Source organism: Streptomyces celluloflavus, from assembly GCA_000720995.1.
Lineage (GTDB): Bacteria > Actinomycetota > Actinomycetes > Streptomycetales > Streptomycetaceae > Streptomyces > Streptomyces celluloflavus.
In genome coordinates this window covers 1-86,306 of record JOEL01000044.1, presented here as the reverse complement: position 1 = coordinate 86,306, position 86,306 = coordinate 1, and the positions used below count along the sequence as shown (strand labels likewise).

The 86,306-nt window shown below is 72.4% G+C and carries 72 protein-coding genes, 1 tRNA gene and 3 pseudogenes; 39 read left to right on the top strand and 37 right to left on the bottom strand.

What is annotated here, in order from left to right:
- The 4 genes and pseudogenes from IH09_RS38045 to IH09_RS28990 all read left to right on the top strand — a co-directional run.
- Positions 1 to 474 (top strand): annotated as a pseudogene (locus tag IH09_RS38045) (flavodoxin-dependent (E)-4-hydroxy-3-methylbut-2-enyl-diphosphate synthase); the annotation flags it as partial.
- Positions 475 to 492: 18 nt separating this feature from the next.
- Positions 493 to 2,093, top strand: a pseudogene (locus IH09_RS29000) (1-deoxy-D-xylulose-5-phosphate synthase).
- Positions 2,090 to 3,472, top strand: coding sequence for an aminotransferase class III-fold pyridoxal phosphate-dependent enzyme (locus tag IH09_RS28995; protein ID WP_052860466.1), 1,383 nt, complete (start codon positions 2,090 to 2,092; stop codon positions 3,470 to 3,472). Before IH09_RS29000 ends, IH09_RS28995 begins: the two are co-directional and overlap by 4 nt.
- Positions 3,473 to 3,501: 29 nt before the next feature.
- Positions 3,502 to 4,719, top strand: coding sequence for a serpin family protein (locus IH09_RS28990; protein ID WP_052860465.1), 1,218 nt, complete (start codon positions 3,502 to 3,504; stop codon positions 4,717 to 4,719).
- 108 nt (positions 4,720 to 4,827) lie between these two features.
- On the opposite strand, the gene IH09_RS28985 is transcribed toward IH09_RS28990, so the two are convergent.
- Positions 4,828 to 5,637, bottom strand: a complete 810-nt coding sequence (locus IH09_RS28985; protein ID WP_052860464.1) for a tyrosine-protein phosphatase — start codon at positions 5,635 to 5,637, stop codon at positions 4,828 to 4,830.
- Between the two features lie 255 nt (positions 5,638 to 5,892).
- On the opposite strand from IH09_RS28985, the gene IH09_RS28980 reads away from it, so the two are divergent.
- Entirely contained in the window at positions 5,893 to 6,693 is an 801-nt protein-coding gene (locus tag IH09_RS28980) for an SGNH/GDSL hydrolase family protein (RefSeq protein WP_052860463.1), read from the top strand.
- A 60-nt stretch (positions 6,694 to 6,753) separates the two neighbouring features.
- On the opposite strand, the gene IH09_RS28975 is transcribed toward IH09_RS28980, so the two are convergent.
- Complete coding sequence (locus IH09_RS28975) at positions 6,754 to 7,209, bottom strand: ATP-binding protein (RefSeq protein ID WP_318279583.1); 456 nt, start codon at positions 7,207 to 7,209, stop codon at positions 6,754 to 6,756.
- A gap of 136 nt (positions 7,210 to 7,345) precedes the next feature.
- Between IH09_RS28975 and IH09_RS28970 the strand changes: the two genes are divergently transcribed.
- The 3 genes from IH09_RS28970 to IH09_RS28960 are packed head-to-tail and all read left to right on the top strand — an operon-like array spanning position 7,346 to position 9,396.
- A complete protein-coding gene (locus tag IH09_RS28970) occupies positions 7,346 to 8,212 on the top strand; it encodes a helix-turn-helix domain-containing protein (RefSeq protein WP_052860461.1) in 867 nt (288 codons plus the stop codon).
- 3 nt (positions 8,213 to 8,215) lie between these two features.
- On the top strand, positions 8,216 to 8,494 hold the full coding sequence (locus tag IH09_RS28965; RefSeq protein ID WP_052860460.1) for a DUF397 domain-containing protein: 279 nt from the start codon (positions 8,216 to 8,218) through the stop codon (positions 8,492 to 8,494).
- 29 nt (positions 8,495 to 8,523) lie between these two features.
- Positions 8,524 to 9,396, top strand: coding sequence for an SAM-dependent methyltransferase (locus IH09_RS28960; protein ID WP_052860480.1), 873 nt, complete (start codon positions 8,524 to 8,526; stop codon positions 9,394 to 9,396).
- On the opposite strand, the gene IH09_RS28955 is transcribed toward IH09_RS28960, so the two are convergent.
- The 5 genes from IH09_RS28955 to IH09_RS28935 form a co-directional block, all read right to left on the bottom strand.
- A complete protein-coding gene (locus IH09_RS28955; RefSeq protein WP_052860459.1) occupies positions 9,369 to 10,262 on the bottom strand; it encodes an STM4011 family radical SAM protein in 894 nt (297 codons plus the stop codon). The genes IH09_RS28960 and IH09_RS28955 overlap by 28 nt on opposite strands.
- 11 nt (positions 10,263 to 10,273) lie before the next feature.
- The gene (locus IH09_RS28950; protein ID WP_110952649.1) at positions 10,274 to 11,722 is read right to left on the bottom strand and encodes an STM4012 family radical SAM protein; all 1,449 of its coding nucleotides are present in this window, start codon (positions 11,720 to 11,722) and stop codon (positions 10,274 to 10,276) included.
- Complete coding sequence (locus IH09_RS28945) at positions 11,719 to 12,525, bottom strand: STM4013/SEN3800 family hydrolase (RefSeq protein ID WP_052860479.1); 807 nt, start codon at positions 12,523 to 12,525, stop codon at positions 11,719 to 11,721. The genes IH09_RS28950 and IH09_RS28945 overlap by 4 nt, the downstream gene beginning before the upstream one ends.
- 85 nt (positions 12,526 to 12,610) lie before the next feature.
- Entirely contained in the window at positions 12,611 to 13,813 is a 1,203-nt protein-coding gene (locus tag IH09_RS28940; protein ID WP_190233440.1) for an STM4014 family protein, read from the bottom strand.
- Positions 13,814 to 13,928: 115 nt separating this feature from the next.
- On the bottom strand, positions 13,929 to 14,891 hold the full coding sequence (locus tag IH09_RS28935; RefSeq protein WP_052860458.1) for an STM4015 family protein: 963 nt from the start codon (positions 14,889 to 14,891) through the stop codon (positions 13,929 to 13,931).
- A gap of 333 nt (positions 14,892 to 15,224) precedes the next feature.
- Here IH09_RS28935 and IH09_RS28930 point away from each other — a divergent pair, with 333 nt between their 5' ends.
- From IH09_RS28930 to IH09_RS28910, 5 genes are all read left to right on the top strand, one after another.
- Complete coding sequence (locus IH09_RS28930) at positions 15,225 to 15,551, top strand: hypothetical protein (protein WP_052860457.1); 327 nt, start codon at positions 15,225 to 15,227, stop codon at positions 15,549 to 15,551.
- A gap of 70 nt (positions 15,552 to 15,621) precedes the next feature.
- The gene (locus tag IH09_RS28925) at positions 15,622 to 16,743 is read left to right on the top strand and encodes a DUF6745 domain-containing protein (protein ID WP_205379458.1); all 1,122 of its coding nucleotides are present in this window, start codon (positions 15,622 to 15,624) and stop codon (positions 16,741 to 16,743) included.
- Between the two features lie 592 nt (positions 16,744 to 17,335).
- Positions 17,336 to 18,730: an NAD(P)/FAD-dependent oxidoreductase gene (locus tag IH09_RS28920; protein WP_052860456.1), complete on the top strand. Its 1,395-nt coding sequence runs from the start codon at positions 17,336 to 17,338 to the stop codon at positions 18,728 to 18,730.
- Between the two features lie 157 nt (positions 18,731 to 18,887).
- The gene (locus IH09_RS28915; RefSeq protein WP_052860455.1) at positions 18,888 to 19,739 is read left to right on the top strand and encodes a GNAT family N-acetyltransferase; all 852 of its coding nucleotides are present in this window, start codon (positions 18,888 to 18,890) and stop codon (positions 19,737 to 19,739) included.
- A gap of 297 nt (positions 19,740 to 20,036) precedes the next feature.
- Positions 20,037 to 21,248, top strand: coding sequence for an MBL fold metallo-hydrolase (locus IH09_RS28910; RefSeq protein ID WP_052860454.1), 1,212 nt, complete (start codon positions 20,037 to 20,039; stop codon positions 21,246 to 21,248).
- A gap of 162 nt (positions 21,249 to 21,410) precedes the next feature.
- On the opposite strand, the gene IH09_RS28905 is transcribed toward IH09_RS28910, so the two are convergent.
- Positions 21,411 to 21,662 (bottom strand): hypothetical protein, encoded by a 252-nt coding sequence (locus tag IH09_RS28905; RefSeq protein ID WP_205379450.1) that lies wholly within the window; start codon positions 21,660 to 21,662, stop codon positions 21,411 to 21,413.
- A 456-nt stretch (positions 21,663 to 22,118) separates the two neighbouring features.
- Here IH09_RS28905 and IH09_RS28900 point away from each other — a divergent pair, with 456 nt between their 5' ends.
- Genes IH09_RS28900 through IH09_RS28880 form a run of 5 tightly spaced genes read left to right on the top strand, consistent with a single transcriptional unit; the run spans position 22,119 to position 26,279 of the window.
- Complete coding sequence (locus IH09_RS28900) at positions 22,119 to 24,215, top strand: ATP-binding protein (RefSeq protein ID WP_052860453.1); 2,097 nt, start codon at positions 22,119 to 22,121, stop codon at positions 24,213 to 24,215.
- On the top strand, positions 24,205 to 24,654 hold the full coding sequence (locus IH09_RS28895) for a roadblock/LC7 domain-containing protein (protein WP_052860452.1): 450 nt from the start codon (positions 24,205 to 24,207) through the stop codon (positions 24,652 to 24,654). Before IH09_RS28900 ends, IH09_RS28895 begins: the two co-directional genes overlap by 11 nt.
- A 5-nt stretch (positions 24,655 to 24,659) precedes the next feature.
- Positions 24,660 to 25,061, top strand: coding sequence for a DUF742 domain-containing protein (locus tag IH09_RS28890; protein ID WP_052860476.1), 402 nt, complete (start codon positions 24,660 to 24,662; stop codon positions 25,059 to 25,061).
- A complete protein-coding gene (locus tag IH09_RS28885; RefSeq protein WP_052860451.1) occupies positions 25,039 to 25,659 on the top strand; it encodes a GTP-binding protein in 621 nt (206 codons plus the stop codon). Before IH09_RS28890 ends, IH09_RS28885 begins: the two co-directional genes overlap by 23 nt.
- Entirely contained in the window at positions 25,656 to 26,279 is a 624-nt protein-coding gene (locus IH09_RS28880; RefSeq protein WP_052860450.1) for a GAF domain-containing protein, read from the top strand. Before IH09_RS28885 ends, IH09_RS28880 begins: the two co-directional genes overlap by 4 nt.
- 119 nt (positions 26,280 to 26,398) lie before the next feature.
- Here the strand turns inward: IH09_RS28880 and IH09_RS28875 are convergent, their stop codons facing one another.
- Positions 26,399 to 27,679 (bottom strand): acyl-CoA dehydrogenase family protein, encoded by a 1,281-nt coding sequence (locus IH09_RS28875; RefSeq protein WP_052860449.1) that lies wholly within the window; start codon positions 27,677 to 27,679, stop codon positions 26,399 to 26,401.
- Positions 27,680 to 27,976: 297 nt separating this feature from the next.
- Positions 27,977 to 31,219 carry an amidohydrolase family protein gene (locus IH09_RS28870; RefSeq protein WP_052860448.1) on the bottom strand — a complete coding sequence of 1,081 codons (3,243 nt, stop codon included), beginning with the start codon at positions 31,217 to 31,219 and terminating at the stop codon, positions 27,977 to 27,979.
- 102 nt (positions 31,220 to 31,321) lie between these two features.
- On the opposite strand from IH09_RS28870, the pseudogene IH09_RS40745 reads away from it, so the two are divergent.
- Together IH09_RS40745 and IH09_RS28860 are read left to right on the top strand one after the other, a co-directional pair.
- Positions 31,322 to 32,221: pseudogene (locus IH09_RS40745) on the top strand (alpha/beta fold hydrolase); the annotation flags it as partial.
- A gap of 90 nt (positions 32,222 to 32,311) precedes the next feature.
- Positions 32,312 to 32,388: transfer RNA gene (locus IH09_RS28860), tRNA-Pro, on the top strand.
- Positions 32,389 to 32,564: 176 nt separating this feature from the next.
- Here the strand turns inward: IH09_RS28860 and IH09_RS28855 are convergent.
- The 10 genes from IH09_RS28855 to IH09_RS28810 form a co-directional block, all read right to left on the bottom strand.
- Complete coding sequence (locus IH09_RS28855; protein WP_190233439.1) at positions 32,565 to 33,818, bottom strand: MFS transporter; 1,254 nt, start codon at positions 33,816 to 33,818, stop codon at positions 32,565 to 32,567.
- A gap of 159 nt (positions 33,819 to 33,977) precedes the next feature.
- Positions 33,978 to 34,760 (bottom strand): MBL fold metallo-hydrolase, encoded by a 783-nt coding sequence (locus IH09_RS28850; protein WP_052860446.1) that lies wholly within the window; start codon positions 34,758 to 34,760, stop codon positions 33,978 to 33,980.
- A gap of 28 nt (positions 34,761 to 34,788) precedes the next feature.
- Entirely contained in the window at positions 34,789 to 36,246 is a 1,458-nt protein-coding gene (locus IH09_RS28845; protein ID WP_052860445.1) for a catalase, read from the bottom strand.
- Between the two features lie 89 nt (positions 36,247 to 36,335).
- Positions 36,336 to 37,154 (bottom strand): SAM-dependent methyltransferase, encoded by an 819-nt coding sequence (locus IH09_RS28840; RefSeq protein WP_052860444.1) that lies wholly within the window; start codon positions 37,152 to 37,154, stop codon positions 36,336 to 36,338.
- 29 nt (positions 37,155 to 37,183) lie between these two features.
- On the bottom strand, positions 37,184 to 37,654 hold the full coding sequence (locus IH09_RS28835; protein WP_110952647.1) for a MaoC family dehydratase: 471 nt from the start codon (positions 37,652 to 37,654) through the stop codon (positions 37,184 to 37,186).
- Complete coding sequence (locus tag IH09_RS28830) at positions 37,654 to 37,893, bottom strand: acyl carrier protein (protein WP_052860443.1); 240 nt, start codon at positions 37,891 to 37,893, stop codon at positions 37,654 to 37,656. The genes IH09_RS28835 and IH09_RS28830 overlap by 1 nt, the downstream gene beginning before the upstream one ends.
- Complete coding sequence (locus tag IH09_RS28825) at positions 37,865 to 38,305, bottom strand: holo-ACP synthase (protein WP_094792649.1); 441 nt, start codon at positions 38,303 to 38,305, stop codon at positions 37,865 to 37,867. The genes IH09_RS28830 and IH09_RS28825 overlap by 29 nt, the downstream gene beginning before the upstream one ends.
- Positions 38,302 to 39,135 (bottom strand): class-II aminoacyl-tRNA synthetase family protein, encoded by an 834-nt coding sequence (locus tag IH09_RS28820; protein ID WP_052860442.1) that lies wholly within the window; start codon positions 39,133 to 39,135, stop codon positions 38,302 to 38,304. The genes IH09_RS28825 and IH09_RS28820 overlap by 4 nt, the downstream gene beginning before the upstream one ends.
- A complete protein-coding gene (locus IH09_RS28815) occupies positions 39,132 to 40,049 on the bottom strand; it encodes a diiron oxygenase (RefSeq protein ID WP_052860441.1) in 918 nt (305 codons plus the stop codon). Before IH09_RS28815 ends, IH09_RS28820 begins: the two co-directional genes overlap by 4 nt.
- A gap of 380 nt (positions 40,050 to 40,429) precedes the next feature.
- On the bottom strand, positions 40,430 to 40,639 hold the full coding sequence (locus IH09_RS28810; protein WP_052860473.1) for a DUF2180 family protein: 210 nt from the start codon (positions 40,637 to 40,639) through the stop codon (positions 40,430 to 40,432).
- Between the two features lie 566 nt (positions 40,640 to 41,205).
- Between IH09_RS28810 and IH09_RS28805 the strand changes: the two genes are divergently transcribed.
- Positions 41,206 to 41,658, top strand: coding sequence for a Fur family transcriptional regulator (locus IH09_RS28805; protein ID WP_052860440.1), 453 nt, complete (start codon positions 41,206 to 41,208; stop codon positions 41,656 to 41,658).
- Between the two features lie 137 nt (positions 41,659 to 41,795).
- Here the strand turns inward: IH09_RS28805 and IH09_RS28800 are convergent, their stop codons facing one another.
- From IH09_RS28800 to IH09_RS28790, 3 genes are all read right to left on the bottom strand, one after another.
- Positions 41,796 to 45,629, bottom strand: coding sequence for a S8 family serine peptidase (locus IH09_RS28800; RefSeq protein WP_205379449.1), 3,834 nt, complete (start codon positions 45,627 to 45,629; stop codon positions 41,796 to 41,798).
- Between the two features lie 235 nt (positions 45,630 to 45,864).
- Positions 45,865 to 46,278 (bottom strand): TIGR03618 family F420-dependent PPOX class oxidoreductase, encoded by a 414-nt coding sequence (locus IH09_RS28795; protein ID WP_052860438.1) that lies wholly within the window; start codon positions 46,276 to 46,278, stop codon positions 45,865 to 45,867.
- A 90-nt stretch (positions 46,279 to 46,368) separates the two neighbouring features.
- On the bottom strand, positions 46,369 to 46,941 hold the full coding sequence (locus tag IH09_RS28790) for a helix-turn-helix domain-containing protein (protein ID WP_110952645.1): 573 nt from the start codon (positions 46,939 to 46,941) through the stop codon (positions 46,369 to 46,371).
- Positions 46,942 to 47,189: 248 nt separating this feature from the next.
- Here IH09_RS28790 and IH09_RS28785 point away from each other — a divergent pair, with 248 nt between their 5' ends.
- The 8 genes from IH09_RS28785 (at position 47,190) to IH09_RS28750 (ending at position 55,777) form a co-directional block, all read left to right on the top strand.
- Positions 47,190 to 47,987 (top strand): aldolase, encoded by a 798-nt coding sequence (locus IH09_RS28785; RefSeq protein WP_052860437.1) that lies wholly within the window; start codon positions 47,190 to 47,192, stop codon positions 47,985 to 47,987.
- A complete protein-coding gene (locus tag IH09_RS28780) occupies positions 47,987 to 48,925 on the top strand; it encodes a dihydrodipicolinate synthase family protein (protein WP_052860436.1) in 939 nt (312 codons plus the stop codon). The genes IH09_RS28785 and IH09_RS28780 overlap by 1 nt, the downstream gene beginning before the upstream one ends.
- Positions 48,926 to 49,107: 182 nt before the next feature.
- On the top strand, positions 49,108 to 49,791 hold the full coding sequence (locus IH09_RS28775) for a hypothetical protein (RefSeq protein WP_131122710.1): 684 nt from the start codon (positions 49,108 to 49,110) through the stop codon (positions 49,789 to 49,791).
- A 673-nt stretch (positions 49,792 to 50,464) separates the two neighbouring features.
- On the top strand, positions 50,465 to 50,953 hold the full coding sequence (locus IH09_RS28770) for a helix-turn-helix domain-containing protein (protein WP_052860434.1): 489 nt from the start codon (positions 50,465 to 50,467) through the stop codon (positions 50,951 to 50,953).
- A 79-nt stretch (positions 50,954 to 51,032) separates the two neighbouring features.
- Positions 51,033 to 51,638, top strand: coding sequence for a hypothetical protein (locus IH09_RS28765; RefSeq protein ID WP_381531026.1), 606 nt, complete (start codon positions 51,033 to 51,035; stop codon positions 51,636 to 51,638).
- Positions 51,631 to 52,851, top strand: a complete 1,221-nt coding sequence (locus IH09_RS28760) for an MAB_1171c family putative transporter (RefSeq protein WP_052860432.1) — start codon at positions 51,631 to 51,633, stop codon at positions 52,849 to 52,851. Before IH09_RS28765 ends, IH09_RS28760 begins: the two co-directional genes overlap by 8 nt.
- A gap of 251 nt (positions 52,852 to 53,102) precedes the next feature.
- Positions 53,103 to 54,380, top strand: coding sequence for a cytochrome P450 family protein (locus IH09_RS28755; protein ID WP_052860431.1), 1,278 nt, complete (start codon positions 53,103 to 53,105; stop codon positions 54,378 to 54,380).
- 197 nt (positions 54,381 to 54,577) lie between these two features.
- Positions 54,578 to 55,777 carry a D-alanyl-D-alanine carboxypeptidase family protein gene (locus tag IH09_RS28750; RefSeq protein ID WP_052860430.1) on the top strand — a complete coding sequence of 400 codons (1,200 nt, stop codon included), beginning with the start codon at positions 54,578 to 54,580 and terminating at the stop codon, positions 55,775 to 55,777.
- 265 nt (positions 55,778 to 56,042) lie between these two features.
- Here IH09_RS28750 and IH09_RS28745 read toward each other — a convergent pair whose 3' ends face one another.
- The 6 genes from IH09_RS28745 to IH09_RS28715 all read right to left on the bottom strand — a co-directional run bounded on the left by IH09_RS28745 (position 56,043) and on the right by IH09_RS28715 (position 63,462).
- Positions 56,043 to 56,552, bottom strand: coding sequence for a DUF309 domain-containing protein (locus IH09_RS28745; protein ID WP_052860471.1), 510 nt, complete (start codon positions 56,550 to 56,552; stop codon positions 56,043 to 56,045).
- Between the two features lie 467 nt (positions 56,553 to 57,019).
- Positions 57,020 to 57,580 carry a DinB family protein gene (locus tag IH09_RS28740; RefSeq protein WP_052860429.1) on the bottom strand — a complete coding sequence of 187 codons (561 nt, stop codon included), beginning with the start codon at positions 57,578 to 57,580 and terminating at the stop codon, positions 57,020 to 57,022.
- 514 nt (positions 57,581 to 58,094) lie between these two features.
- Positions 58,095 to 59,522: a DUF2079 domain-containing protein gene (locus IH09_RS28735; RefSeq protein ID WP_052860428.1), complete on the bottom strand. Its 1,428-nt coding sequence runs from the start codon at positions 59,520 to 59,522 to the stop codon at positions 58,095 to 58,097.
- Between the two features lie 420 nt (positions 59,523 to 59,942).
- A complete protein-coding gene (locus IH09_RS28730; RefSeq protein WP_052860470.1) occupies positions 59,943 to 60,977 on the bottom strand; it encodes a TolB-like translocation protein in 1,035 nt (344 codons plus the stop codon).
- Between the two features lie 242 nt (positions 60,978 to 61,219).
- Entirely contained in the window at positions 61,220 to 62,476 is a 1,257-nt protein-coding gene (locus IH09_RS28720; protein WP_052860426.1) for an MFS transporter, read from the bottom strand.
- Positions 62,477 to 62,508: 32 nt separating this feature from the next.
- Positions 62,509 to 63,462 carry a metallophosphoesterase family protein gene (locus IH09_RS28715; RefSeq protein ID WP_052860425.1) on the bottom strand — a complete coding sequence of 318 codons (954 nt, stop codon included), beginning with the start codon at positions 63,460 to 63,462 and terminating at the stop codon, positions 62,509 to 62,511.
- 439 nt (positions 63,463 to 63,901) lie between these two features.
- On the opposite strand from IH09_RS28715, the gene IH09_RS28710 reads away from it, so the two are divergent.
- The gene (locus IH09_RS28710) at positions 63,902 to 64,534 is read left to right on the top strand and encodes an RICIN domain-containing protein (RefSeq protein ID WP_094792663.1); all 633 of its coding nucleotides are present in this window, start codon (positions 63,902 to 63,904) and stop codon (positions 64,532 to 64,534) included.
- Positions 64,535 to 64,748: 214 nt separating this feature from the next.
- On the opposite strand, the gene IH09_RS28705 is transcribed toward IH09_RS28710, so the two are convergent.
- Positions 64,749 to 65,081 (bottom strand): DUF427 domain-containing protein, encoded by a 333-nt coding sequence (locus tag IH09_RS28705; RefSeq protein WP_052860423.1) that lies wholly within the window; start codon positions 65,079 to 65,081, stop codon positions 64,749 to 64,751.
- Positions 65,082 to 65,324: 243 nt separating this feature from the next.
- Between IH09_RS28705 and IH09_RS28700 the strand changes: the two genes are divergently transcribed.
- Complete coding sequence (locus tag IH09_RS28700; protein ID WP_404827296.1) at positions 65,325 to 66,416, top strand: serine hydrolase domain-containing protein; 1,092 nt, start codon at positions 65,325 to 65,327, stop codon at positions 66,414 to 66,416.
- A gap of 71 nt (positions 66,417 to 66,487) precedes the next feature.
- Here IH09_RS28700 and IH09_RS28695 read toward each other — a convergent pair whose 3' ends face one another.
- The 4 genes from IH09_RS28695 to IH09_RS28680 all read right to left on the bottom strand — a co-directional run bounded on the left by IH09_RS28695 (position 66,488) and on the right by IH09_RS28680 (position 70,147).
- Entirely contained in the window at positions 66,488 to 67,006 is a 519-nt protein-coding gene (locus IH09_RS28695; RefSeq protein ID WP_052860421.1) for a thioesterase family protein, read from the bottom strand.
- Positions 67,003 to 67,974, bottom strand: coding sequence for a 3-hydroxyacyl-CoA dehydrogenase NAD-binding domain-containing protein (locus IH09_RS28690; RefSeq protein WP_052860469.1), 972 nt, complete (start codon positions 67,972 to 67,974; stop codon positions 67,003 to 67,005). Before IH09_RS28690 ends, IH09_RS28695 begins: the two co-directional genes overlap by 4 nt.
- 262 nt (positions 67,975 to 68,236) lie before the next feature.
- Positions 68,237 to 69,124: a BKACE family enzyme gene (locus IH09_RS28685; protein WP_052860420.1), complete on the bottom strand. Its 888-nt coding sequence runs from the start codon at positions 69,122 to 69,124 to the stop codon at positions 68,237 to 68,239.
- Positions 69,125 to 69,289: 165 nt separating this feature from the next.
- The gene (locus tag IH09_RS28680; RefSeq protein ID WP_052860419.1) at positions 69,290 to 70,147 is read right to left on the bottom strand and encodes a TetR/AcrR family transcriptional regulator; all 858 of its coding nucleotides are present in this window, start codon (positions 70,145 to 70,147) and stop codon (positions 69,290 to 69,292) included.
- 191 nt (positions 70,148 to 70,338) lie between these two features.
- Here IH09_RS28680 and IH09_RS28675 point away from each other — a divergent pair, with 191 nt between their 5' ends.
- The 4 genes from IH09_RS28675 to IH09_RS28660 all read left to right on the top strand — a co-directional run bounded on the left by IH09_RS28675 (position 70,339) and on the right by IH09_RS28660 (position 76,366).
- Positions 70,339 to 72,402 (top strand): SpoIIE family protein phosphatase, encoded by a 2,064-nt coding sequence (locus tag IH09_RS28675; RefSeq protein WP_052860418.1) that lies wholly within the window; start codon positions 70,339 to 70,341, stop codon positions 72,400 to 72,402.
- A 78-nt stretch (positions 72,403 to 72,480) separates the two neighbouring features.
- Entirely contained in the window at positions 72,481 to 73,881 is a 1,401-nt protein-coding gene (locus IH09_RS28670) for a type I glutamate--ammonia ligase (protein WP_052860417.1), read from the top strand.
- Positions 73,881 to 75,023 carry an amidohydrolase family protein gene (locus IH09_RS28665; protein WP_052860416.1) on the top strand — a complete coding sequence of 381 codons (1,143 nt, stop codon included), beginning with the start codon at positions 73,881 to 73,883 and terminating at the stop codon, positions 75,021 to 75,023. Before IH09_RS28670 ends, IH09_RS28665 begins: the two co-directional genes overlap by 1 nt.
- A 53-nt stretch (positions 75,024 to 75,076) precedes the next feature.
- On the top strand, positions 75,077 to 76,366 hold the full coding sequence (locus tag IH09_RS28660; protein ID WP_052860415.1) for an MFS transporter: 1,290 nt from the start codon (positions 75,077 to 75,079) through the stop codon (positions 76,364 to 76,366).
- A gap of 32 nt (positions 76,367 to 76,398) precedes the next feature.
- On the opposite strand, the gene IH09_RS28655 is transcribed toward IH09_RS28660, so the two are convergent.
- The gene (locus tag IH09_RS28655) at positions 76,399 to 77,922 is read right to left on the bottom strand and encodes a M81 family metallopeptidase (protein ID WP_052860414.1); all 1,524 of its coding nucleotides are present in this window, start codon (positions 77,920 to 77,922) and stop codon (positions 76,399 to 76,401) included.
- 80 nt (positions 77,923 to 78,002) lie between these two features.
- Entirely contained in the window at positions 78,003 to 79,196 is a 1,194-nt protein-coding gene (locus IH09_RS28650) for an ROK family transcriptional regulator (protein ID WP_052860413.1), read from the bottom strand.
- A gap of 188 nt (positions 79,197 to 79,384) precedes the next feature.
- Between IH09_RS28650 and IH09_RS28645 the strand changes: the two genes are divergently transcribed.
- From IH09_RS28645 to IH09_RS28630, 4 genes are read left to right on the top strand one after another with little or no spacing between them, the layout of a single operon-like run.
- Entirely contained in the window at positions 79,385 to 81,184 is a 1,800-nt protein-coding gene (locus IH09_RS28645) for a peptide ABC transporter substrate-binding protein (RefSeq protein WP_052860412.1), read from the top strand.
- Positions 81,181 to 82,131, top strand: a complete 951-nt coding sequence (locus IH09_RS28640) for an ABC transporter permease (protein ID WP_052860411.1) — start codon at positions 81,181 to 81,183, stop codon at positions 82,129 to 82,131. Before IH09_RS28645 ends, IH09_RS28640 begins: the two co-directional genes overlap by 4 nt.
- A complete protein-coding gene (locus tag IH09_RS28635) occupies positions 82,128 to 83,024 on the top strand; it encodes an ABC transporter permease (RefSeq protein ID WP_052860410.1) in 897 nt (298 codons plus the stop codon). Before IH09_RS28640 ends, IH09_RS28635 begins: the two co-directional genes overlap by 4 nt.
- A gap of 16 nt (positions 83,025 to 83,040) precedes the next feature.
- Complete coding sequence (locus IH09_RS28630) at positions 83,041 to 85,143, top strand: dipeptide ABC transporter ATP-binding protein (RefSeq protein ID WP_052860409.1); 2,103 nt, start codon at positions 83,041 to 83,043, stop codon at positions 85,141 to 85,143.
- Here IH09_RS28630 and IH09_RS28625 read toward each other — a convergent pair.
- Complete coding sequence (locus IH09_RS28625) at positions 85,137 to 85,949, bottom strand: L,D-transpeptidase family protein (RefSeq protein WP_240150616.1); 813 nt, start codon at positions 85,947 to 85,949, stop codon at positions 85,137 to 85,139. The two genes, IH09_RS28630 and IH09_RS28625, sit on opposite strands and share 7 nt — an antisense overlap.
- Between the last annotated feature and the right edge of the window lie 357 nt (positions 85,950 to 86,306).

Below are 86,306 nucleotides of genomic sequence, written 5' to 3'. Positions count from 1 at the left end.
CCGGCGGCTGCTCCAGAAGTACGGCAAGGCGACGCCGGAGGCGCTGGTGGAGTCGGCGCTGTGGGAGGCGTCGCTCTTCGAGGAGCACGGTTTCCGGGATATCAAGATCTCGGTCAAGCACAACGACCCGGTGGTGATGGTCAATGCCTATCGGCTGCTGGCGGCGCGCTGCGACTACCCGCTGCACCTGGGCGTGACGGAGGCCGGTCCGGCTTTCCTCTGGAGGGCATGGAGGTGCCGCTGCGGGTCGCCGTGATGGGCTGTGTCGTCAATGGTCCCGGTGAGGCGCGGGAGGCCGATCTGGGTGTGGCGTCCGGTAACGGCAAGGGGCAGATCTTCGTGAAGGGCGAGGTCATCAAGACCGTCCCCGAGTCGAAGATCGTCGAGACCCTCATCGAAGAGGCCATGAAGATCGCCGCGCGGATGGCAGCCGAGGGAGCAGTGGCAGGCACCCCCGACATCACCGTCAGCTGAACCAGAGGGGGACCGATCATGACGATGCTGGAACACATCCGGGAGCCACGCGACCTCAAGGCGCTGGCCGGCGAGCGGCTGGACGAACTGGCCGCGGAGATACGGAAGTTCCTGGTGCCGGCGGTCGCCCGCACCGGCGGACATCTGGGGCCCAACCTGGGCGTGGTCGAGCTGACCATCGCCCTGCACCGGGTCTTCGACTCGCCCGCCGACCGCATCCTGTGGGACACCGCCCGCTGGTCATCGTCGTCAACGACAACGAGCGCTCCTACGCGCCCACCATCGGCGGCCTCGCCGACCACCTCGCCACCCTGCGCACCACCGACGGTTACGAGAAGTTCCTCGCCTGGGGCAAGGACGTACTCCAGCGCACCCCCGTCGTCGGAACGCCGCTCTACGAATCGCTGCACGGCGCGAAGAAGGGCTTCAAGGACGCCTTCGCGCCCCAGGGCATGTTCGAGGACCTCGGCCTGAAGTACATCGGGCCGGTCGACGGGCACGACATCGCGGCCGTCGAGTCCGCGCTGCGCCGCGCGGCCGGCTTCCGCGGCCCGGTGCTGGTGCACTGCCTGACCGAGAAGGGCCGCGGCTACCGGCCCGCCCTGGAGGACGAGGCGGACCACTTCCACACCGTCGGCGCGATGGACCCGCTGACCTGCGAGCCCGTCGCGCCGCCCGGCGCGCCCTCCTGGACCTCCGTCTTCGGCGACGAGATGGTCCGAATCGGCGCCGAGCGCCCGGACGTCGTCGCCATCACGGCGGCGATGCTGCAACCGGTCGGGCTCGGCAAGTTCGCCGCGGCGTATCCGGACCGGGTGTGGGATGTGGGCATCGCCGAGCAGCACGCCGCGGTGTCGGCGGCGGGCCTGGCCACCGGCGGACTGCACCCGGTCGTCGCGCTGTACGCCACCTTCCTCAACCGCGCCTTCGACCAGGTCCTGATGGACGTCGCGCTGCACAGGTGCGGGGTCACCTTCGTCCTGGACCGGGCCGGTGTCACCGGCGTCGACGGCGCCTCGCACCACGGCATGTGGGACATGTCGATGCTGGGCGTCGTACCGGGCCTGCGGATCGCCGCACCGCGCGATGCCGACCAGCTCCGGGCCGAGCTGCGCGAATCCCTCGACGTGACCGACGCCCCGACCGTCATCCGATACCCCAAGGAATCGGTGGGCGAGCCGATCGCGGCGGTGGAGCGGATCGGCGGGGTCGATGTGCTGCACCGCGCGCCGCAGCCGGTCGTCCTGCTGGTCGCGGTCGGTGTGATGGCGACGGTCTGCCTGGAGGTCGCCGAGCTGCTGGCGGCGCGCGGCACCGGCACCACGGTCATCGACCCGCGCTGGGTCAAACCGGTGGACCCCGCCGTCGTACAGCTCGCCCTGCGGCACGCGGTGGTGGCCGTCGTCGAGGACAACAGCCGCACCGGCGGCGTGGGATGGGCGGTCGGCCAGGCGCTGCGCGACGCGGCGGTGGATGTGCCGCTGCGGACCTTCGGCATCCCCGAGCAGTTCCTGCCGCACGGCAAGCGCGGCGAGCTGCTGGCCGACATCGGCCTCACCCCCGCCGAGATCGCCGGCCGGATCAGCGCGGCACTGGCCCGTAAGGAGAACCACTCGTGAGCGGATTCGACCTGGCCGAGCTGCTCGCCGAGCGCGGCGGCGAACGCTATGACCTGCACACCCGCCATCTCAACCACCAGCTCCCGCGGATGCTGCGCACCATCGGCTTCGACAAGGTCTACGAGCGGGCCGAGGGCGCCTACTTCTGGGACGCCGAAGGCCAGGACTACCTGGACATGCTCGCCGGATTCGGTGTGATGGGCCTCGGCCGGCACCACCCCGTCGTCCGCCGGGCGCTGCACGATGTGCTGGACGCCGGGCTGCCCGACCTCACCCGCTTCGACTGCCAGCCGCTGCCCGGTCTGCTCGCCGAGAAACTGCTGAGTTACGCGCCCCACCTGGACCGCGTCTTCTTCGGCAACAGCGGCACCGAAGCGGTCGAGACCGCGTTGAAGTTCGCCCGCTACGCGACCGGCAAACCGCGCGTCCTGTACTGCACCCATGCGTTCCACGGCCTGACCACCGGCTCCCTCTCCGTCAACGGCGAAGACGGCTTCCGGGACGGTTTCGTGCCGCTGCTGCCCGACACCGCCATCGAGATGGGCGATCTGGAGGCGCTGGCCCGGGAGGTGGCGCGCGGCGATGTGGCGGCGCTGGTCGTCGAGCCGATCCAGGGCAAGGGCGTGCTGCCCACCCCGCCCGGATTCCTGCGCGCCGCCCAGGAGCTGCTGCACCGGCACAAGGGCCTGCTGATCGCCGACGAGGTGCAGACCGGTCTCGGCCGCACCGGCGACTTCTTCGCGTACCAGCACGAGGAGGGCGTGACACCGGACCTGGTGTGCGTGGCCAAGGCGCTGTCCGGCGGCTACGTCCCGGTCGGTGCGACGCTCGGCAAGGACTGGATCTTCAAGAAGGTCTACTCGTCCATGGACCGGGTGCTGGTGCACTCCGCCAGCTTCGGGTCCAACGCCCAGGCGATGGCCGCCGGACTCGCCGTGCTCTCGGTGATGGAGGACGAACAGATCGTCGCCAACGCCCGGCACACCGGCGATCTGCTGCGCACCCGGCTCGCGGCGCTGACCGAAAAGTACGAGCTGCTGCACGGGGTGCGCGGCCGCGGCCTGATGATCGGCATCGAGTTCGGCAGACCGAAATCGCTGGGACTGCGCAGCCGCTGGACGATGCTGCAGGCGGCCCGCAAGGGGCTGTTCGCGCAGCTGGTCGTGGTACCGCTGCTCCAGCGGCACCGCATCCTGACCCAGGTCTCGGGCGACCACCTCGAAGTCATCAAGCTGATCCCGCCGTTGACCATCGGGGAGCGGGAAGTCGACCGTTTCGTCGACGCGTTCACCGCCGTCATGGACGAGGCGCACGGCGGCGGCGGCCTGCTGTGGGACTTCGGGCGGACGCTGGTCAAGCAGGCGGTCGCCAACCGCTGACGACGTACCGGGGGAGGTGAGGGGAGACGATGACCGCCGCGACGACGGTGCACGCCGTCAACGGCCTGACGGCCCGCTGGGCGCGGGACGCGGTGGAGGAGCGGGGCACGGCCTTGACCGCGGCCGGTGTCTGGCCGCTGCTGGCGCTGCTCGCCGGGCCGGCGGCGGGCGAGGCCCGCGCGGAGCTGGCCGCGGCGCTCGGCACCGACGCACGGTGCGCGCCGCAGGCCGGCCGCGAGCTGCTGGCCCTGCTCGACGCGGCGGACGGCGTCGACGCGGCGGTGGGGCTGTGGACCCGGCGGACCCTCGCGCTGCGCCCCGAGTGGACGGCCGGCCTCCCGCTCGATGTGCACGGCGAGCTGACCGGGGATGCCGCCGCCGACCTGGCGGCGCTGCACGCCTGGGTGCGGCGGCACACCGACGGGCTGATCGAACGGATGCCGGTGCGGGTGGACCCCGGGACACTGCTCGTGCTGGCGAGCGCGCTGCTGGTGCGTACGACCTGGCCGGAGCCGTTCCGGGAACAGCCGCTGCGGGCGGCCGAAGGGCCGTGGGCCGGGCGGGAGCTGACGGGCCTGCACCGCCGCGGCACGGACCCGGAGCAGGTACGGGTGCACACCACCCCGGACGGCCCGCTGACCGCCGTGGCCGTCGCGGGCGACAACGGCATCGATGTCCAGCTGCTGCTCGGCGGGCGGGCGGTACCGGGCGGTGACGTGCTGCGGCACGGCGTGGCGGCGCTGGGCGGTGCGTACCGGACGGTGTCCGGCGCGGGGCTGGCCGACGGCGCCGGGCCGGGCGTGCGGGTGACCTCGGTGCCGAGCCGGGACGGCGCGCCGCGGGCGGAGCTGACCACCGCGCGGTTCACGATCGACGCCGAACACGATCTGCTGGCGCGGGCGGGGCTCTTCGGGCTCGCCTCGGCCGCCGACGCCGCACGCGGTCATTTCCCCGGGATCAGCCCGACGCCGCTCGCGGTGAACTCGGCCCGGCAGACGGCGACCGCGACATTCGGCCCGCGCGGATTCCGGGCGGCCGCGGTCACGGCGATCGGGACGCGGGCGGGTGCGGTGCCGCGGACCCCGCCGTACCGGGCGCGGCTGATCTCGGCCCGTTTCGAGCGGCCCTTCGGCTTTCTCGCGGTGCACCGGGCGTCGGGGCTGGTGCTCGTCGCGGGCTGGGTGACAGACCCGGACGGGTGGCGGGCGGACGGGGGGAAGGTGAGGCGGGGCGCCGTGGTGCGGTGACGTACGGGAATCGGCCCGGCGGACAGGTCCACCGGGCCGATTCCCCTGGCGCTCCGGGTACGGCGTACGAGAAGGCCGCCGTAGCGGGCGGGCCGCTCGCTGCGCCGCTCAGTCGGTCAGCAGCTGGGCGCGCAGGCGCTCACGGGTCTCGGGCGACAGCTTCAGGCCCTCGGCCAGGTACGTCTCCGTGGAGCCCCAGGTCTGCTCGATCGCGTCGAATGCGGCCGCGAGGTAGTCGGTGCGCGCCCCGAACAGCGGTGAGAGCAGCTCCATGACCTCCGGGGACATCCCGACCGCGGAACTGTCGGAACGGCGGATCTTGTAGCGGCGGCTCGGGTCGTCGGACTTGAGGTAGTCGGCCTCGATGGCCTCCGGCTCCACGCCGACCGCCAGCAGGGTCACGGCGATGGACAGGCCCGCGCGGTCCTTGCCGGCCGCGCAGTGCATCAGGGCCGGGACGCTGTCCTCGGCGAGCGCGTGCAGCACCTGGCTGTGGGCGTCGGTGCGGGTGGTGATGATGTGGCGGTAAGTGTTGGCCATACGGGCCGCGGCCTTGCCGTCGCCGAGGGCGGTACGCAGCTGGTCCAGCTCGCCGTCGCGCACCATCGCCCAGAACTCCGCGCCGTCGGCCGGATCGGTGAGTGGGATGTTCACGTTCCGCACGCCGGGCAGCGCGACATCGGGGCCTTCCAGCTTGATGTCCGAGGTGTTGCGGAAGTCGAAGACCGTGTGCAGCCCGAGACCGGTGAGAAACGCGGCGTCCGCCTCGGTCGCGTGCGCGAGATGGCCGCTGCGGAACAGCCTGCCCTGCCGTACGCGACGCCCGTCCACGGTCGGCAATCCGCCCACGTCACGGAAGTTGCGCACCTCCGCGAGGTCGGACTGGGTCGACGGGACGTGCGGCGTCTGCTGCGTCACGGGCGCTCCTCGGGTTCGGCCGCCGACGGGGCTCGCCGACGAGGCGGGGCACCTCCGACGATACGACACTGACGCAGTGCGCAATTAGGGTGCAACAACGTCGAGACATGACTCAAAATGAGGCGATCAGGCAGCAGTCTGTGATCGATCATTATTCCGACTTGAGAAGAATTTGACCGGGTGGCATTAATCACCTCCCGTCAACCCCTGGTTACGGTGGCGTAAGTCACTTCTCAAAGGGAAGGATGTCCTGACGTGGCAGACGATTCGAAGAACAACAGCAACGGCGCGAGCGGCGCCATCGGGTCGTACGCAGCCGTCGGGGACAGCTTCACCGAGGGGGTCGGGGACCCCGGCCGTGACGGGGCGTACATCGGTTGGGCGGACCGCTTGGCGGTCCTCCTCTCGGACCAGCGGGACGAAGGCGACTTCCGTTACGCGAACCTCGCGGTCCGCGGGCGGCTGCTCGACCAGATCATCGAGGAGCAGGTGCCCCGGGCCAAGGAGCTGGCGCCCGAGCTGGTCACGTTCTGTGCCGGTGGCAATGACATTCTGCGGCCCGGCTCGGACCCCGACGCGGTGGCCGAGCGGTACGACGCCGCCGTCGCCGACCTGCGCGAGTCGGTCGGGACGGTGCTGCTCTGCACGGGCTTCGACACCCGCGACATCCCCGTCCTCAAGCATCTGCGCGGCAAGATCGCGACCTACACCGCGCATGTGCGGGCCATCGCGGACCGGCATGACTGCCCGGTCCTGGACCTGTGGTCGCTGAAGTCGGTGCAGGACCGGCGGGCCTGGAGCGATGACCGGCTCCACCTGTCGGCCGACGGCCACACCCGGGTGGCGCTGCGCGCCGGACAGGTGCTCGGCCTGCCGGTGCCGGCCGACCCGGACCAGCCGTGGCCCCCGGAGGCGGAGCGTTCGGCCGCCGAGGCCCGGCGCGACAACATCCACTGGGCGCGCGAGCACCTCGTACCGTGGATCGGGCGCCGGCTGCGTGGCGAGTCCTCCGGCGATCACGTCGAGCCCAAGCGGCCCGATCTGCTGCCGCTCTGACGTCCCGCGGCGCGTGCCGTGGACCGAGGCCCCGATGTCCGCCGACGGCGGAGCGGGGCCTCAGTGCGTTGCGGTGTACGGAAGTTCGGCCCAGACGGCCTGGCCGCCGGCGTCCCCGGGCCGCGTCCCCCAGCTCTCGGACAGTGCGCCGACGAGGAACAGGCCCCGTCCGCACTCCTTGTCCACGCTGCGGGGCTGGACGTGCGGGGCCGCGGCGCCGCTCGCTCCCTCGTCGGTGACCGTGATGCGGACATAGGTGCCGAACAGGGTGAGCTCACAGCCGACCCGCTCGCTGTCGGAGTGCCGCACCGCGTTGGTGAACAGCTCGGATACCACCAACTCCACATCGTCACGGACCTGTTGATCCGCGCCCCACTCGTGCAGCAGGGCGCGGACACGTCTGCGCGCCTCGGCGACGGACGTGCGGCGTGCCGGCAAATGGAACGCGTCCTGCGGGCGCTCGGCGACGAAGCCGCCACAGCGCCCTAACAGAGGAGCGTTGTAGGAGGAAGCCACTCCGCAACTATGTGCGATGTTGGTCACTGATGGCAAGGATCAGTCTGTAATTTGCAGAATCAGATATGCAGTCTGTTCGTGCCCCTGACCGCATGACACACTGCTGATCATTGACGTCAGTTGGAGGGGATCGGACGTGGCGGATCCACGGTCGGCAGGCGCGCCGACCGTCCTGCGGGTAGTGCTCGGAAAGCGACTCCAGGACCTGCGCGAGAAGGCGGGGCTGTCCTTCGAACAGGCCGCCGCGGCCCTCGATGTCACCCACGCCACCATACGGCGCATGGAAAAGGCCGAAGTCGGCCTGAAGATCCCCTACGTGGAGAAGCTGCTGGCGACGTACGGCGTCACCGAGCAGAGCGAGATCGACGGGTTCATCTCCCTCGCCCGGGAGGCCAACCGCCCCGGCTGGTGGCACAACTTCCGGGACGTCCTGCCCGAGTGGTTCAGCGCGTTCGTCAGCCTGGAGAGTGAGGCCAACCTCATCCGGGCGTACCAACCGCACTACGTTCCCGGGCTGTTGCAGACGGAGGACTATGCCCGCGCCGTCCTGCGGGCCGGTATGCCACACGCCCCGGCCGAGGACATCGACCGCATCGTCGCCCTGCGGATGGAACGGCAGCCGCTGCTGACCCGCGAGAACGCCCCGATGCTGTGGGTCGTCATGGACGAGACCGTGCTGCGGCGCCCGATCGGCGGCGCCAAGGTGATGCACGGCCAGCTGACCCGGCTGATGGAGGCCACCGCCCTGCCGAACGTCCGGCTCCAGATCATGCCCTTCACCGCAGGCCCGCACCCCGCGATGTACGGGCCGTTCCACATCTTCCGCTTCCCGCTCCCGGAACTCCCGGACATGGCGTACGCGGAAACCCTCGTCGGAGCCGTGTACTTCGACCAGCGCAACGACGTCTCGCAGTTCCTGGAGGCCCTGGACCGGATGTGTGCGCAGGCCGCGCCGGCACACACCACCAAGGCCATTCTGGGTGGCTTTCGCAAGGAGATCTGAACCATGGATCGCATACGCATCTACAACGGCATGCCCGCCAAAGAACTGGGCAGTGAGGGCTGGCACAAGCCGTGGAGCGGCGGAAACGGCGGCGAATGCGTCGAGGCGATGCGGCTGGGGGACGGCCGGGTGGCGCTGCGCCAGTCGACCGACCCGGACGGCCCGGCGCTGATTTACACCCATCGCGAGATCGTGAGTTTCATCGAGGGCGCGAAGGCCGGGGACGCGGACTTCCTGCTCTCCGCGGCGCCGTGCCGGCGCACCGAACGGAGGACGGCGTGAGCGGACAGGACATATCCCCGGCGCAGGAGATGCCCCAGGGGTTCGAGAGCCCGAAGGGCTCACCGATTCTGGAGAATACGGGCTTCTCGGCCGACGAGATCGACACCAGCCGGCCGCATCCGGCCCGGATGTACGACTACTACCTCGGCGGCTGGGACAACTACGAGGTCGACCGGACGGCCGCGGAACGGGTCATCGGGGTCCACCCCCAGGTACGCGTCAGCGCCCGCGCCAACCGCGCGTTCCTGCAACGGGCGGTGCGTGAACTGACCGCCGGTGGTATCCGCCAGATCATCGACATCGGCACCGGCATCCCGACCTCGCCCAACACCCACGAGGTGGCCCGCGAGACCGCCCCCGACACCCGGGTCGTCTATGTCGACAACGATCCGATCGTCGCCACCCACGCCGGGGCCCGGCTGACCAATACCGAACGCACCGGATTCGTGCTCGGCGACGTCCGCGAGCCCCGGGCGATCCTGGACCACCCGACCGTCCGGGAACTCATCGACTTCGACCGACCGGTGGCCCTGCTGCTGGTGGCCGTCCTGCACTTCGTCCGGGACGACGAGCACCCCGCCGAGATCGTCGCCGCCCTCGCCGACGCCCTCCCCTCGGGCAGCCACCTCGTGCTCTCGCACGCCACCGGGGAGCCCTACGAGGCGTACGCGGCGGGCCGTACGGACGAGCGGGCGCGCGACGGCGTGGTGAACGTCTACAAGAACGCCACCGCCACCCTCAACCTGCGGACGCGGGCCGAGATCGAGCCGCTGTTCGGACCGTTCAGCCTGCTGGACCCGGGCGTGGTGCGGGTGCCGCTCTGGCGGCCGGACGGCGAGGTGCCCGGCGCCCAAGAGCTCAACGACATCATTTTCTACGGCGGGGTGGGCCGCAAGAGCTGAATCGCGCGGGCCGGCGGCGCGGCCGCGGGGATCCGCTCCAGCACGCCGCCGGCGAAGACGTCGTACAGCGGCAGTGTCTCCAGATGGACATAGCCGATATGGCAGTCGCAGACGGAGCGCGGGCAGGCGCGCGGGCGCAGCGCCGTCCGGTAGCTGCCGTCGTAGAGATTGCCCAGCTCCGCGGGGACGAAATGGCAGCGCCGGACCGTGCCGTCGCCGTCCACCGAGATCACCGATTCGCCGGTCCGGCACGGGAGTCCGGCGCTCTCGTGCGGATGGCGGCTGAACGGGAAGAGCGGATCCAGCGCCGTCCACCGGGCGGCCTCCGCGTCCGTATAGCTGCGGCCCTCGGCGGCGTTGACCCAGAGATAGACCTGCTCGGGGAGGTCGGCGCGGAGCCGTCGGGCATGCTCCAGGTGCTCGGGGAAGCCCACGATCCCCACACTGAACCGGGCGCCGAGCGCGGTCAGTTCCCGGGTTTTGGCCAGGAACCGGTCGTACGGGGTCTGGCCGGGATGGTAGGTGCACCACAGGGCGAGGGTGTCGAGGTCCGCTTCGGCGAGCCAGTCGGTGCGGCAGCTCAGATTGGTCTGGATGGCCACCCGACGGATGTGCGGGAGCCGGCTCAGCTCCGCCAGGGTGCGGCGGTACCAGGACCGGACGAGGCCCTCGCCCCAGGGTGTGCACAGGATCGACAGCCTGTCGCCGTGCTCCCCCTGTGCCGCCGCCCACTCGGCGAAGCGGGCCAGGGCCGCGCGGTCGGCGGTCAGTTGCGCACGGCTGTCGCGCCGCTTGGCGAACGGGCAGTACGGGCAGTCGTAGTCGCAGGACGCCAGCGGGCCGCGGTACAGAATCGTCAAATCCACTGCGGTACGCCTTATTTGAGGTCGTAGACGGCCATCGCGGACCGTACGGCGGGGGAGAACAGCATCGGGCCCAGGGCGTCGGAGTGCGCCAGCCCCTCGGCGGACAGCCGCAGCCGGCCGGGCGCCGCGGCGGCGTCCAGCCAGCCGAGTTCGGCGAACCGCGCCAGCTCCACCGGGAAGTCGTCCGCGGGGGAACTGCCGAAGCGGGCGCGGTAGTCGGCCGTCGGCATGCCCTCCGCCTGGAGGACCGACTGGAGCAGATGGCGGCGCCGCGCATCGTCCTCGGTCATGTACCTGCCGTGCTCGGCGCGCGCGAAGTCCGCCGCCGGACGGGATATGTAGTCGTCGATGATCGAGCGGATCCGGTTCATGTGGACGGCGTAGTCGAAGGAGTAGTGCAGGGCCGAGGTGTAGGAGCGGGCGCCGCAGCCCAGGCCGATCATGCCGTCGGTCTGACAGGCGTGGTCGACACCGCCGGCGGCCGGCACGGCCGCGCCCCGGCGGCGGAACATCCGCATCGACACCTGCTCATAGCCCGCGGCCAGCAGATGGTCCCGGCCGTGGCGGTACAGCCGCAGCCGCTGCGCGTCCCACTCCGGGTCGGGCGCCCCCGGGTCGCGGCGGCCCAGACCGGTCAGCGGGCGGACATAGAGGGGGTAGAGATACAGCTCCTCGGGGCGCCAGCCCAGGGCGGTGTCCAGGGAGTGCTGCCAGCTGCGCTCCGTCTGGCCGTCGATGCCGTAGATCAGGTCGATGTTGAGCACCGGGACGGCCGCGTCCCGGATCCGGTCCAGGGCGGCCGCCACCTCGGCCGGGCGCTGCGGGCGGACCGCGGCCCGCGCCTCCGCCGCCACGAAACTCTGCACCCCGATGCTGATCCGGGTCGCGCCACGCTCGGCCAGGACGGCGAGGCGGTCCGCGGTGGCGGTCGACGGGGAGGTCTCCACGGAGAGCGGCACCGTGCGCAGCTCGGCGCCCATCCGCAGCTCCGCGATATCGCAGAGCCGCGCCAGCTCGAAGGCGTTCAGGAAGGTGGGGGTGCCGCCGCCGAACGCCGCCGCGGCGAAGCGGGCGTCGCCGTGCAGCGCGTCCCGGACGGCGACCGCCTGGCGCTCCAGCGCGTCCAGATACGCCGAGGTCATCTCCCCGGGGGCGCCGATGCGGGTGAAGAGATTGCAGAAGCCACAGCGGACCTCGCAGAACGGGATGTGGAGATAGAGCGAGAGGGCGTCCTGCGGCTGATCCGCCCACAGGTCGCGCAGTGCCGGGCGGGGCGTCAGCGGGCCGTAGGACGTCTTGTGCGGGTAGGCGTAGACGTAACTCTGGTAGGGCGAGTCGGCCGACGGCTGCCGTGGTGAGTCCGCGGGCTCCGGCGAGGCGGCGGGCCGGGGGGCGGCGGGCGCGACGGTGGCCGCCGCCGCTCCGGCGGCCGGTGTGGTGGTGTGCGGGGCGGTGGTCATCGGGCGGCCTCGATTGTGAACTGGGCGTAGGGGACGGTCCATACGGCCTCGTGGCCGAGGCGGTGGCCGGTATAGCCGTCGTCGCCGTAGGCCGTGCCGTGGTCGGAGCAGACGATGGTGAAGCACGGCCGGCGGCTGGCGGCGGCGGCGAAGAGCCGGCCGATGTGACGGTCGACGTACTCCAGCGCGGCGGCGTGGGTGGCGCGGCTGTCACCGGCCTCCCGGGTGGCACCCGGCAGATGGAACCAGTTCGGCTGGTGCAGCGCCGCGACATTGACGAACAGGAAAAGGCGTTGCTCCGCCGGCAGCGCGGCGACGACCTGCTCCGCCTGGGCCACCTGGGCCTCGAACGAGGTGGCGGAGGCGACGCCGAACTCGGGCTTCCAGTGGCTCTCCCGGAAGAGCCCGGGGAGAACGGAGCCGAGCGCGGCCTGTTTGTTGAAGAACCCCACCCCGCCGATGCACACCGTGTGATAGCCCGCGGCGGCCAGCCCGGTGACCAGGTCCGGGGTGTCGAAGACCCAGGTGCCGGGCGCGGTGGTCTCGCTGCCGGCGAACCGGGCCGCGAACAGCCGCGGATGTGGCCCGGGGGCCGCCGGGGTGGGCAGGAATCCGGCGAACATCGCTTGATGGGAGGCGTAGGTGAAGCTGCCCGGGGCGTGCCGCCGCTCCCAGCGGCCGCCGGGCAGATACCGGGCGAGATGCGGTATCCGGCCGTCCGCCGCCAGCTCCTGTGCCACATCGTGGCGCAGGGTGTCCAGGGTGACGAAGAGGAGATCGTGGCTCCCCACGATGGCGTTCATGTCCGGCGCGGCGGCGGTCGTCTCCGGGGTGCGGACCGGCACCGGGGGAACGGGAGGGGATGCGTCCGGGACGCGCGGGGGTGTTTCAGGGGCGTACACGGTGCGTTCCGTTCTTTCCGGTCATTCCGTACTTTCCATATTCTCCGGTCACGTTCACCGTGCCGCTGCCGTTCACCACGGCGGCGACCTGCGCGCCGTAGGTGTCCAGGCCCTCGGCGCCACTGCCCGGCAGACCGGTCAGCCGGGGCAGCAGATCGCCGAAGGCGTTCACCTCGCCCACCACGAAACGCCGCCAGCCCACGGTGGGCAGCAGATCCACCCCCACGCACAGGGTGCGCGGGAAACAGGCGGCGGCCGCCTCGCACACGGCGAGCGCATCGGACCAGCGGCCCCCCGCAGCCTCGATGGCCGCCCGCACCGCACCGAGGTCACCGCGCGCGCCACCGAGATGGAGATTGGTCATCGGCGACCGGCTGGTCCGGACGACGGCGTGGGTGGCGCGGCCGCCCACGACCACGACCCGGAGATCGGCGGCCCGGCCGTGCTGCGCCGCCTTGGGGATCCAGCGCTCGATGTGCAGACCGTCCGGCGCCAGCACGTCGACGAGGGCCGCGATCTGCGGCTCCGTGTCATAGCGCCGCACCCGCAGGGAGTTGAACAGGGCGCCGTCGGCGGCGAGTTCGACGGACGTCGTGGCCCGGAAACGGCCCCGGCCGTCCGATTCCAGCGCCACCACCCCGGACGCCGAGGAGCCGTGCGCCGGTTTGAGGAAGGCGCGCCGCAGACCGGCCTCGCGCAGCAGCGACCGGGCCTGCGCCCAGCCGTCGACGGACGGTGCGGCCGGCCCGGAGGTGGGCGATGCGGGGACCGGCACCCCGGCGGCCCGCAGCACCCCGTGACACCGCCGTTTGTCGAAGAGCACCGCCAGCTCGGCCGGATCGTCCAGGAGCGTGGCGCCGTCCGCCGCCGCGGCCGCGCCGATCTCGCGCACCGCCGCCGTGAAACGGGCGTACCACCGGGCCGTGCCCTCGACCCGCGTCGGATCGGTGGCGCCCCGCAGCAGCCGTTCGACCTCGTCGTTCTCCCCGGGCGAGTCGATCCGTACGGTCTCGCCCGGGGCGAACGCGGCGCCCGTCCGCAGCACCTCGGGCCAGGCCAGCAGCCGCGGCGCGGGCAGCCCGGCGGCCCGCACGGCGGCGGCGAAGAGCGTCACCCGGCGGTTCTCGGGGTTGCCGACCACGGCGAAGCGGGGGCGAGCGGCGGTATCGGGGCGGGTGACGGTGAGCATGGTGTGCCTCCGGGGCGCTCGGCGGACTCTTCGGGAGGTGCGGACCGGATGGACCGGGGCCGGGGCGGGTGGTGCGCCCCGTCCGGCCGGAGCGGGCGGGCCGGGCGGTGCGGGCCTATTCGGTCACTGCGGCATACCGCCACACGGTGCCGTCGTCCCCGTCCACGTCCTCATCGCCTTGCTCGTCCGCCACCACCTCGACCCCGCTGGGCTCCAGCGCCTGACGGATCCGCTGCACCATCGCGCCGGTGAGGTAGTGGTGGTCCAGATCGAGCCGCCGGAGATGGGTGAGCGGCTGGCCGCCGAGCAGCGCCTCCGCGCCGTTGTCGGTGAGCGTGCCCATCGACAGATCGAGCGTTTCGAGGCCGGCGACGACCGGCGCAGCGGCGACAGCGGTGGCGATCTCGTCCTGGATCGCGCTGTTTTGCAGTCCGAGGTGGCGCAGTGCGGGGAAGCGGCCGCCGGCCAGCACCGCGGCGAGATCGGAGACCTCGTAGTCGCCGCCGTAGTCCGGTACGCCGAGCCAGAGTGTCAGCGACTCCAGCGCGGGGAGGTCGCTCTCGCAGATCCCGCGTACGACGGCGGCCGGCAGCCCGCCCGACTCGAACCGCAGCGCGCGCAGCGCCTCGTGTCGCACCGGGGGGAAGGCCAGGCCGTCGCTGCCGCGCACGGACAGACTCCGCAGGCCGGGGAAGGCGGTGAGCAGCGGTGTGACATCGGACTGCTGGATCCAGGAGATCTCCGACTCCTCCATCGTCAGGTCGCCGAGGAAGACCGCGCGCAGGGAGGTGAGCCGGTCCTTCGCGGCGACGACCGCTTCGACGACCGTGGACGCGGATTCCTCGTACACCTCACCCCACTGACCCAGCACCAGCGCGCGTACGCCGGACAGCTCCACGGTCTCGGTGAACCGCTGCCAGCGCTCGGCGAAGGTCTCTTCATCGCTGTCGTCGTACGGATCGACGGACAGCCGCCAGGCGACCGCGCCGGGCTCGGGGAGTGCGGTACCGGCCGTGGCCGGGGGGAACTCGAAGACGGGCAGGCCGTCCAGCTCGTCCACATGCTGATGGATGCTCATGGTCGATATTCCTATCAACCAGCACTGACAACGCCGTCCGCGTGCCCGCGTCCGGTCACCGTTCCCGCGCTCCCTCGCCGAGCGTGACCGGCCGATCGGTCGGGTGGCCGCCGCGAGCCGCGGTGCGGCGGGTGGCGAGCGCCGGGCAACGGCGGGGAACGGACCGTGCGGCGGCAGGGGAGGGCGGCGGGCCGCCCGCGGCCAGCGAAGGGGCGGTGAAGCCGCGCACGGCCGATTGTCAGACCCCCGTCCTAGTGTTTTCGGTGTCCGCGAGAACGCGGTCCCGGGCCGGACGTTCCCGGGGCCGTGCGAGCGAGAGGAAGGGGAACGGTCGTGTACCGACAGGGAGATGTGCTGATCGTGCCGGTCGCGGAGACGGCGCTGCCGGCACATGTGGCGGATGTGCCGGACGAACCGCGCGATCCGCGCGGACGGATGGTGCTGGCGCTGGGCGAGGTCACCGGCCATGCGCACGCGGTGGTGGGTGCCGGGGCGCTGAAGCGCGAGGCCGGGCCGTTCGGGCCCGCGCTGCTGCACCTGCCCGACGGCGGGCGTGTGGTGCATGAGGAGCATGCGGCGATATCGCTCCCCAAGGGCTGGTACCGCGTCGTGCGCCAGCGCGAGTACGTACCGGGTGCCGTGCGGCTGGTGGCCGACTGACCGGACCGGCGGGCCGGTGAGCCGACGGGTGGGGACAGGCAGCGAAAGGAACGTGTCACAGATGCAAGAGATGCCGGGGGAGCCGGGGGTGCCGCAGATGTCGGACGGGATGCACGGGACGGATAGGGCGGAGGCGCCGCGCGTCGGGGGCGTGGCGGTGGCCGACGGGGTGGCCGACGGCCCGGCCGCGGGCGTCGAGGGCTGGCGGGCGGTGGCCGCGGCGACGGGGGCGGCGGACCGGGCGGCGGCGGAGGCTGGGGTGCGGCTGGCCTATCGCCTCGCCGGGCTCGCGGAGCCGGAGCGGCTGGTGTGGGCCGGTTCGCCGCGGGAGGCGACGGCGCGGGTGCTGGCCGCGTCGCCGGGGGAACTGGGGCCGAGCGTGCGCGACGCGGTGCGGACCCGGCCATGGGCCGCAGAACGGGCCGCACTGCACGCGGAGTTGGGCCGTGCGGCCTGGAGCGAACGCTGGACTCTGACCGGCGGTCGGCTGTGGGACACCACCCGCGCGCTCGCCGAGCGGATACGGACCGGGGTCGTCGAGGCACTGGCCGAGAAGCCCGCCGACGAACCGGCGGTGCGGCTCGCGCTGCTGGACGCGGTGCTCGGGCAGCAGGACGCGCCCTGGCTCGCCGCGTTCGAGGGGGCCGGTGAGCGGCTGGCGGGCGTCGCCGCCGTGGCCCGGAGCGCCGGGTGGTGGTGGCCGTACGAGAAGGTGGCGATCATCGCCGAGCGACCGGCCGAACTGCATCGTGACGAGGCCGGGCGGCTGGACCGGGGCGACGGTCCGGCGCTCGCCTTCCCCGACGGCTTCGCCCTGTACGCCTGGCGCGGTATGCCGGTCCCGGCCACCTTCCTGGACGGACTGGCCGGCCTCACCCCGGAGCGCATCCGGACGGAGGAGAACGCCGAACTGCGCCGGGTCATGCTGGAGTTCTACGGCTACGACCGCTATCTCGCCGAGTCCGGCGCGCGGCCGGTGCACCGCGACGAGGCGGGCATCCTGTGGCGCATCGAACTCGTCGACGACGAGCCGGTGGTGATGGTCGAGGTGGTCAACTCCACGCCCGAGCCGGACGGTACCCACCGCACCTACTGGCTGCGGGTGCCGCCCAGGACCCGTACGGCACGCGAGGGCGTCGCGTGGACCTTCGGACTGGGCGAGGAGGTCTACGCGCCGATACGCGAGACCTGAGCGCCGATCGGGCCCGGGAGTGCGCAGCGGTGCGGTGCGGTGACCGCCCAGCGCGATTGGTTCGCCCACGGGAATCACGGCAACCACGGCGATCCGACCGGACTGCTGAGCGGCTGTTGCGATCTGACGACGGCCGGGCCCGAACGGGAGCCGGAGTCGTACCGGAGCATCGCCCGCACCCTGGCGCGGCCACCCGGGCAGATCCTCTTCCTGAGCGATGCGCGGGGCGAACCGGACGCCGCGGCGGCGTCCGGTCGGCAGACCCTGGGGGTGCGCCGGCCGGGCGATCCGCAAGGGCCCGTGATCGGGGGCCACCGTCGCCGGCCTGACCGGAGCCGCCAGGCGAACCCGCGGCCGCCTCCGGCCCTGGCGCACCCAACCGGCCCGCGCACGCGCCCCGCGGCACCTCGCGGATGACCGCCGCCGGGCCGCCCGGCGGGAACGACCGTTGACATGACCGCGCGGTGCACTGAACTCTGAGGCCCATCAGTGATCATTCAACGTTCCCGCGGCGGCCGGGACATGACCGGATCCGGGGCACGGCGGAGCGGATCCGCGAACCGGCCGGCGCCGCGGGGGGAGTGGGGCAGGAATGGCCGATCGGACCGACGGCGCACGCACCGCGAAAGTGATCGGCGGCGGCCTCGCCGGGATGCTCGCCGTCACCGCCCTGCTGGGGCATGTGGACGCGATCACCGTCGTCGAACGCGACCGCTATCCGGCCGGGCACGCCTTCCGCAAGGGCGTCCCCCAGGCCCGCCATCTGCACCTCTTCCTCAGCGGCGGGCAGCGGGCGCTGGACACCCTGCTGCCCGGTACGGTCGCCGCGCTCACGGCGGCCGGGGCGCGGAACCTGTATCTGCCGCGCGATCTGATCACCCGTACCCCGACCGGCTGGCAGCGGCGTTTCGACGAACGGCGGCACCCCTCGCTGAGCGTCTCCCGGCCGGTGCTGGACGCGGTCGTACGGGAGCGCGCGCTGCGCGCGGCCGCGGCATCGCCCACCCGCGTCGAGGTCCTGGAGGCTACCGAGGTCATCGGCCTGACCGGGGACGCACGGCGCGTGACGGGGATCCGCGTCCGCTCGCGGGACGGCGGAGCGGAGGGCGAACTGCCCGCGGCGCTCGTGGTGGACGCGTCCGGCCGCGGCTCCCGCGCGCCCCAGTGGTACGCCGCGCTCGGCCGGACCGCCCCGTATGAGGAGACCGTGGACACCGGGATCGCCTACGCCAGCTGCCTGTACCGCCAGCGGGACCCGGCGGCCGCGCCGGACGCCGGCGTGAACATCCCCGCCTGGCCGGAGTGTCCGCGCGGCGCCGCGTTCCTGCCGGTCGAGGACGGCAAGTGGCTGCTGACGCTCTCCGGGGTACGCGGGGACCACCCGCCCACGGACGTGGCGGAGCTCGCCGGTTTCAGCGCCACCGTCGGCGACCCGTACGTCCACGAACTGCTGTCCCGCGCCGAGCCGGTCTCGGCCGTGCACGGCTTCCGCGACACCTGCAACCGCCGCCGCCGTTTCGAGCGCCCCGGCGCGGTACCCGAGGGGTTCCTCGTCCTGGGGGACGCCCACTGCACCTTCAACCCGGTGTACGGGCAGGGCATGTCGGTCGCGGCGCTCGGCGCACTGGCGGTGCGCACCACCCTGGTGGACGGCGGGGGACTGCGCCCCGGGCTCACCGCCGAGGCGCAGCGGGCGGCCGCCCGCGCCGTGGACCCGGCCTGGCTCGCGGCGGTCGGCGCGGACCGTCCGTACGCGAGCGCCGACGACGCCGGGGCGGGTCTCGGCGAGCGGCTGAGCACGTGGTACGTGGACCGGCTGGCCGCCCGTGCCGCCATCGACCCCGTCGTGGGCGCCGCCTTCCGCGATGTCGTCTGCCTCACCGCGCCGCCGTCCCGCCTCATCGCCCCGCGCATCGCGCTCCGCACCGTCCTGCTGCCCCGGCGGCCCGGCCTCGCGCGCCCGCCGGCGGTGGTCGAACCGGTGTGAGCGCGACGGCGGCCCGGCGGCCTCGGTCGCCATGGTCCGCTCCGTCCGGCGGACCGGTCCCGCGCGCCCGGCTCCCGGCGGACCGCAGCAACCCGCACGCCCGGCGGCTCCCGGGAAAACCGGATGCGCCCCACCGCGCCCGGCGGGAGGGTGAGCCATGACATGGACGATGACGCAGGACCTCGGCGCGTTCGAGGCGGCCGCGGGCGGGTTCTTGCGCGCACGACCGGTGGCCCACACGGTGCTGCTCTCGGTGGCGGCCTCGCTCGGGAGGCTCGGGGCCGACTCCTACGGGGACGGCGCGCCCTGGTGCGGATCGTGGCGGGGGGCGGACGGAGCGGTGGCGGGCGCCTTCCTGTGGACGCCGCCGCGGGCCGTGCTGCTGTCGCCGATGCCGGATGACGCCGCGGCCGCGCTGGCGGACGCGCTGACGCGTGAGCGGTGCGCGGTCCCCGGGGTCAACGCCGTCCGGGCGCCCGCCGAAGCGTTCGCCGCGGCTTGGCGGCGGCGCCACGGCGGCACGGTCGCGACCGCGGCGCGGCACAGGCTCCACCGGCTCGGCGAACTGACCCCGCCCACGCCCGCGCCGCCCGGTGCGGCCAGGGTCGCCACCGTGGCCGACCGCGCGCTGCTGCTCGCCTGGTTCACGGCCTTCGCCGAGGAGACCGGCGCCTCGCCACCCCGGCACGCCCGTGCGGTCGACGACCGGATCGCGCACGGCCGCTGCACGCTGTGGGAGACCGGCGGGCGGCCCGTCTCGCTGGCCGGAGTCATCCCCACGGTGTCCGGCGCGACCCGTATCGCCCCCGTCTACACCCCGCCCGAGCTGCGCGGACGTGGCTACGCGGGGGCGGTCACCGCCGCCGCGTCGGGTGCCGCGCGGCGCTCCGGCGCGACGGAACTGCTGCTGTTCACGGACCTCGCCAACCCCACCAGCAACGCCCTATACCAGCGCCTCGGATACCGGCCCGTCGGGGACCATCTCGCCCTGGAGTTCCGGGACGCGTGACGTGGAACCGGGACGGGGCCGGACGCGGGTGGGGAGGCGGGTGGGGACGGCTGCCCGTCGGAGGTCCGGGCAGGGAGCCGGACGCGCATCCACCTGCGGACCGGCCGGGGATCATGCCCGCGCCGCCCCCGCGGAAATGCCACGGCCGGTCGCGCCGGGTGTCGCCGTGGGTGATGGTGTTGCTGCCGGGTGTCGTGATGCCGGAACGGCAGGGTGGCGCCGCGCAGTCCGGTGCTGCCGGAACCCGGCGCGCATGTGATCCGTTCACATGGCGACTGCCCCGACCCTGGAGGTGCCGTGACCGGTTCCCGCCCCCGCCGTACGCTTTCCGCGCTTCGCCCCGCGAGCTTCGGTGCCGAGCCCACCGGGGAGCGGCTGGCCAGGATGCGCAGGTCGCCGCAGTTCGTGGACGGTCAGTTCCGCAATCCGGTGCCGACCAGGCAACTGCTCCAGGGCTCCGCGCTGCCGATGGTCCGTAGCCAGCTGAGCCGGGAGGCGCGGTTGCGCAGGGCCCCGGTCGGCCCGGTTCCGGTGTACCGCCGGACGGCGGCGGACTGGGGCCGGCCGCCCGCCTCCGGGCTGCGGCTCACCTGGATGGGGCATTCGAGCGTGCTCGCCGAGATCGACGGACAGCGGGTGCTCTTCGACCCGGTGTGGGGCGAGCGCTGTTCCCCGTTCACCTGGGCGGGGCCCAAGCGGCTGCACCCGGTGCCGGTCGCGCTGGACGCGCTGCCCCCGGTCGACATCGTGGTGATCTCGCACGACCACTACGACCATCTCGACATGCCCACGATCCAGGCCCTGACCGGCACCGGAGCCGCCTTCGTGGTGCCGCTCGGGGTCGGCGCCGACCTGGAATTCTGGGGCGTACCGCCGGAGCGGATCACCGAGCTGGACTGGCACGAGTCCACCCGCCTCGCCGGGCTGACCCTGACCGCGACCCCCGCGCAGCACTTCTGCGGCCGCGGACTGCGCGGCCCGCAGCACACCCTCTGGGCGTCCTGGGTGGTCGCGGGTCCCGAGCACCGGATCTACCACAGCGGAGACACCGGCTACTTCGCCGGATTCGCGGAGATCGCCGCGGCGCACGGACCGTTCGACGCGACCATGATCCAGATTGGCGCGTACAGCGACTTCTGGCCCAGGAACCACACCGGGGACACCCCGCATCCAGGTGCCTGGCCGGATGTGCACATGAACCCCGATCAGGGGGTCCGCGCCCATCTGGACCTCCAGGGCGGGAAGCCGGACGGCCTGTTGCTCCCCATCCACTGGGGTACGTTCCGCTTGGCGCTCCACCCGTGGGCCGAGCCGGCGGAGTGGACCCTCTCCGCAGCGCACAAGGCCGGTGTGGTCACCGCCGCCCCTCGGCCGGGTGAACCGTTCGAGCCCGCCGACCAGCCGGTCGTCGACCCCTGGTGGCGTGCGGTGGCCGTACCACCCGTCCATGGCTGGCCCGCCTGGCCGCCCGTCGCCGAAGTCCGGGAAGACCTCGTGGCCGAGCGGTGATGCCGCACGGGGAAGCCCCCGCGGTTCCGTATACACGCCCGGATCGATGACGTCAGGGCCTTCCCGGAGTCCGATCGCGGCCGGCCCGGACCGACCGGCGTCGGCCCCGTCTCGCCGAGCGGGGGCCGACGCCGGTCCATGCACTCACCTTTCGCGTGATGGCTATGGCCGGTCGAGAGTGATCGAGTTGATCGGCGTCATGTCGGCCTCGAAGGCTGGCCTCGCCGCGATGTCGAACGCGCAGTTGGTGCCGTCGTAGCCACGGCACAGGTGCGTATGCGCGGCGTCCGTCCGGTTGTTGAAGACCCAGTGCTGTCCGACCTGGCCGCTGAGGCTGTGAGCTCCGTAGCTCCGGAAGACGTCGGTCGGGTGCGGGTCGTGCTCCGGGTCCGCGTTCTGGGGGTAGATGCACACGGACCCTTCGGGACATCCCCAGGTGGCGGCCGTCGTGGCCCCCGCCGTGCCGATACCCGTCGCGGCCACGGCTGCGGTCGTGGCAATGACCGCGGCGGCGCGGCGAAGTTGTCTTGCGCATGAGGGTTTCCCTCCCGTTGCGGCCGGCCTTTCCGGCCGCGGGCATCGGAGAAGGGGAGCGCCCCGCTCCACCGGGCGAATATTGGACAACGGATCCCTCCCGTCTCCGGCGATGAGCACTGCCCCGGCGCGCGTCGCCGCGTGAGCGCCGGGGAGGCGCCCCCATCTCCCGCTCCCTGAAAGTGAGTTCGGATTGATTCGCACTGAGGTGCGCGAGACCCCCACGTAAGGAGGTGGCGCGGGGTAGCGAAACCCGCAAGTGGGTCCGAACCCCACCCCCGCAACAACTAGCGTGCGTGCTCCGCGAACTGCCAACGGCCGATCCGGAGGGCACCGATGCCTACCGCATTCCCCCAGGGGACCCAGACGCCCCAGGAGGCTCCGAGGTCCCCACGGACCGAGAGTTTCCCGGGGGCCGCCTCCATACCCAGCTCCGCGCGGCGGCGGGAACGTGAGGGCGGACGGCACGGCCGGACCTCGTTCCCCGGATCCGCAGCGGACTCGGCGATCCGGTCCCGGACGGTCCGGCTCGTCACCGTCCCGTGCCTGCTGACCGCCGTCACCTGCGTGGCCGTCACCGCCTTCGTCATCGGGAGCGGCGATGTCCGGCTCACCGGCCGCGAGTGGGCGGCGCTGACCGGCGGCCTCGCGGTGATCTGCATCATCGTGCTCACCGCGGGCGCCGCCGCCCACGCCGCGTCCCGCGCCACCGTCACGCGCTACGCCCGGCTGCGCCAGGTCTGCGCCCGCAGCAGGTCCGACCTCGACGGGCTGCTGGACCAGGTACGGCGGGGCGAACGGCTCCAGCACCGCGACCCCGAGCCCGGCCCGGTCCGCACCGGCGACACCCTCGATCTGCTCGCCGCCGAAGTGGCCGCCGTGGGCCGGGCCGCCGAGACCGCCGTCATCGACGCGGTCGCCGCCGCCCGGTGCACCGCCAACGACAGCGAGCAGAAGGTCGAGGTCTTCGTGAACCTCGCCCGTCGCCTGCAATCCCTGGTCCACCGCGAGATCGAGATGCTGGACGAGCTGGAGCACCAGGTCGAGGACCCCGACCTGCTCAAGGGCCTCTTCCACGTCGACCACCTGGCCACCCGCATCCGCCGCCACGCCGAGAACCTCGCCGTGCTGGGCGGCGCCGTCTCGCGCCGCCAGTGGAGCCGCCCGGTCACCATGATCGAGGTACTGCGCTCCGCCATCGCCGAGGTCGAGCAGTACCCGAGGATCAAGCTCGTCCCCCCGACCGAGGGCACACTGCGCGGCCACGCGGTCGCCGACGTCATCCACCTGCTCGCCGAACTGATCGAGAACGCGTCGGTCTACTCCGCCCCGCGGACCTCCGTCCTGCTGCGGGCCCAGCAGGTCACCGCCGGTCTCGCCGTCGAGGTCGAGGACCGCGGACTGGGCATGTCACCGGACGAGCGGACGCGGATGAACGCGCTGCTCGCCGACCCCGAACACATCGATGTCGACGCGCTGTTGAGCGACGGGCGGATCGGCCTCTTCGTGGTCTCCTCGCTCGCCCGGCGGCACGGCATCGTGGTCCGGTTGCAGAGCAACATCTACGGCGGAGTGCAGGCCGTACTGATCCTGCCGCCGGAGCTGATCGGCACGGAACCGGCCGGCGCGGGGAGCGAACGGGGCACCGCTCCCACGGAGTCGCCCGACACCGGCCCGGACCACGAGCGCGACGGCGGACCCGGCGACGGACACCGGACCCGGCACCACCTCGGCCAGGGCGGCACGGGATCCCCGTCCGGCCCCGCCCCGGAGCTCGCCCCCGCGGCGGCGCACCACGGTGCCGCACGCCCCGCGGCCGGGCCACCCGCCGACCCCGGCACCGGCATGAGCACCGGCGCCGACGCGGACAGGGGCACGGACACCGGCGGGCAGCCGGCCGCGCCGCACCGGGCCGCGCCCACGGGAGCCCCGGCGTACGCCCCCCAGGCGCAATCCGCCCCGTACGTGACCGCCGCCCCCGCCACCCGGCAGCTCACGCCCGCGTACCCCGCCGACGGCCCGGAGTACCACCGGGCCGTCGAGGAGCGGCCCGCCGAGCCGGGTCCGGCCGGACTGCCGCCCGTACCGCACGACGCACCGGACGCCCCTGCGCCGCCCGGTGGAATCCGCCCGCAGCTGCCGCGCCGGCGCAAGCAGGAGCACCTCGTCCCCGAACTGCGCGGCGACCCGATCCTGCCGTCCGCGGTGCGCCGTACGGGGCCGGAGCCCATGCACGACCCCGGCCTGATGGCCGCCTTCCGGCGCGGTATCAGCCTCGCCGCCGACACCAGTGACGAGAACCACCCGGCCGCCCACCCCGACGGCGGTACCGGCAACACCCCCGGCCCGGACGGCGATCACCCGCTCCACGGCCGTGACCACGACACCCCGACCGCCCGCCTCAGAGGAGACGACCACAACCATGGTGAGTGATGTGCACGCGCAGCCTCATTCGCAACTGCCGGGAGGTCAGCAGTCGGATCTGTCCTGGCTGCTGACCGGACTCGTGCAGCGCGTGCCGCACGCCCGCAGCGCGCTCCTGCTCTCCTCCGACGGCCTGGTCAAGGCCGCCGACGGCTTCGACGCGGACAGCGCCGACCATATGGCGGCCCTGGCCTCCGGCCTGTACTCCCTCGCCCGCAGCGCCGGGGTGCGCTTCGGCGGGGGCGATGACGTCCTCCAGGTCGTCGTCGAACTCGAATCGTCCTTCCTGTTCGTCTCCACCGCCGGATCGGGTGCCTGCCTGGCGGTGCTCGCCGGGCGCGAGGCCGATGTGGCGGTGCTGGGCTACGAGATGGGAATGCTGGTCAAGAGCGTCCGGCCGTACCTCTCCACGCCTCCCCGGCGGCAGGCACCCGCGGGCGGTGGCTGAACGTGCTGCCGGGTCGCCGACGGTGGCAGCGCGGCCAGGAGCCACCGTGGTACGACGACGAGGCGGGCCCGCTGGTGCGCCCGTACACCATCAGCAACGGCCGGACGCGCCCCACGTCCCACTTCGACCTGCTGACCATGGTGATGGCCACCGGGCGGCGGCCCGACTCCTGCCAGGGACCCGACTACGCCCAGGTGCTGGGGCTGTGCGGCGGACCGGTCTCGGTCGCCGAGATCGCCGCCCACATACGGCTGCCGGCCGTGGTCACCAAAGTGCTCCTCGCCGATCTCGTGGACTGCGGAGCACTCACCGCGCGGGCCCCCGTCGCGGTTTCGGCGGGAGCCGGCTCCCGTACCGACCGAGCCCTGCTGGAGGCGGTGCTGCATGGACTTCGCAAACGACTGTGACCCCACGACGCCGGGGGAGCCGGTGCCCGACCTCTTCCCGACCGCACTCAAGATCCTGATCGCGGGCGGCTTCGGAGTCGGCAAGACGACCTTCGTCGGCGCGGTGAGCGAGATCGAACCGCTCAGTACGGAGGAACTCCTCACCCAGGTCAGTATCGGCACCGACGACCTGGCCGGGATCGAGGACAAGCACACCACCACCGTCGCCATGGACTTCGGCCGGATCACCCTCGGCCCCGCGCACGTCCTCTACCTCTTCGGCACGCCGGGCCAGGAACGCTTCTGGTTCATGTGGGACGAACTGTCCAACGGCGCGCTCGGCGCGGTCATCCTCGCCGACACCCGGCGCCTGGACCAGTGCTTCGGCGCCGTCGACTTCTTCGAACGGCGCGGTATCCGGTTCATCGTCGCCGTCAACGAGTTCGACGGCTCCCACCACTACACCCCGGACGAAGTCCGCAGCGCCGTCGACCTCTCGCCGGACATCCCCGTCGTGCTCTGCGACGCCCGCCGGTGCGGTTCGGCCACCCATGTCCTGGTCTCACTCGTCCAGTACCTGCTCACCCCCGCTCTCGTCGCGACCCCGGAGCTGCCATGAACCACCCCGTCTCCCGCGTCCCGTACACCTCCTACGATCCGACGCGCCATCTGCTGCTCACCCCGCAGGACGACGAGGCCCCGGCGCGCGTCGCCCGGCTGCGGGCCCTGGGCATCGGCGATTCCCCGCTGCCCGCGTTCGACGAGTTCGCGCGCAAGCTGGCCCGGACGACCCGGGCGCCGTACGCGATGGTCAACTTCATCGACGAGCAGCGGCAGTACTTCGCCGGGCTCTACACCTCCGCACAGGACCAGGCACCCGTCGAGCTGGGACCGGCGCCCGCCAACATCCGGCCGGGACGGGTGATGGCCCGCGACCACGGCTACTGCCCGCATGTCGTCGTCCGCCGCAAGGCCCTGGTCCTGGAGGACGTCTGCGACTACCCGCGGTTCGCCGGCAACCCCGTGGTGGACGGGATCGGCGTCCGTTCCTATCTCGGCGCGCCGCTCATCGACCGTACGGGGACGGCGCTCGGCACCGTCTGCGTGGTGGACCTCGAACCGCGCCCCTGGGGGCGGGAGGGGCTGGAGACGATCAAGGCGATGGCCGCCGAACTCGTCGACCAGATCCACCGCATGGAGCAGCGGCAGAGCGGCGCGTCCGGCCCCGGCGCCGGGTGACCGCCCGGGGCCGCGGCCCCGCGGCGGAGGCGGCGGCGGACCTCCCGGGCGCCGCCGCCGGGCCGCGCCGTACCGGAAGGCCGCGGGCCCGGCGCGCCGCACGGGCCGGGCACCGGGTCTCACTTCAGCGGCGCGAACGCGTGGCACTCCTCGGCCGGTTCGGTGCGCCGGCCCGGCAGCGGGGCCGGGGCGTCCGGATCCGCCCGCTCCGCCGGATCGAGGCGCAGCAGATCCGCCAGCCGGCTGGACCATTCGCCCTTCGCCTGGCCGAGGGCCAGTTCGCCCAGGCGCAGCAGCTGGACGTCGGAGGTGCCGGCCGGCGCGAAGATATGGTGCGCGTCCCGCAGAAAGCGCTCCACCGGCCGGTCGGTGAACAGCCCGCACGCGGCATGGATGTCCATCGCGTCACGCGCCGACTCCAGGGCCGACTCGACGTTGACCAGCTTGGCGTTCATCAGCTCCGCGTCGCACGGCATGCCCTGGTCCAGCAGATGCACCGCGTGGTACGCGGACAGCCGGGCGAGCAGCAGCCGCGACTGGATCCGGCCGAGCTTGAGCTTGATGTTGCCCAGGTCGGCCAGCGGTTTGCCGTACCGCTGCCGCTCGGCGCAGAAGCGCGTCGTCTCGTCCAGCACCGCCTGATGGATGCCCAGCGACACGGCGGTCAGATTCGGCCGGCCGTAGAGCACGCTGGAGGAGTACGCCACGGAGAGTCCGTCGCCCTCCTTGCCCAGCAGATTCGCCGCGGGCACCCGGCAGTTGTCGAAGAACAGCTCGCCGAAGCTGAAGCCGTGCAGTCCCATCGCGGGCCGCTGTTCCCCGACCCGGAAGCCGGGCCGGTCGGACTCCACCAGGAACGCCGACAGGCCCTTGGGGCCCTCACCGGTACGGACGACCACGCCGTGCAGATCGCCGACATGGCTGTTGCCTACGTAGATCTTGTGGCCGTTGAGGACGTAGTCGTCGCCGTCGCGGACCGCGGTGGAGGTCATCCCCAGGACATGCCCGCCGGACTGCGGTTCGGTGACGGCGATGGTCGGCAGGCACTCGCCGGCGGCGATCGCCGGCAGCCAGGTCTTCTTCTGCTCCTCGCTCCCGAAGTGGACGATCTTCGCGACGCCCAGCTGGGACGCCTGGACCATGGCGCCCATGGCCGCGCTCACCCGCGAAATCTCCTCGATGACGAGGGTCTTGGCCACATGCCCGGCGCCCATCCCGCCGTACGCCCGGTGCACGGTCGCGCCGATCCACCCCTGCTGGGCGATCCGGCGCGACAGGCCGTGACAGACGGTACGGCTCGCCTCCATCTCCGCAATCCGGGGACGGATCTCCTGCTCGGCGAAATCCCTCACCCGGTGCCGGAGCGCTTCATGCCGCTGGTCGGTGAAATAGCGATGCAAGACGAGCCCTCCTCCGCGATCTCCTCGCGCTGGTCGCTCCCCGTCCCGGCGCGGCACCGGCTGTGCCGCCTGCTGTCGCCCTACCGGAAAGTGCTCTGGCGCTTACCCCGTGCAATACCCGTTGGCATACCTACTGCACCGCGCGCAAAACATCAACTCAGGTATTTATGCGAAGAGTTGAGGCATAAAACATATGTTCGCCATGGTCGATTCCGGGACCGGGTGGACGGTTCCGGGAGCGACCGGAACCGTCCACCCCGCGCCACCACGGACGCGGGCGTCCGTGCGGCCCGTCCGTCAGTGCGCCGCGTCGCAGCAGGAGTCACGCCGCTGCTGCCGGCTCACCGCCAGCCAGTCGACGGCCGCGCCCGCCGGCCCCGCCGCGCCCTGCGGACCGCCGGCGGATTCCGACGGGTGACCCCCGGGCGCCGGGAAGGAGGCGACCAACTCCCGCTGTTCGAAGACCCGTCCACCGCGCAGCACCGCGGCCGTCCGCACCAGGGAGTCGAAATCGGTGAACGGATCGCCGTCCACCAGCGTCATATCGCCGAGCTTGCCGACCTCCAGCGTGCCCAGGTCCCGCTCCGCGCCGAACACCCGGGCGGGCAGCGCGGTCGCGGTGCGCAGCGTCGCGGCCACACCGAGACCGCACCGGTGCAGTGCCCGCAGGCACAGGTGGAGGGAGAGTCCCACCGGCACCAGCGGCTGGTCCGTGCCCAGGGCGACCAGCCCGCCACCGGCCAGCACCCGCCGGTAGACCGCCACCTCGGTCGCGATGTCGGACAGCTGCGCGGGCGTCGGCCGGTGCCCGGCGCCCTCCCGGACGAACGCGGTGTCCCAGGGCGGCATCAAAGTCCCCACCCGGGGGTCGTCGGCCAGGGCCGGATCCTCGCCCAGCAGCGCGGCCGCCGAGAATGGCGTCGCGAGCATATGGAAGCCGGCGCCGGTGTAGATCTCCTCGACGTCCTGGTAGGCGTGTCCGGTGGCGGAGACCGCATGGCCGAACTCCAGCCGCTGAGTAGCTTGCAGATGGGTCGTCAGATCCTGTCCCAGCTGTACGCCGGGGGAGAGCAGATGGCTGCCGGTGCGCACCCCCAGCCGCTGGTGCGCGAAGCGCGCGGCCTCCTCCATCACCCAGCCCGGCGCCCGGACGTAGGTTTTGACGAAATCCCAGTCCAGCGCCGCGCCGCGGGCCAGCGAACGCCGCAGCCCCTCGCGAGTGCTGTGCGCCCGACCCATGCTGTACGCGACCCGGCTGCCGTCCAGGAGTTCGCCGCTGGTCAGCAGCCGCGGCCCGGCCAGCACACCGGCCGCGACGGCCTCCCGGATGCGGGCCAGCTCGTAGGAGAAGCCGCCGCAGGAGACCGTGGTGGTGATGCCGTACGCCAACTGGAGCGCGGTCTGCCGCCCGCCGTAGGTCGACTGCCACGGGTGGGTGTGCGCGTCCCACAGGCCCGGCAGCACGGTCTGCGCGGAGGCGTCCACCCGGCGGGCCGCACCGGCGCCGGACCGGGCCGCCCGGTGCGGGGTCACGGCGGTGATCCGCCCGTCCCGCACCACCACGTCGACGTCCTCGCGTACCGCCTCACCGGTGCCGTCCCAGAACTTTCCGGCGTGCACGACGGTGTCCCGGGCGCGTGCGGGGCGGTGCGGCAGGGAGAGCGGGACGGTCCGCGCCGCGCCGCCGGACACCGCGATCAGCCGCAGCTTCCCGGCCGAGAGATACAGCAGCGTGCCGGAGTCGCCGGACCAGGACGGATGGTCGGCGCTCTCGTCGGTCAGCCGCCGCGGCGCCCCGTCCGGCGTTCCGTCGGGCCGTACCGGCAGCACCCACAGCGCGGATTCCGCGATCACCGCCAGCCACCGTCCGTCGGGCGACCAGACGGGTCCCGAGTCGTAGCGGTCGGCGAGCGAGACATGCTCGGCGAGCGCGTGCAGGGCGCTCTTCCCGGTCTCGGTGTCGATGACCCGGATGAGGTTGTAGCCCTCCCGGAAGCGGCGGTTGAGGCGGTTGCGGTCGCAGTACGCCAGATAGCGGCCGTCCGGCGACCAACTGGGGCGGCCGGGCAGTCCGCCGGCGCCCATCGGGGCGGCCACCGTCTCCTCCGTACCGCTGGCCAGCGTCCGTACGACGAGATTTCCCGACATGTCGAGCGCGGCCAGCCGCCCGCCGTCCGGCGACAGCGCCGGATGGACCCGGCCGCCGGCGGCCAGCACCGTCTCCCGGCCGGAGGCGAGATCGCGGCGGCGCACCGCGTACAGCCCGTCCCGGTCGTCCGCGTAGAGCAGGGAACGGCCGTCGCGGGACCAGCTCGGCGCCAGGACGTAGCGGGTGGCGCCGGCCCGGACGATCCGGCGCGGCGCACCGCCCCCCGAAGTGGGCGCCAGCCACAGGGCGTTGAGCGCCGCGAAGGCGATCTGGCGGCCGTCGGGGGAGAGCGCGGGCAGATGCACCCCGCGCACCGGACGCACCGCCGTCCGCTCGAAGCCGTAGTCCTTGACGCGGTAGGCGGGCCGCTCCAGCGGCAGGCGCGCGGTGAACGGGATGGTCTCGGCCCGCTCCGGGGTGTCGACGTGCAGGATCCGGAACTGTCCGCCCACCGTCAGCAGCAGTTCGTCGCGCGCCACCCAGCGCGGCGGCACCGGCTCCACATCCCCGTCGACCGGCACCCGCGCACCGTCCACCACCAGGGAGCACGTCGCCCCGGGGGAATCGGTGGTCCGCAGATAGGCGAGCCGCCCGGTGGGGGAGAGCGCGGGCACCAGCACCTGGGCGGCGGCCGTCTCGGTGTGCTCGGTGCGCACCGCGCCGCCGCCGTCGGCGGGGACGGAGGCGACCGTACGCGAACGCAGGGTGGTGTCGGCCAGCTGCCCGCGGACGAACACGATCCGCGAACCGTCCGGCGACCAGCAGGGGTCGAAGTCCTCCCAGGCGCCGTCCTGATGGGGCCCGTCCTGACCGGGCACCCCGGTGACCCGGGTCAGCCGACCGGTCGCCACTTCCAGCACCCAGATCCGGTATGGACTGCCGGTCACCGGGTCGCCGCCGCGCTCCGAGGCGAAGGCGAGCCGGGTGCCGTCCGGCGACCAGGAGGGTCCCCGGTCGTCCCACGGGCCGTCGGTGAGCTGCCGGAGGCCGGTGCCGTCGGGGCGCAGCGTCCACACATGGAAGCCGCCGCCGCGGTAGGCGCAGACGGCGATCCGGCGGCCGTCGGGGGAGTGCACCGGACGGGTGGGCTCCAGGCCGGCCGGGGTCAGGGCCACCGCGTCGCCGCCCTTGCGCGGCAGCGACCACAGGACGTTCTGGATCTCGGCGATCAGCCGGTCGCCGGCCGGGGCGAGCGAGGCGGCGCCGTTCGTGGCGGCCGTGAAGGACAGCGTGGCGCCGGACGCGGCGGCGGGCTGCGCGAAGGCTTCGGGGGCGGCCACCCCGGCGAGGCCCGCCGCGGCGGCCGCCGACGCGGTGCCCTGAAGGAATCTGCGGCGGGACAGCGGCAGCGCGGCGGGGGCGGAGTTCTCAAAACGGTCCGTGGTGTCCAACGTTCCTCCTGCGAAAGGGGGTTGCGGCACAGGCGCCAGGAATGAGCCGCCCGATCGTGCCACGCCGTGCGGGTACAGGGTCAATACCGCCACGCGCGTCACATGGCACACAGCCGTAACGGGAGACAGAGTGAGCTGAGGAACGGACCGACGATCGGTCAGCCCCCGCCCCGGCAGTCAGGAGACGACGCCATGCAGCAGGACTTCCACCAGGCCCCGGACGGCGCCCGCATCGCCACGTACACCTGGCTCCCGGAGTCCGGCCACCCCCGCGCCCTCGTCCAGATCGCCCACGGCGCCGCGGAACACAGCCGGCGCTACGACCGGTTCGCCCGCTTCCTGGCCGGTCACGGCTATGCCGTCCTGGCCTCCGACCACCGCGGCCACGGCGCCACCGCCCCGTCCACCGGCGGCCGCGGGGTGGTGGGCGAGGACGCCTGGCGGGCGATCGTCGGCGACCTCAAGGGCATCGGCGACCGGGCGGCCGCCGCCCACCCCGGTATCCCCCTGGTTCTCTTCGGCCACAGCATGGGCGCGATGCTCGCCCGGGACTACGCGCAGGAGTACGGCGCCGACCTGGCCGGTCTGCTCCTCACCGGCGTCTTCCGCACCCTGCCCGGCGTGGAGATCGACGCGGCCTCCGCCGAGCTGGAGTCCGAGATCGCCGCGCACGGCCGCGGCCACCTCTCCGGCTTCCTCCCCCGTACCTTCAGCTCCTTCAACGACGCCTTCCCCCACCGCACCGGCTTCGAATGGCTCACCCGCGACACGGCCGAGGTGGACCGCTACCTGGCCGACGAGGACTGCGGCTTCCCCTTCTGCGCCGGGCTGGCCCTCGACTGGGTACGCGCCCTCCGCAAGATCAACGCCCCCGACAACCTCGCCCGCATCCCGCGCGGACTGCCCGTCCACCTCGCCGTCGGCGAACAGGACCCGTGCCACCAGCGCCTGACCCTGGTCCACGAGCTGCTGGAGGACTTCCGCTACCTCGGCATCCGCGACCTCACCTGGAAGGCGTACCCGGGCGCCCGCCACGAGATCCTCAACGAGACCGACCGCGACCGGACCGAACTTTCCGGCCGGTACGGGCACCGGGACGTGGCGCAGCTTGGTAGCGCACTTGACTGGGGGTCAAGGGGTCGCAGGTTCAAATCCTGTCGTCCCGACCAGCTTTTTGGCAGGTCGGAAGCCGTTTCCACGGAGAGTGGGGGCGGCTTTTCCCGTTCCCGGGGCGAGGAGTGCACTCCGGGCCCGCCCCGCTGCTCCGCCCGCCCTATCCGGCGGACGAAGCAGCAGAATCCCGAACCGGCCCATGGCATCCTCGGCCGGACCGGGCCCTGTTGTGCTAGTGCGCGATCTGGCTGCCGCGGCCGGCGAGTGCCCCGGTGAGGCCCATCGGTACCGCCAGGATCACCAGCGCGATCAGCCCCGCGGTCCAGCTGCCGGTCAGGTCGCGGGCGGCGCCGAAGGTGGTGGGGCCGACGGCGGCGAGCAGGTAGCCCACGCACTGGGACATCGCCGACAGCAGTCCGGCGTCGTGCGTGGTGCGGGCACACATGGACATATAGGTGATGCCCAGCGACAGGACGGCCCCCAGGCCGAGGCCGAGCAGCACGGCCCACAGGACCGCCGCCCCGGTCGGTGCGGAGATCAGCCCGACGAAGGCGGCCACGCACAGCAGGGTGCCGCCCAACGCCAGGTAGCTCTGCCGCCGGGACCGCTGCGCCCACACCGGCACCAGGAGGGAGGTGACGATCGCGGAGCCCATGCAGACCGCCAGCAGCATGCCGGCGCCACCCTCCGAGTAGCCGTGGGAGATGTAGAACGACGGCAGCCAGGTGGTCGCGGTGTAGTACAGCAGGGACTGGAACGCGTAGAACAGCGCGACGGCCCAGGCCAGTCCGCTGCGCCACATCGAACCGTCCGCCTGCGCCCGGGTCTGCGGGACTTCGCGCCCGCGGCGCAGCCGCGGCACCCACACCAGCACCGCGGCCAGCGCCAGGACGCCCCAGATGGCGAGGCCGCCGGCCCAGGAGAGCGACAGGGCGTCGCGCAGCGGGACGGTCACGGCGGCCGCGACCGCGCCGCCGCCGACCAGCATGGTGGTGTGCAGACCGGACATCAGCCCGACGTGCCGCGGGAAGTCCCGCTTGATCACGACGGTGATGACCACGTTGGCGACGGCCACCGCGGTGCCGACCAGGAACGACCCGGCGAACAGCGGGAACAGCGACGGGACCAGGCGTACGGCGATCCCGCACAGCAGCACCAGCAGCACCGCGACCAGGGTGCGTTCCATCCCCCAGCGGCGGGCCAGCCGGGGCGCGAGCGGAGCGAAGATGCCGAAGCAGATCAGCGGCAGGGTGGACAGCGCGCCCGCGGCGCCGTTGGACAGGCCGGTGGCCTGCCGGATCTCGTCCAGCAGCGGGGAGACCGCGACGATCGCGGGCCGCATGTTGATCCCGACCAGCAGCACCACCAGGGCGTACCACAGCAGATGACGGCCGCGCCGCGCGCCGTGGGCGGACTCGGCGCCGTGCTCGGCGGCCGGGCGCCCGGCCGGTGCGGGCACCTCGGCCGCCTCGGGGGGTGCCGGCACGTCAGCCGCCTCGGGGCGTGGGGACACGGGGGCTTCCCGTTCGGGGGGCGGGGTCACGAATGTTCCTTCCATGAGCGCCCGCCGGGCCGTCGCCCCCGCGGGCACCACGGGGCTCGCGGTACGGGGGAACGGCCCGGCGGGTGTCCGAGCTTGGTGTGGTCAGGCGGCGCTGGCGAACGGCACGGGTTCCCCGTCGCCGGGAGCGACCGCGTGGATGCCCCTGGCCTGGGCGGCGCGCAGAAAGCGCCCGCGAACGTCGTGCTGCTCGGTGTAGTACGGAGGGTTGTTGAACAGGTCGTAGTGGATCGCGCAGGCGGTCGACGCCTGGAGGACGACCGCGGCTTCGACGGCCTGCTCGGGGGTGAGCGTGGCGGGCTGGTTGGTGGGGGTGAATCCCTCGCGGCGCGTCATCACTCCGGCGATCGGGAGGAAGGCGACGTCGAAAGGGCCGTGGTCGCGGGCGATCTGCCACCACTTGCCGTGCCAGATGGTGTCGCCGAAGTGGATGACGCGCAGACCGGCGGTTTCGACGATCCAGGCGACCTGGTCGTCACCGCGCCAGTCGTGCGAGGCGACGGGGAGGGCGGTGAACGGGCCGAGCTGGCGCCGCTCGCCCAGTGTCTGCGGCGTCGCGGTCACCCCCATCCCGGCCAGGACGTCCACGATCGGGGCGTGACACCCCACCGTGCCGCCTTCGCTGCCGGCGATGTCGGTCAGCAGTTGGCGATCGCAGTGGTCGGGGTGGAGGTGGGTGATGAGGGCGTGGGTCCGCACCCCCGGGGAGGCCCCGATGCCGGGCATGGGGCGCCGCGGCATGCCCTGGAACCCGGCGAGGTCCGCGGTGTTCTGCAGCGGATCGATGACCACCCGCACATCCCCGGCGGCCACTTCGACCCCGGCCCAGGCGAGACGCCGTACCGTGACGGTCGCGGCCGAACTCATGGTCTGCTCCTGACTGTGGGGTTCGTGGTCACTTCCCGTTGACGCCCAGACCCTGGGCGACCCGGCTGCCGAGGTCCTTGTGGACGTTGCGCCAGTAGTCGACGATGCGCTCCTTCGTCTCCGTCAGCACCTCGGGTGCCGAGGCGTGCGCGACGATGTTGGTCACCAGGTGCTCGCGGTCGACATCGGTCATGACCTGCTCCCACAGCGCGCGCGGCTGGACGAAGTCGTCGTCCTGGGCGTGCAGCCGGTGGGCGCTGCGCACGATCTCGCCGGTGGCCTCGTAGCCCTCGCCGGCCAGCAGGGTCGGGTCGGCCACCGGGCCGCTGTGGCTGTTGGGCGCGTAGACCGGGTCGCCGGGGTTGTCGAGCCGCATGGCCCCGTCGCGGTTGTAGGAGTGCACCGCGTTCTTGGGCCGGTTGACCGGGAGCTGGAGGTAGTTGGCGCCGATCCGGTAGCGGTGGGTGTCGGGGTAGCTGAAGAGCCGGCCCTGGAGCATCTTGTCCGGTGAGGGCGCCACTCCCGGGACCAGGTTCGAGGGTTCGAACGCGGCCTGCTCGACCTCGGCGAAGTAGTTCTGCGGGTTGCGGTTGAGGGTGAGGGTCCCGATGTCGATGGGCGGGTAGTCCTCGTGCGGCCAGATCTTGGTCAGGTCGAACGGGTTGAACCGGTAGTCCGCGGCCTCCTCGAAGGGCATGACCTGTACCTGGAGGGTCCAGGACGGGTGGTCGCCCTTCTTGATCGCCGTGTGGAGGTCCCGGATATGGGTGTCCAGGTCGGCGGCGGCCGCGGCGGCGGCCTCGTCGTTGGTGAAGTTCTTGATGCCCTGGTCGGTCTTGAAGTGGTACTTCACCCAGAACTTCTCCCGGGCGGCGTTGTACCAGAGGAAGGTGTGGCTGCCGTAGCCGTTCATATGGCGCCAGGAGTACGGGGTGCCGCGGTCGGACATCAGCAGCGTCACCTGGTGCGCCGTCTCCGGGGAGAGCGTCCAGAAGTCCCACTGCATGTTGTTGTCGTGCAGGTGGTTGTCGGCACGCCGCTTCTGCGAGTGGATGAAGTCGGGGAACTTCTGCGGGTCGCGGATGAAGAAGATCGGCGTGTTGTTGCCGACGATGTCGTAGTTGCCCTCTTCGGTGTAGAGCTTCACCGCGAAACCGCGCGGATCGCGGACGGTGTCGGCGAAGCCGAGTTCACCGGCGACCGTGGAGAAGCGCAGGAACAGTTCGGTGCGCTTGCCCCGCTTGAAGACATCGGCCAGCGTGTACTGGCTGACGTCCTCGGTGATCTCCAGGACTCCGTAGGCGCCGCCGCCCTTGGCGTGCACCACCCGCTCGGGGACGCGCTCGCGGTCGAAGTGGGCGAGCTTCTGGATGAGGTAGTGGTCCTGTAACAGCAGCGGGCCGTCGGCGCCCACCGACTGGGAGAACTCGTCACTCGGTACCGGAATACCGCTGTCCGTGGTCGTCACCGGACGACTTACGCTCATGGCACTTTCCCTTCGTACGGCTGATGGGTTGTCGGGTCGCCGGGAGCGGCCCGGCCCCCGCGGGGGCCGGGCCACCGCACCGGCTTCGGTTACGTGAGTTCCGCGCGGATCAGCCAGTTGCGGGCCACGCCGCCGACCTCGCGCGGCTGGACGGCGTAGGGCCAGCGCCCTTCGCCCGCACCGGGCTCGCCCGGTTCCTTGAGCTCCCGGACCGTCCAGCCGGTGCCCGCCAGGAACTCCTCGGGCGTGTCGGTGCCGAACAGCCAGGGGATCCCGTCCGACTTGAGAGCGGACAGGAAGATCTGGGCGGCGGGGTTGCGCAGCAGCGACTTGCTCAGGATGTCCAGCGCGACCCAGCTTCCGGGCGCGGAGTTGGCGGCAAGGGTGCGCAGAAGCGTGGCGGACTGCTCCTCGGTGAGGAAGAACAGCAGGGCCTCGGGCACCCAGAGGGTGGGCAGCGCCGGATCGAATCCGGCGTCACGCAGCGCCGCGGACCAGTCCCCCGCCAGGTCGGCCCCGACCCGTCGCAGTGGCACGGAAGGCGACGGGGCCGCCAGCCGGGCGAGGCGTTTCTCTTTCTCCGTTATCAGCGCCTGGTGATCCACCTCGTACAGGGTGATGTCGTCCGGCAGCTTGAGGCGTAACGCGCGGGTGTCCATACCGGCCGCGATCAGCACGACCTGCCGGACGCCCTGCCCCACCAGGTCGTTGATCGCGTCGTCGAGGTAGCGGGTGCGGATGGCCACGAACTCGACGAGCCCGCCGCCGCCGTACTGGTCGAGGAGTTCGAACCCGCGGGGTTCGGCCAGCGACCGCGCCAGCGGATCGCTGAACAGCGCGTCACTGCGTTCGCTCTCCAGCGCGCGGGCGGCCGCAGTCCACTGCGACGTGTACGACACGGTCTCCATGTGAAGCTCCATTCGGGGAAAGGGGCTGGTCAGGAATGCTTGGGACGGGACCGGAACCGGGCGTTCAGGATCAGCGTGAGGACTTCGGTACCGGCCGCGTTCACCAGCCGGCCGCGGTTGCGGATGATGCGGAAGTCGGGCGCCGACAGGGACGGCAGGGACGCGATGATCTCGCAGGTGCCGCTGAGCACGTCGCCGGGGCGGACCGGTTCCAGGAAGCGCACCTCGTCCACGCCGGGGGAGCCCTCGACCGTGCCCTCGGCCGCGGCGTCGGGCAGCAGCGTCGTCACGTACAGGCGCATCCAGATCGCCGCGGTGTTCCACCCGCTGGCGATGAGGCCGCCGAAGGCCGAGGCACGCCCCGCCGCCTCGTCGACGTGGTACGGCTGCGGGTCGTAGGTCCGGCCGAAGGCGGTGATTTCGTCCGCCGTGACCTTGTGCGACCCGAGGTCGTGGAGCGTACCGGTCTCGTAGTCCTGCGCGTAGAGCAGACGGCCCATCAGAAGAACTTCCGCTCGATGGCTTTCAGGGTGCGGAAGTCGTCGAGGTCGATGGCTTCGCGGTCGATCTCGACGCCACTGGCCTCCTCGATCGTGAGGACGAACTCGACGAAGGACAGCGAGTCGACCAGGCGGGCGGTGATGAGGTCCTCGTCCGGGTCGATGGAGTCGCGCTCGGTGGTCCTGGCCAGCAGCCAGTTCCGCACCTGGTCAAGGTTGGACGATGTCGTGTTCGGCATGGCATTCCTCCTTGTGCGTGGGGGGTACCGCCGCACCCGCGGCGACGGCGACAGCGAACTGGTCTTCGTGGGAGATGCTGATGTCGATCTCCGCCAGGCCGGCCTCGGCGGCCCACCGGCCGGCCGCCCCGGCGAGCCGGACGTACGGCCACTGCCCGGGGCCCTTGAGGATCTCGATGGAGGTCCACGGGAGCGGCTGGTCGGCGATGTGGAACAGCTTGAACACCGCCTCCTTCGCGGCGAGCCGACCGGCCACGCCGTGGAGGTCCCAGCCCGCGGGGAGACGGCTGAGCTCCGCTTCCGCCGCGGTGAGCATCAGGTGCAGCGGGCCGGCGCCGTCGGCGTCGACCATGGTCCGCACGCGGGCGACGGGGACGATGTCCACGCCGACCCGCACCGCGGCCGCGGTCACGAGGCCGCCGCGGTGACGGCGGCGCGGGCACGGGGCAGATCGCCCTCGAACCGGTCGCTCAGGGCCGCCAGCCACCGTTCGAGGCCGAAGGCGACACAGCTCGTGTAGGCGTGCTCGCCGGTGCCCTCGATGGTGATGCGGCACCGTTCGCCGAAGAAGTTGCGGTGGGTGTTGACCGAGGCGATGGCCAGACCGTCGGCCTGGAACTCGTATTTGACCGGGCTGAGGCGCTGGAGGAGGGCGCGGGCGCCGTCGCGTTCGAAGAACGGGTCGGTGGCCGCCACCTTCGTCAGCCCGAGGCCCAGGGCCTCGGCGAACCGCTCGATCCGGCCGGTGAAGCGATCGAGGACCTCCTGGGTGTGCTCGAACGACCCGATCGCCACCACCTCTCTCATCTGGAAGCTGAGCAGCCGCCGCAGCCCCTCGTACTTGTCCTCGTTGCGGAAGCACCGGTTGACGAGAGTGAGGGTGGTGTCAGGGGCCACGGGCTGGTTCTCGTAGTAGAGATAGGCGCCGTAGCAGGTGGAGTGCGGCATCCCCAGGAACGGCAGCTCGACGTCGTCGCGGGCGAAGACGCCCGCCACCGGTGCCGGCGGGGTACCGGCCACATCCAGCGCGCCACCGACGAACTGCAGATGGGGGAAGTTCCGGTAGACGTCGAACTTCTCCAGGTCGTGCAGCGGGTAGACCGGCGGGGGGATGATCTCCCGTGTGCCGTCCTCTTCGGCCCAGCCGGTGACGATGCGGTCCAGCGTGCGCAACAGGTCCGTCTCGTCGGGGCTGAGGATGCTGAGCGCACCGCCCGGAGCGATCGATATCGGCGCGGTCACGAATTCCCCCGTGCGGTCGGCAGGCCGGTGGGGGCGAGGTTCCGGTCGTGCAGAATCCCGGTCTTGACGAGGAAGTTCAGCGGCTTGCGGAGCACCTGCTGCTGGAACTCCGCGCTGCGCGGGGAGGCCAGCAGGCGACGCCGCACGGCGAACGGTTCGGGGATTCCGGCATCCCGGTAGACCTGGGGGTTGAACAGCGACTCGAAGCTGTAGTTCACGTAGCGCTTGATGTACTCCCGGATCTCGTCGAGCCGCTCCGGCGACGCCTTGGTCTTCAGGTCCTCGAAGAGCAGGGAGACCAGTTCACGGCCGAAGGCGATGTGCCGGGACTCGTCCTGGTGGTGGATGCGGTTGACCGCGCGGATGGTGTCGTGCAGCCGCTCGTCGAGGGCCATCGTGCTGTTGAAGTGGTCGACCAGTTCCTCGAAGAGGAGGATGCGGACGAACACCAGGAAGCTGGCGGCCTCCGGCCACGTCTCGTCCTGCCCGGACGACTCCACCTGGCGGTAGATCTTCTCTCCGTAGCGCTGGCAGAACTCGGCGAAGAACCACATGTGTTCGTTCTCCTCACCGATGAAATGGTGGAAGAACTCCGACGGAATCTCGAAGCCGCGGGTGTGGATGCGCCGGGTCACCTCGATGATGAGGTCCCGGATACCGTCCACGTTGAGGCTGTAGAAGTTGATGCTCTCGTACCGGGACAGCCGGTATAACTGCTCCTGGTCGAGTTCGGCGGCAACCTCGGTCCCGTACGTGGTCGTGAGTTCGGGGCTCATCCACCACCGGTTCTCCGGCAGGGAGTCCGGCCACTCGAACATCCGGTACGGGTTGTAGTAGTCCTCGACCGATTTGCGGTTCAGGCGTTCGAGGATCTCCTGGAATCGTTCATCCTTGCTGATCAGCTCGCTGATCATCCCATCTCCTGAATTCGGGGAAATGCGCGGGTGAATTCGGGGAACTGCGCTGGAGACGACTGGCTGGACAGGGGAGCGCGGAGCTTCGACGGGGAAGGGAAGCGCAGGCTGTCCGCCGCAAATCCGCCGGCCCGCGGGTGCATGGGTGATTTCTCCGGCCGGCGGACCCGAGACCGACGGCCTCCGCTGTGCAGCATCCGCGGCGGAGTGTTCCGCACGACGGTTCACCGCTTCACATGAAGGCGGAATCGGTCTCGTACAGGGGGGAGGAAGGTGAGGCGGCCGCTGGTCCGCTCCGGCGTCGGTCATCGCCGGGGCGTCCCGTTCTTCCGCCGGGCTTCACGCCGAAAGCCGGCGGGGAATTCCGGGGCCGCGGGAGCTCAGAAGGAGCGCTCGGCCCCGTGACAGGTCTGGCAGAGCACGCGGCGGGCGGGCAGGTCACTGGTCGACTTGCCCATACCGGCCATCCTGTGGATGGTGCTCTGCGCGACATGTGCGTGCTCGGCGCAGACGGCGAGGCCGCAGCGGCAGCAAATGCCAACGGGGACCTTGCCGTTCCTGTCGGCAAGGCAGCAGTCGTAACACTTCAAGAGAAGCTCCATCGGGTACGCGCCTGTGCACTCCCGGCCCAAGTGCGCGGTTCCTGATCCGGGGAGGTGGCGTCTCGGCGTGAGGTGGGGTTCAACAACGGCGTACGCGTACTGGTCGACGAGAGGCTGATCAACGCTCCGCCACCGACTGAGAAGTTAGCTCGCCAGATTGGACGGAGTCAACTCTAGTGACAGGTTCGCCCCCGTTCGCGGGTCCGCGAAGCAGGCCCGGCCGACGCGATGCGGGCGCTCCGCAGCAATCGCCGATACCGTCCGTCACGAGCTCCGATACCGTCCGCCACCGGCACCGATACCGTCGGCCAGGTCCCCCGGAGCGCCGGTTCGGGCGCAGGGTGCGGGCCGGTTCACCGCAGGATCACCCGGGGTTTGCCACCGGGGGCCGCGAGATGCTCCGGCTAGACTTGTTCTCAGCCAATATGGCGTGCGGACGGGGCGACACCGCCGCATGTGAGGGCAGGCGGGTGGCGCCGGTTTCCAGCCGGATGCCACGGGTGAGCCTGCCCCGTGCGCGATGCCCGCCAGTGACCGGAAGGTACGACTGCGAGATGGACCAAGTGGCAGCCGGCATGCTCAGGGCCAAGGGTTTGCGGAGCACCGTACAGCGCCGCTCCGTGCTGGCCGCCCTGCAAGGTCATCCGCACTCCACCGCGGCGGAGCTGGAGAGCCGGATCGGCATCGCCTCGGGCGGGAAGACCTCCTCCGGGGGGCTCTCCCGGCAGGGGCTGTACAACGTGCTCGACGATCTCACCCAGGCCGAACTGATCCGCTGCATCGAACCAGCCGGGTCCCCGGCCCGCTACGAACTGCGCGTCGGGGACAACCACCATCATCTGGTGTGCCGCGGTTGCGGGCAGATCGAGGACATCGATTGCAGCACCGGTCAGGCCCCCTGCCTGGAGCCCTTCGAGCACAAGGGGTTCACCATCGACGAAGCCGAGATCATCTGGTGGGGACTGTGCGAAAGCTGCCATTCCGCTCGGCAGGCGGCGGACCGCTGAGGCCGCGGACGGCGTGATCGCACCCGTCCACCGGCGGCGGGAAACGTATCTCCTCCTGCCGGGGCCCGGGAAGGAAGCACGGACCGGCCCAAGCCGGGGAGGGGCCGTGACCGACGGCCCCTCCCCGGCGGCCGGTGCTAATTCAGGCCGTAGGCACGTACCACCGTCTGGCTGACGGTGTTGCCCGCGGTGTCCCGCGCGGTGGCGCGGAGCGAGACATACCGGGCCGTACGCGGCGCCGTCACCGTCGTGGCCCAGCTGCCGTCGGCCGTCGCGCGCAGGGTGGCCGGCGTCCAGTGCGCGCCGTCGTCGTAGGAGAGCTGGAGGGTCGCGGCGTCGATCCGTCCGGCCCCGGTGACGCCGGGCAGCTGCGATGCGGTCAGGGTGAGGGCGGTGTGGCGTGCCGCGTTACCGGACAGGTCGGTGGCGACACCGTGGTCGAGCTGTATCAGCGGTATCAGCGCCCACCCGTTCCCTGAGGTGAAGGTCCATTCCGTCCGGGTCTGCGTCGAGGTCGGGAAGACACCGTGCTGGCTGGTTTCGGCCACCAGCCGGTACGGCAGCGGGGCACCGCTCGGTGCGGTCGCGGTGAGCTGCTGGTAGGCGGTCGAGCCGAGTTCGGTGTCGCCCTGGTAGAGCGTCACCGTCTCGTGCAGCGGGTCGTTCGCCTCCCACAGGTTCCGGTCGAAGCCGTTGTGGCCCGCACCTCCGTCGCCCCAGCCGGGGACGTTGAGGACGAGGAAGTCGCCCTGCCGGCCCGGCAGGGACTGGCTCGGGTTCAGGCGCGGGTGGACGACGGGCAGGAACCAGTCGCTGCCGGTCCTGGACCCCTTCTTCGGATCGGTGCGGAGCGACCGTTCCTCCAGCGTCGCGGTACCGGACTCCTCGTACCACGTGAACGCCCCGTCGCCCGGCGTCACCCAGTCGGTGCGGGTGGCCGCCAGCGCCTGTTCCGTGCCGTATCCGAAGCCGTAGATGTCGAAGTCCTGCATGTCGTACCGGGCGTTGTCGCCGGTGGTGCCGGCCTGCCCGGCGAAGCGGGAGTCCAGCCGGGCCAGCGCGCTCCTGGCGGGGCGGTAGGTCAGACCGGTCGCGGGGACGGCTCCGTCGTGCCGTTCCACCAGGTCGTAGACGTACGGTGACGCCGGCCGGGAGGTGACCGCCAGCCGGAGACCGGGGCGGGCGGCCGCCGCGATCAGCGCGGCGCCCTCGTGCGGCTGGAGGCTCGCGACCTCGATCGGGCTCTTGGTCTCCCCGTCCGCCGCGCCGTACCAGTCACTGAGCCGGCCGGTGGTGTCGTTGACGACCAGCAGGAGTCCGGCGCCCGCGGCGACGGCGGCCGCGGCCTGCGCCGCGTCGGCCTTCGGCTGGTCGCGCGGATCGGCCTGCCGGTCGTACCGCACGACCACGGCCTTGCCCTTGGCGTCCAGGCCCGCGTAGTCGGCCGTCCTGCCGAGACCGGCGTAGACCACGCCGAGCCGGCTGCTGCCGGCCGGCCGCAGCGTCGAACCGGCCTGGACGACCAGGTCCGGAAAGCCCCGCTCGCCGGGGTACGGTCCGGTGGCCTCGACGGTCAGCAGCGGGGCGGCCTTGCGCCAGCGGGCGGCGAAGTTGAGGCTGCCGCTGGTCACCCGGTCCGTTTGCTGCGCCCACACGCTGGTGTAGGTGAGCGGGACCAGGTAGTTGGCGTTGAACCGGACACCGCCCGCGACGCGGTTCCAGTCGATCCGGGTCATCCGGTCCTCGGTGGCCTGCGGCGCGACGGCCGAGACGCGGTGGGCCTGGCGGGCGTCGAGCCGCGCCGTACGGTCCCGGTCGAGGGTCATCTGCGGTGCGGACAGTACGGCCAGGCCCATATCGTCCGGCCCCGCGGCACCGGGCAGGTCGGCGTACATGAGCAGCGAGTACTCGCCCTTGGGCCGGCGCAGGGTGAGCACCCCGTCGTCGGGGATCTGCACCTGCGTGGGAATCGCGTCACCGGTCCGGTAGAGCGCGGCGACGCCGGACAGCGGTCTGCCCGCGCGGTCGGTGGCCCGGATGGTGAGGTCGTAGCGCTCGTCCTCGCGGTCGAGGCCGATCAGCGTGTGCGCGACAGCCGTGCCGTGGGCGTCGGTCGCCGACAGCAGCCCCGCGGTGGCCCCGTACGGGGCCGCGTTCGGATCGCCGGTGAGGGTCACCGCGGCGGTGCCGTGGGCCGGGACGGTCACGGCCGGCGCGGACAGGGTGAAGACGCCCGCGGGCACGGCGGCGCCGTTCGCGTCCTTCGCCGCGGTGGCCAGATCGAGTCCGACGTCCTGGTCACCGGTGTTGGTGTAGGTGACGGTCCGTGCGGACGGCCGGTCGCCGGTGTGCGGCCAGGTGTAGAACCCGGACCAGGCGGTGGCCTCGGCGTGGACGGTGCCGAGCGCCGCGGTCCGGGCGTCGAGGCGGCCGGTGCCGCCCTGGGTCACCGGGATGTCCGGTGTCGCGTGCGCGGTGCTGACCAGGGCGTCCTTGATCTGCCCGCCGGTCCAGTCCGGGTGCCGCTGGGCGACGAGCGCGGCGGCGCCGGCCACGTGCGGGGTCGCCATGGAGGTGCCGCTCATGCGGACGTAGGAGCCGGAGCCGGCGGCGTACTGCGAACGGGCGGCGAGGATGTCCACACCGGGTGCGGTCACCTCCGGCTTGAGCGCGCCGTCGGACTGGCGCGGCCCCCAGCTGGAGAAGGACGCCAGGGCGTCGTCCGCGTCCACGGCGCCGACGGTCAGCGCGGCGGTCGCCGCGCCCGGTGCTCCGATACCCCCGGCGCCGGAGTTGCCGGCGGCGACGACGAAGAGCGCGCCGGTGGCCGCGGACAAGTCGTCGACGGCCTGGCTCATCGGGTCGGTGCCGTCGCTCGCCTCCGAGGTGCCCAGACTCATGCTGATGACCTTGGCGTGTTCGGTCCGGGCCGCCCACTCCATGCCCGCGATGATCCAGGACTCGTCGCCGAAACCGTCGTCGCCGAGGACCTTGCCCACCAGGAGGCGCGCGCCGGGGGCGACACCCTTCTCCTTCCCGCCGGAGGCGGCACCGGTACCGGCGACGGTGGACGCGGTGTGGGTGCCGTGCCCGTGGCGGTCGGTGACGTCCTCGCCGGGCACGAAGCTCTGGGAGGAGGCGATCCGCCCCGCGAAATCCGGGTGCCCGGTGTCGGCGCCGGAGTCCAGGACGGCGACGTTCACGCCCGTGCCGTCGGTGCCCGCTCGCCAGACGTCCGGCGCGCCGATCTGCGCGGTGCTCTCCGCGAGGGTGGCCTTGACCTTGCCGTCCAGCCAGATGCGGCCGATGTTCCCGCCGAAGACCGCGGGGCCGGCCGCCGCCCGGGGCCGGGCCTGCCCCTCGGGTGCGTTCACAGCGGCGGAACGGGCCTTGGCGCGGGTGAGCGAGCCGGCCGGGGTGAGGTCCTGCCAGAGGCGGGCCGCCCGGGCGCGGCCCGCGGACACCGCCGCACCGCTGATCGCGGGGAGGGACCGGCGGGTGGTCAGCCCGGTGAGCGGGCCGGCCGCCTGCCGGGCCGCGCCGGCGCCGCCGTACTGCACGATCACCGGCAGGCTCGCGGTGTGCGCGTCGTCGTAGCCGTCGGCGATGAGCCGGGTGACGTCGAACAGCCGCTGGTCCAGGACGCCCGCGGCGAGGTACGGCAGCGCCCCGTCCGGGAAGACGTAGAGGTCCTTGCCCACGGTCTGGGTGCGCACCCCGCCGACGGCCTTCTTCGGCCGGTCGACGCTCGCGACGCGGTGGCCGTCGGCGAGGGCTTTGACGGTGACCCGGTCGCCGGTGATGAGGGTGACCGTATGCGTGTCGGTGGTGGCGGCGGCCCGCGCGGCGGCGGCCGGGGGACCGGCGGCGGCCGGCCCGTCGGCGTACGCGCCCGACAGGGGCACCGCCAGGGTCGCCAGGGCCGTGCCGAGGGCTATCAGCCCACGACGGCGTGAGGTTGAGGATGGCAAGAGAGGCACTCCGTGTTCTGCGGGGGAACAGAGACGGAGGACATCTTCGGGCCGACGGGCGCTCCCTTCGGCGGTTTCGTCCTGACGGTTCACCGCCCTGGCGGGAGTCCGCCACCCCGGGAGTGCCGTGCCGCACGCCGTACGGGCGGTACGGCGTGCGGCACGGCATCACTGACGGTACGTCAGGACGAGTGCTCCGCTGCGGGGGACCGGGGCGCGGTGGGCCCGTCCACCATCACCAGCCCGGCGGTTTGGCGGTGCCCATGGCGCGGGTGACGGTGATCTCGATGACCACACGCTCGGGGTTGGGGCGCGGCGCTTTGTAGCGTTCGGTGTAGCGGCGCTCGGCGTCGGCGACGGACTCGGGGTCGTCCTTGATGACGGCGGTGCCTTCGAGGGTGCACCAGCGGCGGCCCTCGGCCTGGCTGACCGCGACCCGGACGCCGGGGCCCGCGGCGCGTACGTTGCGGACCTTCTTGCTGGTGCCGCTGCTGATGACGCGGGCGATGCGGGTGCGGGGGTCGTAGGTCACGCCGACGGGGACCAGATGCGGACTGCCGTCGGGCCGGGGCGTGCTGAGGAAGCAGGTCCGCCGCTCCTCCCAGAAGCCGGGCTGCGTGGTGGGGTCCGCGGGGGGTTCGCCGGTCACGGCACTTCCTTACGTGGGGTGGGGTCGGGGTGGTGCGTCGGAACCGCGCGGCTCCGCAGGCGGTGGCGGCCGGGCGGGCCGCTCGGCGCGTCAGGGCAGGTGCGGGTGCGAGGTCTCCGGTCCGCTCCGGTTGTCGCAGACCATGAGCAGCAGCGCGGCGCGCTCGGAGCTCAGTGAGCGGACCTTGTGGGGGACCGTGGCCTTGAAGTAGACGGAGTCGCCCGGTCCGAGCTCGACGGAGCGGGCGGGGAAGAGCAGTTCGGCGCGTCCTTCGTGGACGAAGAGGAACTCCTCGCCGGGGTGGTCCCGGAAGGGCACGGGGCCGGCGTCGTGCGGCGGATACAGCATGAACGGCGTCATCCGCTTATTGCCGGTCCGCAGCGCGATGCCTTCGTAGCGGGAGCCGGGCTCCTGGCCGGGGGTGAGCGGCCGCCGCTCGTCCGCTCGGGTCACCGTGACATCGGCGAGCCGTTCGGTATCGGCGAAGAGGCTGTCGAGCGGGACGTCCAGGGCGCGGGCGAGTGCGGTGCTGACGGCGATGGACGGCATGCTGTGGCCGCGCTCGACCTTGGAGAGATAGCTCTTGGTGACACCGGCGCGCTCGGCGAGCGCCTCCAGCGTCATGAGCCGCTCCTTGCGCAGCTGCCGTACCCGATTGATCACCGTTGCTTCCCTTCGTGCCGCCCCCGCGGGCCGGCCGGCGGCCTGGCGGGAAACCAAGTATGTCTTCTTGCGGCCGTCCGGCCGCAGGCGATGACCTTCGGGGGCACACCTGGTCTCATGACACCTTGTGTCCTATAGTGAATTCGGTTTCCTGAGCTTTCCTGAGCTTTCCCGACGGTGCCGTCGCCGAGAGCGGCACCGGGCGACTGGGCCCGCCGGCGGCGCCGGCGCCCGGAACTGGAGCGGATATGGCGAAGACACTGGGCGAGACGAAGGACGTGCTCATCGGCCGCGCCGAGCGGCAGATGCGCGAACACTTCGGCGACACGGAGCTGACAACCCGGCAGAAGCTGGCCCTGACCTGCCGCATCCTGTTCGACGGCGGTCACGACTCGGGGCTCGCCGGCCAGCTCACCGCCCGCGGACAGGAGCCGGGCAGCTACTACACCGAGCGGCTCGGCCTCGGCTTCGACGAGATCACCGAGGAGAACCTGCTGCTGGTGGACGAGGACCTGAACGTCCTGGAGGGGACGGGCATGCCCAACCCCGCGAACCGGTTCCACTCCTGGATCTACCGGGCGCGCGAGGACGTCAACTGCGTCATCCATACGCACTCGCTGCACACGGCGGCGCTCGCCATGCTGGAAGTCCCCCTCGTGGTCTCCCATATGGACACCACACCCCTGTACGACGACTGCGCCTTCCTGAAGGACTGGCCGGGTGTGCCCGTGGGCAACGAGGAGGGCGAGATCATCTCCGCGGCCCTCGGTGACAAGCGGGCTGTGCTGCTCGCCCATCACGGTCAGCTCGTGACCGGCGCCACCGTCGAGGAGGCGTGCAACCTGGCGATACTCATCGAGCGGGCCGCCCGCCTCCAGTTGCTCGCGATGTCCGCGGGAACCGTCCGGCCGCTGCCCCCGGCCCTCGCCCGCGAAGCGCACGACTGGACCTCCACCGACCGGCGGAACCAGGCCAACTTCGCGTACTACGCGCGCCGGGCCCTGCGCCGCCACCCCGACTGCGTCACGGGCGAGGTGCGGATCTGATGCCGACCCCACTGCTGCACGGCATCATCGCCTACCCCGTCACCCCGTTCTCCCCCGACACCGGGGAACCCGACCTGGCGGCACTGCGCCGGCTGACCGGCGATCTGGTGGACGCCGGCAGCCACGCCGTCGCCCCGCTCGGCAGCACCGGCGAGAGCGCCTATCTCCGGGACGCCGAGTGGGACGCCGTCTGCGAGACGGCCGTCCAGACCGTGGCGGGCCGGGTGCCGACCGTGGTCGGCGTCTCGCACTGGAGCACGGAGACCACCGTGCGCCGGGCCCGCACGGCCGCCCGCAACGGAGCCGACGCGATCATGGTCCTGGCGCAGACGTACTGGAAACTGACCGAGGACGAACTGGCGCGGCACTTCGCGACCGTCGCGGCCGCGACCGACCTGCCGGTGATGCTCTACAACAACCCCGGTACCAGCGGCGTCGACCTGCTGCCCGAGACCGTCGTCGCGCTCGCCGAGAATATCCCCAACCTCACCATGGTGAAGGAGAGTTCGGGCGACGTCGCGCGCTTCCGCGCCCTCCTGGAGAGGTCCGACGGGGCCCTTTCGGTCTACAACGGGAACAATCCGGTCGCCCTCGACGCCTTCCGGTCCGGTGCGGCCGGCTGGTGCACCGCGGCCCCCTGTCTGGTGCCCCGGTGGTGCCTCGATCTCTACGCCGCCGAGCGGCAGGGGGCGGGGGAGCGGGCCGACGCGCTGCTGGCGGCCCTGTCGCCGTTCCTGAGGTTCATCGTCGGCCACGGTCTGCCGCGGGCGATCAAGGCGGGGCTGGCCCTCCAGGGCCGGTCGGCCGGCCCGCCGCGACCGCCACTGCTGCCGTTACCGGCCGCGGAGACGGAGCAACTCCGGGAACTGCTCGGGCGGCTCGGCTCCGGCCCGCCGCCGGAGAGCGCGGCCACCGTCGGGGGAGGCCCCGCCACCTGAGGGCGGCTGTCCCGCCGCCGCTGTGGCTCCGGGCGAGCGGCGTGGACGGCGGGCCGTGCCGGGCGGCACCGGCGGCGCCGCCGCCCCACCCGGCCGGAGCGCCTAGTCCGCCGCCCATGCCGGATACCCGACCGGCGGAATCGGCATGGGCGCGGCTCCCGCCGGTGGCTAGGGTGTGGGCCATGTCGCGGTGGGGATGGACCGAAGTGGTCCTGGATGATCGTGAGAACGCCAACTTCCCGTACCGGAGCTCCCGGTCGCGCGAGGGGTACGAGTCACCTCGGGAGGCGCGGGCGGCACTGGAGCGGGAACTGTCGGCACCGGCGAACGGGTCGCCGCTGCGCACCCGGGCGCTGCGGGAGCTCCGAGAACTGCCGCAGCCGGACGGTGAGCAACGGGTGGCGCTCCCCGAGGCGATATGGCTGGTGCACGAGCACGGGTCCTGCTCCTGGCTGGTGATTCCCCGCCAGGACGGTTCGTCCAGGGAGGTCCAGGTCGAACTCGCGGTGCGGGGCCCGAGGCGCGTGGCGGAGCCGGCCGCGCGGACGGCGCGGCGGTGGCAATGGGGGGCCGCCATCGGCTGGTTCCTCGCCGCCGGGGTGCTGCTGGTGTGCGGCGCGCTGATGGTGATCCTGGTCGGTCTGCCCGGAAACCACACGGTGCTCACCTACGGCGGGAAGAAGGTAGGCCCCCGGGACCAGTGCATCGGGCTCAACCTGCCGAGCGGGCCGTGCGACAAGGTCGGCCGCCGGGAGCAGCGCGACGAGGGAGCGAACACCGACGTCCTCATCGGCGGCGGCGCGGTCCTGGCCGGCGGACTGTTCCTGGCGTGGGTCGGCACGAGCAGGTTTCGGGGCACCCGCTGAGCGGACGGACAAAGGCCGAAGGCGGCGCGCGGCAGCCGTCCGCCGCCCGCCGTCGGCCGGCGCCGTCGGTAGAACCGCCCTTGGTGCCGGGGTTTCCCCGCCGCGTCATCGCTTTCTACGCCGAGTGGTGCGGCTACGGAGCGCTCCGTAGCCGCACCGGTCCGCAGCGTCGACTCCACCGCTGACTCCGCTCGGTTCCGTACCCCGACGGCACGCACTCGCGGAGAACCTCATCTTTCCGTGACCGGATCGGCGGACCCCCGGCCCGGCGGGCTCTTCCGTCGGCCGGGCAGGGGCGTACGGGCCGGTGAATTCGGATGATCGCCAAGTTCCTGTCCAGCACGGGCAGTTGGCGCGATGTACCGGCTCGTCGAGGTGGCGGGGGTCCGTCACAGGCGCCGCACCGTGCCGACGGCCGTACGGCGGCACGCGTGGCCGCCGCCCACCCGTCGGCGAGGGCCGATGCTCAACCCCTGGTTAAGTCCGGCGATCCTCACTGTCCGTATGTGGACTGGTGCACCCCGTTCCTGGCATGACAGGATGCGTACTGCGGCTCCGACGGCCTTAACTGGGCGTTGGGCTCGATCGATGGAGCCGCCGTACGGCCGGTGCCCTCGGGAGACGGGGCCGTCGCCGGGCCGGTTCGACTTGAGGCAGCCAAAGGACGGTGGGCATGACAGTGGGGGGCGACGGCCGGGCCGAGGGGGCGGGCGGCGCGCTCGCGGAGCGGCTCAACCATCTCTTCGCGAACATGCACCCGCCCGGGGCGCCGTACACCAACGCCTTCGTGGCCGACGAGATCAGCAACGGGACGGCGGAGTACGGCGGCGTCAAGGTCACCGAGCAGTATCTGTCGATGCTGCGCAACGGCAGACGGACGAACCCGAGTCCGGAACTGCTGCGCGCACTGGGCAAGTTCTTCGCCGTACCGGTCGGCTACCTGCTCGGTGATCTCTCGCAGCCGCAGGCCGCGCGGGTGGAGGAAGAGGTCCGCTTCCTCGCCGCCATGCGGGACCAGCGGGTACGCGCCATCGCGCTGCGCTCCGTCGGGCTGCCGCCCGAGGTGCAGGACAGTCTGACGACGATCATCTCCCAGTTCCGGCAGCAGATGAATCTGCCGGCCGATCCGCCCGCCCACAGGGGTGAGCCGGGTGGTGAGTGAGCCGGCACCGACCGACCAGCGCGACCGGATCTTCTCTACCTGGCGGCGGACCGGAGACGAGGACGGAACGAGCATGCGAGTGGGGCAGATACGCAGGCGGTGCAAGCAGCTCATCAAGGAGCTGGCACTGCCCGCCGCGACCGATCTGCGGGGGATGTGCGACGTCGTAGCTACGCGCGTGGAGCGGCCGGTCCACATGGTGCCGATGAGCCTCGGCGGTGTGGTCTCGGGCATGACCGCCTCCACGGACGACGGCTACTGGATCTTCTTCGAACTCAAGACATCACCGTGGCATCAGGCGCATATCGTGCTGCACGAACTCAGCCACCTCCTGCTGGGACACGGCCAGGATCCGGCCGTCACCGAGGACGCGCTGCGGATGTGGACGCCCTCGGTCGATGTCGCCACCGCGATGCGCCGGATGGGCCTGACCATGGGATTCGCCCGCCACCACGGCTACGACAACCCGGCCGAGCGGGAGACCGAGGTACTGGGCACGCTGCTGATGGAGCGGGTCGCGCCGTCCGCCGGGGAGAGCGAACTTCCGCTGGAGGGGCCCGCGGCCGAACTGGCGGCGGCCCTCGGGCCCGCGCTGCAGCACATCAGGCGGCGGCAGGACGGGACACCGGACACCGCCGGGGCCCCCAGCGGCAAGGGGACCGGGGACGGAGGCCCGCGTGTTTGACGTCGTCTACCTGTGCTTCGGGGCGGCCGCCTGGGCGATCGTCGCGTACAAGGCCGTCGCCTGGTTCCGGGACCGCAGCAATACGGACCTCGGCCTCGCCTGTGTGATGAGCGGCGGCGTGGCGACCGTCTTCCTCTTCTCCGCGCCCAGCCTCTACCGCGGATTCGACCGGCTGACCGGCGTCGCCAACCTCGCCATGGTCTTCCTCTACTCCTCCATCGTGGTCTTCGCCGCGGGCGCCCTGGTGCTGCTGCTGCGCTGGACCGAGGGCGAGAGCGCGGCCGGGCGGGCGCGCGCCAGGTTCCGGGCGCGCGCGGTCGTCGCCGGGGTGGCGGTGCTGTGGGCGGTGGCGGTCACGGGCTTCGCGGTCGGCCGGCCGGACGCCGTCGAGCACCCCCGCGACTTCAGCACCGCCTACACCGGTTCGCCCGGAGTCATGCTCTTCCTGGTGCTGTATCTGGCCATCTTCGGTTCGAGCCTGGCGGGCCTCGGCATCCTCTGCCCCCGCTACGCCGCCCGGCTCGGCGGATCCTGGCTGGCCCGCGGGCTGCGGCTGCTGGCCGCCGGCTGCTGGCTCGGCCTGGTCTACTGCGCCTGCAAGGTGATCGGCTTCGGCCTGTCCTGGGCGGGCCACGAAGCGCCCTGGCTCTCCAACGGCGTGGCCCCGCTGTGCGCCTCGGTCGGGGCGATCCTGGCCCTCGTCGGCTTCGCGCTGCCGGCCGCCGGCCCCCGGGTCGCCGCCTGGCGCCGGCTGCGCCGCCTCTCACCGCTCTGGCGGACCGTCACCGCGCAGGCCCCCGAGGTCACGATGGAACGGTCCCCGTGGTCCGGGCGGTGGCCGTTCGCCGACCTGGAGTGGCGGGCCAACCGGCAGATGGCGGAGATCCGGGACGTCCAGCGCGGTATCCGCCGCCATGTGGAGTCCGACGCCGTGGACATCGCGCGCGAGCGGGCCCGTGTGGTGGCGCTGGACGACCGGCAGCTGGCCGCCGTCGCGGAGGCCGCCGCGCTCCGCCGCGGTCTGGAGAACCGAGCGGTGGGCCACGTCCCGGCCCATGGCGCGGACAGCGTGGTGGTCACCACCGGCGGGGAGGCGGCCGAACTCACCGCGGAGTACGAGCATCTGGCCCTGGTGGCGGACGTCTACCGTTCGCCGCTGATCGAAACCGTGCTCACCGAGCTGCGGCAGCGCAGCTCCCAGTCGCACGGCTGAGGGGCGGCCGCTCGGCAGCGACCACAGAGACGGGGTGGCCCGGCACGGGGGTCCGGGCCACCCGCGCCACAGGGACGGCGCCGGTCTGCAGGGGCCGGTGCCGTCCCCGTTGCCGTCCCCGGTGCCGTCCCCGTTGCCGTCCCCGTTGCCGTCCCTGTGCCGTCCCCGTGCCGTCCCGGGAACCGGCCGCACAGTCCGTGACGACCCCCGTGCCCTGCCCCGTACGGACGGCACGTCTAGAGTCGGTCCTCATGCAGAACACCGCCGAGACCGGCCCCGACGCACCCCTCGACGTGACGCCTCTCCTCGACGATCCGCACGCCGCCTACGCCGCCCTGCGCGAGGCCGGACCCGTGCACCGGATCACCGGCACCGACGGGGGCCCCGCCTGGCTCGTCACCCGTTACGACGAGGTCCGCGCCGGGCTCGCCGATCCGCGGCTGTCGCTGGACAAACGCCATGCCAAGCCCGGCGGTTACCGCGGTTTCGCGCTGCCGCCCGCGCTGGACGCCAACCTGATGAACATGGATCCGCCCGACCACACCCGGGTGCGCCGCCTGGTGGCCAAGGCGTTCAGCCCGGGGCGGGTCGCCGCGCTGCGCGGGCCCGTACGGCAGGTCGCGGACGAACTGCTGGACGCCATGGCGGCGGGCACCCGGGCGGACCTGATCGCCGACTACGCGGGGCCGCTGCCCATCATCACGATCTGCGCGCTGCTCGGCGTCCCGCCGCGCGACCGGCGCGACTTCCGGGCCTGGTCGGACGCCCTCATCACGCCCGACCTCACCCGCCCGCACCTGATGAAGGAGGCGATCGGGGCGATGCTGGAGTTCTTCACCGGGCTGATCGCCGCCAAGCGCGCCGAGCCCGGCGACGATCTGCTCTCCGACCTGATCGCGGTGCGCGACGACACCGGGCCGGACGCCGCCACGGGACCGGACGGCGCCACCACGGGCGGGGGCAGCGGTGCCGCGCGCCGCGATGGTGACCGGCTCACGGAGGACGAACTGACCTCGCTCGCCTTCCTCATCCTCTTCGCCGGATACGAGAACACGGTGCACCTCATCGGCAACTCCGTGCTCTCCCTCCTCGACCGCCCTGAGCTGCTGGGCCAGTTGCGCAGCAATCCGGCCGAACTTCCGGCAGCCGTGGAGGAGTTTCTCCGCCACGACGGACCGGCCCCGCTGGCGATCCGCCGCTTCCCCACGGAGGACCTGGAGATCGGCGGCGTACGGATCCCGGCCGGGGAGAGCGTGCTGCTCTCCATCGCCGCCGCCAACCGCGATCCGGGCCGCTTCCCCGATCCTGACGCGCTGGACCCGGACCGGGACCGCACCGGCCACCTCGCCCTGGGGCACGGGATCCACCACTGCCTCGGCGCCTCGCTGGCCCGGATGGAAACCGTCACCGCGCTCGACGCGCTCATCGGCCGCTTCCCGGGGCTGCGTCTCGACGTGCCGCGCGACGCGGTGCGGCGCCGCCGTTCGCTGCGTACGAGTGGCTTGATCTCGCTCCCGGTCACTTGGTAGTCCGGAGGCGAACAAGTTTTTCTCGCATAACCGTTTGTCATGCGGTAGAAATGTTGTCAGGCCCGCCCGGTGTGCATCCCCCGTCGCACCGGGCGGGTTTCTGTGCTCCGGCGCGACACGCCGTGGACGGGTTCGCTCCTTGGGCCGTCTGGCGCACCGGCGCTGCGGGGCGCCGGGACCGTTCATAGCGTGACGGCATGGCAATCGACGTGCGTTTCTCCAAGAAGGCCGGTGCGGTGGCAGCGATCGCCGTCGCCGGTGTGTCGCTGACTTCCATACCGACCGCGGTCCACGCCGAGGGGCCGTCGAACCGGCCGCCCGCGCTGGACCGGAAGGGGGTGCAGGTGGCGGCCGCGCCCGGGATACCGAAACTGCCCGCCGGGCTGTCCGCCCTCTCGTGGACCGTGGCCGACGCCGACAGCGGGGACGTGCTGGCCGCCAAGGACCCGCACCGCGAACTCGCCCCGGCCAGCACCCTCAAGACGCTCTTCGCCGTCACCGTCCTGCCCAAGTTCCCGGCCGGCGCGGTCCGCCAGGTCAGCGCCGAGGACCTCGACGGCATCGGCGCCGGCAGCAGCCTCGTCGGCGTCGAGGAGGGCGAGCACTACCAGGTCGCCGATCTGTGGCGCGGGGTGTTCCTCCGCTCCGGCAACGACGCCGTACACGTCCTGGCCTCGATGAACGGCGGCTGGGAGGCCACCGCGCAGGAAATGCAGGAGACCGCCCGCGAACTGGGCGCCCGCGACACCACGGTGAAATCCCCGGACGGCTACGACGCGCCGGGCCAGGTCTCCTCGGCGTACGACCTGACCGTGTTCGCCCGCGCCGGACTCGCCAACGAGGACTTCGTGCGCTACTGCTCCACCGCACGGGCCGAGTTCCCCACCGCCGACGGCGAATACACCGAGATCGAGAACACCAACCGGCTGCTGGCCGGCTCGCACGGTATGGAACGCTACCCCGGCATCATCGGCGTCAAGAACGGCTACACCACCAACGCCGGCAACACACTGATAGCCGCCGCCCAGCGGGATGGCCACACCCTGCTGGTCACCGTGATGAACCCGCAGTCCGGTGAGAACAACGGCGTCTACAAGGAAGCCCGCGCCCTGCTGGACTGGGGCTTCAACAACGTCGAGAAGGTCCAGCCGATCGGCTCGCTGCGTACCGCGCGCGACGCCGCCGATGAGGACGACGACGCCGGCGGCGGCGACTTCCGCCCGGTCGCCGCGCCCGCCCCGGACACCGAGGCCGGGGACGGCTCGCCCTGGCGCTCCAGCGTCGCCCTGTGGTCCGGCGGCATAGGCGCCGCGGTACTCGCCGCGGGCGCCGCACTCACCTGGCGACTGCGCCTCCGCGGCCGCGGCACGCCGGGCGAAGCGGACCGGAAGGGGTGAGGGCGGCGGACGACGGGGACCGGATGGGGTGAGCGCACCGGGCGACGGGGACCGGGTGGGCGCACCGGGCGACGGGGCCGATGGGGCGGACGGGGCGGCCGGGGCGCCAACCGGAGCCGACGGGACCGACGGGACCGACAGGGGTGACGGGGCTGACGGAGCCTTCCGGGCTGACGGAGCCTTCGGCGCCGGTGGGCGCCGGTGGGCGTCGGCGGGCCAGGGAAGCCGGTGGGAGGACGTGGTGGGAGAGCGCGGTGGGAACGGGTCAGGACCCGCCGCGCGCCCCACGCAGCCGCGGCGCCGAACCGGCGGCCGGCACCGGTCCGCCCAGCCGCCCCGTCAGCTCCCGGGCCCAGACCGTCAGCCCCGTGATGTCGATGCCGTACGGGGCGGTGTCCGCGTACGGCGCGATGGCCGCCGCACCCCGGTCGAGCAGCGCCCGGCCACCGGTGACATTGCCGCGGGCGGCGTGGGTGAGACCCACCGCGAGCTGGGCGAGCCCGCGCCACAGCCCGCGCTCCACCTCCGGCGCCGCTTTCCACGCGTCCTCCAGCACCTCGTGCGCGTGGAACGGCATCCCGGCATCGAACAGCCGCTGCGCCTCGGCCAGCGCCGCCACGGGCGCACGCGGCACCCCCTCGGGCTGCCGGGCCACCCCCGGCGCCCCATACGGCAACGGCCGCCCGAGCCCGTCACGCGGCCGCGCACTGCGAGCCCGGCCCTGCTCGTCGCGATCCCGGCGGCGGTCGCGGGTGGGGTCGGGGCCGGCTGCCATTGCCGTGCCGTCGGGCCCGCCGTCCGCACCGGACCCGCCCACCGTCGCGCCGCGGCTGCCGGTCCGATCCTGCTCGTGGTGTTGCTCGGTGTTGCTCACCTTCTGATTGTGCGCCGTGCGGCGCGGCGGCGTCGCGGGGCGGCCGACTGCGGCGGCGGAACCAGTGCAGGAGACCAGCCCCGCCTGCCGGAAGCAGCCCAGCGCGTGGGAATCCCTCGGGATACCGATCGCCCGCCGCCGCGCGCCCGGCGAATGAGAGAGCCGGAGAACGAGGCGGCGGGGGACGGCGAGCGTGGCGAGTAGGTGACCACCGTGAACCCCCTGGTGGTTGCTGGAGACGGGATCTCGTGGTGAGAACCGTCCTACCAGGGGTTTTACTTCTGCTGCGGACCGAGCGGGCAGCCTCCACCCATGCCCGGATGGCGGACCTCTGCGTACTTCATGCAGAAGGTTTCATCCAGAGCACCTCACTGGCCCACCCTTCCGTCGATGCACTCGCGCAACAGGTCGGCGTGCCCGCAGTGGCGGGCGTACTCCTCGATCCTGTGCACCAGCAGCTCCCGCACCGCGATCCCGTCCTTGCCCAGACGCACGCCCAGATCCGGGTGCTCGGCCAGCGCGGCGTCGGTCGCGTCCTGCTCGCGGGCCAGAGCGGAGTACGCGGCGTCGACCTCGGCCTGCTCGGAGACGGCTTCGTCGAAGTCCGCGTCGCGCCTGCCGTACAGCTTCGGCAGCGGATCACCGTCGCTGATCCAGTTGCGCCAGTCCCGTTCCGCCTCGGCGAGATGCCGCAGCAGGCCGAGCAGCGACATCGTCGACGGCGGAACCGATCGACGGGCCAGTTGCTCCGCGTCCAGGCCCTCGCACTTCATCCGCAGGGTCATGCGGTAGTTCGTCAGGAAGTCCTGCAACGTCGCAAGCTCGCCGTCCGGACTGGTTCCTTCGCTGTTGCGGGGGTCGTCGTCCGGGTCAGCCCACATGTCGGGGTAGATGGTGGACCGGGTCCATCGTGCGGGTTGATCGCTCATGCGTTCCATGGTGGTTCGTGAAGGCCCGAGCTTGCCAGTGAGTTTCTCAACGGTGGTGACTTCCGGATGCCGTTGAGGGCGAGGGCGAGGGCGAGGGCGAGGGCAGCGCGGGTGATGTCATCGGTCCGGCTGGGGCTGAGCGTGATGTTTTGCGGGGTGCGCCGCCGTTGCAGACCGGGGTCGGCTTGTCCTCCGGCCGTACCGCAAGGACGACCCCGTCCGACACGTCCGCCTCGCCCGCTCCCGCCAGTGGACCGGAGCCGCCATCGGCCCCACTCGGAAGCCCGCTCGGCCAAAAACGGCACTGCGGTCGCGCCCCGGCCGGAGTCTTCGCCCGTACCGGCCAACCCCTCCTCGGGCCGACCGCCGCCATCCGGCACAACTGGACCACCAACGCACCGGAACGCACCGGTCAAGCGATCCCTGATCGCCTACGGCCGACGTGAGGATCACGGAAGACGCCGGGCCCACTGATCTACGGGGTCCGCTGCGCGGCCCCGGGAACGGTTGCCGGCTAGGGCTTGCGCAGCAGGGTGATGCCGTCCTCCTCCGCGACGGTGAGGTAGCCGTGGGCCCGGTACAGGTCGAGCATGTGCTTGGTCCGGGCCACCGGGCAGGGGGTTTTGACGGTCGGGTCGTTGCGGTCCGAGACGACCCAGCGCGGCGGGTCGGCCGGGAGGCCGGTCGGTGCGGCGGGGTCGGGTCCGGTGCCGAAGCAGACCAGGCTGACGGTGGTGCGTCCCGTCAGCATCGGTGCCAGCCGGTTCGACGAGGCGACGGTCTCCCCGTCCGGTATGCGGTCCAGGAGCCGCTGGGCGGTGCGGACGTGGTCCGGGGTGCGCCAGGTCCAGGGCAGCACCAGGTCGTGGAGGGGGTAGACGGCGGCGGTCACCGCGGTGAAGGCGGCGCAGAAGGCGAGGACCTTACGGCGTCTGCGGGCCGGCAGCAGATCCTTGCGGCGGTGGAGCACGTCGATGAGACCGGCGAACACGAGGGGCATCAGAATCGCGTTGTAGTGGAAGTTCGGCTGCCAGTAGTGCTCGTTCCCGGCGAGCAGCCGCCAGGCGAGGGTCGGCACGCACAGCAGTGTCAGCGGGGAGCGCACGGCGAAGAACGCGGTCGGCGCGGCGAGCATGAACAGCAGCAGCCATTTCATCGGCGGCCAGAACAGATGCAGCGCGAGGGACGCGAGGCCGACGAGACCGCCGGGAGATGACGGCCCGTCCGACATCTGCTGCCAGTAGTCGAAGCCGCCGCGGGGATTCATGGCGGGCAGCAGCACGAGAATCTCCACCGCCGTCCCGGCCGCGCCGAGGATCACGACCGCGATGCCGAGCCACGTGGTGCCGCGCCGCGAGGTGGGGTCGGCGCGCCGTTCGCGCAGCCCCTGCCAGGCGATATAGGCACCGACCGCGGCGAGTGTGAGCCCGAGGTCCTCCTTCACCAGAAGCAGCGGGAGGGCCCAGGCCGCCGCGGCCCGCCAGCGCCGCTGTCCGAGCGCGGTCACGCTGAAGGCGAGCAGCGGGACCGCGAAGCAGATCTCGTGGAAGTCCTTGGCGACTCCCGCGGCGATGCCCCACGAGGCGCCCAGTGCGCAGCCCACCACCAGGCCGGTGACCGGTCCGACGGCCCGGTGGGCCCAGCGGGTGAGCGGGTAGCAGGCCAGCGCCATCAGTGCGGCCTGCACGACGAGCAGCGTGACGCCGCCGGGAAACAGCCGGTACACGGGGGCGATGAGCGCCAGGATGGGATGGAAGTGATCGCCGAGGAGATTGAACCCCGGGCCCTTCAGCTCCACGATCGGAGCCTGACCGTGCGCATAGGCACGGATGGCCTGCTCGAATATCCCGAGGTCGTAACCGGCGTTGAGCATGCGGTCGTTCCGTAGCACCGAAACGACTGTGTAGAGGACGAAGAAGACCGCGGTCACCGTCCAGCCCATGACCCGCGGACCGGGAAGGCGTCTTCCCCACGCGGTGCAGAACTCCGTGAATTGCCGGGCCGAGGGTATTCGCTCGACCCGCGGATGCTCGACCCGCTCTACTGACTCCACAACGTTCCCCACCTGTGATGACGTGCCAGAAAAAATGCGCCGCCGCACCGGGAGGGGGAAGTCGTTGCCTCAGTGGCAGTTCCCCTTCTTCCCGGTTGCGGCAAATCGGGCATTGTCCGCCGTAATCTCGGTGGCCGGACCGCCAGGAAGCGCACCACGGAGTGTAGGTCGGGTCCCCCGACGCACGATCAAAAGGTGCGCCGATACGTGCCGGTGGCACTCCGGTGACGTGGCGAAGTCCGTGAAGTCCGTGAAGTCCGTGAGGTCGGCGGAGTCCGCGCATGCGGCGGACTCCGCGGCGACGTCGTATCAGGGCACCTGCGCCGGGGAGGAGGCGTCCGGTACGCGCAGAGCCGGGGCACCGCCGCCGTCCGCCGGGACGGTCCAGATGTCGCTGGGGCGGCCGTCGCCGCCCGGCAGTGCGTAGGCGAGGGTGTGGTCGTCCAGCCAGGCGGCCTGGTCGTCCACACTGCGGGCTTCGGCGAGCGGGTGTTCGCGCAGGGTGCGCAGGTCCAGGACGTAGAGCCGCCAGGGGTCGGTGGCGCCTTCGCGGACCCGCTTCTTGAAGGCGAGCCGGGTGTTGTCGGGGGAGAGGGAGGGGCATTCGACGTTCTCGCGGAGGGTGCGCGCCGTCCACTTCCGCATATCGCCCTCGACGAGGTAGGTCTTCCCCTTCGTCGAGACGGTGGCGTAGAAGCGGTTGTCGTCGCGGGCGAAGGAGACGCCCCAGTAGTTGACGTCCGGGGCGTGGTAGCGGCGCCCGTCGAGGGTGAGCTGGATCTCCTCCATGTTCTTGATGAGGTAGCCGGTACGGGTGTCCAGGATCGAGGTGCGGGTGGAGAACGAGGTGGTGGCGTAGGAGTCGCCGGTGGCGAACATCGTCCAGGACAGCATCCGTCCGGAGGCCGAGACGCGGGCCCGGTTGGGGATGCCGGTGAGTGCGATGCGCCGCGTCTCGCGCAGGTTCCGGTCCAGGACGACGGCGTACGACGTCGGGGGGATGCCGGGGCGGCGTTGCAGGCACAGCCCGGTACCGGCCGACGCGTAGAAGCGTTCGCAGACGGGCCCGCCGGTGGTGCGCCGGTCGGCATCGGCACCGGCGGTGGTACGGGCCGAGACCGGCGCGGCCGCCCCCGGTCCGGTGGCCGGCGCGGGCAGCCGGGCCACCCGGCCGGCCCCGGCCCCGGTGCTGCGGAAGTAGAGCCGGCCGTGGTCGAGGCCGAAGGCCGAGGGGGCGTCGACGGGTTCGGCGCGCCGGACGGCGCCGATGGTGTAGACGACGGCGACGGTGGCGAGGATCGCGGTGGCGGTCAGCACGGCGACGATTCGGGCGCGCGGCGACAGCGCGGCGAGCCCGGTGGAGCGCGCCGGCCCCGGCGTATCGCCCGTACCGTCCCCGGCGCTCACGTCAGGGACCTCATGTACCTCAGGTGCGTCGCCGGTTGCGTCAGGTGCGTGCGGCGGTCGCGCCGCGGAATCCGGCCGCGATCCGGCCGAGCCGGGCGGCGGGGTCGCCGGAGGCACCGCGGCCGGTGTGGCTGCCGTGGGTGAAGTGGGTGCCGTGGGTGTGGAGCCGGTCGAGGGGTTCATACGCGGGACGGCTGCCTTTCCGGGCGGGGGAGCAGGAAGACGGCCGCCGCAAGGGCCACGGCCAGGGCGACGACGGCGGCGATCAGCGCGGAGTGGTCGCCCCACAGCGTCCAGGCGGCCCCGAAACCGGCGGCCGCCAGCAGCCGGCTGAGCGCCTGGCCGGTCTGGAGCAGCGCCATACCGCTGGCCCGCCGGGCGGCCGGCACCACCGGTCCGGCGAGCGCCATCAGCACGCCGTCGGTGGCCGCGTAGAAGACGCCGAGCAACAGCAGTACGCCGACGAGCAGCACCGGCCCCGCGTCGGTGATCAGCAGCAGGATGTAGCCGCCGAGCAGCGCCGCATGACCGCACAGGAAGGGGACGCGGCGGCCGATGCGGTCGCCGAGCCGCCCGGCGGGCACCGCGAGCAGCAGGTAGATCGCGGCGGCGCCCAGCGGCAGCAGCGGGAACCAGCTCACCGCGAAGTCCAGCCGGCGTTGCAGCAGCAGATACAGGAACGAGTCGCCGATGGTCGCCGCGCCGAGCAGCGCGGCCGCTCCGAAGATGCGGCGGAAGTCGGCGTCGTGCAGCGGCGCGAGGAGCCGCCCGCGCGGCCGGGCCGGGGCGGCGGGGGCGGGCCGGCCGAGGGGGTCGGCGGTCCGGCCGGGGACGAGGACGATCAGCATCAGCACGCCGAGCAGGCCGACGCAGAAGCTGACGACGAAGACGGCGTCGTACGCGTCGGCGGTCGCCCACAGCAGCGCGAAGGCGGCGAGCGGACCCAGCAGGGCGCCGGTGGTGTCCATCGCGCGGTGCACGCCGAACGCCCGGCCGAGCGCGTCCGGCGGGGCGCTGAGTGAGATCAGCGCATCGCGCGGGGCGGTGCGCACGCCCTTGCCGAGCCGGTCCGCGGCGATCGACGCGCCGATGCCGACGGTGCCGCCGCCCGCGAGCAGCAGCCCGAGGCGGGAGAACGCCGAGAGCGCGTAACCGGCGCCGGCGACCAGCTTGTGCCGGCCGCCGCGGTCGGCCGCGTGCCCGCCGAGCAGCCGGACGAGCGCGGTGACGCCGTTGTAGAGGCCGTCGAGGAAGCCGAACTGAAGCGGGGAGAGCCCCAGTTGGAGGACGAAGTAGAGGGGCAGTACGGCGGTGACCATCTCCGAGGAGATGTCGGTGACGAGGCTGACCGCGCCGAGGGCGAGAACCGGTCCGCCGACGCGGCCGCGCGTCACCTTCGTCGCCGTGGCGGCCGCGTCCGTGGTTGCGAGATACATCGATCAGGCCCGAGGTTCCTGCGGGTCCCGGTTCAGTGGCACTCGTAGGACGGGCTGCTGTCCTTGACGCTGCCGTCCGTGCCCACCAGGTCCCATGAGAAGCCGTTGTCGGTGAGGTTCAGCTTCACCACGCCGAAGGTCTTGGTGAGCCGCTTCTCGCTGTTCGGCTGGACCTCTTCGATCTTGTAGGGGTTGGCGCCGCCCATACCGCCGAGGAGTTCGACCAGCCCGGCCTTGTCGGCCTTGCCGTCCGGGTTCTGCGGGGCGAACCGCTCGTAGTGGTGGTCGTGTCCGTTGAGGATCAGGTCGGCCTTGGCGTCGTAGAGCAGCTTCCAGACCGGCCTGCTGACCGGGTCGTTGCCGTGCTCGCCGGAGGAGAAGAGCGGGTGGTGCCAGTAGGCGGCCACGCACTTCTTGGTGTTGGCGGCGAGGTCGGCCTTGAGCCACTTGATCTGCGCGGAGTCCAGGCTGTTGGTGTCCAGCGCGATGAAGTGCCAGTTCTCGTGGTCGAAGCTGTAGTAGCTCTTGCCCTTGGGGTAGGCGATGGAGCCGAAGTAGGACTTGTAGCCCGCCAGCGAGCCGTCCGGGTCGTACGTCTCGTGGTTGCCGGCGACCGGGTGGGTCTTGTCCTTGAAGGTGCCCCACGTCTTGTCGTAGTACTTCTTGAAGTCCTTCAGGCGGGCGTCGTCGTACTGGTTGTCGCCCATGGTGAGGACGAAGGCGGGGTTGATCTTCTTCACCAGCGCCGCGGTCTTGGGGTGCTTGCAGTCGCTGTCGCTCGCGGTGCACTGCTCGGCGATGTCGCCCGCGGCGACGACCGTGAACCCGGCGGCACGGGCGCCCGCGCGATCGGGCGCGGCGTCCGCGCGGCCGGGGGACCACAGCAGCACCCCGCCGACGAGCGCGAGCGCCGCGCCCGCGGCGGCCGGGAGGGCTGTACGGGGGTTGGTGAGCAGAGCCTTCTTGGCGCGGGGGGTGGGCGTCATGTCCGTCTCCTGGGTCGCCGTGGGCAGCCGTCCCGAGGAATCCTGACGGCGGGCCATGTACGCGTCAAGGAGATCGGAGAAGGATTGTTAGGAAACTTTCTTGACCACTCCTGCGGCGGCACCGTCCAGGCTCGCGCGGACCGCATGGCCGGCCGCCGCTTCGACGCGGTGCGCGGGGGCGGTGGTGCGCGGCGGGTGCCGGGACTGCCGCGGGCCCGTCGGGCTCTCCCGGGGGCGGGGTGCACCGAACCGTGAGCCGACACCGTGCGGGGAATCCGGGCCACCCCATGGGCCAGCCAAGATGATCATTCTCCTGCCCTCCAGGTTTCCTTTTTCACGGTGCGGGTTACCAGTTCCCTGCCGGATTCCCCGTCCGGCGGTGCGCAAGAAATCCCGTTGATGAATTCACCATTGGCGAAACCGGCGAAGGAGAATGGTTATGCGGCGTGCATTCCGTGCGAAAACCGTGACCCGGGCGGTGGTGCTCGGGACCGCCGCTGCGGCACTGGTGGCCGCGACAGGTGTGGCCCCGGCGGGCGCATCGGGCCCCCGGGAGTTGCGTAAGGACGTGGTGACGGATGTCAGCGATGTCTTTCTCATCGGCCGTGAGGCGGGGATGCGGTGGGAGACCTATGGCGGAGGGACCAGCGTGGGGACCGAGGTGACCGCCAATCGCCGGGACTTCGAGGACCACCACTTCACCTGGGAGCTCATCGATGTGCAGCCGGGTAAGGACTGGATGATCCGGCATCTCGCCTCCGAAAAGTGCGTCAGGGTCGCGAGCACCGATCTCAAAGCCAGAGCCACTCTTCAGGAGTGCGCGAGCGGTGATGACAATCAGAGATTCAGATTCGAGAACGACCCGGCGACAGTGCGCGGCACCGACCGTCCCAACTGGCCGCATGACGACAACGCGGGCATCATGATCAAGCCGGTGGGGGATCTGTCCAAGGCGCTCACCCTGGAGAACCACGGCGACAGCACCTGGACGTTCCTGGAGCTCAATCGCGCGGTGGCGTCCACGTCCCAGCTGTGGCGCGTCATCCCCAACGCGGTGCCGCCGAGCGCCTGATCCGGCCCGACCATGGGGTCAGCCGTGACCGACGGTCGCTCATCTCGACGGATCTCGGTGGCTTCGTTCGTTCATTTCACGGGGCCGGTCGGGCCGGCGGCCCCGTGAATTCGCCGGCGCGGGGCCGGTGAATTCACGGGACTGACTCACTCATTCGCTGACGCTATGTCAGGAATGCTTCCTGTGGTACCCGCTCGCCCGTCCGTTCATCCGCTCAGTCACCCAACGCGATCTCGTAGAAGCACAGATGGTCCTTGATCTGGGCGACCTGAGGGTTCGGCTCGGGGTAGGCCCAGGCGATGTCCTCCGGGCCGCCGGGCAGTGACCAATAGGAGGCCGTCCCCTTGAACGGGCAGACGGTGTGTGTCGTGGAAGGCGTCAGCAGCTCGGTCCGTACGTCCTCGGGCGGGAGGTAGTAGCGCACCGGGCAGCCGGTTTCGGACAGCAGCAGCGGGCGTCGGCTGTCGGCCAGCAGTTGTCCGTCACGTACCACGCGTACGCGTTCGGTGCCCTGCTCGATCTCGATGTGGTGTCCCTGAGCGGTCATCGTCGTGTCCTTCGTTCCGTCGTGGTGCCGGGTGGCTCATCAGGGTCGCATCCGGGGCGGGTCAGGGTGATCCCGGAAGGCGGTGCGGGCGGGGTCCGGCAGAGTGTCGGTATGACCTCTTCATCGGTGCCTTCCGCATCTTCATCTTCCGTATCACGCAGGGCTGTTGTGGGTGCGGCGCTGTCCGGGGCGGTGGTGGCCGCGACCGCGGGTCCCGCGCGCGCCGCGTCCGTCGTATCCGGCGTGTCGGGCGCGCCCGCGCGGGTCAAGGCCGCCGCTCCGGCCCTGCCGCCGCTGGACGCCGCGGCCCTGCGGGCGGCCGTAACCGATCTGGCACACCCGGAGCTGACCGCCGCTCAGCTGCGCGTCACCGGCTCCGCCGGACGGTGGTACGGCACGGCGGGCGTGGCCGACCGGGCGAGCGGCCGGCCGGTGCGCGCGAGCGACACCTTCCGGATCGGCAGCATCACCAAGGTCTTCGTCGCCACCGTGGTGCTGCAGTTGGTGGCCGAAGGCCGGCTGGCGCTGGACGCGACGATCCAGCGCCTGCTGCCCGGACTGCTGCCTGCCGAATTTCCCGCGATCACCGTCACACAGCTGCTGAACCACACCAGCGGACTCCCCGACGAGCAGGGCGGGCTGGACCTGTCCACCCCGGAGGCCATCGCCCGCCACCGCCATGACCGGTGGACGCCGCACCAGATCGTGGCGATGCTCCCGCCCGGCCCGATGAAGTTCGCCCCCGGCACCGGGCAGGAGTACCGGGGCATCAACTACGTCCTCCTGGCGCTGCTCGTCGAGCGGCTGACCGGGCGGCGCTACGCCGAGGCGATCGGCAGCCGCATCCTGCGCCCGCTGGACCTGCGGCACACCTCGCTGCCCGGCGTCGATCCGCGTATCCATGGCCCCCATGTGCACGGCTATATGAGGATGACCGACGGCTCCCTGCTGGACATCACGGAGTACGACCAGACATTGGCCTGGGGCGAGGGCGAGATGATCTCGACCACTGGCGACCTGGACCGCTTCGTCACCGCCCTGTTCTCCGGTGACCTGGTGCCGCCGCGCGTCCTGGAGAACATGTTCACCCTGCCGCCCGACAGTGTGCGGATGCTGGACGGCAGTCCCGCGAGGTACGGCGCGGGACTCCAGACCGTCACGCTGAACGGCATCACCCTGTGGGGCAAGACCGGCGAGCGCTACGGCTACGCCTCCGCCATGTTCGCCACCCGTGACCAGCAGCGCCGCGCGGCGTTCGCCTTCAATGCGGTACGCCGGGACAGCACCCAGATCCAGGCGACGCTGCGCATAGCCGAGGCGCTCACCAAGGGGTAGGGCGCCACGGTGCCATGGGCCGGGGCCTGTTGTGCCGGGGGCCGGTGGGCCGGGATTCCGGCCCACCGGGGCTACACCTCCCGGATGCCGCGGCCCGCCCACGCCGGTGCCGGGCCGGTCAGGGTGGTGAGGTGCGCGCGGGCGGTGTCGGGCAGCGGTGCGGCGCGGCCCGCGGCCTGGTCGACGTGCAGGGTGAAGAGCTCCTCGGTCGCCACCGGTTCGCCGGACGGTTCGCCGACGAACATCTCGTGGAGGAACCGCACCTTCTTCGCGTCCAACCCCAACACCGTGGTGCGGACGGTGAGTTCACTGCCCCGGGCCACCTCGTCCAGATAGCGCACATGCGCCTCGACGGTGTAGAGGGAGCAGCCGGTGCGCTCGCGGTAGCCGGCGTCCAGGCCCGCCGCGTCCATCAGCGCATCGGTCGCGAAGCCGAAGACCAGGACGTAGTACGCCTCGCTGAGGTGACCGTTGTAGTCGATCCAGTCGTCCCGGACGGTCTGGCGGAAGAGGGGGAGGGAGCGTGGCAGGGGGCTGGTGGCGGGCGTCGCCGGGAGCGGCGCCGCGGGGGCCGTGGGGTGTTCCGTCATCGGGCGCCGCCGAGGCGGCCGGTGGCGCGCAGTACGTCGATGACGCCCTGGTCGCGTTCGGCGACCAGCTGGGCGTAGTCGCGTCCCTTGGCGGCTTCTTCGCAGCCGTCCACCATGGCGTCGCGCAGCGTGCGGTCCAGATCGGGCGCCTCCAGACGGGTCCACGGGGACTTCAGGGACGGCCCGAAGTGGTCGAGCATATGGGCCATCCCGCCCTCGCCGCCGGCCAGTGCGAAGGTCAGGCAGGGGCCCATGAACGCCCAGCGCAGGCCCGGACCTTCGGTGATGGAGGCGTCGATGTCCTCGACCGACGCCTCGCCGTTGGCGACCATGTGCAGCGCCTCGCGCCACAGCGCCTCCTGGAGGCGATTGGCGATGAAGCCGGGCAGCTCGCGGTCCATGGTGATGACGGACTTGCCCGCCACGTCGTAGAAGCGGGCGGACCACTCCACCGCGGCCGCGTCGGTCCGCTCACCGCCGACGACCTCGACCAGCGGGATGAGGTAGGGCGGATTGAAGGGGTGGCCGACGACCAGCCGGGCCGGGTCGGCGGCCTCGGTCTGCATATCGGTCATCGGATAGCCGGAGGTGGAGGAGGCGATGACGACACCGGCCGGCGCCGCGGCGTCCAGCTCGGCGAGCAGGGACCGCTTCAACTCCAGCTTCTCCGGGGCGCTTTCCTGGATGAACTGGGCGTCGGCGACGGCCTCGGCGAGCGTCGCCGTAACGGTCAGCCGGTCCTGCGAGGCACCGTCGGCCAGACCTATCTGCTCCAGCGCGGGCCAGGCGGCGGCGACCAGGCGGCGCAGCTTGTCCTCGGCGTCCGGGGCCGGGTCCCAGGCGGTCACGTCATAGCCGCGGGCGAGGAAGTGCGCGACCCAGCCACCGCCGATGACACCGGCGCCGATACAGGCGACGCGCCGGACGTCCTCGGGGGAGCAGGGGGCAGGAGTGGTGGCAGCGGACATACGGGTGGCCTCCAGGTCGGGCTGTTTCGGGCTGTACGTGTACGGGCGGGAGTCGGGGTGTGCCGCCGACAAAGGGATCGGGCTCCGGGAAGGAGGTGGGTTCCGCACAGGGAGCGGGTTCCCCCAAGAGAGCCGGGTGGTACGGGTGGGAGCCGGGCGCTACGGAAGGCGGCCGGCCGGTGCGGACCGGACGGGTCCGTCCGCACGCGGTCCGGGCCGTCCGTGAGTGAGCCGGACTGTGCGTACCCGCGGAATCCGAGGGTCAGGCGCGCGGCTTGAGGCCGAGGCGGGCGCGGGCCTGGTCGGGGGTGGCGACCGACGCGCCGAGCAACTCGGTGATCTGGACGGCCCGTTCGACGAGCTGCCCGTTGGTGGCCTTGACGCCCTTGCTGAGGTAGAGGTTGTCCTCCAGGCCGACCCGGACGTTACCGCCGAGCAGGATCGACTGGGCGACCCACGGCATCTGCATCCGGCCGAGCGCGAAGCTCGCCCACTGCGCGCCCTCGGGCAGCATGTTCACCATCGACTGGAGCACGCCCGGATCGGCCGGGGCGCCCCACGGCACGCCCATGCACAGCTGGAAGACCGTCGGATCGTCCAGCAGGCCCTCGGCCAGCAGCTGCTTGGCGAACCACAGCTGACCGGTGTCGAAGATCTCCAACTCCGGCCGGACGCCCAGGTCCTGGATGCGCTTGGCGCCCACCCGCAGCATGTCGGGGGTGGAGACGTAGAGGTTGGAGCCGTCGCCGAAGTTGAGCGAACCGCAGTCCAGGGTGCAGATGTCGGGCAGCAGCTCCTCGACGTGCGGCAGCCGGTCCAGGCCGCTGACCAGGTCCGTACCGGGCAGCTGCCGGAGGGGTTCGGCCGGGTCGATCACCAGGTCGCCGCCCATACCGGCGGTGAGGTTGATGATGACGTCGGTGCCGGTCTCCTTGATCCGCCCGACCACCTCGGCGTACAGCCGCGGGTCGCGCGACGGGGCGCCGGTCTCGGGGTCGCGTACGTGGATGTGGACCACCGCGGCGCCCGCCGACGCGGCCTCGACCGCCGACGCGGCGATCTGCTCGGGCGTCACGGGGACGTGCGGGGAGCGGCCCACGGTGTCGCCCGCGCCGGTAAGCGCACAGGTGATGATGACCTCGTTGTTCACGGTGATTCCCTTCGAAGGGTGACGAGTTGAGCTGGCGTCAGGTCTGGGTGCGTGGTGGTGGCCGGCCGGTGGGGTGCGGCCGGTCGCGTGGGGAACGGCGGACGGGGCGGATGCGGACCCCGTCCGGTCCTGGTGTGGTGGTGCGGCCGCCGGGCGGCCGGGGGCTCAGGCGCTGAGTTCGCTCTCCACGAAGGCGAGGAGGGCGGCGTGCATGGAGTCGGGGGTGGTGCTGTCCGGCGCGGTGGCCAGTACCTGGGTGGCCAGGCCGTCGATGAGGGCGGTCAGCCGCAGCGCGGTGAACTCGGCGTCCACGGCCCGGAAGACGCCCTGTTGGACGCCGCGGCGCAGCACATCGGCGACGGTGCTGCGCCACTGGCGGTAGTAGTGCTCGTGCAGCCGCCCGACGGCGGTCGAACGGGCGGCCTGCGCCCACAGGTCCAGCCAGACCAGCCACTGACGGCGCTGCTGCGCGGTGCGCGGGGTCTGCAAGGCGATCAGATGCAGCAGTTCGGCGCGGGCGTCGGCGGCCTCGGCCGGTCCCGCGGCGCGGCGTGCGGTGTCCTCGTCCATGCACCAGCGCACGGCCGCCTCCAGCAGCTCGTCGCGGCCGGGGAAGTGGTAGTGCACCGCGGCGGTGCTCGTCCCGCAGGCCGCGGCGATATCGGCGACCCGGACCTCGTGGAAGCCGTGCTCGGCGATCAGGCGGACCGTCTCCCGGACGATCTGGAGCGGCCGGCCGCCGTCCGGTACCGGTACCGGTTCGCGCTCGGGGGCGGGCGCGGGCCGCTCGGGGGAACCGAGCAGCCGGCCCACGTCCACCCCGCCGATATCGGCGATCCGGACGATCTCGGCCAGCGTGAACCGCCGGGTGCCGCCGAGTGACCTGGAGAGTTTCGAGGGGTCCATCACGATCCGGCGGGCGAACTCGCGGTGGCTGCAACCGAGCCGCGCGATCACCTGCCGGACACGGTCCGTGACATCTCCACCGTCATCGGTGACCCGGGCTCCGGGGTCTTCCTTCATGGTCCGGGACCGTAACAGCGTGTTGAGATCATCGCAACGTCTGGGACGAGGGGAAGGGTAAAAGGCCAGTTCCGGTGTGGTGAGTGGTGTGGTGTTGCGCATGAACTGATGAGGGAGTCAGGGGTGTGGCGGATGAGGGCGGCGGGCCGCCCGAACCGCCATAATCCGGGTGAATGTGGCAAAGTGACGATATGGCTGACCGGGGAGCGAAGCGGCCCACCGTGTCGGTGCCGGACGACTGGCCCGCCCACCCGGACCTGACCCTGGCCCTCAACGGCATGGGCGGTTTCGACTGGGACCTCGACAGCGGGCTGATGCATCTCGACCCGCCCGCCCTGGAGCTCTTCGACATGGCGCCGGCGGAGTACGACGATCGCCCGGCCACGCTCGGCGGCCGCCTGCCGCCCCATGAGGCGGCCCGCCTGGCGACCGTGGTCACCCGCGCCCTCAAGGACGGCAGCGACTCCTACGGCGCCTACTTCCGCGTCCGCCGCCGCGACGGCGCAACGCGCTGGACCCACTGCCAGGGCAGCATCCGCCGCGACGGCACCGGTCGGCCCCGCCGCGTCATCGGCGTGATCCGCGACGCCGACGCCGAATACGCACAGGCGGTCGAGCGGATCGCGGTGGACGAGGAGCGCCGCCGGCACACCGGTGTCGTCGAGCGCACCACCGCCGCGCTCGCGCATGCCAGCACGGTGCGCGACGTCATCGCCGTCCTGGCGGGCGACCAGGGGCTGAACCGGCTGGGCGCCGAGAACATCATCCTCGGCCTCGTCGAATCCGGCCGCATCCGGCTGGTCTCCGAGGGCAAGGCGGGCAGCTTCCGGCCCGACCTCGGCGTCACCAGGATCGGCGACGAATACCCGATGAGCGAGGTCGTCCGCACCCACACCCCGCGCTTCATCGGCAGCCGTACCGAATTCGCCGCCCACTACCCCCGGTTGTGGCCGGCCGTCGAACCGCTGAACATCGGCTCCGCCGCCTATCTGCCGCTGATCGCCCAGGCCCGCCCGATCGGTGTGGTCGGCCTGTTCTTCGCGCGTGAGGGCGACTTCCGCGACCAGGAGCGCAATCTGCTGGTCGCGCTCGGCAGCGGTATCGCGCAGAGCCTGGCCCGCGCCATGCTCTACGACCAGGAACACGACCTCGCCGAGGGGTTGCAGCAGGCCATGCTGCCGCGCCGGATCCCCGGCGTCCCCGGCGCCGAGATCGCGGTCCGCTACCGCTCCGCCCGGATCGGCCGGGAGATCGGCGGCGACTGGTACGACGTCACCCCGCTGCCCGACGGCCGGGTCGCCGCCGTCATCGGCGACGTCCAGGGCCACGACACCCAGGCCGCGGCCCTGATGGGACAACTGCGGATCGTGCTGCGCGCCTACGCGGCCGAGGGCCACACCCCCGCCACCGTCATGGCCCGCGCCTCCGCCTTCCTGCACGAACTCGACCCCGACCGCTTCGCCACCTGCACCTACGCCGAGGTGGACCTGGGCACCGGTACCGCCCGCCTCGTCCGGGCCGGACACCTCGACCCGCTGCTGCGGTACGCCGGGGGAGCCTGCCGCCGGCTGCCCGTGGCCGGCGGGCTGCCGCTCGGCCTGTCCGCCGCCTTCACCCGGCTCGACCACCCCGTCACCACCGTTCACCTCGCCCCCGGCGACACCCTGCTGCTGTGCACCGACGGCCTGGTCGAACGGCCCGGCACCGACCTCGACGACGCCATGCGGGAACTGGCCGGCCGGGTCGCCGACGGCCCCCGGGACGTCCACCAACTCGCCGACCGGCTCTGCGAGTCGGCGGCCGAGCGGCCGACCGAGGACGATATGGCGCTGCTGCTGCTGCGCCTGCTGGGCGCTCCGCGGCACGAGGACGCGGGCCACCTCCGGCAGCGGATCACCCCCGGCGACCCGGACGCCCGGTCCGCCGCCAAGCGCCTGATCCGGGCGGCCGTACGCGCCTGGGGCGCCCGGGAACGCGCCGAGGAGATCGAGCTGGTGGCCGATGAACTGATCACCAACGCGCTGCTGCACACCGACGGCGCGGTCACCGTCGACATCCGCCTGCCGCACGGCGCCGGGCGGCGGCTGCGGCTCGAAGTGACGGACCGCTCCAGCGCCTTGCCGCGGCGCCGCACGGCGGAAACGGCCGGTGCCGCCGGCCGCGGTCTGCCGATGGTGGAACGGCTGGCCGATGTCTGGGGTGTGGAACCGCGCGGCGACGGAAAGTGCGTATGGTGCGAGTTCAACTGCCCCTGACCGGCGAGACCGTGGGCCGCGCCGGCCGCAGCGGGACCGGATGCCGGGGAATCGGCACGGCGGAGTGAGGACAGCTCTATGGGAACGCGGCCTGCACAAGCGCGCGCACAGGCCCGCCAGATGGCGGCGCGACTGGACGCCGAGGGCGTCCGCAACGTGGCTCTGACCTGGGTCGACAACGCGGGTATCGCACGCGTCAAGACCATTCCGGCGCACCGCCTGGCGCATGCGGCGGAGCTCGGCGTCGGCATGTCACCCGTCTTCGACGTCTTCACCTCCGACGACGCGATCACCGAATCCGAGCATCTCGGCGGCCCCGACGGCGATCTGCGGCTCTTCCCCGACCTGGACCGGCTCACCACCCTCGCCGCCCAGCCCGGCTGGGCCTGGGCCCCGGTGGACCGCTACGACCAGCTGGGCCGTCCGCACCCCGCCTGCCAGCGGCAGTTCGCCCGCCGGATGGCCGACCGGGCCGCGGCCGCCGGCCTCGGCCTGCGGATGGGCTTCGAGACGGAGTGGGTGGTCAGCCGCGCCCCGGCCGGCCGTGCCCCGGCCGCCGCCGAGGGGGACGAGCCGCTCGACTACCCCTGTGCGGGACCCGCCTACGGCATGACCCGCGTCGTCGAACTCTCCGACTACCTCCGCGATGTCACCGAAGCGCTGACCGTCCAGGGCGTCGAGGTCCTCCAGCTGCACCCCGAATACGCGCCGGGCCAGTTCGAGGTGACCTGCGCCGCGGCCGACCCGGTGCGCGCCGCCGACGATCTGCTGCTGGTCCGCGAGACCGTCCGCGCCGTCTCCGCCCGGCACGCGCTGCGCGCCTCCTTCGCCCCCTCGGTCGTCGCGGGCCAGGTGGGCAACGGCTGCCACCTCCACCTCAGCCTGTACCGCGACGGCGCCAGCCTGCACCGCACCCCGGACAGCCCCTGGGGCCTGGCGCCCGACGCGGTCGCCTTCCTCGGCGGCGTCCTCGCCGCACTGCCCGCCCTCCTCGCCATCGGCTGCCCCTCGCCCGCCAGTTACCTGCGGCTCCAGCCCTCCCACTGGGCCGGTGTCTACCAGTGCTGGGGCGTGGAGAACCGGGAGGCCGCACTGCGGCTGATCACCGGCGCCCCCGACGACCCGGACGGCGGCCACGCCGAGATCAAGACCTTCGACGCCGCCGCCAACGCCTACCTCGCGGTCGGCACCGTCATCGCCGCCGGACTGCACGGCATCGAGTCCGGGATGCAGCTGCCGGCGCCGACGGCCGGCGACCCGGGCACGCTGGGCGTCCGCGAACGGGCCCGCCGCGGCATCGTCCGGCTGCCCGTCACCCTCACCGAGGCCACCGACCAGCTGGCGAAGTCGGCCCCGCTGGCCGAGGCGCTCGGCGAGGTGCTGTACGGCGGGGTGCTCGCCGTCCGCCGCGCCGAGGCCGCCCGGTTCGCGGCGAGCGACGCCGCGGAGATCACCGCCGCCACCCGCTGGCGCTATTGATGACCGGGGACGCACCGGGACCCGGACCCGCACCCGACGACGGCCTCCCGCCGCTGGTGGACCACCACTGCCACGGCGTGCTCCGCGGTGAACTCGACGACGCCGCCTTCACCGCCCACCTCACCGAGGCGGACGGCCCGCCCGCCGCCGGCACCACCTTCTTCGACACCCAGACCGGCTTCGCCGTGCGCCGCTGGTGCCCGCCGCTGCTCGGCCTGCCCGCGCACTGCCCGCCCGACCGCTATCTGGCCCGCCGCCGCGAGCTGGGCCCGGCCGAGACCCGCCGCCGGCTGCTCGCCGCCACCGGCATCGGCACCTACCTCGTGGACACCGGACTGCCCGGCGATCTCACCGGCCCCGCCGAGACCGCCGGAGCCGGCGGCGGCACCGGCCACGAGGTCGTCCGGCTGGAGGCGCTCGCCGAGCGCGTCGCGGTCGGCGCGCGCGACGCCGAGGCGTTCACCGACGCCCTCGACCACGCGGTACGGGACGCGGCGCGCACCGCCGTCGCCTTCAAGACGGTCGCCGCCTACCGGCACGGCCTCGCGCTCGACCCCCGGCCGCCCGCCCCGGACGCCGTCCACACCGCCGTCCGCGCCTGGCTCGCCGCCGGGGCGCCCCGCCTGACCGACCCCGTCCTGCTGCGCCATCTCGTCTGGCTGGCCGTCGCCACCGGCCGGCCGCTCCAGCTGCACACCGGCTTCGGCGACCCCGACCTGCGGCTGGACCACGCCGACCCGGCGCTCCTGACCGACCTCGTACGGGCCACCGCCGACACCGGCACGGACCTGGTGCTGCTGCACTGCTATCCGTACCACCGCCAGGCCGGCTACCTGGCGAGCGTCTTCCCGCACGTCTACGCCGACATCGGGCTGACGCTGACCCACACGGGCCCGCGCGCCGCCGCGCTGCTCGCCGAATTCCTGGAGCTCACCCCCTTCGGCAAGCTCCTCTTCTCCACCGACGCCTACGGCCTCCCGGAGCTGTACGTCGTCGGCGCCGCCCTCTTCCGGACAGCACTGGCGGCGGTGCTCGGCGACTGGACCGCCACCGGGGCCTGGTCGGCGGCGGACGCCGGGCGGGTCGGCGCGCTGATCGCGGCGGACAACGCGCGGCGGGTGTACGGACTGGGCGGCGGCTGAGCGGTCCGCCGGGCCCGGGTGCCCGGCTTCCGCCGCCACCGTCCGCACCCGCCGTGTTTTACTTCCGGGTGCCTCCTGCAACGAATCCCACAAGCGGCCAAATACCCCCACGCGCCCGGATATTCGCTGATCTCACCCCGCTCCGGACTTCTCCGGACTACCGCCGCCTGTGGTGCGGTAACACCGTCTCCTGGATGGGCCAGCAGATGACCGCCCTCGCGGTCTCCCTCCAGGTCTACGCCCTCACCGGATCCACCTTCTCGGTCGGCGTGGTGGGCCTGTGCTCGCTGGGCCCGCTGGTCCTCTTCGGGCTCTACGGCGGCGCCGTCGCCGACACCGTCGACCGCCGCACCCTGGGCCTGCTGAGCGCCGCCGGCGCGACCGTGCTGTCCGTCGTACTGGCCGCCGCGGCGCTGGCCGGCTACCACCGGGTCTGGCTGCTCTACACCGTCGTCGCGCTCCAGGCCGTCTGCTTCGCGATGAACTCACCGGCCCGCTCCTCGATGATCCCCCGGCTGCTGCCCACCGAGCAGCTGCCGGCCGCCAACGCCCTCAACTCGCTGACCAGCAGCCTGGGTCTGATGGGCGGGCCGATGCTGGGCGGCGTCATCGTCGGCCTGTGGGGCTATCAGGCCGCGTACCTCATCGATGTGGCGGCCTTCAGCGGTTCGCTGTACGCGATGTGGCGGATGCCCTCGATGCGGCCCGACCGGGGCGAGGGCGCCCGCCGCCGGGCCTCCGTCCTGGACGGACTGCGCTTCCTCGCCACCCGGCCCAACCTGCGGATGACGTTCTTCACCGATCTGGCGGCGATGGTGCTCGCCCAGCCCAGGGCGCTGTTCCCGGCGATCGCCGTGCTCTGGTTCGGCGGTGACGCCAAAACCGTCGGGCTGCTGGTCGCCGCACCCGCGGTGGGCGCCGTCCTGGGCGGGCTGTTCTCCGGCTGGCTCGGCGGGATCCGCCGGCACGGCCTGGCCATCCTGATCGCGGTGACCGCCTGGGGCGCGGCCGTCGCGAGCTTCGGCCTCGCCCGGAACCTCTGGCTCGGACTGTGCTTCCTGGCCGTCGCCGGCTGCGCCGACACCATCTCGATGGTGTTCCGCAGCACCATGCTGCAGGCCGCGACACCGGATGCGATGCGCGGCCGCCTCCAGGGCGTCTTCATCGTCGTGGTCGCGGGCGGGCCGCGGCTCGGCGACTTCCTCGCCGGTACGGCGGCCGACCTGACCTCGCCGGCCGCCACCGTGATCGGCGGCGGCCTCGGCTGCGTCCTGGTGGTGACCGCCCTCGGCCTCGGCCGCCGCGCCTTCGCCCGTTACGACGCCCGCGACCCGCAGCCCTGAGCCCGGCGGATGAGCACCCGGCGCAGGCCCCCCTACAGCAGCACCGGCGTCAGGTCCGGGTCCTCGAACCCCTCGTCGTCGAACGGGTAGAGGGGCCGCGCCACCTTGTGGTGGCCCAGCCGCAGCAGGTCCTGGTCGACACCGCCCGGAGTGAGCGCGAGCAGCCAGTCCGCGGCCATCTCGTGCAGCTCCGGCTCCAGATAGCCGATCTTGACGACCACCAGGTCGAACTCGCGCGGGTCCAGGGTGCCGAAGTCGGCGCGGGTGTGGAACGGCTTGCGCCGCTCGGTGAGCACCACCGTCACCCCGCCGCGGGTGACGGCCGCGGTCCGGCCCCCGTCGTCGTAGGCCGGATTGCCGCGCGGCGCACCGGAACCGGGGACGGCCGCGCCCTCCAGCGCGGTCACCGTACCGGTCAGCTCGTACGGCTCCGCGTGCGGGCCGGTGCCCGCGCTGACCTGGCCGCCCACGCGGAGCGTGACCTCGGCGCCCACCCCCGCCGCGAAGCAGGCGGCGACGGCCGGCGGGTCGGTGATGCCCGGGTGCAGCGCGGTGACCCGGCCGCTCGCCAGCTCCTCGTGGGCCAGCAGCCGACCGAGCATGTACGCCAGGTCACCGGCGCCGCCCGCGGTGGGGTTGTCGCCGGAGTCGCTGATCAGGAACGGGCGGGCGGTGGAGCCGACGGCGCGGGCGATGCACTCGTCGGCGTCGCCGGTGGGGCCGACGAAGACGAAATCGCGGCGGACGTCCCAGTACTCCTGGGCCAGTGAACGGGCCCGGTCGACGGCGAGCTCCGGATCGTCGGCGGTGACCACCACCGCGGCCCGGCAGCGCTCCTCGTCGGCCCAGGCGTAGCCGACCCAGACGGCCGCGTCGACGACACCGTCCAGCGCCTCGACCGAGGCCAGCCGCCCGTACAGCGAAGCGGCCGGCTCCAGCCGGGTGCTGGTCTTCTCACCGGGCAGCAGGACGGGGACCTGGACCCAGGCGCGGTGCGGGCGGCCCCGGCCGGAGACCAGCCGTTCGACGAGCTTGCGGGCGGCCCGCTCCCGGGTCTCCCAGGCGTCCTCGTGCGGGGCGAGGCGGTGCGCGGTGAGCAGGTCGAGGGGTTCGGCGAAGCGGCGCGAGACATTGCCGTGCAGATCCATGGCGGCCGATATCAGCGTGTCGGGTCCGGTCGCGGCCCGCACCGCCTCGGTCAGATCCGCCTCCGCGTCGACCAGGCCGACCACGCTCATCGCGCCGTGGATGTCGTACACCAGGCCGTCCAGCGGCCCCGACTCGCGGATCAGACCGGTCAGTTCCGTCTTGATGCGGTCATACGTGGCCCGTTCGACGGGGCCGCCGGGCAGCGAGACGGCGTGCACCAGCGGCACCCACTCGACCCGCTCGGTGAGGCCGTCGTCCGGCCGCGTCCACGTGTAGCGGTCCAGCAGCGCACTCTTCCGGGTGACACGGAAATCGTCGTACGTGGCGCGGTGCGGGCAGAACTGGCTGGACTCGATGGACATACCGCCGATGCCGATCCGAAGGCGGCGGCCGGTGGGGGAGGTCATGGTGGCTCACTTTCCGTAGGTGGCGGTCGGCGGGGCCGGCCCGCGGACGGCGGGGCCGGACGGCGGTGGGGGTGCGCCGGTCAGGCGCGCGGGGCGGGCAGCGGACCGTCGGCCGCGGGCAGCGGACCGTCGGCCGCGGCCGACGCACGCAGCGCGGCGTGGCCGGCGCCCAGCAGCCCGGCATCCGGACCGCAGGCGGCGGCGTCGATGACGAGATCCCTGGTCGCCATCGGCAGACAGCGCTCGTAGAGCATCCCGCGCACCGCCGCGACCAGCGGTTCCGCGCCGGAGAGCGCGCCGCCGAGGATCACCGCCTCGGGGTTGAAGAAGTTCACGACGACGGCGAGCACCGCGCCGATGTCCCGCCCGGCCTGCCGGACGAGGGTGGTGGCGTGCGGTTCGCCGTTCTCGACGAGCCGCAGGATGTCGGTGGTCGAGTCGGCGGCGATGCCCTGGCCGCGCAGTGCGGCGGCGATGGCGGCGCCGCTCGCCACCGTCTCCAGACAGCCGATGTTCCCGCAGGAGCAGGGGAGTTCGGCGGTCGAGTCCACCCGGACATGGCTGATGTCACCGGCCGAGCCGCGCGCGCCGCGGTAGAGCCGGCCGCCGCTGATGACGCCGGAGCCGATGCCGCGCCCCGCCTTGACGACGACGAGATGGCGCAGCGCCGGGTGGGCGGCGCGGTGTTCGCCCAGCGCCAGCACATTGGCGTCGTTGTCCAGCAGCACCGGCAGGCCCAGCCGGTCGGCGAGCCGGTCGCGCAGCGCGAACAGATGCCAGCCGGGCATCCGGGACGGGGCGATGATCCGCCCGCCGTCGGCGTCCACCGGGCCGGGGAAGCCGATGCCGACGCCGCGCACCGTGCGGCCCGCCGCGCGCTGCCGTTCGGCCAGCGCGGTCAGCCGCTCGGTGAGCATGTCCAGCGCGGGACCGGGCCCCGCGGTCAGGTCGAAGGCGGACTCGTCGATGTCGAAGCCGCCGCCGGTCAGCCCCACCGCGCCGGTGCGGACGTGGTGGCTGCCCAGATCGGCGGCGAGCGCGACGGTCTGCCGGTCGGCGACCCGCAGCAGCCGTGGCCGCCGGCCGCCGCGCGAGGCGCCCTCGCCGGATTCGGAGAGCAGTCCGGCCTCGACCAGCTCCTGGACGCGGGCGGAGACGGTGGAGGCGGCGAGTCCCAGTTCCCGTACGAGGTCCGCGCGGGAGGCGGCGGAGCCGTTCGCGACGAGTTCGAGGACGTGCGCGGCGGAGCCGGGCTGTTCCTCGGCGGCGGTCATAGGGCGCCTTTCGGCTCGGTGCGGGAGGGCTGACTCCCTGGACTTTCTTCGGAATCGAATGAAGTTGTCCAAGCAACTCGCCGACAGTAGACCTCAAGCCCCTTGGTTTCGCCAACCCCTTGACTTCTTTTCACGGACATCCGTACTTTGCTCGCAATTCTTCGACCGGCCGATTCCCCGGAGGCAGCATGGGCCTGCGCAGTACACGAATACGCGGGCCCCTGGGGCGCATCCTGGCCGCGGTCCTCCTCGGCGCCACCGCGCTGACCGGCTGCGGTCCGACTGCCAACGTTGTCACCGATGTCGGCGCCACCGGCGGCACCCCCGTACGGGGCGGCACCGCCACCATGGCCCTGCCGCCCGCCGCCAGCCCCAACTGGATCTTCCCGATCGGCGCCCCCGGCTACCTCGCCACGTACAACAAGGCCATCCAGAACCTCCTCTTCCTGCCGCTGTACACGGCCGAGAAGAAGGGCGACGCGCTGACGATGGACAGTCCGCGCAACCTCGCCGAACAGCCCCGCTACAGCGACGGCAACAAAACCGTGACCATCACCCTGAAAAAGGGCTACACCTGGTCCGACGGCGTGCCCGTCACCACCCGGGACGTCAAGTTCTGGTTCGACCTCATCAAGGGCAACAAGAAGGAATGGGCGGGCTATTCACCCTCCCTCATGCCGGACGACGTCACCGCGTTCGAGACCGTCGACGACCGCACCTTCCGGCTCCGGCTGGACCGCGCGTACAACCCGGCGTGGTTCACCGGCAATCAGCTCGACAGCTTCCTCGCGCTGCCCGTACACGCCTGGAACCCGCGGAACGAGGACCCGAAAACCGCCTTCGCCCGGCTCACGCAACACGCCAAGCAATTCTCGCAGTTCGCCACCGACCCGCTCTGGAAAACCGTCAACGGGCCCTGGACGATCGAGAAATGGAACACCTCGGGGCAGGTGTCACTGGTCCCCAACAAGAATTACCGGGGCCCGGACAAACCCCACCTCGACCGGGTCGTCTTCAAACCCTTCACCACCGCCGACTCCGAATTCAACGTCCTGCGCGCCGGCGGCGTCGACTATGGCTACATCCCGCCGTCCGTCATGGCGCAGTCCGCGAAGTTCAAGGAGATGGGCTATCGCATCGACCCCTGGGACGGCTGGGCGATCACCTATATCGTCCTCAACTTCAACCACCCCACGGCCGGCCCGCTGCTGCGCCAGAGCTATCTGCGCCAGGCGCTCCAGTACCTCATCGACCAGAAGTCCATCTCCAAGGTCATCTGGCACGGCAGCGCCGCCCCCACCCTCGGCCCGGTCCCCGCCGGCCTGCTCGACGGCGAGCCCTATCCGTACGACCCGGAGCAGGCGAAACGGCTGCTCGCCGCGCACGGCTGGGCCGACCGGGACGGCACACTGCGCTGCGTCCGGCCCGGAACCGGCGCGGCGGAGTGCGGGACCGGCGTCAAGGACGGACAGGAACTGCGGCTCTCGCTGCTCTCCCAGTCCGGCTCCACCGAGACCTCCAACACCATGCAGGCCATCAAGTCCGAATTCGGCAAGGCCGGTATCACCCTCGACATCCGCCAGCAGCCGCTCAACACCGTGCTCGGCACCACCGTTCCCTGCAAGAAGGACGAACCGATCTGCGGGGAATGGCAGCTCGGCTTCTTCGGCACCCAGGGCAGCTGGTACTTCCCGACCGACCCCAGCGGCGAGAAGCTCTTCGCCACCAACGCCCCCTCCAACATGGGCAACTGGTCCGATCCGCGCACCGACCGGCTGATCCGCGACACCGAGTACTCCGACGCCCCGGCCGCGATGCGCGACTACGGCCGCGAGGTCGCCCGCCAGCTCCCGGTCCTGTGGACCCCCAACCCCGCCTACCAGGTCTCCGCCATCCGCAACGACCTGCGCGGCATCGATCAGAACGTGACCCTCACCCTCGCCCCCCAGGACTGGTACTTCGTGACGAAGGACGGTGCCGGCAAGTGATCCGCTTCCTGGCCAAGCGCATCGCGCAGGCCGCCATCGTGCTGCTGCTCGTCTCCGTCATCGTCTTCGTCCTGCTGCACCTGCTCCCCGGCGGACCGGCCCGCGCCATCCTCGGCATCCAGGCCACCCCGGACTCCATCGCCCACTTCAACCACCAGCAGGGCTACGACCGCTCCCTGCCCGAGCAGTACGTGCAGTACCTCGGCCGGCTGCTCTCCGGCGACCTCGGCGAGTCCTACAAGCTCAACCAAACCGTCGCCTCGCTGCTCGGCGAACGGCTGCCCAAGACCGCCCTGCTCGCCGGGCTGTCGATAGTGCTCGCCGCCGTGCTGGCCGTCCCGCTCGGCATCCTCCAGGCCGTCCGCCGCGGCAAGGCCGCCGACTACGTCCTGACCGGGATCGCCTTCCTCGCCTACGCCACCCCGGTGTTCTTCCTCGGGCTGGTCCTCATCCTGGTCTTCAGCCAGCAGCTCCAGTTCTTCCCCGCCGAGGCACCGCAGGCCGACACCCTCGGCGGCGTCCTCGCCGAGCCGCGCGCACTCGTCCTGCCCGTCGTGACCACCGCGCTCGGCATCATCGCCGCCTTCAGCCGCTATATGCGCTCCGCGGTCCTCGACAACCTCGGCGAGGAGTACGTCCGCACCGCCCGCGCCAAGGGCCAGTCGCACGCCCGGATCATGGCCCGGCACGTACTGCGCAACGCCCTGATCCCGCTGGCCACCCTCCTCGGCCTCTACCTCCCCACTCTCTTCAGCGGCACCCTCGTCGTCGAGTCGATGTTCAACTACCCCGGCATGGGGCTGCTGTTCTGGAACGCCGCGCAGGGCTCGGACTTCCCGGTCCTGCTCGGCGTCACCCTGATCGTCGGCGTCGCCACCGTCCTCGGCTCCCTGATCACCGATATCGCCTACGCCGTCCTCGACCCGCGCATCAGGAGCGTGACGTGACGACCACCGCCCTCGACGCCACCCAGCCGGAGGCGGCCCTCGCCACCCCGAGCCTGGCCCGCCGCACCCTCACCGTCTTCGCCCGCAACAAGCTCGCCCTGACCGGCGCGCTGGTCCTGCTCGGCCTGCTCGCCTTCTGCTTCCTCGGGCCGCTGATCCACCCCACCGACCAGATCCACACCGACCTCACCCAGGCCAGCCTCGCCCCCGGCGGCGCCCACCCGCTGGGCACCACCGACCTCGGCTACGACCTGCTCGGCCGCCTCATGTACGGCGGCCAGACCTCCCTGGAGGTCGGGCTGGCCGCGGGCCTGCTGGCCACCCTCTTCGGGACGGTCTACGGCGCGGTCGCCGGCTACTTCGGCGGCTGGGTGGACGCCGCGATGATGCGCGTCACCGACGCGGCGCTCGCCATCCCGGCGCTCTTCCTGCTGGTCGTGGTCGCCGCCATCGTCACGCCCAGCAAGCCCGTCCTCATCCTGATCATCGCCTCCGTCGCCTGGCTCTCCCCGGCCCGCCTCATCCGCGGTGAGGCGCTCGCCCTGCGCAGCCGCGACTACATCCACGCGATGCGGCTGATGGGCGGTGGCGGTGGCCGGGCGGTGTTCCGGCACATCGTCCCCAACGCCATCGGCACCGTCATCGTCAACGCCACCTTCCAGATCGCCGACGCCATCCTCTACGTCGCCTACCTGTCCTTCCTGGGCCTGTCCATCCCGCCGCCCGCCGCCGACTGGGGCTCCATGCTCTCCGCCGGCATCACCTACACCCAGGTCGGCTACTGGTGGCTGATCTTCCCGCCGGGCATCGCGATCGTGCTGGTCGTCGCCGCCTTCAACTTCATCGGGGACGGCCTGCGGGACGCCTTCGACGTGCGCCTGACGAAGAACTGAAGCGAGGACCCACACCATGACCGACTCGCTCCTGCGGATCGAAGACCTGCACGTCGAGATCGCCGGCCGCGGCCGCACCGTGCACGCCCTGGACGGTATCGACCTGGACCTCGCCCCCGGCGAGGCGCTCGGCATCGTCGGCGAATCCGGCTGCGGCAAGACCATGACCGCGCTCTCCGTCCTCGGCCTGCTGCCGGGCGGCGGCAAGGTCACCGGCGGCCGGATCCTCTTCGACGGCCCCCGCGGCACCGCCGACGGGCCCACGGACCTGGCCGCCGCCCCGGAACCCGTCCTGCGGGACATCCGCGGCAACACCATCGGCATGGTCTTCCAGGACCCGCTGACCTCCCTCAACCCCACCCTGACCATCGGCGCCCAGGTGGCCGAACCCCTGCTGCTGCACACCCGGTGCACCAAGGCCGAGGCATGGGAGAAGGCCGCGGAGACGCTGCGGCTGGTCGGCATGCCGCGCCCCGCCGAGCGGATGAAGAACTACCCGCACCAGCTCAGCGGCGGTATGCGACAGCGCGTCGCGATCGCCATGGCGCTGGTCTGCGAACCCCGGCTGCTGATCGCCGACGAACCGACCACCGCCCTCGACGTGACCACCCAGCACCAGATCCTGGAACTCATCGACGAACTGCGCGAGCGCCTCGGCATGGCGATGATCCTGGTCACCCACGACCTCGGCGTGATCGCCCGCCGGGTGGACCGGGTCGCGGTGATGTACGGCGGCAAGATCGCCGAACGGGCCGCCGTACGGCCGCTGTTCGCCACCCCGCGGCACCGCTACACCCAGGCCCTCTTCGCCGCCCTGCCCGAACGCGCCACCGACGGCGCACAGCCGCTGGCCACCATCCCCGGCCTGCCGCCGTCCCTCGTCACCCGCCCCGCCGGCTGCCGCTTCGCACCGCGCTGCGGCTTCGCCACCGATCACTGCCGCACCACCGAACCGGAACTCACCGCGGACGGCGCCACCGGCGCGGCCGGGCACACCTTCGCCTGCTTCCACCCCGCCGACCCCGCCCCCGGCCAGGACCCGACCGCCGAGGTCCGCCCGGCCGCGCCCGCGGCACCCCCGGCCGGGACCGGCGAACCGCTGCTGCGCCTCGACGGCGTCGCCAAGACCTATCCGCTGCACGGCGGCCCCTTCGCCCGCCGCCGGGGCGCCGGCGCCGAGGTCAGCGCGGTCGCCGGGATCTCGCTGACCGTCCGGCGCGGCGAGACCTTCGGCATCGTGGGGGAGTCCGGCTGCGGCAAGTCCACCCTCGGCCGGATGGTCGTCGGCCTGGAGGCGCCCACCGGCGGCACCATCCACTTCGCCGGCCGCGACATCGCCACCCTCACCAAGCGGGAACTGCGCGCCCACCGACGGGACGTCCAGCTGATGTTCCAGGACTCCTACGCGTCCATGGACCCGCGGATGCGGGTCTCCGCCGTACTGCGCGAACCACTGGTCATCCAGGGCATCGGCGACCGGGCGGAGCAGGCGCGGCGGATCGCCGGGCTGCTGGACGACGTCGGGCTGCCGCGCGGCGCGGTGGACCGCTATCCGCACGAGTTCTCCGGCGGCCAGCGCCAGCGCCTCGGCCTGGCCCGCGCCCTCGCGCTGTCGCCCTCCCTCGTCGTCGCCGACGAACCGGTCTCCGCGCTCGATGTCTCCGTCCAGGCGCAGATCCTCAACCTGATGCGCGACCTCCAGCGCGACAAGGGCCTGACCTACCTCTTCATCTCGCACGACCTGGCGGTGGTGCGGCATCTGGCGGACTCGGTCGGCGTGATGTACCTGGGCAAGCTCGTCGAGACCGGCCCGGCCGAGCGGGTCTTCGCCCGGCCGCTGCACCCGTACACCCGCGGGCTGCTGGACACCGTCAACGCACCCGACCCGGACGCGGAGCAGGCCGGCACCCCGCTCGGCGGCGAGACGCCCTCGGCCGCCGCCCCGCCGTCGGGCTGCCGCTTCCGCACCCGCTGCCCCGCCGCCCGCGAACTGTGCGCGACCACCGAGCCCCCGGTGACTGAGCCGGAGACCCCCGGGCACCGGGTGGCCTGCCACTTTCCGCTCACCTCGGAACCGGCCGGGGACGGGGCCGCGCCCACCGCGGGGCCGATTCAGTAGCGGGTGAGCGCCGTCGGCCCGTCCGCCGTACCGATCGCGATATGCGGCCGGGCGGCGGGCCGTACCCAGGCGAGGATCCGCGCCATCGCCCCGGCGGGTACGGACACACAGCCGGCCGTCGCGCCCTTGCCGTTGACATGGAGGAAGATCCCGGCGCCGCGGCCGCGCACCGGGTGGCGGTAGTTGAAGGCGATGACCAGCGCCCGCGCGTACTGCGTGGGATAGTCCGCCAGCCGCTCGGACTCGCGGGCCGCGCAGTCCGGCGGCAGCGGCCGTACCCAGCGGTTGTAGGAGGCGGAGGCGTTGTCCTGGCACCACCAGGAATCCGCGCCGATCCGCCGGTACGGGAGCACGGTGCCGGCCGGCGCCGGGCCGGTGCCGAAGCCGAACGGCAGACCGTACAGCCCGGTCGGGGTGGTCGAGGTGCCCTGGACCCGGGTGCGGCCCTCGGCCAGCCCGCCGGATCCGAAGCGGGCGGGCGCCGAACCGGCCCGCCGCCAGTGGCCGTGGTGCCGCTGCCACCAGGACACCGTCCCGGTGGTGGCGCCGGTACCGGGCGCACGCGCGGTGATCAGCTGGTCGCCGCCCCCGGTGTCGGCCATCCGGTAGGGGAGCGGGACGCCGGCGACGGCGGTCCGGGCGGCGGTGGCCGAAGCCGGCGCGCCCGCCGCGAGCAGCGTCGTACAGGCCGCCGACAGCAGCGCCACGGCCCCCGCCCGGATCGTGCGGGCGGCTCCCGGCCCGGTTCCGGTGCCGGGCCGCGGCCCGGTCGTGGCCTCGGCGGTGTGCGTACGCGTCACGGACATGGCCGCAATCTAGAGCGTGGCGGGCCCGCCGGGCGCCGTCCGAACAGGTCATCCGCACCGGGCGGCACCCCGTCCGGCGCCACCGGGCGCCGTCCGGGGCCCGCCCGGGTCCCGCTCGGCGGCGATCCATCGTGCGCGGCGGCCGCGAACGGGTGAGACTCGGGTACGGGGGTCACATGCCCAGCCGTCCGATTCTGGAGGCCCGCAGTGCAGCGGCAACCGCAGACGCGTCCGTCCCCCGTCCCGGACCGCGAGTCCGCTCCCACGCGGCCCCCGGATCCCGAGGGACCCACCCCCACCCCTGTCTCTTATACACATCTGACGCTGCCGACGATACTCCTTGTGTAGATCTCGGTG

Bases quoted from the DNA above. Each gene is read 5' to 3' on its own strand.
- IH09_RS28815 (WP_052860441.1), bottom strand. From the start codon at position 40,049: ATGATCAGCGAGCTGATCAGCAAGGATGAACGATTCCAGGAGATCCTC.
- IH09_RS28925 (WP_205379458.1), top strand. From the start codon at position 15,622: ATGCCGGGGGAGCCGGGGGTGCCGCAGATGTCGGACGGGATGCACGGG.
- IH09_RS28705 (WP_052860423.1), bottom strand. From the start codon at position 65,081: ATGACCGCTCAGGGACACCACATCGAGATCGAGCAGGGCACCGAACGC.
- IH09_RS28785 (WP_052860437.1), top strand. From the start codon at position 47,190: ATGGCGAAGACACTGGGCGAGACGAAGGACGTGCTCATCGGCCGCGCC.
- IH09_RS28900 (WP_052860453.1), top strand. From the start codon at position 22,119: ATGCCTACCGCATTCCCCCAGGGGACCCAGACGCCCCAGGAGGCTCCG.
- IH09_RS28965 (WP_052860460.1), top strand. From the start codon at position 8,216: ATGGATCGCATACGCATCTACAACGGCATGCCCGCCAAAGAACTGGGC.
- IH09_RS28655 (WP_052860414.1), bottom strand. From the start codon at position 77,922: ATGACCTCCCCCACCGGCCGCCGCCTTCGGATCGGCATCGGCGGTATG.
- IH09_RS28680 (WP_052860419.1), bottom strand. From the start codon at position 70,147: ATGAAGGAAGACCCCGGAGCCCGGGTCACCGATGACGGTGGAGATGTC.
- IH09_RS28645 (WP_052860412.1), top strand. From the start codon at position 79,385: ATGGGCCTGCGCAGTACACGAATACGCGGGCCCCTGGGGCGCATCCTG.
- IH09_RS28960 (WP_052860480.1), top strand. From the start codon at position 8,524: ATGCCCCAGGGGTTCGAGAGCCCGAAGGGCTCACCGATTCTGGAGAAT.
- IH09_RS28915 (WP_052860455.1), top strand. From the start codon at position 18,888: ATGACATGGACGATGACGCAGGACCTCGGCGCGTTCGAGGCGGCCGCG.
- IH09_RS28665 (WP_052860416.1), top strand. From the start codon at position 73,881: ATGACCGGGGACGCACCGGGACCCGGACCCGCACCCGACGACGGCCTC.
- IH09_RS28750 (WP_052860430.1), top strand. From the start codon at position 54,578: ATGGCAATCGACGTGCGTTTCTCCAAGAAGGCCGGTGCGGTGGCAGCG.
- IH09_RS28695 (WP_052860421.1), bottom strand. From the start codon at position 67,006: ATGACGGAACACCCCACGGCCCCCGCGGCGCCGCTCCCGGCGACGCCC.
- IH09_RS28735 (WP_052860428.1), bottom strand. From the start codon at position 59,522: ATGGGCTGGACGGTGACCGCGGTCTTCTTCGTCCTCTACACAGTCGTT.
- IH09_RS28670 (WP_052860417.1), top strand. From the start codon at position 72,481: ATGGGAACGCGGCCTGCACAAGCGCGCGCACAGGCCCGCCAGATGGCG.
- IH09_RS28850 (WP_052860446.1), bottom strand. From the start codon at position 34,760: ATGAGTTCGGCCGCGACCGTCACGGTACGGCGTCTCGCCTGGGCCGGG.
- IH09_RS28690 (WP_052860469.1), bottom strand. From the start codon at position 67,974: ATGTCCGCTGCCACCACTCCTGCCCCCTGCTCCCCCGAGGACGTCCGG.
- IH09_RS28805 (WP_052860440.1), top strand. From the start codon at position 41,206: ATGGACCAAGTGGCAGCCGGCATGCTCAGGGCCAAGGGTTTGCGGAGC.
- IH09_RS28835 (WP_110952647.1), bottom strand. From the start codon at position 37,654: ATGGGCCGTCTGCTCTACGCGCAGGACTACGAGACCGGTACGCTCCAC.
- IH09_RS28770 (WP_052860434.1), top strand. From the start codon at position 50,465: ATGACAGTGGGGGGCGACGGCCGGGCCGAGGGGGCGGGCGGCGCGCTC.
- IH09_RS28845 (WP_052860445.1), bottom strand. From the start codon at position 36,246: ATGAGCGTAAGTCGTCCGGTGACGACCACGGACAGCGGTATTCCGGTA.
- IH09_RS28650 (WP_052860413.1), bottom strand. From the start codon at position 79,196: ATGACCGCCGCCGAGGAACAGCCCGGCTCCGCCGCGCACGTCCTCGAA.
- IH09_RS28830 (WP_052860443.1), bottom strand. From the start codon at position 37,893: ATGCCGAACACGACATCGTCCAACCTTGACCAGGTGCGGAACTGGCTG.
- IH09_RS28840 (WP_052860444.1), bottom strand. From the start codon at position 37,154: ATGGAGACCGTGTCGTACACGTCGCAGTGGACTGCGGCCGCCCGCGCG.
- IH09_RS28880 (WP_052860450.1), top strand. From the start codon at position 25,656: ATGAACCACCCCGTCTCCCGCGTCCCGTACACCTCCTACGATCCGACG.
- IH09_RS28710 (WP_094792663.1), top strand. From the start codon at position 63,902: ATGCGGCGTGCATTCCGTGCGAAAACCGTGACCCGGGCGGTGGTGCTC.
- IH09_RS28935 (WP_052860458.1), bottom strand. From the start codon at position 14,891: ATGAGCATCCATCAGCATGTGGACGAGCTGGACGGCCTGCCCGTCTTC.
- IH09_RS28920 (WP_052860456.1), top strand. From the start codon at position 17,336: ATGGCCGATCGGACCGACGGCGCACGCACCGCGAAAGTGATCGGCGGC.
- IH09_RS28755 (WP_052860431.1), top strand. From the start codon at position 53,103: ATGCAGAACACCGCCGAGACCGGCCCCGACGCACCCCTCGACGTGACG.
- IH09_RS28625 (WP_240150616.1), bottom strand. From the start codon at position 85,949: ATGTCCGTGACGCGTACGCACACCGCCGAGGCCACGACCGGGCCGCGG.
- IH09_RS28720 (WP_052860426.1), bottom strand. From the start codon at position 62,476: ATGTATCTCGCAACCACGGACGCGGCCGCCACGGCGACGAAGGTGACG.
- IH09_RS28780 (WP_052860436.1), top strand. From the start codon at position 47,987: ATGCCGACCCCACTGCTGCACGGCATCATCGCCTACCCCGTCACCCCG.
- IH09_RS28950 (WP_110952649.1), bottom strand. From the start codon at position 11,722: ATGACCACCGCCCCGCACACCACCACACCGGCCGCCGGAGCGGCGGCG.
- IH09_RS28715 (WP_052860425.1), bottom strand. From the start codon at position 63,462: ATGACGCCCACCCCCCGCGCCAAGAAGGCTCTGCTCACCAACCCCCGT.
- IH09_RS28885 (WP_052860451.1), top strand. From the start codon at position 25,039: ATGGACTTCGCAAACGACTGTGACCCCACGACGCCGGGGGAGCCGGTG.
- IH09_RS28740 (WP_052860429.1), bottom strand. From the start codon at position 57,580: ATGAGCGATCAACCCGCACGATGGACCCGGTCCACCATCTACCCCGAC.
- IH09_RS28675 (WP_052860418.1), top strand. From the start codon at position 70,339: ATGGCTGACCGGGGAGCGAAGCGGCCCACCGTGTCGGTGCCGGACGAC.
- IH09_RS28895 (WP_052860452.1), top strand. From the start codon at position 24,205: ATGGTGAGTGATGTGCACGCGCAGCCTCATTCGCAACTGCCGGGAGGT.
- IH09_RS28940 (WP_190233440.1), bottom strand. From the start codon at position 13,813: ATGCTCACCGTCACCCGCCCCGATACCGCCGCTCGCCCCCGCTTCGCC.
- IH09_RS28990 (WP_052860465.1), top strand. From the start codon at position 3,502: ATGACCGCCGCGACGACGGTGCACGCCGTCAACGGCCTGACGGCCCGC.
- IH09_RS28775 (WP_131122710.1), top strand. From the start codon at position 49,108: ATGTCGCGGTGGGGATGGACCGAAGTGGTCCTGGATGATCGTGAGAAC.
- IH09_RS28745 (WP_052860471.1), bottom strand. From the start codon at position 56,552: ATGGCAGCCGGCCCCGACCCCACCCGCGACCGCCGCCGGGATCGCGAC.
- IH09_RS28630 (WP_052860409.1), top strand. From the start codon at position 83,041: ATGACCGACTCGCTCCTGCGGATCGAAGACCTGCACGTCGAGATCGCC.
- IH09_RS28945 (WP_052860479.1), bottom strand. From the start codon at position 12,525: ATGAACGCCATCGTGGGGAGCCACGATCTCCTCTTCGTCACCCTGGAC.